This window comes from Streptomyces sp. NPDC094032, assembly GCF_040303965.1.
Lineage (GTDB): Bacteria > Actinomycetota > Actinomycetes > Streptomycetales > Streptomycetaceae > Streptomyces.
In genome coordinates, this window is record NZ_JBEOUE010000002.1 from 276,516 (window position 1) to 387,457 (window position 110,942).

The following is a 110,942-nucleotide window of genomic DNA, read 5'->3' on the forward strand; positions in this document are numbered from 1 at the left end:
GCATGACGGAGATGTCCCCGGCCACCCACCTCGTCCCGCTCACCGCCGAGAACCCCCCGCCCGGCACTGTCGGCAAGCTGCTGCCGTCGACCGAGATGCGGCTCGTCCCGCTCGACGACCCCGGGCGGGACGCCGCACCGGGGGAGGAGGGCGAGATCGTCTTCCGCGGGCCGCAGGTCATGAAGGGGTACCTCGGGCGGCCCGACGCCACCGCCGCCATGATCGACGAGGCGGGCTGGCTGCACACCGGGGACATCGGGCGGGTCGACGAGGACGGGTGGCTGTACGTCGTCGACCGGGTCAAGGAGCTCATCAAGTACAAGGGGTTCCAGGTCGCCCCGGCCGAGCTTGAGGCTCTGCTGCTCACCCACGAGGGCATCGCCGACGCGGCGGTCATCGGGGTCCCGGACGAGGACGGCAGCGAGATCCCCAAGGCGTTCGTCGTGCGCCAGCCGGCCGAGGCCGCGAAGGAGCTCACCGCCGACGACGTCATCGCCTACGTGGCCGAGCGGGTCTCCCCGTACAAGAAGATCCGCCGGGTGGAGTTCATCCAGACCGTGCCGAGGGCAGCGTCGGGGAAGATCCTCCGCCGAGAACTGCGCGAGCCGCGAGAACCGAGGGACCGCACATGAGCCTGCTCACCGTCACCACCGACCGGGGCGTCACCACGCTCGCCCTCGACTCCCCGTCCACGCGCAACGCGCTCTCGGCCGCCCTGGTCGCCGAACTCTCCGACGCGCTCGGCGCCTGCGCCAAGGACCCGGCGGTACGGGCGGTCGTGCTCACCCACACCGGCTCCACCTTCAGCGCGGGCGCCGACCTGAAGGCCCCGCCCGGCCCGTACGCCTTCGTCGACCTGCTGCGACAGATAGTGGAGCTCCCCAAACCGGTCGTCGGCGTCGTCGACGGCCACGCCCGCGCGGGAGGCCTCGGTCTGCTCGGCGCCTGCGACATCGTGGTGGCCTCGGCCGCCTCGGACTTCGCGCTGACCGAGGTACGCATCGGGGTCGCGCCCGCCGTGATCTCGCTGACCCTGCTCCCCAAACTGGACCACCGCGCGGCCGCCCGCCACTACCTGACCGGCGAGCGCTTCGGGACGGACGAGGCCCGCGCGATGGGCCTGGTGACGGCGCCCGCCGACGCGCTCGACGACATCCTCGACGGCCTGCGCGCCGCCTCCCCGCAGGGGCTGCGCGCCTCGAAGCGGCTGGTCACGGCTAAAGTCCTGGAAGCCTTCGAGCGGGACGCGGAGGAGCTGGTCCAGCTGTCCGCGTCGCTGTTCGCCTCGGCCGAGGCACGCGAAGGGATGACGGCCTTCCTCGAACGACGGGACCCAGCATGGCGGCTCTGACCGGCCCGAAGCAGGACAGGAGCCGCGCCACCCGGCAGCGGCTCCTGGAGGCCGCGGTCTCCTGCCTCGCCGAACACGGCTGGGCGGGCTCCACCGTCGCGGTCGTCGCCGAACGCGCCGGCGTCTCGCGCGGCGCCGCCCAGCACCACTTCCCCACCCGGGAGGATTTGTTCACGGCGGCCGTCGAGTACGTCGCCGAGGAACGCTCCCAGGCCCTGCGCGAGCTCCCCGCCGTCGGCCGCCACGAGGCCGTCGCCGCCCTGGTCGGCCTCTTCACGGGACCCCTCTTCCGCGCCGCCCTCCACCTGTGGGTGGCCGCCGCCGACGAGGACCAGCTGCGCGCCCGCGTCACCGAACTCGAAGCCCGCGTGGGCCGCGAGTCCCACCGCATCGCCGTGGAACTCCTCGGCGCCGACGAGTCCCGCCCCGGCGTCCGCGAATCCGTCCAGGGCCTCCTCGACATGGCCCGCGGCCTGGGCCTCGCCACCCTCCTCACCGACGACCGCGCCCGCCGGGAGCGGGTGGTGGCCCAGTGGGCGCGGCTGCTGGACGAGGCCCTGGGCTGAACCCCGGAGCGCCGGGGCTCAGCTCCCGGTGGCCGGGATCGTCGCGCAGACCGTCCGTGCCGCGAGCACCGCGCAGGCCGTCGCGTCCTCGGGGCGGGCCACCGGCAGCATCGTGGTGTGCGCGTCCCGCCCGCTGATCTGCGTGTACTCGCGCTTGCGGCCCGCCTGGTCGCCGATCCGGGCGACATCGCCCTGCGTGGTGTTGCTGATCTTGGCCCAGGCCGCCCGGCACTTGGCGCTGTAGCGGAGCTCGATGCCGATCACGGGGTCCGTGTCGACGTACGCGGTGATGGCGTCCGTGCTGCACACCGTGTGCTTGGGTTCGAGACCGAAGCACGTCTCGGCCTCGCAGGAGGCGAGCTCGCCGGTCGGGAGCGGCTCCGACGCCGGGACGGTGGGGGCCGTCGCCCCCGCGCCCTTCGCGCCCCCGGAGTCCGCCGCGCGCTCCCACGGGGCGGTGAGCCACAGCGTCCCGCCCACGAGGAGCGCGAGGACGGCCGCGACTCCGGTCAGGAGGAGACGGCGTACGGGTACGGGGTCTTCCTCCGGCAGCGGTACGGGCACGGGCGCGGCCCCCTCCGCCGGCGCCTCCCCGGGCGTCGCCCGGAGCCGCTGCTGCTGGGCCGTGCGCTCCCGGTTGGCCCGCTCCCGGGTGGCCCGCTCCCAGAGGGCGAGGGCCACCGCGAGGTCCTCCTCGGGGCGTCCGAAGACGGCGTGGAGCGCGCGGACCACGTCCTCGCGGGCGATCTGCGGCTTCGCGGGATCCAGGTAGCGCGACAGGGTCGCCTGGGTGAGGTCGATGCCGCGCTGTCTGAGCAGACCGACGAGGACGTCCTGCTTCCGGACCCGCTCCTCGCTCTGCCACCACTGCCGCAGCAGCGCCGATAACGCGGCCCCCTCGTTCACCTGATCGGGTTGCCCCACGGGCTCCACCATCGTCTTCCCCTATTCATGCAGGAACGCGAAACAGCAGGTCAGGGCCGTGTATTGACCGTGCATCAGCGATGTATCGGACGACCCCCAGCGCAGGGTAGAGGCTCCCCGCCCCACCGGTGCAACCTTTGAGCAGCGGTCGGCGACAGCGCCACCGCACCTCCCTCCCCCTCCGCCCCCACGGGCCGCGCCGCCGTGCCACGGCGTGCCGCCGCGTACCCGGAACAGGGCGGAACGGGGGAGACGACACCCGAGGAGACCACTGTGAACAGCCCGCTCTTCCGTGCTCTCGTGACCGCCGCGCTCAGCGGCGCACTGCTCGCCCCCGCCGCCGCCACCTCCTACGCCACCTCCTACGCCGACACGGTCACCGTCACCGCCGGACGGACCGCCGCCGCCGTTGCCGCCCCCGCCTCGTGGCCGGCGCTCCGGCAGGGGTCGCGGGGCGTGGACGTCGCCACCCTGCAGGACCTGCTCGCGGCGGCCGGCCGCACGGTGACGGCGGACGGGGTTTTCGGTCCCGCCACCACCCGGGCGCTCAAGGCCTTCCAGACGTCCCGGCGGCTGCCCGCGGACGGCGTCGTCGGCTCGCGCACCTGGACCGCCCTCGTCGTCCCCCTGCGGCCCGGCGCCAAGGGCCGCGCGGTGAAGGCGCTCCAGCGGCAGCTCGCCCAGGAGGGCCACCGGGTCGCCCTGGACGGGGTCTTCGGCGCCGGTACGGGCGCCGCGCTGCGGGCCGCCCAGCGCGCCCACGGCCTGCCCGCCGACGGGGTCGCCGGTGCCCGCACCTGGGCCGCGCTCGTCATGGCGCCGAGCGCCCCGGCGCCCGGCCGGCCCGGCGACGTGTCCGCGCTGCGCAAGCGGATCGTGGCCACCGCCCGGGGCCAGGTGGGCGTCGCCGAGCCGAACGGCTGCCGCGTCTACCTGAAGGACTGCGCCCGTACGGCCTGGTGCGCCGCGTTCGTCTCGTGGACGTGGCGCAGGGCCGGGGTCCCGGCGGCGTCCGTGCCGAAGACCCTCGTGGCGCGGGAGGTCGGCCTGTGGGGCGTCCGCAACGGCCTCTTCCACCGCTCGAACCCGAAGCCCGGCGACATCGTCGTGTGGGGCCCGCCCGCCGCGCGGACCGGCGGCCACGTGGCGATCGTCGTCGCCGTCCACGCCAACGGGCGCATCGACACGGTCGACGGCAACTACCGGAGCCGGGTGACCCTCCGCACGCAGATCGACCCGCGCACCGCGATCACCCGCGGGCACCGGATCTCCGGCTACGTCAGCCCGCGCGGCGCGTGACCGCCCGCCGCGCCACGCACCGCACGCCGCCATCCCACCCGTACGACATCACCCCACAAGGAGTTCCCATGCGTAAGTCCTCCCGGCTCGCCGCCGGCACCCTGATCAGCCTCGGCCTCGGCCTCGTCCTCGGTGTCACCGGCACCCCGCTGGCGACGGCGACTCCGACGACCGCCCAGGCCGCCCCGGCGGCCGTGTCGGCCCCCGCCCCCGCCCTCTCCGCCTCCCCCGCCTCCTCCGTCTACTACACCCCCGCCCAGGCCACGGCGAAGCTGCGCGCGGCCGGCATCACGTGGCGGTCCAGTGGCGGGTGCAGCGACAAGTACACGCGGGGCTGCACCAGCTTCCAGGGCATCCGGAAGACGACCATCGACGGCGTGGTCGCGCTGAAGCGGGCCAGCGGGAGCCGGATCGTCATCACGGGCGCGGCGGAGGTCCCGCCGCACACGACCCGGGGCACGTACACGCACGGCAAGGGCTACAAGGTGGACGTGGCCCTGGACGCCCGGCTCAACCGCTACATCACGAGCCACGCCCGTCGGATCAGCTCCACCCGCTGGGCCGCGGGCGACGTCGTCTACTTCAAGGAGAGCAACCACTGGGACATCACCTACAAGGGCGGCCGCACGGGCCCGGCCACCCCGGCGAACCGCGCCTGGCCCACCCTGCGGCCCGGCTCCCAGGGGCAGGCCGTGAGCACCGCCCAGCGGCTGCTGCGGGCCTCGGGCGCCCGGATCGGCGTCGACGGGCGGTACGGGCCGGCCACGGCGCAGGCGGTCAAGGTCTTCCAGCGCGCCCACCGGCTCACGGCGGACGGCGTCCTCGGCGCCGCCACCTGGCAGCGGCTCGCCCCCACGCTCCGCGCCGGGGCGAACGGCGAGGCCGTCAAGGCCCTCCAGGAGCAGTTGCGCCGCCACGGCGCCCGGATCGCGGCGGACGGCCGGTACAGCGCCGGGACCACGGCCGCCGTACGCGCCTTCCAGCGCGGCCACGGCCTCACCGCCGACGGCGTGACGGGCCCGACGACCTGGAACAGGCTCGTCGCCTGAACCCGTGACCCCGTGACCCCGTGAACCATGGGCCCCGTCCGCTCCGGCGGACGGGGCCCACCCGCGCCCGGCGGCACAGACCGTACGCCGATCGATTTCACCCTGTTTATGACACTCTGATACAGGTCAGGAGGTTATGCCGGATGGACGAGGCCGCACTAAGGGCACTGCGACGGCGCTGGAGCGGGGCGGTCGCCGATTCGCCGATCACGCTGCCGCTGGCCACCATGCTGGGCATCGCGATCGTGGACTCGGCGACGGGGCCGGAGTACAACCTGCTCCCCGTCTACGCGGCCGGCCCCGCGATCGCCTCCGCCCGCGGCGGCGTGCGCCACGTCCTCGCCATGGGCGTCGTCGCCGTCGGCCTCTGCCTCCTGTTCGCCTTGAAGGCCGGCCGCTTCGGCGAACTGCGCATGACGGTCGCCTTGGCCGCCATCGCCTACGTCACCTTCGCGTCCACCTGCGCGGCGCGGGCACGCCTCACCGTCGAACGCCGCCTCGTCGATGTCCGCGAGGTGGCCCGCACCCTGGAGGACGTGCTCTTCACTCCGCTCCCGTCCCGGATCGGCCCCGTCCGCATCAGCGCCTCCTACGTCTCCGCCAGCCGCTCCACCCGTGTCGGAGGAGACCTCTACGATGTCGAACCCTGCCCCGACGGCCTGCGCCTGGTCATCGCCGACGTCCAGGGCAAGGGCCTGGAGACCGTGCGCTGCGCCTCCGTCGTCCTCACGGCCTTCCGCGAAGCCGCTCCCTCGGCCCGGACCCTGGCCGACGTCGGCCGCCGCATCGAGGCGGCCCTGGAACGCCGGACCGACGGCCAGCGCTTCGTGACGGGCATCCTCGCCGAGATCGGCCCGGACGGCAGCCTCCTCGTCTACAACCACGGCCACCCCCCGCCGCTGCTGCTCACCCGGGACGGCAGGACCACACCGGTCGAATCCGACGACACGGGTCCCCCGTTCGGACTCGCGGTGCTCACCGGCGCCGGTGACCTCCCCGACAGCGTCACCCGCCTCACCCTCGGCAGCGGCGACAGGCTCTTCTTCTACACCGACGGCCTCAGCGAGGCCCGCGACTCCCACGGACGCTTCTACCCGGTGGCCGAGCGGGTGGCGCCCCTGCTCGCGGGCGGCCCGCCCGAGGACGCGCTCGACCGGATCCGCGAGGACGTCACCGCCTTCACCGGCAGGCCGCCCGACGACGACTCCGCACTGCTCCTGATGGAATTCGAGGGCCGGCCGGCGGAGGCGGTTCCCCCTCGCACCGGCGACTGACCATCCGCCCACGCCGCCCCCGTGACGCCGCCCACACCCATCCCCACCCCCGCGCCCCCGCAGTACGCTGGTCGCATGCTTTCGCTCGTACGTCGCCGCCACGTGGATCTGCTCCGCGTCGCGAGCATGGGCTGTCCGGGTCGTTCCTGACCTCAGGCCCCACCCCCCTCGCCCGGTACGGAACGGACGCGACGCGGCACGATCTGCCGCGCTCCACGCTCCCCGGGCGCCGTACACCCCCGCGGACGCACACCATGAGTTACACCTCGCAGCTCCCCATCGTCGACCTCTCCGCCGCCGACCGAGGCCCGCAGGCCCGTCGGCTGCTGCACGCGCAGCTTCACTCCGCCGCCCATGACGTGGGTTTCTTCCAGCTCGTCGGGCACGGCGTGACCGAGGCCGAGACGCGGGCGCTGACCGGCGCCATGCGGGCCTTCTTCGCGTTGCCGGAGGCGGACCGGCTCGCCCTGGACACCACCAACTCGCCGCACTTCCGCGGCTACACCCGGATCGGCGACGAGCGCACCGGCGGCGCCCGCGACTGGCGGGACCAGCTGGACATCGGGGCCGAGCGGCCCGCGCACGTGCCGGGCCCGCACGAGGCCCCGTACTGGTGGCTCCAGGGCCCCAACCAGTGGCCCGAGGCCCTGCCCGAGCTGCGGCTCGCGGCGCTGAACTGGGTCGAGCGGCTGAGCGGCGTGGCCGAGCGGCTGCTGCGCGAGCTCCTCGCGTCGATCGGTGCCGCGCCCGACTTCTACGCCGACGCGTTCGGCCCGCGCGCCCACCCGCATCTGAAGCTGGTCCGCTACCCGGGCAGCAGCGGCGAGGGCGACGACCAGGGCGTGGGCGCGCACAAGGACTACGGCTTCCTGACGCTGCTGCTCCAGGACCAGGTGGGCGGGCTCCAGGTGGAGCGGGAGGACGGGGTCTTCCACGAGGTGCCGCCGCTGCCGGGGGCGTTCGTGGTCAACCTGGGCGAGCTCCTGGAGGTGGCGACGGACGGGTATCTGGTCGCCACCAACCACCGGGTGGTGTCGCCGCCCGGGGCGACGGAACGGTTCTCCGTGCCCTTCTTCTACAACCCGCGGCTCGACGCCCGGATCGCCCCGCTCTCGTTCCCGTACGCGGCGGCGGCGCCCGGAATCACGACCGACCCGGCGAACCCGCTGTTCGCCGAGTACGGCCGTAACGAGCTGAAGGGCAAGCTGCGCGCCCACCCGCTGGCGGCGGCCCGCCACCACGCGGACCTGCTGTTGGCCCAGGATCAGCCGGCGATGTCCTCGTAACCCTCGATCTGGCGCGGGTCCCGCTGGCCGGGGCCCGTGTACAGCGCGGACGGGCGGACGAGCCGTCCGGTGCGCTTCTGCTCCAGGATGTGCGCCGACCAGCCGGCCGTGCGGGCGCAGGTGAACATCGAGGTGAACATGTGCGCCGGCACCTCGGCGAAGTCCAGGACGATGGCCGCCCAGAACTCGACGTTGGTGGCGAGGACGCGGTCGGGGCGCCGGTTGTGCAGCTCCTCAAGGGCGGCCTTCTCCAGCGCGGCGGCCACCTCGTAACGCGGCGCGTCGAGCTCCTTGGCCGTGCGGCGCAGGACGCGGGCGCGCGGGTCCTCGGCGCGGTAGACGCGGTGGCCGAAGCCCATGAGCCGCTCGCCCTTGTCGAGGGCCTGCTTCACGTACGCGGTGGCGTCGCCGGTGCGCTCGATCTCCTCGATCATGCCGAGCACGCGGGAGGGCGCGCCGCCGTGCAGCGGGCCGGACATGGCGCCGACGGCACCCGAGAGGGCCGCGGCGACGTCGGCGCCGGTGGAGGCGATGACGCGGGCGGTGAAGGTGGAGGCGTTCATGCCGTGCTCGGCGGCGGACGTCCAGTAGGCGTCGACGGCCTTGACGTGCTTGGGGTCGGGCTCGCCGCGCCAGCGGACCATGAAGCGCTCGACGACGGTCTCGGCCTTGTCGATCTCGCTCTGCGGGACCATCGGCAGGCCCTGGCCGCGGGCGGACTGGGCGACGTACGAGAGGGCCATGACGGCGGCGCGGGCGAGGTCGTCGCGGGCCTGCTCGGCGGAGATGTCCAGAAGCGGTTTCAGGCCCCAGACCGGCGCGAGCATGGCGAGCGCGGACTGCACGTCGACGCGGATGTCGCCGGAGTGCACCGGGATGGGGAACGGCTCGGCGGCGGGCAGGCCGGGGTTGAACGCGCCGTCGACCAGCAGGCCCCAGACGTTGCCGAAGGAGACGTGACCGACCAGGTCCTCGATGTCGACCCCGCGGTAGCGCAGCGCGCCGCCCTCCTTGTCGGGCTCGGCGATCTCCGTCTCGAACGCGACGACTCCTTCGAGCCCGGGTACGAAGTCAGACATGAGGCGGCTCCTCTATAGCGATGTGTGCGACGCATGCGCTGTGCGGGCGGATGCATGGCTGCCTGATCGATGATCAATCATTCCGTCGGGCCGGTTGGCGGGACGCAACAGTGATCCAGCGCATGAGTCTGTACGGTTCCGATGATGCGGGGAAGCGTGACATCCGGCACACTGCGCCGAACCGGCGATGAAGGATTAGCGGCCCGTGGTGCCGGGCAGACTCGGGCGCTACGGCAGGATGGCCCCGTGACCGACGCTCTCGATCCCGCCGACATGCGCGAGCAGTACCGCACCATGGAGTTGACCGTGGCGGACCTCGCACCCGAACCGATCGGACAGTTCGCGCGCTGGTTCAAGGAGACCACCGCCACCCCGGCGATCCACGAGCCGAACGCGATGATCGTCTCCACCGCCACCCCCGACGGCCGCCCGTCCTCGCGCACCGTGCTGCTCAAGCACTACGACCACGCGGGCTTCGTGTTCTTCACCAACTACGGCTCCCGCAAGGGCCGGGAGCTGGCGGACAACCCGTACGTCTCGCTGCTCTTCCCCTGGCACCCGATGGCCCGCCAGGTCATCGTCACCGGCCGCGCGGCCCGCGTCGGGCGCGACGAGACGGTGGCGTACTTCCGCACCCGCCCGCACGGCTCGCAGCTCGGCGCGTGGGCCAGCCACCAGTCGACGGTGATCGGCTCGCGGGCCGAACTGCTCGCCCGGTACGAGGAGCTGGCCGCCCGCTACCCGGAGGGCGAGCAGGTGCCGGTGCCGCCGGAGTGGGGCGGCATCAGGGTCGTACCGGAGACGGTGGAGTTCTGGCAGGGGCACGAGAACCGCTTGCACGACCGCCTGCGGTACGTACGCGAGGACGACGGCTCGTGGCAGGTTGACCGCCTGTCGCCGTGAGGCCCAGGGGGTCGGGAGCGCAGACGACCCGTGGGCCTTGGTCCCGTCCGCTGCAGTTCGGACGGGAGCCGGCCGGACTGACCGGCGGCCCACGGGTCGGGTGACTGCGATGTCGTCGGCAGAAGGCCTGCCGAGGTGCACAAGAGTGCGACGGCAGGCCTTAGCCCGCAGTCACCTCACGAGTCCGAAAAGAAACCATGTTTCCGGATCACCTCCTTTCACGTGTGCCCTCACCTTAGGAAGGCCCGCGCGGCCGCTCAACCTATTTTCGGGAAGGGGCTGTGTCCTGGGTCACGTTTCCAGTTGAATGAGGCAGGGGGTGTCGGATGAGTGCTTCGACGGGGTCTGCCAGCGACACGGCGCGGGTGCCGGGGGTGCCGGGCGCGGACCTGCTGGCCGCCCTGCTCGACGGGATGGACGCGGCGCTGTGCGCCCTGGACGCCGACGGGACCGTGACCCACTGGAACCGTGAGGCCGAGCGGATCCTCGGCTGGTCGCCCGCGGAGGCCGTGGGGCGGCGCGGCTTCGACGGCTGGGCGGCCCGGAGCGCCGACGCCGAGGAGACCCTGGCCCGGCTGATGCGGGCGATGACCGCGCCCGGCCGCCAGGTGCACGAGTTCGCGCTGCTGCGCAAGGACGGCGGGCGGGTCCTGGTCCGCACCCAGACGACGGGCGTGCGCGCGGCCGACGGCGGCCCCGCGGGGGTGTACTGCGCGTTCAGCGAGGTGCACGTCCAGGTCGACCTGGAACGCTCGCTCGCCCTCAGCGAGGCCCTGTTCGCGGACGCGTCCTGGGGCGTCGTCCTGGTCGACGTGGACCTGCGCCCGGCGGTGGTCAACGCCTACGCGGCCCGCGCCCTTGGCACCACCCGCACCACGCTCCTCGGCCGCCCCTTGGGCGAGGTCGTCACCCAGGGCGTCGACCAGCTCGAAGCCGCCCTCCAGCACGCCCTGGCGGCGGGCGCGTCGCCCGAACCGGCCGACCTGTGGGTGACACTGCGCGGCCCGCGCGGGGAGCGCCGCCGCTGCTGGCGCTCCTGCTTCGTGCGGCTCTTCTCCCCGCTCGCCGAGGAGCCGGAGCCGGTCCCGCTGGGCGTCGGCTGGCTCTTCCAGGACGTCACGGAGGCGCGCCTCGCCGCCCAGGACGCGGACCGGCTCCGCTTCCGCTGGAGCCAGCTGCACCGCGCGGGCGTCGCGGCGGCGGAGTGCGAGGACCCGACGGAGGCGGCGACGGTCCTGCTCGACTTCGCCCTGGCGGGCTTCGCCGACCACGTCCTGATCGACCGCGTCCTCCCCGACGGCCGCCTGTTCCGCGCCCTGGCGACCCCGCCCGACGCCCCCGGCCCGGTCACCCCCACCCCGACCGCCGGCATCCCCCTCCCGTACCCCCCGTCCCACCCCGCCCTCCAGGCCCTGACCCGCCCGACCCCGACCCCGGCAACGGCCACCCCCGACACCCCCACCTGGTCCACCGACCACCTCTGGCCCCCCACCATGACCCACGCCCTCTGCGTCCCCCTCCGCACCAGAGCCACCACCCTGGGCATCGCGACCTTCCTCCGCTCCCCGTCCCGTCCCCCCTTCGAACGCGACGACGCGGTGTACGCGGAGACGGTGGCGGGCCGCGTGGCGGCGGCACTGGGCGGCAACTGACGCCCTGTCGCCCTCCCCGGCGGGACTGTCGGTCGCCTGTGCGATCATCGCGGCACATCTGAACCGCACATCTGAACCGCACATCTGCTTGATACCGCTCCGGGGGGAACGGGAATGTCCCGACCTTCGTGTACGGCGCCCAGAACCGGGCCGTACACCGCTCTGCTCACCCGTCTCATCACTCTCACCACACTCGTCACCGTGCTCGCCCTGCTGGTCCCCGTCTTCCCGACGGGAGTCGCGTGGGCGGCGGACGCTCCGGCCGGCGAGGACTGCGCGGTCGTGCCCGTGAACGCCTACGGCTCCGCGCCGACGGCCACGGAGACGGTCGACACCTGCAAGGAGTTCACCGCGCCGGCCACGGGCCCGTACGACGTGTTCGGCGTCGTGCCGTCGGACTCGCGACGCGTCCGTCTCGCCGTCTACGACACGGCGGGCACGGTCGTGTGCGCCACGGAGGGCGAGTGCCGCCTGGCGGCCGACAGCACCTACCGCGTGGCCACCGGCGACTCGACGCTGATCCTCGACCGGTCCTCGACGCAGGGCTGTGTCGCGGCCGATCCCGGCGCGCTCAAGGGCACGATCGCGGCGGGCGGCGGGATCGACTGCCTGACGCTGTCCCTGCCCGAGGGCGCCCACGTGGAGGCCCTCACGCCACGCGGGTCCAGCACCACGGCGGAGGTCGTGGACGGAACGGGCACGCGTATCTGCGAGGCGGGCGCTCTGGCCGCCACCACCTGCGAGCTGACCGGTCCCGCCCCGCACCGGGTGCTGGTCTCCACCGGTTCCTCCTACGCGCCGGCCGGCCCGTACCACCTGGCCCTCTACCGCACGGACGTGCCCAACGACTGCCCGGTCGTCCCGGTCGGTGACTTCACGGCGTCGACCGCCAAGGCGGCGGTCCTGGGCGCGGCGGACGAGTTCGCGCACTGCTTCACGATCCCCGCCGACGACAAGCCGAGGCGCGAGTACGTCCGGACCGAGGCCGGCGACGGCGAATGGGTCTCATCGGGCCCGAGCCACGGTTTTCCCTCCAGATACTCCTGGGCCGAGCACTCGGTCCTGGACGCCAAGGGGGTGCGGGTCTGCGTCACGGCCTGCGTGCTCGCACCGGGCACGGCCTACACCGTGCTCGTCCGCACCGAGCTGTCCGACGACTTCAATGTCGTACGCCGCGACCTCACCGGCGCGGCGCCCGGCTGCGCGGTGCAGCCCGCGACGGCGGTGGGCGGTCCCGCGCCGGAGGCGGCGCTGGGCATCTCGGGCTCGGCCGGCTGCCGCCTGGTGACCACCGAGGACGCGGGCGACGTGGTGTACCTCGGCCTGCGCGGCGACTACGGGGCGGGAGCCACCGCGATCGACGAGGCGGGCCGGACGACGTCCTGCGCGGACGGCTGCAACGTCACCGGTTCCACCCGCTACGCGGTCGTCGTCTTCGCCCCGTTGCACAACCCGTCACGCACCTACCGTCTCGACGCGATGCGGATCGCGACCCCGGCCGGCCCGGCTCCCGAGTGCGTGCGGGTGCTGAACCTCCGCGACGGATACAGGCGCTCGGGGACCCTGGACGAGGAGCGCACGGCGGTCTGCGCCGTGCTGCCCACCGTGACGGGCGACGACTTCTGGACGCGCGTGAGGGACCCCGAGGGGACGGCGACCACGGCCGTTCCCTCGCTCTGGGACACCGGCCTGAAGAACACGTGCGGCAACACCGTGCGGGGCTACCACTGTGCGATCGGAGCGGGGGCCGCGCCCGGGGTGCCCTCCCCGACCATCCTGATGCTCGGCATGCCCGAGTTCGGATCCAGTGCGCCGTACCAGGCCGAGGTCACCTGCGACACGGACAGGATCCCGAAGCGCGTCTGCGGCGGGGTGCCGGTGTCGGTCTCGTCGGTCTCCCCGGCGTCCGCCCCGCGCGGCTCGCTGGCGACCCTCACCGTGCACGGCACCTCGCTGAGCATCCGGGACAGCGTCGTTCTGACCAAGGACAGGAAGACACTGACGGCCACCAACGTCGCGCGCGCTCCCGACGGCCGGTCCCTCACCGTGACGGTGGGCCTGAGCGCCGTCGCTCTCGGTGACTGGAAGGTGGAGGTCCACACGGGCGGCAGGCTGTCCACGACCCCCACGTTCACGTTCACGGTCACGCCGCCGACCTCCGGCCTCGGCAGCTACGTACCGCTCGGCCCCACGCGGCTGATGGACACCCGGTACGGCACCGGCGACGTGCCACGGGCCAAGGTGGGCCCCGGCGGCACGGTCACCGTCCAGGTGACGAACCGGAAGGAGATCCCCTTCAAGGGGGTCAGCGCGGTCGTTCTCAACGTCACGGCGACCGGCCCCACCGCCGCCGGTTTCGTCTCCGTCCATCCCCACGGCACGGCCCGCACCTCCGCCTCGAACCTGAACTTCAAGGCGGGTCAGACCATCTCGAACCTGGTGGTCGTGCCGGTGGTCGACGGCGCGGTGACCTTCTACAACAAGGCGGGCTCCGTCGACCTGATCGCCGACGTGGCCGGCTACTACGTCACGGACGGCACGGGAGCCACGTACAAGCCCGTGACGCCCGCCCGGCTGATGGACACGCGGGCCGGGCTCGGCGTGCCGAAGGCGAGGCTCGGGTCGCGGGAGTGGGTCACGCTCAAGGTGGCCGGCACCGGCGGCCTGCCCGCCACCGGGGTCACGGCCGTGGTGCTGAACGTGACGGCGACGGCGCCGACCGCGGCCGGCTTCGTCTCGGTCCGACCGGGGGGCAGCGGCGATTCCTCCACGTCGAGCGTGAACTTCACCGCCGGGCAGACGATCCCGAACCTCGTGGTGGTGCCCGTCTCGGACACCGGTGAGGTGAGGTTCTACAACCACAACGGATCCGTGGACCTGATCGCGGACGTGGCCGGCTACTACACGATGGACGCCACGGGCTCCGCGTACCGGCCGATGACCCCCACCCGCCTCATGGACACCCGCGCGGGCCTCGGCGTCGCCAAGGCCAAGGTCGGGGCCGGGGCGACCGTCACGCTCGACGTGGCGGGCAAGGGCGGGATTCCGGCGGTGGGGGTGACGGCCGTCGTGCTCAATGTGACGGCGGTGGCGCCGTCCGCGGCCGGGTTCGTCTCCGTGTTCCCGGGCGGGACCGTGCGGACCTCCGCTTCGAACCTGAACTTCACCGCCGGGACGACCATCCCCAACCTGGTCGTGGTGCCCGTGGTGAACGGGAAGGTGAGTTTCTACAACCACGCGGGGTCCGTGGACCTGCTGGCCGATGTCGCCGGGTACTACGTCTCGTAGGACGAGCGGAGGACCTGACGTATACCGAGGGGGCCGTGGCGAGTACTCGCCACGGCCCCCTCGGGCGTTTCGTGGGGCTCAGTGGCGGAAGAAGATGCGGTCGCCGTACTCCGTCATCACGCGGCCGTTCCACTCGTGGCCGCCGTCCACGTTGCCCGAGCGGAGGAGGGGCGGCTCGATGCCGAGGCGGACGAGTTCCTCGGCGGCGGCGGCCATGGTGGCCTGCATGAGGGCGCTGGTGACGACCGTGGAGGCGGGGGCGAAGGGGGCCTCGATGCCCTCGTGGGTGAGTTCCGCGTCGCCGATGGCGATCTTGGAGTCGAGGACGATGTCGCAGTGGTCCTTCAGGTACGAGCCCGAGACGTGCCGCGACTTCGTCTCCGTCGCGTACGCCACCGAGGTCACCCCGATGACCGTGAGGCCGAGCGCGCGGGCGTTCATCGCCATCTCCACCGGGAGGGCGTTGCGGCCGGAGAGGGAGATGATGATCAGGACGTCTCCCGCGCGCGCGGGGGAGGAGTCCAGGACCGCGCCGGCCAGGCCGTCCACGCGTTCGAGGGCGGAGCCCAGGGTCGCGGGCATGACGTCGACGCCGACGACACCCGGCACGGCCAGCAGGTTCATCAGGGCGAGGCCGCCCGCGCGGTAGACGACGTCCTGTGCGGCGAGCGAGGAGTGACCCGCGCCGAAGGCGAAGAGCCGGTTGCCCGCGGCGACCGCCTCGGCGATGGCCGTACCGGCCGCTGAGATCGCGTCCGCGTCCTCGTCCCGCACCTTCTGGAGCAGGCCGATCGCGGCGTCGAAGAACTGTCCGGCCAGCTTGCTCTCGCCCATGGCGGCGGCTCCTTCTCGTCGTGGTCGCCGATCACGGTGCGGTCTGGACCATTGCTCTGTCAATACCGCCTCACCCGCGCGCGCCCCGGTTGTCGGCGCGATGCGTCAGAATTGGGGCAGGGCCAGCGCACGACTCATCGAGGGGCACGTATGTCCGGACTGATCGACACCACGGAGATGTATCTCCGCACCATCCTTGAGCTCGAAGAGGAAGGTGTGGTCCCCATGCGCGCCCGGATCGCCGAGCGGCTGGACCAGAGTGGTCCCACCGTGAGCCAGACCGTGGCCCGCATGGAGCGCGACGGCCTGGTGGCCGTCGCCAGCGACCGCCATCTGGAGCTCACCGAGGAGGGCCGCCGCCTGGCCACCCGCGTGATGCGCAAGCACCGGCTCGCCGAGTGCCTGCTCGTCGACGTGATCGGCCTGGAGTGGGAGCAGGTCCACGCGGAGGCGTGCCGCTGGGAGCACGTGATGAGCGAGGCCGTGGAGCGCCGCGTCCTGGAGCTGCTGCGTCACCCGACGGAGTCGCCGTACGGCAACCCGATCCCAGGCCTGGAGGAGCTGGGCGAGAAGGCCGAGGCGGAGTCCTTCCTGGACGACTCCATGGTGTCGCTGGCCGACCTGGAAGCCGGTGGCGAGGGCAAGACCGTGATCGTCCGCCGTATCGGCGAGCCCATCCAGACGGACGCCCAGCTGATGTACACGCTGCGGCGTGCCGGTGTGCAGCCCGGTTCGGTGGTCTCCGTGACCGAGTCCCCGGGCGGTGTGCTGGTGGGCAGCAGCGGTGAGGCCGCCGAGCTCGACGCCGAGGTCGCCGCACACGTCTTCGTCGCCAAGCGCTGACCGCCAGGCGCTGACCGGCCGGCCGGCGAGCCGTCCCCGTACAGGGCCCGTTTTACGGCGGAATCGCCACGGCCGCGCCCCCGCCCGTGCCACGCTGGTGGGATGAGGCCGCCCTTCGCGCGTACCGCGCCATCACGACAGAGAGCCCCGGCGCCCTGAGGCGCCGGGGCCTGTCCTCCCCTGTGCTGACCCGGAGCCCCGAGCTCCCAGGGTCATTCCCCACGGACCGTTTTCCCCGAGCGGTCCGCCTCCCGCTGAAGATCTCCCCTCGGCCGCGCCCGCCAATCCTTGAGCGCTGTCACTCGAACGAGGGGTGTTGGGTGGCAGGAGCGCATTTTCGAATACGGGTTCGATAGTCTGGCGCAGTTCCAAGGGAAAGAGGGGGTGCCGAGCATGGTGCGACGACTCGACGTCACCGGAGCCGACGGCGTACGCCTGGCGGCCTGGGACTTCACGGAGGAGACCGCCCCCCGGGCGGCCGACGGCTCCGGGGTCTTACTGCTCCACGGGCTCATGGGCCACGCCGCCCACTGGGCCCGCGCCGCCCGCCCCCTCGGCCTGCGCCACCGCACCGTCGCCCTCGACCAGCGCGGCCACGGGAGCAGCGAGAAGCCCCCCGAAGGCCCCTTCACGCGCGAGGCGTACGTCGCCGACGCGGCGGCCGTCGTCGAGCGCCTCGGCCTCGGCCCCGTCACCCTCGTCGGGCACTCCATGGGCGCCCTCACCGCCTGGCAGCTCGCCGCCGAGCGCCCCGACCTCGTCCGCGCCCTCGTCATCTGCGACATGCGCGCCTCCGCCCTCGGCGCGGCCTCCCAGCGCGAGTGGCAGGACTGGTTCCGCGGCTGGCCCGTCCCCTTCGCCTCGCCGGACGCGGTCCGGCAGTGGTTCGGCGACGCCGACCCGTGGGTGGAGCGCCCGCACCCGGCCCGCGGCGAGTTCTTCGCCGAGGTGATGACCGAGCACCCGGACGGCTGGCGTCCCGTCTTCGACCCCGCCCAGATGCTCACCTCCCGCGAGACCTGGGTCCACGACGCCCACTGGGAGTCCCTCGCCCAGGTCCGCTGCCCCGCCCTCGTCGTCCGTGGCCTCGACGGCGAGCTGGGCCGCGCCGAGGCCCAGGAGATGGTGCGCGTCCTGCCGCGCGGGGCGTACGCGGAGATCCCCGACGCCGGTCATCTCCTCCACTACGAGCACGCCGACGCCTGGCGCGAGGCCGTCGAGCCTTTCCTGGAAGCCGTTCTGACGTCCCGGCAGACGCCCGCGCCGGGTCTGCCGGGTCTATAAGATCACCGGCGGACGTCGACCAGGGCGTCAGCCACGTCGATGGCGCCCAGACCCGGAGGTCCCCTTGCCGCTCGCCCGCCGTACGGTCCTGCTCGCGGCCGGTGCCGCGTCCGCCGCCCTCGCCGTCGCCGCCCCCGGCACAGCCGCCGCCGCGGGCCCGCTGCCCCCGGCCGGACCGCACACCGGCGACAACCCCGTCGTCCGGGAGAATCTCGCGGAGGGCTCCGACCAGTGGGGCGTCGGCCCCCGCGAGACCTGCGGCGTCGACCCGCGCCGCCCCGAGATCCAGGGGTACGCGGCCGCCGCCTCCGTCGAGCCGGGCCAGGACCTCGCCCTGCGGATCACGGCGCGCGGCGCGCGCACCTGCGTGGTCGAGGTCTACCGCCTCGGCCACTACGGCGGCGACCGCGCCCGCCACCTGCTCACCGCCGAGGACGTCCGGGCCGACGGCCGGACCTGGCGGACGCGGGTCCCCGCGACCTGGGTCTCCGGCCTCTTCCTCGCCGTCCTCACCACGCCCGAAGGCCACCGCGCCTACACGCCCTTCGTGGTCCGCGAACCCGCCCGCCGCTCCGACGTCCTCGCCGTCGTCCCGCTCAGCTACGCCGGCCGCCGCCCCTACCCGGGCCTCGGCCTGCCCGCCACCCTCGGCGCGGACGCCAGCACCACCCGCTGGCTGGAGGAGGCCGGGTACGACGTCACGTACGCGACCGAGGAGGACGTACGGCGGGGCAGGGTCCGCCCGTCCCGTTACGCGGCGGTCGTGCACCCCTCCGCCACCGCCCTGCCCCGCCCGCTCGCCCTCGCCGAGCCCGGTCACACGGACGAGCGCGCCCGGCGGCAGGCCGCCGAACTCCTCGACGGCCTGCTCCGCTAGGAGCCCAGGGGTTTGGACGTCAGCAGACCCAGAAGCTGACGTCCGCCCCCACCCAGCCCACCAGGCTGCGCTCGTCCCAGATGGTCACCTTGCCGTCCGGCGCCACCTCGAAGCGCACCGCCATGGTGTCGGCGGTGACGGCGGCGCCGCTGACCACGCCGAGCAGCCGCTGCGTACGGTTCGGCCGGACGCGCGGCGGCAGCGTGAACAGCACCTCGCCCTGGTTCCACGCGGTGCCGTCCGTCTTCGACAGCGCGAAGTGCAGGTGCACCTGGTCGCCCGCGATCCGGTACTGGGGCGTGTAGTTGACGCTGTTCGGGTAGTACGCGGGGGAGAGGCCCGGGACCTCGACCCACGGGTTCGTCCCCGGGTGCGGGAAGCGGGCCACGTTCAACTGGCGCACGCCGTCCGGCTTTCCGGCGATGCCGAACGCGAGCGTGTCCTCGTACACGCATATGCCCTCGGGCTCGCGGTTGGCGATGCCCGGGAAGGCGGTGACGGCCTGCGTCTGGAGCACCGTCCCGGACGCCCAGTCGGCGCACGTCACCTGGAAGTTGTCGACGCTCTGGTCGCCGTACAGGTGGTAGATGTAGTCGCCCAGGCTCGTGAAGCCCTGAAGGGTCTTCCCCGAGGCCTGGAAGGTCGTCGAGCGCACCCGCTGGAACATGCCGGTGGCGGCCATCCCCAGGTCGTACGCGTCGATGCCGCCGGTCGCCGTCGGCGAGGACACGTTGTTCTCCTGCCAGCGGAAGATCAGCTGGTGGCGGGTCGGGTCGATGGACGCCGACACCCGGAACACGCCCGAGCGCGGGGTGCGGACGACCGCCGGGTCCGACGCGTCGGCGGTGCCGTTGGCGGCGTACGGGATACGGGCGAGCGCCGTGGCCCAGCCGCCGTTCGGGACGGCGCCGGTCCAGAGGAACGTCCCGGCCGTGGTCCGCTCCACGCAGAGCCCGGTCCCGTGCCCGGACCGGCCGAGGTACATCTTGTCGACGAGCGCCCCGTCGGCGCTGAGCCGGGTGACGGTCACCCGGTCCATGTCCTCCGGCGTGCCGTCGGGCTGGCACACGTACCAGAGCTGGTCGACGGTCTCCCAGAACACCGACTGCGCGACGCTGACGGGGGAGGCGAGGGTGGCGCCGGTGAGCAGCGGGGGCGTGACGGCGGAAGCGAGCTTGATCAAGTGACGTCTCCTCGGAATCGGCAGGAAGCCCCGAGCATCGCATGATCATCGCGCGGGCATGTCACAGTCGCGAGGGGGACGGTGCGGGACGACCGGGGGGCCGGTGCGGCGGGGATACGAGCAGGTGTCCCCTGCCCGTATCCGCCCCCTGGAGGAGTCTTGAGAAAGCCGCGCGTCCTCGTCCTGCTGATCGCGCTGATCCTCGCCCTCGCGGCACCGCCCGCCCTCGCCCGCGAAGGCGACGCCCCGGCGCAGAGCCCGCCCGCCGCGAAGGCCGAGACGTTCACGCGGGTCCTCGGCGCTCCGGTGGCCGTGCCCCGGAGCAACGTCCACGTGTTCTACGAGGCCAGAGCGACCTGCCCGGCCGGCCAGACCCCGACCGGCGGCGGGCCGAAGGTCTCGCCCTACTACAACCCGCTGCCCGTGATCAGCTCCTACGCCAGCGGCCCGACCTGGGTCGTCACGGTGGACGGCGAGTCGGACGTCGACGCGACCCTGTGGGCGTCGGTGATCTGTTCCACGGCGCCGCACACCCAGGTGTTCAACGGCCCGATCACGGTCGGCGCCCGGACCCAGGGCAGCCTGCCCGCGCTGTGCCCGCCGGGCCAGTACGCCACCGGCGGCGGCGGGCGCGTGGACCTCGGCGTGATCTGCTCGCAGTCGCCCCATCACCACTACTGGGGCGACGGCACGAAGCTCCCGCTGTTCCACGGGACCGCGCACGACCTGAAGGCCTGCCCGTCGGGCACGGTGACCGGCGGAGGCGCCCTCGCCGTCGACACGGCGATCTACGAGTCCTCGTTCTGGGAGAACGGCTGGCTGGCCCAGGCGGTGAACGAGTCGGCGGGTCATCCCGAAGTACGCGCGAACGTGGTCTGCAAGGACTGACCCACCCGACGCGCGAGCCGGCGGCTGAAAACCGTACCGGCGAACCGGCCATTCCTCCGACGCTTCGTTGACCGATGGTCATGTAATCGCAAAGTATTGCGTGTCCATGCCAGCAACGGAGATCGAGGTATCACGTGTCCGGCATACGCCGCAGACGTTCGTACGCCCTGAGCATCGCCGCAGCAGCGACCCTTCTCCTCTTCCCGGCCGTCTCCGCCACCGCGCAGGCGGCCGAAATCCCCGCCCCCGCCGCCGCCCCGGCGGCCAAGGCCGTGGAGTACAAGGTCCCGTCGACCGCCAAGGCGCGGGCGGCGGAGTACTGGACCCCCGAGCGGATGGCGAAGGCCGTCCCGGCCGAGCCGAAGGGGCGCAAGGCGGCCCCGGCGCCGCAGCAGCCGACCGGTAAGCCCACGACCGGCTCGGACCCGGTGCTCGGAAAGGCCGTCGCGCCCGACGGCTTCCGCGCGACGGTCAGCGCGACGCAGGTCGTCGGCAAGGTCTTCTTCACCGGCTCGGACGGCAAGGACTACGTCTGCTCCGGCTCGGCCGTCAACAGCACCAACAAGAACATGGTGTTCACGGCCGGGCACTGCGTCCACGGCGGCCCGGGCCAGTCGTGGAACTCGAACTGGCAGTTCGTCCCGTACTACGACCACGGCAGCCGCCCCTACGGCACCTGGTGGGCCGAGACCCTCGTCGCGTTCAACGGCTGGACCAACGACGGCAACTTCGGCTACGACCTCGGCATCGTCATCACCTCGCCCAACTCCAACGGTGAACTGGTCAACGCGGTGGGCGGCATGGGCCTCCAGTGGAACCAGTCCAAGGACCGTTACGTGACGGCCATGGGCTACCCGCAGGCCGCCCCGTTCGACGGGCAGTGGCAGTACTTCTGCGCCGCCACGAGCTCCCAGCGCAGCTGGTGGACCACCGACCAGATCAAGATCCCGTGCAACATGACGGGCGGATCGAGCGGCGGCCCCTGGATCTACGGCAAGGACGACGGCGTGTACTACAGCGGCTGGGTCAACGGCGTGAACAGCAACGTCGACAACCGGGACAACCCGACGGAGATGCGCTCGCCGTACTTCGCCGGCTGGGTCGGCGACGCGTTCAACACGTACTCCTCGTACTGATGACGACCCGGTCCGTACGCGACCCCCGCGTCCTCCTCGCCGCCGCGCTGCTCCTGGGCGTGCTCGCCGCGTGCGGGCCGAAGTCCGGCGCCCCGGGCGACAGCCGGACCCACTCGGTGGACCCGAGCGGGAACAGCGTCATCGAGAGCGGCGCGCCGGACATGCCGGAAGACCCCTGAGCGAGGGGGCTCGGGAGGCGGCGGAGGCCGGACCCTTACAAGGGTCCGGCCTCCGTTCGTACCGGTGGCGACGTCAGAACGCGAAGACCGACCGCTCACCCGTCTTCGCCCGCAGCTCGCACGTGTTCCCGTACCGCCCCGTCCAGTTGACCCGCTTGCCCTGCCAGACGCCGGAGCCGGTCACCACGACCGGGTCCCACTCCCGGGTGCAGGGGCGCTGCCCGGGGGAGGCGGCCGAAAGGCGGGCCAGGTCGCCGCCCACGGCCGCCAGCTCCGAACACGCCTCGGCCGGGTCCGGGTGGGTGCCGCCCGGGGTGGGCGAACAGACCAGGGTGACCGCGCGGTCGACGGTGGCCGTGGCGGCGCGCTCGCCCTTGCCGACGGTGAGCACGAGCGCCGAGGGCGGGTAGAGCCCGGCGGGCGCCGCATCGGCTTCGCTCGTGATCGCGGTGGCGACGAGGGCGAGACCGGTGGTGGTGGCGAGCGCGGTGGCGCCCAGGGTACGGAAGTAACGCACGGGGGTGTCCCTTCGCGTGGGTGTGCGGATACGGACGGGAGTCTTGTCGACGCGGAGGGTGATCGCACATCCGCTCACCGCTTTCCGGCCGCGCCCGCGAACGGCGCTCTACCGACCGGTAGTTCGGGCAGCTCGGGGCGGGTGCGCCGTGCCTCGGCGGGGTCCTCGATCGGCGTGGGCGGGGTGGCAGTTCAAGCGAGAACGACAGCCTGACCTGCGACGATCCCGAAAATGTTCCGAGTTGGAGCATTCTCGCCCGAGTTCGATCGACCGGAACCCTCCGTTCAGGGTCCCGCGCGGCGCCGTGACACCTCCCGGGATGTGATCCGGGCCACACCGTGTCACAGGATCGGACCCCCCGGTGTCATGTGGCCGAACGACCAAGAGCCGACCCGGCGGAGGAGACACCATGAACGCGCAGACCGACACCACCACCCCCACCCACGTGGTCGTCATCGGCGGCGGATACGCCGGTGTCATGGCCGCCAACCGCCTCACCGGCCGCCCCGACGTCACCGTCACCCTCGTCAACCCGCGCCCCTCCTTCGTCCACCGCATCCGCCTCCACCAGCTGGTCGGCGGCTCGGACAGCGCCGTCGTCGCGTACGAGGACGTCCTGGCCGAGCGCGTCCGGCTGGTCGTCGACACCGTGACCCGCATCGACGCGCCCGGACGCGGCGTGGACCTGGCGGGCGGCGGCACGCTCTCCTACGACTACCTCGTGTACGCGGTGGGCAGCGGCAGCGCCGACCCGAGCGTCCCCGGGGCCGCCGGGCTCGCGTACCCGATCGGCACCCTGGAAGAGGCCGAGCGGCTGCGCCCGGCCCTCGACGCCGTCCCCGCGACCGCCCCCGTCCTGGTCGTCGGCGCCGGTCCGACCGGCATCGAGACCGCCGCCGAGCTGGCGGAGACCGGGCGCCCGGTCACCCTGGTCTGCGGCGGCGACCTCGGCCCGTACCTGCACCCGCGCGGGCGCCGCTCGGTCGCCAAGCGGCTCGCCGGGCTCGGCGTGAGCGTCGTCGACGGCCCCGGCACCAAGGTGGCGGCCGTACGGAGCGACGGCGTGCTGCTCGCCGACGGGCGCGAACTGCCGGGCGCGCTGACCATCTGGACCGTCGGCTTCGGCGTGCCGGACCTGGCCCTGCGCAGCGGGCTCACCACCGACGTCCTGGGCCGCCTGCTCACCGACGAGACGCTGACCAGCGTCGACGACGAGAGGATCATCGCCGCCGGCGACTCGGCGGCGCCCTCGGGCCTGCCGCTGCGGATGAGCTGCCAGGCCGCCATGCCGCTCGGCGCGCAGGCAGCCGACACCGTCCTCAGCCGGCTCGCCGCCGAGGAGCCCGAGACGCTCGGCCGCCCCTTCGCCGCCCAGTGCATCAGCCTCGGCCGGGCCGACGGCATCTTCCAGTTCGCCAACCGGTCCGACGAGGCCGTCTGGTTCAAGGTCGACGGGCGCCTGGGCGCGAAGCTGAAGGAGACCGTGTGCACGGTCGTCCCCAAGCACCTCGCCGAGGAGGCGCACAAGCCCGGCGCGTACAGCCTGCACCGCGGCAAGTCGGGCGGCGCCGCCCGCGCGAAGCAGCTCCAGGGCGTGCCCGCCGAGGCGCCCGCGACCGCGGGCCGACAGGGCTAGCGCGGAATGTGGACCTGGGACCAGGATTCGATCATGAACGATCACGCAGCCGATCCGGCCCGCCCGGCCGACCCGGTCGACCCGCCCGACCCCGCCACCGACGCCTTCATCGCCCACCGCAACCTCCTCTTCACCGTGGCGTACGAGATGCTCGGCTCGGCCGTCGACGCCGAGGACGTCCTCCAGGAGACCTGGCTGCGCTGGAGCAAGGTCGAGCTCGACCGGATCGACGAGCCCCGCGCCTACCTGGTCCGGATCACCACCCGGCAGGCCCTCAACCGGCTGCGCACCATGAAGCGCCGCCGGGAGGCGTACGTCGGGCAGTGGCTGCCCGAGCCGCTGCTCACCACGCCGGACGTGGCCGACGACGTCGAGCTCGCCGAGAGCGTGTCGATGGCGCTGATGCTCGTCCTGGAGACGCTGTCCCCGACCGAACGCGCCGTCTTCGTGCTGCGCGAGGTCTTCGAGGTCGACTACGACGAGATCGCGGCCGCCGTCGACAAGACCCCGGCCGCCGTCCGCCAGATCGCGCACCGGGCCCGCAAGCACGTCGACGCCCGCAAGCCCCGCAAGACGGTCACCCCGCGCGAGGCCCGCGCGGTCCTGGAGTCCTTCCAGCGGGCCCTGGAGAGCCGCGACCCGCAGCAGCTCCTCGACGTGCTCGCCCCGGACGTCGTCGTCCTGAGCGACGGCGGCGGCATCCGGCAGGCCGCGGTCCGCCCGATCGTCGGCGCGGACAAGTTCACCCGCCTCTACCTCGGCGGCTCCGCCAAGGCCGGGGTCACGGTCACCTGCGAGCCCGTCCTGCTCAACGGCAACCCGGCGCTCGTCATCCGGGGAGACGGCGAGATCGACGGCATCATGGCGGCGCACGTCGAGGACGGCCGCATCACCGGCCTCTACTACGTCCGCAACCCGCACAAGCTCACCCGCGTCGGCGAGGAGACCGCGCTCACCCGCTGACCGCGCTCACCCGCTGACGGCACACGAAGGGCCGGGCTCCTCCGAAGAGGAACCCGGCCCTTCGCCGTCAGGCGCGTAACGCCCCCTACGACGTCACCCCTTGCTGACCGCCGCCAGGATCTCCGGCAGCCGCCCCGCCACCCGCGGGGCCGCCAGCTTCAGGCCCGCCCAGGTGAGCAGCGCGCCGTACAGCGCGCCGCCCGGCAGCAGCAGCCACAGCAGGTTGTCGTGGTCCGCGAGGTGGAGGAAGAGCGTCAGGCCGATCACCGGCGCGCACAGCACCGCCGCCGAGACCATGCCGCCGAAGATGGACATCCAGGCGAGCCCGCCCTGCCCCGGCGCCACGTTCTTGTACGCGCTGTCCTGCGGGATCGAGTACGGGAAGGTCGCCGAGGCCACCGCACCCGTCGCCACCATCGCGCCGAGCAGCGCAAGCGCCACGCCCAGCGCCTCCGGCAGCTTGTGCCAGGCGTCCAGCATCGCGGCCGTCACCGCCGTCACCAGGACCGTGTACGGCACGGTGATGGTCAGCAGCGCGAAGGCGCGGGCCCGCAGCTCGGCGTACGCGTCGGCCTTCGTGCCGATGGTCTGCGCGACCATCCAGAAGGCGGAGGTGTCCTGGCCGAACTGGTTGTACATCTGGATGCCGAGCATGCCCGAGGCGAAACAGGCGAAATAGATAGTGCCGGTTCCTTGCAGCGCGTTGAAGACCGGGATGATCGCGCCGATCGCGAGCGAGGTCACCCACGCCGCCTTCGTCTTCGGGTCGCGCCAGATGTACCGCAGGCTGCGCTCCATCACCGCGCCCGTGCGCCCGCCCGGCAGCATCCGGCCCAGCAGACCGGCGGAGGCCTCGCCCTTGGCGCCCTTGGACTTCTTGGCGCCCGATTCCGAGGCCGCGCCGACCGTGGAGCCGTCCGGCTCGACCATCAGGCGCACCAGGCTCCGCTGCCACCAGTAGACGAGGCCCACCAGCGCGGCGGCGCTGAGCAGCAGCTTGGCGGCGGCCACCGCGTAGTCGCCCTCGCCCGCCGCGTCCACCGCGGAGATCGCGGAGGCGGGCGGCAGCCAGCCCACGACCTCGGCGGCGGGCTCGACCGCGCTCAGGCCGCCGGCCTGACTGAGCCGCTGGGCGCCGAAGTTGACCATCTGCATGCCGACCGCGATCACCAGACCGGACAGGACGGCGAGGTCACGGCCCTTGCGGGAGGTGAGGAGGCGTACGTTCGCCGCCGCCACCGACCGCGAGAGCGCCACGCACACCAGCACCACCAGCGGGACGGCGAGGACGGCCACGAGCGTGCCGGCCGCGCCGTGCGCGAGCGCCAGGGCCGCGCCGACGCTCACGCACAGGGTGAACACCGGGCCGACGCCGACCAGCGAGGCCACGAACAGCGCCCGGACCAGCGGCCGGGGCCGCAGCGGCAGCATCACGAGCCGCGAGGGGTCGAGGGTCTCGTCGCCGCTCGGCACGAACAGCGGCATGACCGTCCAGGCGAGCGCCACGATCCCGGTGAGCAGGACGGTGACGGTCGGGGCGTTGACGCTGCCGCGCATCAGGACGAAGCCGAGCAGCAGCACGACGGCGAAGAGCGCCGCGAAGACCACCGAGATGATGTACGCGGCGGTCCGGCCGCCCGACTGCTTCAGACCGTTCTTGAGCAGCGACAGCTTGAGCCGTACGAAGACGGAGGTGAGCGAAGGCGCCGGCGCCGCCGGCGGAGTCGCGGTGGTCATCGGCCCGAACCGCCCAGCCAGTCCAGGGACTCGCCGGTGTTCCGCCCGTTCGCGCCGACCAGTTCGAGGAACGCGGCCTGGAGCGACGGGGCGTCGCCCCGCACCTGCTCCAGCGGGCCCTGCGCGCGGATCTGGCCCGCGGCCATGACCGCGACCCAGTCGCACAGCGACTCCACCAGCTCCATGACGTGGCTGGAGAAGACGACCGTGGCGCCCGAGGAGGTGTAGCGCTCCAGGACGCCGCGGATGGTCTGCGCCGAGACCGGGTCGACGCCCTCGAACGGCTCGTCCAGGAAGAGGACTTCCGGGTTGTGCAGCAGGGCCGCGGCCAGTCCGATCTTCTTGCGCATGCCGGTCGAGTAGTCGACGACCAGCTTGTGCTGCGAGCCGGCCAGGTCGAGCACGTCGAGCAGCTGGGCGGCGCGCTTGTCGACCTCGGCGCCGGGCAGCCCGCGCAGCCGGCCGCTGTACGCGAGGAGTTCACGGCCCGAGAGGCGCTCGAAGAGCCGCAGTCCCTCGGGCAGGATGCCGATCTTCGCCTTGACCTGGGCGACCGACTCGGGGTCGGCCCACACGTCGTGGCCGGCGACCAGGATGCGTCCCGCGTCGGGGCGGAGCAGGCCGGTGATCATCGACAGCGTGGTGGTCTTGCCGGCGCCGTTGGGGCCCACGAGACCGATGAACTTGCCCGCGGGCAGGACCAGGTCGACCCCGTTCACCGCGATCTGCTGGCCGAAACGCTTCCACAGCCCCTCGACACGAACGGCGGGCACCGAACCGGTCCCCGGCACGCCGCCCGCCGTTTCGAACACTCCGTCAAATGCCTGGTCAGGCATCATGTTGCGTCAACCCTTCGGTGGTCCCCGTCTTGACGGGACCACCATACGGCTGCGCCGGATCCGGCCATATGGACAGATGGTCTATATGCCCGGATGCTTCTGTCGGCTCAGGCGTTGCGCCCCCGCGCGTCCGCCGCCTCCCGGCCGGACGCGTACGCCAGGGCGCTGATGAGCTCTTCGGCGTCCGGCAGCCAGCGGTTCGCCGCCGTGGGCTTACGGGCCCACTGCACCGCCCCGGAACCGCCGACGCGGGTCGGCGGCGCCGCCACGAAGTGCCCCTCGCCGCGCGTCGCGAGATCGATCGAGGAGGGCACCCAGCCCAGCTTGCGCACCAGGTCCGGCACCTTGGCCGCGGCGCCGGGCAGTACGAAGAAGAACATCCGGCGGTCGGGCGTGCAGGTCACCGGGCCGAGCGTCAGCTCCATGCGCTCCATGCGGGCCAGCGCGAGGAACCCGGCCGACTCGGAGACCTCAAGGGCGTCGAAGGTGCGGCCGGTGGGCAGCAGGATCGAGGCCTTGGGCTGCTTCGACCACATCCGCCGGGCCCCCACGGCGCTGCCCGTCGCCTGGGTCGACCAGTCGGGCCGTGCCGGGTGCGCGCCGGGCGAGGCGCACGCGTCCGCGCCGCACGAGCAGCGCTCCCTGCCTTCGACCGCCTCCAGCCAGGTCCCGGGGAACACGTCCCAGTGCCGCTCTTCCGCGTACCGCACGGCGCTGTCCAGCAGCAGCTCGCCTCGCTGCTTGGGGATGTGTGCGGCGTCCGTGACTCCCATGGTCTCTTCCACGTCGAACTCAACTCCCGCCGTCACCTGGGGTTACGGGCGGGGCGGGGGGCGGTGTGGAGCATCGATCCCGCACGCGGGGCGCACGGTTGCACGGGCGGGGGCGCGCGTGGGGCAGGGGAGCGGCGGGCGGGTAGGCAGAAGGAGGGGGGCGCGTCGGTGGGACGGGGGCCGTGGGCACTCACGACCGACGTGTCCGGTTTCGCGTGTTCACATCGGCATTGACCGGATATCTGCCGGGCATTGATCAGTCCTGTTGTTGATCACCGCACGGCCTATGGGGGTTAACCATCATGGCAGCCAGGCCACTCGTCGCCCGTCAGCCCAACGAACGGCTGCAGGCGCTCATCCAGGAGGCCGCGTGCTCCAACGCCGGCCTCGCCCGCAGGGTCAACATGGTCGGCGCGGAGCGCGGCCTCGACCTGCGGTACGACAAGACCTCGGTGGCGCGGTGGCTGCGCGGGCAGCAGCCGCGCGGCCGGGCACCGGGCGTCATCGCCGAGGCGCTCGGCCGCAAGCTGGGCCGCACCGTCACCATCGACGAGGTCGGCATGGCCAACGGCCGCAACCTCGCGTCGGGCGTCGGCCTCCAGTTCGCGCCGACCGTCCTCGGCGCCATCGAGCAGGTCTGCGAGCTGTGGCGCAGCGACGTGGGCCGCCGGGACTTCCTGTCCGGCTCCGCCGTCGCCGCCTCCGCGCTCGTGGAGCCCAGCCGCGACTGGCTCATCACCGGCGCCGACGCGCAGGTGGCGCGGGCCGCCGGGGCGCGGGTCGGGCCCTCGGACGTCGCCGCGGTACGGGCGATGACCGCCGCGCTCGTCGACCTCGACCGGCGCTTCGGCAGCGGGCACGTACGCCCGGTGGTGGTCCACTACCTCAACAGCGTGGTGTCGGGGCTGCTCTCCGGCTCCTACCGGGACGCGGTCGGCCGGGAGCTGTTCGCGGCGGTCGCCCGGCTGACCGAGCTCGCCGGGTACATGGCCGTGGACACCGGGCAGCCGGGTCTCGCGCAGCGCTACTACATCCAGGCGCTCCGCCTCGCGCAGGCCGCGGGCGACCGGGCGTACGGCGGCTATGTGCTGGCCGCGTCCATGAGCCACCTCGCCGCCCAGCTCGGCAACCCGCGCGAGATCGCGCAGTTGGCGCGGGCCGCGCAGGAGGGGGCGCGGGGGCATGTGACGCCCCGCGCGGAGGCGATGTTCCTAGCGGCCGAGGCCCGCGGCCACGCGCTCATGGGCGACGTGGTCGGCTTCGAGCGGGTCGCGGGGAGCGCGGTGGAGGCGCTGGGGCAGGCCGATCCGGAGTCGGGCGACGACCCGGACTGGATCGCCCACTTCGACGGGGCCTACCTCGCGGACGAGCTGGCGCACGGGCACCGGGACCTCGGCCACGCGCGGGCGGCGGCCCAGGCGGCCCGCGAGGCGCTGGCCGGGCACCCCGAGACCCGGGCCAGGCGCCGGGCGATCGGCCTGGCGCTGCTCGCGGCGGCGCAGATCCAGGACCGCGAGGTCGAGCAGGCCTGCCAGACGGGCACCCGGGCCCTGGAGCTCCTGTCGACCCTGCGCTCCACGCGGGGCATGGAGTACCTGGACGACCTGCGGGACCGCCTGGAGCCGTACGCCGGGGAGGCGGTGGTGCGGGAGTTCGGGGCGAGGCTGGAGCTGCACGCCGCGTAGGAGCGACGGCCCGGGGCGTCCTACGTCACACCTCTGTCACACGTGTGTGCGGGGCGCTGGGCGCACCCGGTAGCGTGGGCCGACGCTTCCGTAGGTACGCAGGTCCAGCAGGTCCATCAGCAGGCATCAGTAGGAGTCCCGGTGACGCACAGCGGACAGGGGCCGGAGCAGCAGTATCCGGCCGCTCAGCCCCTCCCCCCTGAGGTGACCCCTGGCGGCTCCTCGGACGCCCAGGCGACGCAGTACCTGCCGCCGGTCCCGGCCCAGCCGCCGGTGGCCCCGCAGTACCAGCAGCCCCAGCCCGGCTACGGCTACCCGCCCGCGCCGCAGCAGCCCCAGTACCAGCAGCCGCAGCCGGGGTACGGCTACCCGCCCGCGCCCCAGCCGGGCTACGGCTACCCGCAGCCCGGGCCCGCCGACGCGCAGGCCACGCAGTACCTGCCGCCGGTGGTGGCGGACTCCCAGGCCACGCAGATGATCCCGCCGGTCGCCCCGGGCCCCGTCGCCCCGGGCCCGGACATGCAGGCGACCCAGTACATCGCGCCCGTACCGCCGCAGCACACGCCCCCGCCGACGCCGCAGCAGGCGCCCCCGCAGATCCACGCCGAGCGCCCGCCGCTCGCCGACTTCGAGAACCTGTTCCGGAGCGAGACCCCGCAGCAGGCGCCCGTACCGCCCGTCGTGCAGCATCAGCAGCCGTCGGTCCAGATGCACCAGCAGGCGTACCAGCCGCCGCAGCAGTACCAGCAGCAGCCCCCGCAGCCCCCGCAGCAGTACGGCGGCTTCCAGGGCGCCGGGTACGACCAGGGCTACGACGAGCACGGGTACGACGAGCCCGAGCCGCCCCGCCGGAAGTCGCCGGTCGCGCTGATCGCCGCCGTCGTCGCGGCCTGCGCGGTGGTGGGGCTCGGCGCCGGGATGCTCTTCAGCGGCGGGGACAAGGGGGACAAGACCGACCAGAAGGGCAGCCAGAACGTGGCCGCCGGGTCCTCCGCCCCGGCCACCGGCGGCGACGGGACCGAGAAGGCCGCCGACCCGGTGGAGGCGCAGGCCAAGGCGCTCGACAAGCTGCTCGCCGACAGCGGCAACAGCCGCGACGCGGTGATCCGCTCCGTCGAGGCGATCAAGACCTGCTCCAACCTCGACCAGGCCGCCACCGACCTGCGCGGCGCCGCCGAGCAGCGGCGCGGGCTCGTGACCCGGCTCCAGTCGCTGTCCGTGGACAAGCTGCCGGACAGCGGCGCGCTCACCGCCTCCCTCACCAAGGCCTGGCAGGCCTCGGCCGCCGCCGACGACCACTACGCGGCCTGGGCGGACCAGGCGAAGAGCAAGAAGGTCTGCAAGGGCGGCAGGGCCCGCTCGACCTCCTCGCTGGCCGAGGCCAACAAGGAGAGCGGCGAGGCCAGCGCGGCCAAGCGCGAGGCGGCCGGGCTGTGGAACCCGACCGCCGAGAAGTACGGCCTGACCAAGCGCGGCCAGACACAGCTCTAAAGACGCTACGGCGCCGCCAGCACCGTCTCGCCGACATCGACGAAGCCGGGCTTCTGCGCCACAAGCCGCCCCTCGCGTACCACCTGGAACGTCACGTCGTGGTTGACGATCCGGGGGAAGCCGGGGGCGCCGAGCAGGTCGTCGTACCGCCAGCGCAGCGCGGGCGTCAGGCCGCCGGTGTCGATCCGTACGCCGTTGTCGAGCGCGTGCGAGAGCTGCACGGCGGTGACCTTGTCGCTGTCGAGGGACTCCACGACCTGCCGGAGCACCGTGTACGCGATCCAGGTGGTCTGCACGCCCGCGTCCGTCGGGTCGACCCGGTTGTCGACGAAGGCGTGCTCCTGGATCACCTTGCGCATCGGCGCCCAGCTCTTGTCCCCGGCCTCCGGGTACCAGCCGGTGACGTAGGCGCCCTCGAAGGGGCTGTGCGCGCCGCCGGTGCGGTCGATGAGGGGCTGTCCGACGCTGCCGAGCACGGAGGAGATCCGTACGGTGTCCTCCTTCTTCTCCTCCTCGGGCAGCCGCCGGAAGGAGTCGAAGAAGGTCTGGGTGCGCTCGCCGAGTACGGCGGTGACGCAGCCGCCCTCGCCGCCCGCCCGGGAGCGGGCCCGGCCGGCCTGCGCGGTGTACTCGGCGGCGTCCTCGACGGCCGGGATGTCGATGGCCTTGCGGTGACTGGCCTTGCGCAGGCCGGAGTTGAGCAGGTCGGGCAGCTTGTCGCCGGCGATCGTGTCCGGCCGGACCAGCGAGACCTTCCGGCAGTCGGCCGCGAGCTGCATGCCGTGCCCGGCGATGAGGGAGGCCTGGCCGCCGTTGACGGGGTACGAGAGCGGGGAGGTGAACTCGTCCTCGGAGATGCCGTAGCCGCCGATGTACGGGATGCCGGCGGCCTCCAGCGGGGCCATGAAGGCGCGCCCGTTCTGGCTGTACGAGCCGACGACGGCGACGGCGCCCTCGCGGACGGCCCGGCGGGCGCAGGCGGCGGCACCGGCGGAGGTGTTCTCTTCGTTGCAGGTCAGGACGCGCAGCTCGTGCCCGTCGATACCGCCTTCGCTGTTGATCCAGCGGGCATAGGCCTGCGCCATGGCGGGCATGCCGGGCATGTTGGTGGCCCGGGTCTGGTCCGGAGCCCAGGTCATGACGGTGACGGGCTCCCTGGAGCCCCCCGTGGCCCCAGGGAGTACGCCGCAGCCGGTGAGCAGCGACGCACCTGCCGCCGCTGTCGTGACGTACGCGAGGAGTGAGGTGAGTCGCCTACCGGTCATGGGCATGCACATTTCCGCCTCATGGGTAACGCGGGAGTGAGCGCGCTTCAACGGTGGGTGACGTGAAGGTGAATTACGGGGGTGGCCCGGGCCCGGAAACGGGGCTGTCAGTGGCTGAACGTACGATCGAACGATGTCCGGTACCACCTCCCCTTCGGTGAACTCTTCCCGTCGCGGCCGTCGCTCCTCCACCATGGGCGGCATGCCTCTCAACGACATGCCGTGGTGGCGCTGGCGCATCAGCGTGCGCTCGGCGCTCCACATGCTTTCGGACCCGGGGTTCCACGAGACGACCTGGCTGGCCGGCCAGGAGGGGTACGGCGATGTCACCGACGCCGTCTACCGCCTGGTCGAGGACACCTGGCTGGACAACTGGTCGGCCGAGAAGTACATCGGGACGATCTTCCGCGACTCCGGCGAGGCCGCCCTCGTGGACGTCGCCGTGCTGCGGGTGCTGCGGATCCTGCACCAGGTCGGCCCGGACGCGCCGGTCTCCGCGTATCTGGAGCACCACGGGTGGCCGGAGGCCGTGCGGGCCGCCCGGGAGGCACACGTAAGGATGGCGACGGCGGACGGGGAGGACCCCGAGGCGCCCCCGCGTTCCCTGGAGATCCTGCGGATCATGACCCGTTCCGCCTGACGGACGGCGGCACGGGACGGCCCGCCCGGTGTGGCAGGCTGGGCCAATGACCGACCAGTACGTCCTCACCCTCTCCTGCCCCGACAAGCAGGGCATCGTGCACGCCGTGTCGAGCTATCTCTTCATCACGGGATGCAACATCGAGGACAGCCAGCAGTTCGGAGACCGTGACACCGGCCTCTTCTTCATGCGGGTCCACTTCTCGGCGGAGGCGCCGGTCACGGTGGACAAGCTGCGGGCCAGCTTCGCGGCGGTGGGCGACGCGTTCGCGATGGACTGGCAGATCAACCGGGCCGACGAGCGGATGCGCGTCGTGCTGATGGTGTCGAAGTTCGGCCACTGCCTGAACGACCTGCTCTTCCGCTCGCGGATCGGGGCGCTGCCCGTCGAGATCGTGGCCGTCGTCTCCAACCACACGGACTTCTCGGAGCTGGTCGGCTCCTACGGAGTCCCCTTCCGGCACATCCCGGTCACCAAGGACACCAAGGCCGAGGCCGAGGCGGAGCTCCTCGCGCTGGTCCGCGACGAGGACGTCGAGCTGGTCGTCCTCGCCCGCTACATGCAGGTCCTCTCCGACGACCTGTGCAAGCAGCTCTCCGGGCGGATCATCAACATCCACCACTCCTTCCTCCCCAGCTTCAAGGGCGCCAAGCCCTACCACCAGGCGCACGCGCGCGGTGTGAAGCTGATCGGCGCCACCGCGCACTACGTGACGGCCGACCTCGACGAGGGCCCGATCATCGAGCAGGAGGTCGAGCGGGTCGGCCACGAGGTGACCCCCGACCAGCTGGTGGCGATCGGCCGCGACGTCGAGTGCCAGGCCCTGGCCCGCGCCGTGAAGTGGCACGCCGAACGCCGCATCCTGCTCAACGGGCGCCGCACGGTCGTCTTCGCGTAGCTCCCGGGGCCTACAACCGGCTCAAGGACGCCGCCGCGCACAGCACGTCGCGGATCGCCTCCCGGTCGCCGTCCTGCCCGGCGGCGGCCTCCTCCGGCGGGACGTGCCCGGCGACCAGCTGGAAGAACTCGACGCCGTCCATCGCGACCTGCGCCACCGCCCGCTCACGGGTGCCGAGCGCGGCCGGCGAGTCCAGGGCGATGTACCAGTGCCCGCCGCCCGCGCCCTCGATCTCCAGATGGAGCGAGCGGCCGGGCGCACCGGCCGTGACCAGTTCCCGGGCCGGGGCCGCCAGGCCCGTACGGCGGCGTCCGGCGAGGGCCGCGGGCAGCAGCCGGGCCGCCAGGTCGATCATGCCGTGCATGTGCGCGCCGCTGGGCGGCTCGTACGGGTAGTCCACCGCCCGCGCGATGTCCCCGGCGTGCAGCCAGCACTCGAAGGCCCGCTCCAGGAGCGAGTCCCGCAACGGCAGCGCGAAGTCCCCGTACGTCACCGTCAGGTCCGCGACCCCGCGGCCCGCGAAGGAGACGGTACGGATCAGGGTGTGGCTCTGCTCCCGCCACGGCTCGCGGACCGCGCGGGTCGGCGGCCGGGACGAGCCGCCCCAGAACGCCTCCGTCCGCTCGGTCGGCGTCAGTTCGCCCACCAGGCCGGGGCCCAGCGGGTCGTCCAGACCGAGCGAGGCGGCCACCAGGCCGTCCACGGCGAGGAGATGGGCGATCACCCCGGCCACGGTCGTCTTCCGGTTCACCCGCCGCTCGCCCTCGAACCACTTCAGCCGCACCGGCGCGTGCCACTCCGACTCGCCGAAGTCGCGCAGCAGCGCGTCGAGCCGCGCGGTCTCGGCGTCGTACGGGGTGGCCCAGGCGGGCACGGGGATACGGGCCGGGCGGCGGCCCAGACAGTTCTCCAGGACCCGCGAGCGCAGCAGCGGATCGAGGTCCAGGTCGCGCTCGGCGTGCAGCAGCCCGACCGCGTCCCGCAGCCGCAGCGCCTCGTCGGCGCAGGGCGCGCACTCGGTCAGGTGCTCCTCGACGGCCTGCGTCTCCTCGGCCGAACAGGCGGACAGGGCCCACGCGCCGAGGAGGGACTTGAGCACGCGGTGCGGGAGGGGCTCGACGGGCGGGGTCACGGGCGGCTCCGGCTCGGGCTCCGGCGCGGGCTCCGCCTCGGGAGACTCCTCGCGGGCCGCCGCCCCCGACAGATCCGCGTGGTCGTCCGCCGCCCACCGGGGCCCCGGTATCCGCGGGGCGCGGGCGGTCTCCTCGGGGTCGCCGTTCGCGCCGGTCACAGCGGGCGCCCGTAGGATCCGGGCGGCGCGGAGCCCTCGATCACCCGGGTGTTGGCCGTGGAGAGCAGCTGGAGCCCGAGCCTCAGCCGGCGGCGCGCCTCGTCCTCGGTGACGCCCAGGTCGGCGGCGGTCTGCCGGTAGTCCCGGCGCTGGAAGTACGCCAGCTCCAGGGCCTGCCGCAGCGGCGTCGGCATCGAGGTCACGATGTAGTCCGCGCGGGCCGCGACCGAGGCCCGGCGCACCTTCTGCTCCAGCTCCTCCGCCGAACCCTCGCCGCGCTCCGCGTACGCCTCCGCCTCGGCCTGCCGCAGCCGGTGCACGGCCTGCCGCTGGGTGAGCCGGGCGACCCAGGAGCGCAGGTTGCCCTGCTTGGGGTCGTAGGCGTCGGGGTTCTCCCAGACGTAGCCGAAGACCTCGCGGGTGACCAGGTCGGCCGCGTCGTCGTCGTCGAGCACCCGGTGGGCGAGGCTGTGCACGAGGGAGGCGAAGCGGTCGTACAGCTCGCCGAGGGCGGCCGCCTCACCGCGTGCGAGCCGCTGCTGCATCCTGCGGTCCCAGCGCGCTGGTGTGTCCTTCGCCATCCGAAGCCCTCCCGGCAACCCTCCCGACGGCCCGGCCCTCCTGACCCGGGTTCACCTCCAAAGTAGTGGGCCGGGACCCGGCGCACTCCGCTTTGCCGCAAGTGCGCCCTTGACGGATTCCTGGATGGTAAGGAACGAGGCAAGCCGGGGCCCGGGGGTTTCACGGCGGCTCCACGGGGCAGCGGGAGGGCACAGGAAGCACTGCCTCCGTTTTGAAAGGCGCCGCTCGTGACGATCCAGGTCGACGAGGACGAGCAGAACCCATGGACCGTGCTGCGGGTCAGCGGCGAACTGGACCTGATCACCTCCCCGCTGATCCGCAGACGCGTCCACGACGCCGTCGCGGGCGGCCGGCGCGACCTGGTCCTCGATCTCTCCGGGGTCCGCTTCTGCGACTCCAGCGGCGTCGGCGTGCTCATCGCCGCCCGGCGCCTGATGCGCTCCTGCGGCGGGCGCCTGCGCCTGATCCTGCCGGCCAGGGGCGCCGAGGACGGCGCGCACGTGAACCGCGTCCTCGGCGCCCTGGGCGTCCGCCGCCTCTTCGAGGTGTACGGGGACCTCCCCACGGCCCTCGACGAGACGGCCGAACAGGCCGCCGGGTAGGCCGCCGGGCAGGCCGCCGGATAGGCCACCGGATAGGTTCGTGGTTTTCCACGATGCCTGAGCGTGACGGCCCCGTGACAGTCTGATGCCACGCCGAGCCCCACCGGATGGCCGCTTCGGCGGCCGACCGGCCTCGGGGGAACGGCTGTTGGCGTCATTGATACGGAAGGGATGTTGTCATGCGCAAGACAATTCGCGCTGCTTCGTTGAGCGTCGTGCTCGCCGCCGCGGTTCTCGCCGGCGGGAGCGCCCAGGCGTACGCCGCCGAGGGGCAGGCAGCGGCGGCGCCCGCCACCAAGGCGGCCGCGGCCACCGGAATCTGGATCTGGACCGGTGAATTCGCCTCGCGCCTGGAGGCGGAGGCCAACTACTGGGTGCTGTACGGCCTCGGGGCGGCCACCCAGATGCTCATCGAGTACAGCGGCCACAACTCGTGGGTCCTCTACGTCCAGTGACCCTGGCGCCCGTCTACGACCCAGGCGGACAGGGCCCGCTCCCGTCCGCCGCCACCTCGAAGAGAGATGACCGACCCATGCAGCTCAAGACCTCGACCACCCACCTCGGACGCACGGCCGCGGGTGCGCTGACCGCCGTGCTCATGGCGGCGGGCACGCTCGCCCTGGCCCCCGCCGCGCAGGCCTCGACGGAGCGGCCCGCACCGCGACCGGCCGCGGAGCAGAGCCCGGTCGCCGCCACCGGAACGAAGGTCGTGCCCGGGGCCACCGCGCAGCGCTCCACGAACGTCACCCTGGTCAACAAGACCGGGCAGAACCTGGTCAAGACGTGGGAGAAGCTGGACCACGGCTGTTGGACCACGAACATGCTGCCGCCGGACAACATCCCCAACGGCAAGTCCCCGAGCTGGGCGAGCGAGTCCTGCGGCTTCGCCACCGGGACCGAGGGGCGGGCCAACTACGCGCTCCCGGGCGGCGAGATCAAGCTGCACTGGAACAACCCCTACGTGGGCAGCAACAGTTACGAGTGCGTCGTCCCGTCCGGGTACAGCTGCTACCGGAGCGGCGGCGGGGGCGACAACGCCTCGGTGACGTTCACGGTCCAGTCCGCGTGGGCGGCGAAGGCGCAGTCCCCGGCGGCCGTGGTGCCCGGAGCCACCGCGGCCCGGAGCACGACCGTCACCCTGACCAACAACTCGGGCAAGCTGCTGGTCCGCGACGGTTCGTGGCTGGGCTGGGGGATCTGGTCGGACGGCATGCTGCCGCCCTCCATGGTCCAGCCCGGCGTGACCGCGAAGTGGGCGAGCGAGTCCGAGGGCCTCATGACCGGCACGGAGGGCCAGGTCACCTTCACCATGACCGGTGAGAGCAACAAGGTGACGGTGTACTGGAACAACCCCTACGTGGGCAGCAACTCGTACAGCTGCTCCGTCCCGAGCGGCTACACCTGCACCCGGAGCGGCGGCGGCGGCGACAACGCCTCGGCCTCCTTCAACGTGTCGAAGTCCTGACCCTTCCCCGGCGGTGACGGGCGACCGTCACCGCCGGGGCGGACGCGCGTCCCCCTCACCGGTCCCCCGGGTCCGCCGCCGGCTCCTCGCGTCCCATCGCGGCGGCCAGTTGGGCGCGCCGGACGATGCGCAGCTTCCGGTAGGCGTGGGTGAGGTGCGTCTCCACCGTGCGGCGGGTGAGGCACAGCGCCGCGGAGATCTCGACATTGGTCCGGCCCCCGGCCGCCAGCTCGGCCACCCGCCGTTCGGCGAGGGACAGGGTGTGGTCGCCGCTCCTCTTCCGCGCCCCGGCCGCGCGCAGCGCGTCGTCCACCATCAGGACGAGCCGCGCGGCACCGCCGGGCTCCCCGCTCCCGCCGGCGGGAGCGGACAGCCCCAGGGCGACGGCGTGCGCCTCCCGCAGTGCCTCGCGGCCCTTGCGCCGGTTGCCCGCCTCGATGTGGGCGGCTCCCAGATCGACCAGGGTCTCCACGAGTTCCACGGGCGCGGGGCCCGCCCTGAGCAGCTCGGCGCCCTCGGTCAGCGCGCACAGGGCCCTCCTGCCGCCCACGGCGGCGGCGACCGCCCGCAGCGCCCGGCCGACGGTACGGGCGGTGCCCCAGGTCCGGGCGTGGCGCTCCTCCTCCTCGGCGAGTTCGCGGGCCGCCTCCCGCTGCCCGAGCCGCACCAGGGCGATCGCCGCTCCGGACCGCCAGGGCGTGGCGACGGGGCTGACGAAGTCATGCGCGCGCTGACCCGCCCCGCAGGCCAGGTAGTCGTCGAGGGCCGCCTCCCAGTCCTGGTCCGCCGCGTGCAGCAGGGCCCGTGCGTATCGGACCTCGCTCCACTCCCAGGAGCTGTCGCGCACGGGCGGCGGGCCGACCAGGTTCACGGTCCGCCACGCCTCGCGGAGCCCGCCCGTCTCGTACCGCGCGAGCGCCACCATGGCCGTCAGATGCGGCAGCCGGACCCCCTGCCCCACGGTCGCCTCCACCAAGGGCCCGTTCTCGGCTATGACCCGGTCGAACGCTCCGGCCCAGAGGGCCGCTTCGGCCCGGACGCTGAGCAGGCACTGCGTGCCCGCGTCCGTGAGATCCGGGGGGACAGGCGTGGCCGGCAGGTACGAGCCCGTCAACGCGACCGCCTCGTCCAGGCGGTCCGCCCACTGGAGCAGGGTGGCGGCGCTGCCGAGCCAGGCGGTGCGCAGTTGGGGGTGTACGGGCAGGGCGAGCCGGGGGAGGACCCGGTCGACCGCCTCGGCCGCCGAGCAGAGGCCCGCTCCGGCCTCGTACTCGGTGATCAGTCCGCAGACGAGCGGCTCGATGGTGGGGGCCGCCGTCGGGGCGAGGGCCCGCAGCCCGGCGATGGCGGTGCGCCAGGCATCGTTGTCGTGCGAGGAGATGAGGGCGCCGAGCGCCTGCACCACCTGGACCAGCTCGGCGTCGGCGGCGCGACCGGCCTGGTGCAGGACCCGTAACGCGGAGCCGGTGTCCCCCTTCGCGACGAGCGCCGCACTGAGCGCGGTCGCCGTCGTCGCCCGCTCCCGGAGGTCGGAACGCAGTTCAAGGCCGGTGTGCAGCCTGCGGATGGCGGCCGTCGGGTTGTGCGGAAGCTCCAGCGAGGCGAGCCGTACGGTGAGGTCGGCGCGCCGCTCCGGATCGAGCGGGCCGCTCAGCGCGTGGCGCAGGTACGCGGCCGACTCGGCCACCTGACCGGTGCGGACCGCGTCCTGCGCCGCTTCGTCCAGCGCGCGGACCATCCAGGTCTCGCCCGGCTGGTCCAGGCGCAGCAGCCCCGCCGCCACGGCCGCCGCGGGTGCGCCGCCCTCGTCGAGGAGTTCCGCGGCCCGGATGCGGAGCGCGGTGATCTCTCCCGGCTCCGCCGCGGCGAGAACGGCCTCCCTCGCGAGGGGATGACTCAGCAGCCTGCCGAGTCGGCGCAGCGACCGCTCGCACGACGAACGGTCGGACGAGCAGAGGCCGGAGAGCCTGCGCAGGAACACGGGGTCGGTGTGGAAGCCTCCCTCGGCCGCGACGGCGAGGGTCAGACAGGCGTGGCGCGAACACGGATCGACCTTGCGGCCCAGCCACTCGGCGATCGTGTCGCGGTACCGGCTGGGCGACGGGGCGGCGGGCGGGCGGGAGAGCCGGCCCTCCGCGAGGTCGGAGACGAGCGCCCGCACCAGGGCCGCGTTCCCGCCGCTCGCCGCGACGCAGGTCGCCGTGGACTCGTGGTCGAGGCCGGCCTCCCGGGCCATGCGGCCGACGGCGGACTCGCTGAGCGGGGGGAGGACGACGGACGTACCGGAGGAGGGCGGGAACGGCGCCACCGCCGACGGCGTGGCGCACTCGGTGACCACCAGCAGGACCGGGAGGTCGGCGATGCGGCGCGCGAGGTAGCCGATCCAGCGCCGGGAGACCTCGTCGGCGTGCTGGAGATCGTCCACCGCGACGAGCACGGGCTGCTCGGCCGCGGCCCGGCCCAGCCGGGTCACCAGCGTGTGGCACAGCCGCTGCTCCTCCGGCCCGCTCAGCCCCGTGAAGGGGAGCACCTCGTCGTCCGAGAGGAACTGCCGGACGAGCCCGAAGGGGAAGTCGGCCTCCTCGGGGACGCCACGCGCACGTCTCACCTGCATGGCGCCGCCGTCGGTCTGCCGCCGTACCGCCTCCTCCAGCAGCGCGGTCCGCCCGCTGCCGGCCACCGGTGCCGAGAGCAGGACCCAGCGGCCTCTGCCCGCGCGCGCCGCCGCTCCCGCCGCCGAGACCGCGCCCAGTGCTGCCTCTCGCTCCAAGAGCATGCGTCCCCACCCCTTTCGCCTCGTCGTCCTGACCTCCGGGGATTTCGATCTTCACCCTTGGGCGGCGTCGGACGGCCGATCACCCGGGAAACGGCGTGATCTCTGGCGTGAGAGAGCTTGATCTCGCTGTCATGTGCCCTTCACGCAGCTGGGGACCCGTGTGGTCTAGGCGGGAGCCCCCTCCGTCAGCTCCCCGTCGGCGAGGCGCAGCCAGCGGTCCACGCCGATCTCCCGGAGGAAGCGCTCGTCGTGGCTGATGACGACGAAGGCGCCCCGGTAGGCGTTGAGGGCGGACTCCAACTGGCCCGTGCTGACGAGGTCGAGGTTGTTGGTCGGCTCGTCGAGGAGCAGGAGGTGCGGCGCCGGGTCGGCGTACAGGACGCAGGCCAGGGTGGCGCGCAGCCGCTCGCCGCCGGACAGGGCGGCCACGGGCAGGTGGGCGCCCGCGCCGCGGAAGAGGAAGCGGGCGAGCAGGTTCATCCGCTCGGCCTCCGGGCGATGCGGCGCGAAGTCGGCGAAGTTCTCGGCGACGCTGCGCTCCGGGTCCAGCAGGTCCAGGCGCTGGGAGAGGACGGCGATCCGCCCGTCGGCCCGCCGCAGCTCCCCGCTGTCGGGGGCGAGGTCGCCGCCGAGCAGGCGCAGCAGGGTGCTCTTGCCCGCCCCGTTCGGGCCGGTCAGCGCGATGCGCTCGGGGCCCCGGACGGTGAGGGCGACGCCGGGCTCCGCGAACACGGGCCGGTCGCCGAGCCGCACCTGGAGCCGCTCGCCGACGAACAGGGTGCGCCCGGCGGGGACGTCGGTGTCGGGCAGGTCGAGCGTGAGGCGCTGCTCGTCCCGCACGGCCCGGCCCGCCTCGTCCAGCCGGGCCTGGGCGTCGCCGACCCGGGTGGCGTGGGTCTGGCCTGCCCGGCCCGCCGACTCCTGGGCGCCGCGCTTCATGTTCCCGGCGAAGATCTTCGGCAGGCCCGCGTTCTTCAGGTTGCGGGCGGCGTTGCTCTGCCGCCGCTCGGCGCGCTCGCGGGCCTGCTGCATCTCCCGCTTCTCCCGCTTCAGCTCCTGCTCGGCGCTGCGCACGTTCTTCTCGGCGACCTCGCGCTCGGCCCGTACGGCCTCCTCGTAGGCGGTGAAGTCGCCGCCGTAGAGGCGCAGTTCGCCCCGGTCGAGTTCGGCGATGCGTTCCATCCGGTCGAGCAGGGCGCGGTCGTGGCTGACGAGCAGGAGGCAGCCCGTGAAGTCGCCGAGCACGTCGTAGAGGCGGCGGCGGGCGGCCAGGTCGAGGTTGTTGGTGGGCTCGTCGAGCAGGAGCACATCGGGCCGCTTCAGGAGCTGCCCGGCGAGTCCGAGGGAGACGATCTGGCCGCCGCTGAGCGTGCCGAGGCGCCGGTCGAGGGCGAGGTCGCCGAGGCCGAGGCGGTCGAGCTGGGCGCGGGTGCGCTCCTCGATGTCCCAGTCGTCGCCGATGGCCGTGAAGTGCTCCTCGGCCACGTCGCCGGACTCGACGGCGTCGATGGCCCGGACGATCGCGTCGACGCCCAGCACCTCGGCCACGGTGAGGCCGGAGGTGAGCGGAAGGCTCTGCGGGAGGTAGCCGAGGGTGCCGTCCACCGACACCGTGCCCGCGCGGGGGCGCAGGACGCCGGCGATCAGCTTGAGCAGCGTGCTCTTGCCGGAGCCGTTGGGGGCCACCAGGCCGGTACGTCCGGTGCCGACGGCGAAGGACAGGTCGTCGAAGACGGGGGTGTCGTCGGGCCACGAGAAGGAGAGGTGGGAGGCGACGACGGAGGCGGAAGACGCGGAAGACATGGATGTGACCTCGTACGGGAGGGAGGAGAGGAAAAGGGGACGACTGAGAGACCACTGCGGCGGCGCACGAAACGCGCCTCTCCGGTGGTCGTCACATCCGGGTCTCACCCGGAGATGTCGTCGTCACCCGCCATGTCCGCCACTCCTCGTCGTACGGTCGACGCCCTTCCGACGTCCTTTTCGAGGCTAACAGGACCGCCCGCTTCCGGCACGGAATTAGGAGTAGCGCTCCCGCAGCTTGTACTTGAGCACCTTCCGCAGGGTCTCGTTACGGGGCAGCGCCTCCACCAGCTCCAGCTGCTCGGGCAGCTTGAAGACGGACAGACCGGCCCCGCGCAGGAAGGCCGTCACCCCCTCCAGGGTGAGCGGTTCGGCGCCCTCGGGCTGTTCCACCACCGCGCAGACGCGCTCGCCGCGCGCCGCGTCGGGCAGGCCGATGACGGCCGCGTCGCCGACGCCGGGGTGCTCGTGGAGGAGGTCCTCGATCTCCTTGGCCGAGATGTTCTCCCCCTTGCGGATGATGATGTCCTTGATGCGCCCGGTGAGGACGAGGTGCCCGGTGTCGGTGAGGTGTCCGACGTCGCCGGTGATCAGGAAGCCGTCCTCGTCGAAGGCGGCGGCGGTCTGCGCCGGGTCGAGATAGCCCCGGCAGACGGCCTCGCCGCGCAGCCGGACCTCGCCGTCGGCGGTGACGCGTATCTCCATGCCGGCGGGCGGGCGGCCCTCGGTGGTGGCCAGGTTCTCGGGGGTGTCGCCGGGGTCGCCCATGGTGATCATGGGGACCTCCGTCATGCCGTACCCGTGGGTGAGCTGGCAGCCCAGCTCGCGCACGACCGCGTGGTAGATCTCCGGCGGCTTCGGCGCGCCGCCGCCTGCGAGGAGCCGCAGGGTGGGGATGACGGGCTCGTCCGGCCGCTTGCGCTGCTCGGTGAGGAACATCGAGTAGAAGGCGGTGGAGCCGCCCGCCACGGTCACGCCGTGCGCGCGGTACTCCTCCAGCGCCTCCGGCAGCGCGAAGTGCTCGAACATGACCGCCGGGAATCCGTACAGGAGCAGCATCACCGTGTAGTCGGGTCCGGCGATGTGCGCGTACGGGAAGGCCATCGAGCCCACGTCGGCGTCGCTGAGGTGCAGGGCGTGGGCCAGGCAGGAGCCGCCCGCGATGAGGGAGCGGTCGGTGTGCAGGACGCCCTTGGGGTCGGAGGTGGTGCCCGAGGTCCAGTAGATCCAGCGCACGTCGGTGCCGGAGGCGGGCGGCGGCGGGAGCACGGCCGGGTCGCCGTCGGGCAGCTCGTCGTACGCCTCCAGGATGCCGCGCGCGCCGAGCCGCCGGGCCATCTCCGTGTGGTCGAAGCCGCGCCAGACCCCGGGCACGGCGAAGAACTCGGCGCCGGACTCGCGCAGCGCGAAGCCGACCTCCTTGTCCCGGTAGAACGGGATCACCGGCGTCTGTACGGCGCCGAGGCGGGCCAGCGCGAAGGAGAGGACGGCGGTCTCGATCCGGGTCGGCAGCTGCCAGGCGACGACGGTCCCGGCGCGCACCCCCCGCCCGTACAGCCCGGCCGCGCAGCGCTCGGCGCGCTCGCGCAGCTCCCCGAAGGTGAGGGCGCGGTCGCCCTGGAGCAGGACGGGCCGGTCGGGGGTGAGCGCGGCGCGGCGCTCGACGAGCTCCCAGAGCGTGCGGGACTCGCCCAGGGCGTGTGCGGTCTCGTTCATCCCGTACTCCTCATGGCTGACGTTCCGTCAGATATGGCGGTGAGCGTAGAGGTCCGGCGCTTGTCGGTCCAGGGGTGCGGGGCTAGCCTGGCTCCACAGGATCTGACGGGTCATCAGAAATGGGAGAGGCTCCATGACGGAACTGCCCCGCATCATCAGCGTCGACGACCACGTGATCGAGCCGGCCCACCTCTTCGAGACCTGGCTGCCGGCGAAGTACCGCGACCGGGGCCCCAAGCCCCTCACCGCCGGCATCGGCGAGCTCGCCTACGTCGCCGGGAAGTACCAGATCACGATGGACCCCGAAGGCCCGCCCACCGACTGGTGGATCTACGAGGACCTCAAGTTCCCGTACAAGCGCAACATCGCCGCCGTCGGCTTCGACCGCGACGACATGACCCTGGAGGGCATCACCCGCGCCGAGATGCGGCGCGGCTGCTGGGACCCGGCCGCGCGGCTCAAGGACATGGACCTCAACCACGTCGAGGCCTCCCTCTGCTTCCCCACCTTCCCCCGCTTCTGCGGCCAGACCTTCGCCGAGGCGCACGACAAGGAGGTCGCCCTCGCCTGCGTCCGCGCCTACAACGACTGGATGGTCGAGGAGTGGTGCGGCGACAGCGGCGGCCGGCTCATCCCGCTCTGCATCATCCCGCTCTGGGACATCGACCTCGCCGTCGCCGAGATCCGGCGCAACGCGGCGCGCGGGGTGAAGGCCGTCACCTTCTCCGAGATCCCCACCCACCTCGGCTTGCCGTCCATCCACTCCGGCTACTGGGACCCGTTCTTCGCCGTCTGCCAGGAGACCGGCACGGTGGTCAACATGCACATCGGCTCCAGCAGCCAGATGCCCGCCGCCTCGCCCGACGCCCCGCCCGCCGTCCAGGCGTCCCTCTCCTTCAACAACGCGATGGCGTCGATGATGGACTTCCTCTTCTCCGGCGTCCTGGTGAAGTTCCCCCGCCTCAAGCTGGCCTACAGCGAGGGCCAGATGGGCTGGATCCCGTACGCCCTGGAGCGCGCCGACGACGTGTGGGAGGAGCACCGCGCCTGGGGCGGGGTGCGCGACCTGATCCCCGAGCCCCCCTCCACGTACTACTACCGGCAGATCTTCTGCTGCTTCTTCCGCGACAAGCACGGCATCGCCTCGCTCGACGTCGTCGGCCGCGACAACGCCACCTTCGAGACCGACTACCCGCACGTCGACTCCACCTTCCCGCACACCAAGGAAGTCGCCCTCGACCACGTCAAGGGCCTCGACGACGAGACGGTCTACAAGCTCATGCGCGGCAACGCCATCCGCATGCTCGACCTCGGAATCGTCTGATGGAGCTCGCCTGCACCGAGGAGGAGGAGGCGTTCCGAGCCCGGCTGCGCGAGTGGCTCGCCGCCGAGCTGCCCGGCCTGCCGCCCAAGCCCGACCCGCTCGACTGGCCGGCCCGGCGCGCGTACGACTGCGGCTGGCAGCGGCGGCTCTACGACGCCGGGTACGGGCACGTCCACTGGGACGCCTCGCCGACCCAGCGCCTGATCTTCCTGGAGGAGACCGAACGCGCGGGCGCGCCCTACGTCGGCGCCAACTTCGTCGGCCTCCTGCACGCCGGGCCCACCATCGCCGCCGAGGGCACGCCCGAACAGCGCGCGCGCTGGCTGGAGCCCGTGCTGCGCGGCGACGAGGTCTGGTGCCAGGGCTTCAGCGAGCCCGAGGCGGGCTCCGACCTCGCCGCCCTGCGCACGCGTGCGGTACGGGACGGGGACGCGTACGTCGTCAGCGGGCAGAAGATCTGGACCTCGCACGCCGAGGCCGCCGACTGGTGCGAACTCCTCGTACGGACCGACCCCGACGCCCCCAAGCACCGGGGCATCAGCTGGCTCGCCATGCCCATGGACGCCCCCGGGATCACCGTACGGCCGCTGCGGACGCTCGCCGGGTCCACCGAGTTCGCCGAGATGTTCCTCGACGAGGTGCGGGTGCCGGTGGCCAACCGGGTCGGCGAGGAGAACGACGGCTGGCGGGTCACCATGGTCACCCTCTCCTTCGAACGCGGCACCGCCTTCGTCGGCGAGGTCGTCGCCTGCCGCCGCGTGCTCGGCGAACTCGCCCGTACGGCCCGCAAGAACGGCCGCTGGGACGACCCCGTCCTGCGCCGCCGGCTCGGGCGGCTCGGCGCCGAGTTCCAGGCGCTGTGGCGGCTCACCCAGTGGAACGTGAGCGAGGCGCAGGCGAGCGGCGGGGTGCCCGGGACCGGCGGCTCCGTCTTCAAGCTGCGCTACTCGCACGCCCGCCAGGAGCTGTACGACGCGGCCGCCGCGGTCCTCGGGCCCGAGGCGCTCGACCTGGCCCGCGAGTGGAACCAGGACCGGCTGTCCTCGCTCTCGTACACGATCGCCGCCGGCACCTCGCAGATCCAGCAGAACATCGTCGCCGAGCGCATCCTCGGCCTGCCGAAGGGCCGGTGAAGCCGACCATGGACTTCCGACTCACCGAGGACCAGCGGGCGCTCAAGCGGGGTGTACGGGAGCTCCTCGACCGGCGCTTCGGGCGGGAGGCGCTGCGGGCGGCCGTGGACGGCGGGGGTGTGCTCGACCGGGAGCTGTGGCGCGAGCTCGGCGACGCCGGGTTCTTCGCGCTGCGGCTGCCGGAGGAGGAGGGCGGGGTGGGGCTCGGGCTGCCCGAGGCGGTGCTCCTCTTCGAGGAGGCGGGGAGGGTGTTGCTGCCGGGGCCGTTGATTGCGACGCATTTGGCGGCGGGGGCCGTGCCGGGGGCGGCGGAGGGGGTTGTTGTGGTGACCGCTGTCGATGAGAGCGGGCTCGTGGAGTGGCTGGAGGCGGCGGATGTGGTGGAGGGAGATGCGTCGGGAGCCGTCCCGGTGCGGTCGGTGGACCCGCTGACCCCCCTGCATAGGGCACCCGGCTCGGGGCGTTGTGCCCACCCGTTCCGCCCTGCGGAACGATTGCCCACAACGGGTACAGCGACGGTCTCTCTCCTCACCGCCGCCGAGCAGCTAGGTTCCGCCGCTCGTACCACCGAGCTCGCCGTTTCCTACGCCCGGACGCGGGAGCAGTTCGGGCAGCCGATCGGGGGGTTTCAGGCCGTCAAGCATCTGTGTGCGCAGATGCTCGTACGAACGGAGGTCGCACGGGTCGCCGTGTATGCCGCCGCTGTCACCGGTGATCCGGTCGAGATCGCAGGGGCGCGGCTGCTCGCCGACGAGGCGGCGGTGGGGTGTGCGCGGGACTGCCTCCAGGTGTACGGCGGGATGGGCTTCACCTGGGAGGCGGACGTGCATCTGCATCTGAAACGCGCCTGGGTGCGGGCCGAGCGCGGGCTCTCGGGGGCGGCGGCGGAGGAGCTGGTGGCGAGCTCGCTGTAGTGAGGGGGTCACGGAGTGTCGATACCGTGTTGTGTCCTTCGGCGGGGCCGTCACGGGCCGGAGTCGGGTCCCGGCTCCGGTACGCTCCGTGGGATGCGAGTGCTTATGGGCCCGGATCGCACCGGTGCCGCCCCGGTGGCGGCGCCGCGGTCGGGAATGCCCGCCGCTCGCACCCCGTGGCGGCTTCATACGCGCCCCTGTTCGACTCCCTGCGGCGTGCGTCGCACAGTATGGACCATGCGTACTCCTTCGCGCTGGAATATGCCCGAAGCGCTTGTTGCGGTGACTGTACGTCAACCATGCTGTCCCACAAGGGAATCACGTTCCGTTAGGTCGTCGAGGACGCCGGTTCGGATGGTGTGAACGGTGCAGGTGCTTCAGGTTCAGTTGGAGGTCGGACCCGATCCGGCCGAGGTGGGACGCGCCCGGCGATGGGCGCGTTCGAGGCTGGCCGGGTCGGGGATAGGGGACGACGAGCCGCTGGCGGACACGCTGGTGCTGCTCATCTCCGAGCTGGTCACCAACGCGGTGGTCCACACGGGCTGTCCGGCCGTGCTGCGGATGCTGTTCGGCGGAGGCGGGGTGCGGGTCGAAGTGGCCGACACCAGCGAACGTCCGCCGAAGCCCCGGCACGCGGAGGGCGACGACACCAACGGGCGCGGCCTGGAGCTGGTGGAGGGGCTCGCCGACCGGTGGGGCTGGGAGCGCGAGGGCGCCGGCAAGAGCATCTGGTGCGAGGTGGACCGGGCGCCGGCCGAGGAGCCGCTCGCCCAGGGCTCACCCTCCCGGGTGCACTGTTGACGGTTCGTGGTGGATTGCTCACCCTTGGGTGAGCGATTCGTACGGCGAGGGGAGTCGAGGGGCGGCATGCCCCTGGGCGAGCGCGGGTCGTGACGGGTGGCGGCGAACCGTGCCGTGCTCGGGGCGCGCGCGAGCGCGCCGCCACCCCTGCCGTCTGCCGTCGCGAGGTTCGGCCGACGCTCAGAGGACGGCGACCGGTGCCACGGGTGTGCCCGTGCCGCCGACGAAGGGCTCGGGCATCGCGGAGAGCAGGAACGCGTACCGCCGCTCTTGTGCACAGGCTGTGGACAGTTCTTCGAGGTTCCAGTTCTGGCCCTGGAGCATTCCCATTTCGACGAGGTCGAGGGCGTGCACGGGCAGCCACAGGTTCTCGATCTCCGGCGGGAAGATCTCGAAGGTGAGCGTGTCGTTGGCGACCGCCGCCACGTCCCGGGCGTGGAACCACTCGGGCGTCCGCACGGACAGACCGGGCGACGGGAACGCGTAGCCGTGCTTGTCCCCGGCCAGATACGCCTGGATCTGCCCGGTCCGTACGAGGACGATGTCGCCGGAGCGTACGGTGACCCCGCCGAACTCCGCCGCCTCGTCCAGGTCTTCGGGCGTGACGGCGTGGTCGCCGGGCAGCCGGTCCACGCCCTTGGCGGCGGCGACGTCGAGCAGCACCCCGCGGCCGACCAGGTGGCGGGCGGTGTGGATGCCGCTGAACTCCGCGCGGCCGTGGGCGGTGATGGTGGCGGCGGGCCGCCCGTTGTAGATGCGCCCGGAGTGCGAGGCGTGGGTGAGGGCGTCCCAGTGGGTGCCGGCCTGGAGGCCCAGGGTCACGGCGTCGTCGGAGGTGGCGACCGTGCCGGGGCCGAAGAGCTCCTGGTTGATCTGGACCATGACGTGCAGCGGGTTGACCCGGCCGGGGATCATGCCGGTCTGCACGCCGTCCTGTTCGAGGGGGACGGCGAGCGGGACGCGGCGGCCGGTGCGGACGGTGGCGGCGGCCTCGCGGACGACCTCGTCGGTGATCAGGTTGAGGGTGCCGATCTCGTCGTCCTGGCCCCAACGGCCCCAGTTGTTGACGCGCTTGGCGATCTCGTGGAATTCCGGCGGAAGTGCGCTGGGCGAAGACATCGGGCCTCCGGGGTCTTGTTTTCCGGTATCTGACGGGCCGTAGAATCCTGACGACGCACGAATCTAACGGGTCGTCAGAAACCGCGGGAAGGGGCCGGACGTGGGGAACTTCTTGGCAGGGAAGGTCGTGGCCGTGACGGGCGCGGGGCGGGGGATCGGCCGCGCGGTCGCCCTCGCCTGCGCGGCGGAGGGCGCGAAGGTCGTGGTCAACGACTACGGGGTCTCCATCGAGGGCGGGGAGCCGACGAGCGAGATCGCGGAGTCCGTCGTCAAGGAGATCGAGGCGGCGGGCGGGGCGGCCGTGGCCGTCGCCGACGACATCTCTACGATGGCCGGCGGGCAGCGGATCGTCGATGTGGCGCTCGCCGAGTACGGGCGGATCGACGGTGTGGTGTGCGTGGCGGGCATCCTGCGCGAGCGGATGCTCTTCAACATGTCCGAGGAGGAGTGGGACCCCGTCGTCGCCACCCACCTCAAGGGCACCTTCACCGTCTTCCGGGCGGCCTCCGCCGTGATGCGCCGCCAGGGCAGCGGCACGCTGATCGGCTTCACCAGCGGCAACCACCAGGGCTCGGTGGCGCAGGCCAACTACTCGGCGGCCAAGGGCGGCATCATCTCGCTGGTCCGCTCGGCGGCGCTCGGCCTCCACAAGTACGGGGTCACGGCCAACGCGGTCGCTCCGGTCGCCCGTACCCGCATGTCGGCCAACGTGCCCATGACGCTCAAGGAGATCGGCGAGCCGGAGGACGTGGCCGCGCTCGTCGTCTACCTGCTCTCCGAGCGGGCCAGGGCCGAGAAGATCACCGGGCAGGTCTACACGATCGCCGGCCCCAAGATCGCCGTCTGGGCCCAGCCCCGCGAACTGCGCGCCGGATACGCGGAGGGCGGCGCCTGGACGCCTGACCGCATCGCCGACTTCCTCCCGGGCACGGTCGGGGTGGACCCCATGCCGCTGCTCCAGCAGCTGGAGGAGATGGCGCGCGCGGCGGCCGCCGGGGACCGCCCCAACTCCCGTAAGGAGGGCTGACCATGAGAGGCGTCGTCTTCGACGGGAAGCAGGTCCGGGTCGTCGACGACCTGGAGGTCCGCGACCCCGGGCCCGGCGAGGTGCTCGTCGCCATCGCGGCGGCCGGGCTGTGCCACAGCGACCTCTCGGTCGTCGACGGCACGATCCCCTTCCCGGCGCCCGTCGTCCTCGGCCACGAGGGCGCCGGTGTCGTCGAGGCGGTCGGCTCCGGCGTGACCCATGTCGTGCCGGGCGACCACGTGGCGCTGTCCACCCTCGCCAACTGCGGGGCCTGCGCCGACTGCGACCGGGGGCGTCCGACGATGTGCCGCAAGGCCATCGGGATGCCGAAGCAGCCGTTCTCGCGGGACGGGCAGCCGCTGTTCCAGTTCGCGTCGAACTCCTCCTTCGCGGAGAGGACCGTCGTCAAGGCGGTCCAGGCGGTGAAGATCCCCACGGACATCCCGCTGACCTCGGCCGCCCTCATGGGCTGCGGCGTCCTCACCGGCGTCGGGGCGGTCCTCAACCGGGCCAGGGTCGACCGGGGCGAGACCGTCGTCGTCATCGGCACCGGCGGCATCGGCCTCAACGTCCTCCAGGGCGCCCGGATCGCGGGCGCGACGACGATCGTCGCCGTCGACACCAACCCGGCGAAGGAGCCGGTGGCCCGCGACTTCGGCGCGACCCACTTCCTGACGTCGACGGACGCGGTACGCGAGATCCTGCCCACCGGCGCGGACCACGTCTTCGAATGCGTCGGCCACACGGGCCTCGTCCGCACCGCGATCGAGCTGCTCGACCGGCACGGCCAGGCCATCCTCCTCGGCATGACCGCCCCGAAGGCCGAGGCGACCTTCCTGCCCGCCGCGATGTTCCTGGACAAGTCGATCCTGGGCTGCCGTTACGGCTCCTCCCGCCCCCAGAAGGACATCACCCTCTACGCCGACCTCTACCTCTCCGGCCGCCTCCTCCTCGACGAACTCGTCACGGCGACGTACCCGGTGGAGGAGTTCGCGCGCGCGGTGGAGGACGCGGAGCAGGGGAAGGTGGCACGGGGGGTGCTGACCTTCTGAGGGGTGGGGGACCCGGGGCCGCTCAGCCCGCCGCGCCCGCCGCGCGGAAGGTGCGTCGGTAGGCCGTCGGGGTCACGCCGATCGCGGTCTGGAGGTGGGTGCGGAGGGACTGGGCGGTGCCGAAGCCCGCGGTGTGGGCGATCTGGTCGATGGGGAGGTCGGAGGACTCCAGGAGGTGGCGGGCGCGTTCTACGCGCTGCTGGGTGAGCCACTGGCCGGGGCTGACGCCGACCTCCTCGCGGAAGCGGCGGGTGAAGGTGCGGACGCTCATCGACTCCCGTACCGCCAGGTCCCGCAGCTGGATCGGCTCGTGGAGGTGGGCGAGCGCCCAGGCGCGGGCCGAGGTCGTGGTCGAGGTGCCCGGCTCCGGCACCGGGCGCGCGATGTACTGGGCCTGCCCGCCGTCCCGGTGCGGCGGCACGACCGTGCGCCGGGCCACCTCGTTGGCGACGCCCGTGCCGTGGTCGCGGCGCACGATGTGCAGGCACAGGTCGATCCCGGCCGCGACCCCGGCCGAGGTCAGCACGTCGCCGTCGTCCACGAAGAGGACGTCCGCGTCCACCCGCACCCGGGGGAAGAGCCGCTGGAAGTGCGCGGCGGAGGCCCAGTGGGTGGTGGCCGGGCGCCCGTCGAGATAGCCCGCGGCGGCCAGCACGTAACCGCCGGTGCAGATGGAGACCAGCCGGGTGCCGGGGCGGATGTGCGCGAGGGCCGCCGCGAGCTCCGGGGTCAGCCGGCCCTCGTCGTGGACCGGGCCGAGCTCGTACGAGGCGGGGACGACGACCGTGTCCGCGGTGCCCAGGATCTCGGGGCCGTGCTCGACGTGCACGGAGAAGTCGGCGTCCGTCGGGACCGGCCCCGCGGCCTGCGCGCAGGTGACGATCTCGTACAGGGGCCGCCCCGCCGGGTCCTTGGCGCGGCCGAAGATCCGGTGCGGGATGCCGAGCTCGAAGGGGAGCAGGCCGGGCAGGGCGAGGACGGCGACCCGGTGCGGACGCATGCTGTTCACCCTCGCTCGACCTCCGAAAATCCAGTGGTGGTCCAGACCAGCCACTGGTACCTCTGTGTGTTCGTGACGGACAACACCTACAAGTCTGAGGCCGCCGAGCGGATTCCCGCCCCGGCCGAGCCGCCCACCGAGCCGCCCGCCCTCTGGAACCGTAACTTCCGGCTCTTCTTCGTCGCCCGCGCGGTCGCCGTCTTCGGCGAGGGCATGGTCCCGGTCGCCTTCGCCGCCGGACTCATCGGCGCCGGTCACTCCGGCTCCACCGTCGGCTACGCGCTCGGCCTGTGGACCGCGTCCTTCGCCGTCTTCGTCCTCTTCGGAGGCGTCCTCGCCGACCGCTTCACCGCGCGGCGCATGATGATCCTCGCCGACCTCCTCCGGCTGCCCGGCGCCGTGCTCCTCGGCGTCACCTTCGCGCTCGGCAGCCCGCCGCTGTGGGCGGTGTACGCGCTGTCCGCCGTGAGCGGCATCGGCGCCGCCCTGTTCCAGCCGGGCGTCGCCTCCACGATCCCGCGCATCGCCCCCGACGTGCAGCGCGCCAACGCGGTACTCCGGGTCGTCGAGGCGCTGATGACCATGGCGGGCCCGGCCGCCGCCGGACTCCTCGTCGCCCTGTGGAACGCGGGCGCCGCCTTCGCCGTCAACGGCGCCGCGTTCGCCGTGAGCGCCGTCTGCTTCACGCTGATGCGGATCGCGCCCGTCCCCTCCGACGGCATCCAGCGCGGCTCGATGCTGTCCGAACTCGCCCTGGGGTGGCGGGAGTTCCGGGCCCGTAGCTGGCTGTGGGGCGTGATCTCCATCTGGACGGTGTACGGGCTGACCGTCGCCGGACCGATGGTGCCGCTCACCGCGAGCCTGGTCACCGAGCAGCACGGCTCGGCGACGTACGGCGTCCTGATGGCCGTCAACGGCGCGGGCAGCGCGGTCGGCGGCCTGCTCGCCCTGCGGCTGCGCCCGGTCCGCCCGCTGGCCGCCGGCGCGGTCGCCCTGCTCGGCCTCCCGGTGAACCTGCTCCTCCTCGGCATCGACGCGGCCGTCCCGCTCCTGTACGCGGGCCAGTTCATCGGCGGCGCGGCCTTCGCCTTCTGGCTGGTGATGTGGTCGACGGCGGTCCAGACCCACGTCCCGCAGGACGCCCTGAACCGGATGCACGCGTACGACGTGGCCGGATCGCTGCTGATGATGGGCGTCGGCCGGACGCTGTCGGGCCCGGTGGCGATGGTCGTGGGCACGGAGGAGGTGCTGCTGGCCGGGGCGGGGATCGCGGTGCTCGTGGTGACGGCGTTGCTGGTGGTGCGGCCGATCAGGACGCTGCCGAGGGTGTAGGAGGGGGCGTAGACGGGGGTGCGCCGGTGGCCCGGTCCGTTGGCCCGATCCGTTGGAAACACGTCCTTCGGGCCAATGGTGGCGGGAAGCGCGTGGCCGGATCCTCTATGACGTGACCCAGACAACCGAGACGGCCGAGTCCGTCGAGCCGACCGATCCCGCCGAACCGCCCGCCCCCGTCCGTACCCCCCGCGTGCACCGCGCCTGGTTCGTCGCGGCCGTCACCTTCGTCACGATCATCGGGGCGGCGGCCTTCGCCTCGCTGCCCGGCCTCCTGATCGAGCCGCTGCACGGCGAGTTCGCGTGGTCGCGCGGCACGATCGGCTTCGCGGTCTCCGTGAACCTCGCGCTGTACGGCCTGACGGCGCCGTTCGCGGCGGCGCTGATGGACCGCTTCGGCATCCGCAAGGTCGTCGCGCTCGCCCTGACGGTCATCGCGACCGGCTCGCTCCTCACCGTCTGGATGACGGCGGCCTGGCAACTGGTCCTGTTCTGGGGCGTCCTCGTCGGCCTCGGCAGCGGCTCGATGGCCCTGGCCTTCGCCGCGACGGTCACCAACCGCTGGTTCGTCGGGCGGCGCGGCCTGGTGACGGGCATCCTGACCGCGGCCGGCGCCTCCGGGCAACTGGTCTTCCTGCCGCTCCTCTCCTGGCTGGTCGAGCACCACGGCTGGCGCCCCGCCGCCGTCACGGTCGCCCTCGCCGCGCTGGCCGTCGTCCCCTTCGTGTGGCTGCTGCTCCGCGACCACCCGGCGGACGTGGGCCTGGCCCCGTACGGCGGGGAGTACACCCCCAAGCCCGCCCCGGTCACGGGCGCGGCCCGCCGCGCGGTCACCGTCCTCTTCAAGGCGGCCCGCACCGGCCCCTTCTGGCTCCTGGCCGGCACCTTCGCGATCTGCGGCGCGTCCACCAACGGCCTGGTGAAGACCCACTTCGTGCCCGCCGCCCACGACCACGGCATGCCGGTGACGGCGGCGGCCGGACTGCTCGCCGTGATCGGCGTCTTCGACGTCGTCGGCACGATCGCCTCCGGCTGGTTCACCGACCGCTTCGAGTCCCGCCGCCTGCTCGCCGTCTACTACGCCCTGCGCGGCGTCTCGCTGCTCTTCCTCCCGATGCTGCTGGCGCCCGCCGTGCACCCGCCGATGCTGTTCTTCATCGTCTTCTACGGCCTCGACTGGGTCGCCACGGTCCCGCCGACCATCGCCCTGTGCCGCGAGCACTACGGCGAGGACAGCGCCATCGTCTTCGGCTGGGTCCTCGCCTCCCACCAGGTCGGCGCGGCAGCCGTCGCCTTCGCGGGCGGCCTGGCCCGCGACGTCTTCGGCTCGTACGACCTCGTCTGGTACGCCTCGGGCGCCCTGTGCGCGGCGGCGGCCCTGATGGCCCTGGTCATCCGCAGGCCCCGGGTGGGGGCGGTGGCGACGGCGGGAGCATGATGGCGGCCAGGGGGTGACGTGCATGGCGTACGACGAGGACACGGCGTACGACGAGGACACGGCGTACGACGACACGCCGACCGACGAGGGTGACGAGGGCGCGGGCCGGACCTCCGACCGGATGCTCTGGGTCTCGGTCCTGGTGCTGTGCCTGGAGAGCGTCGCCCTCTGGATCGGCACCCAGTTGTGGAGCGACACCCAGCCGTCGTACGGCAGCGCCTACAGCTCGATGGCCATGCTGTTCCTGCCGGTCCTCGCGGTGATCTGGATGTTCGGCACGATCGCGGTGTCCCTGGCCGTCGTCCTGCCGGCGGCGGGCCTGAGCGAGGCCCTGGAACGCCGGTTCGGGGGCCGGGCCTGGCGCTGGCTGGTGCTCGTGGCGACCGTCCCTGCCGCGCTGCTCGTCCCGTTCCTCGGGGCCTGGTGGTGGTGGCCCGTCGGCTGGGCGGGGCTGACCGTGGCCGCGCTGACCGCACGCGAGGCCCGGCGCGGCTCGTTCACGACGGTGCTCCTGTGGGGCACGCTCGCCGTCCTGACCCTCGGTGTGGCGGGCGCCATCGCCGAGCACACCGGGTTGATCAAGGCCTACGCTCCGCCGCGCCTTTCCGGGCAGGCCCTGGTCGGCACCTGGACTGACGGCAGCGGCGGCAGGCTGACGTTCACGGCGGACGGCCGGGTGACGGCCGAGGGCGTCGTCCGCGAGGTCGTCGACGAGTACGACAACGTCCTCACCGCGGAGTGCAAGGGCGACGGCGGCTGGACTTACCAAGTCGCCGCCGACACCGACCGCCAGACGGTCGAACTCCACGTCGACGGCTGCTCCTGGCCCGCCTGGGACGTGGGCGGCAGCGACGCCACGCCCACGCTCTACCAGCTCTTCGGCGACCCGGACGCCCCGCGCCTGTACGAGCTCCGCAAGACCCCCGCCGCCGCTACCCGCTGAACCGCCCGAACCGCCCCCGGTGGAACAGCAGCGGGTCCGCCGTGCCGTCCGTGGCGCCGAGGGACTCGACGCGGCCGACCACGATCAGGTGGTCGCCCCCGGTGTGCACGGTCGTGATCGCGCAGTCGAGCCAGGCGGGGGCGCCCGGGAGGCGGGGCGAGCCGGTGGAGGGGGCGGGGGTCCACTCCACGCCCGCGAACTTGTCGGCGCCGCTCACCGCGAACGCCCGGCACAGCTCGCCCTGGTCGGCCCCGAGGATGTTGACGCAGAAGGTGCCCGCGCGGGCGATACGGGGCCAGGTCGTCGAGGTGCGGGCGACCATGAAGGCGATCAGCGGCGGGTCCAGGGAGAGCGACGCGAAGGACTGGCAGGCGAAGCCCGTCGGCCCTTCGGCGTCCAGGGCCGTCACGATCGTGACCCCGCTCGCGAAGTGCCCGAGCACGCGCCGGAACTCGGCGGGGTCGAGCGGCAGCCGCTCGTCGTCCCGTACGGCGCGCAGCGCGGGGCGGGGCAGGGGTTCCACGGCCGTGGGCGCACCGGCCGACCTGAGGTATCGGACGGCGGTGACCGCCATCCCAGCGTGTCCCATCACACCGCCCATTGAAGCTGACGGTTCGTCAGATGAGAACCCCCGCGCGTCAGTCGGTCCCGCCCACCGCCGCCTCGTACGCGAGCAGCGTGTCCACGAAAACGCGCCGCTGCTCCACCGTCAGCGGCGCGAGCGCGGTGCGCCAGGCCGCCGCGCCCTCACCGACGCCGTCGGCACCGTCTTCGGCGACGGCTTCGCCCGTCTCGTCGGCGTCGACCTCATCGGCGTACCCCAGCACCGCCGAGGCGTCGGCGGCGTCCCCACCGATGCTCACGGGCCGCATGTCACCCTCAGCATGCGCGAGGCCGCGTACCGCCTCCCGGCCGTCCCCGACGCCCCCGCCCGCCTCGTCGCCGCCACGACGGACGCCGTCGTCGGGGTGCTCGGCGAGGGCGTACGGAGTGAGGTCGTCGTCACGGTCGTGGGCGTCCCGGACGGGCGTACGGGGGTCGCGGGGGCGGTGGTCTGAGTCAGAGGCGGAACACCTGGACGGCTTGGCCGCCGTAGAGCGTCACAAAGGCGTGCCGGCCGTCCGGTGTCAGTGCGATGCGGGCCGGGCCGGTGCCCGTGGGAAGCGTGTCGACCACCTTCCGCGTGCGCGTGTCGATCACGGACACGCTGTTCGACTGCTCGTTGACCACGTACGCCCGCCGCCCGTCCGCGCTCACCGTGACGTCGGTCGGCTCCGTGCCCACGGGGACGGGGGCGCCGACCGTCCGGCCAGTGCGGGTGTCGACGACGTTCACGACGCCGTCCCGGTCCGTGACGTACAACTGCCGCCCGTCGGGTGTCAGGGCGAGCCCGTTCGTGGAGCTGCCGAGGCGGCCGGGCCGGCCGACGACCTGGCCGGTGGCCGCGTCGATCACCGACACCGAATCGGCGTTGCCGGAGCCCGAGTCGGCGACATAGACGCGCCGTCCGTCGGGGGAGACCGCCACGTCGACCGGGCCGCCGTCCACCGTGACCTCGCGGACCCGCTTGCCGGTCGCCGTGTCGATCACGGACACCGAGTGCGAGAAGACGTTGGCGACGTACACGCGGCGGCCGTCGCGGCTGACCGCCAGGCTGATCGGCACCTCGCCGATGCCGATGGAGCCGGTCTTCCCGTGCGTCGCCGTGTCGAACACGTACAGCGCTCCGTTCACGGAGAACAGGGTGTCGTTGACGACGTAGGCCCGGCGGCCGTCGGGCGAGATCGCCAGGTCCGTCGAGTCCGGGCCCACGGGGAACTCCGCGACCGGCTTCAGGGTGCGCGTGTCGATCACCTTCACCGTGCCCGTGCCGGTGACGGCCACATAGGCCCGCCGGCCGTCCGGCGTCATCGCGATCCCGTACGGCAACTCGCCGACCTCGATGGTCGTCCCGGCCGGCGCGTCCCGCGCGCCCGCCGTCGGCGCCACCAGCGCGCCCGACAGGGCGAGCAGGGCGGCGAGTCCGAACCGGAACGGGCGGTGGGTCCTCATGGCGCCTCCTGCCCCTCTCCCAGGATGGCGCCCTCCGCAGGACCCGCAACCGGACTTCGACCCCCTACCGCCCCTCGTACGTCGGCGTCCGCCGTTCCACGAACGCCGCCACCCCCTCCTGCGCGTCCCGCGTCGTCATGCAGAGCTCCTGCGCGTCCGCCTCCGCCGCGAAGGCGGACGCCCGGTCGGTGTCCAGGGACGCGTTCACCAGCCGCTTGGTGAGGGCCAGGGCCCGGGTCGGGCCCTGCGCGAGGCGCTCGGCCCACTCGCGGGCCGTCTTCTCCAGCTCCTCCGCCGGGACCACCCGGTTCACCAGGCCCATCGCCCGCGCCTCCGCCGCCGGGACCGAGTCCCCGAAGAACATCAGCTCCTTCGCCCGCTGCGGGCCGACGAGCCGCGGCAGCAGATACGCCCCGCCGCCGTCCGGCACGATCCCGCGCCGTACGAACACCTCCACGAACTTCGCCGGTTCCGCCGCGATCACCAGGTCACAGGCGAACGCCAGATGCGCCCCGATCCCGGCGGCCGTCCCGTTCACCGCCGCGATCACCGGCTTCTCGCAGTCCATGACGGCCCCGATGAAGCGCTGGGCGCCGGTGCGGATCATGCGGGCCACGTCGCCCTGGACCCTCTCCCCGGTCGCGGCGGGCCCGCCCCGCAGGTCCGCGCCCGCGCAGAAGCCCCGGCCGGTGGCCGTGATCACCACCGCCCGGACGGCCGGGTCGGCGGAGGCGTCCGCGAGGAGCGCGATGATCCGCTCCCGCTGGTCCCAGGTGACCGCGTTCATCGCCTCGGGCCGGTTGAGCGTGATCCACGAGACACCGTTCTCGACGGTGTGCAGGACGTCGGACATCTGCTCTCTCCTTCGGAGGTTGCTACTACCGGCACACCGCAAGCGCGTCCAACGCCACCGCCCCCTGCCCCCGCGGCAGCACCATCAACGGATTGATGTCCAACTCCGACAGATCGCCGTCCAGTTCGAGCGCCATCCGCTGCACCCGCAGCACCACCTCCACCAGCGCGTCCACGTCCGCCGGCGGCGCCCCCCGCACCCCGTCGAGCAGGGCCCGGCCGCGCAGCTCGTCCAGCATGTCCCGGGCCTCCCGCTCGCCGAACGGGGGCACCCGTACCGCCGCGTCGTTCAGGACCTCCACCAGGACGCCGCCGAGCCCGACCGTCACCGTGGGCCCGAAGAGCGGGTCGCGGGTCACGCCGACGACCATCTCGACCCCGCGCGGCACCATCTGGCAGACCAGGATGCCGTCCAGGTCGATGCCCTCGTAGCGGGCGATGTCGGTCAACTCCCGGTACGTGTCGCGGATCTGGCTCGCCGAGGTCAGGCCGACCTTCACGAGGCCCAGCTCCGTCTTGTGGGCGAGCTGCGGGCCCGAGGCCTTCATCACGACCGGGTAGCCGACCAGGCCCGCCGCCCGTACGGCCGCCGCCGCGCTGGTCACGAGCTGCTCGCGCGGCACCCGGATCCCGTACGCCCGAAGGAGCTGCTTCGCCGCGTGCTCGCTCAGCCGGTGGCCGGGCCGCATCAGGGCCTGCGCCTTGCGGAAGGAGGGCGAGGGGGTGCGCGGGGCCTCGTCGAAGGGGGAGCGGTAACCGGTGGTGAAGCGGTGGTGGTCGAGGTACGCCTTCACCGCGCCGATGCAGTTGCCGAAGGTGCGGAAGGTGGCGACCCGGGAGGAGCCGAGCAGCGTCGTGCGGTAGGCGTCCTCGGTGCCGACGGGCGAGCCCCACACCACGCAGACCAGCTTGTCCGTCGCCTCGGCCGCGTCCACCAGGTCCTGCGCCAGCTTGTCGCTCATCGGCGGGAAGGGCCCGGTGATGGGACAGATCAGGACCCCGACCTCGGGGTCGGCGAGGATCGCGTCGATGATCTTCCGGCCGCGCCAGTCGCCGACCGGGTGCCCGCCGTTGTCGACGGGGTTGGCCACGCTCAGGTACGGGGGGATCCACTGGTGGAGCTCGTCCTGCTTGGCCTCGGACAGGGTCGGCAGGCTGAGCCCGGCGGCCGTGGCGAGGTCGGAGAAGTGGGCGCCGGTGCCGCCGGAGATGGAGTAGACGACGACGCCGTCCGCGACCGGCTTGCGGGCGCGGGCGAGCAGCGCGGCGGTGTCCTGGAGCTGGTCGAGCCCGTCGACCCGGATCACCCCGAACTGGCGCATGGCCGCGTCGACGACCTTGTCCGCGCCGGTCAGCTTGCCGGTGTGCGAGGCGGCCATCCGGGCCCCGGCCTCGGTGCGGCCCACCTTGACCGCGACGACGGGCACCCCGCGCCGGGCGGCCTGGTCGGCGGCGAGCAGGAAGGAACGCCCGTCCTTGAGCCCCTCCACGTAACAGGCGATGGCGCCGACCTCGGGCCGGTGCGCGAAGTACGAGAGGAAGTCGGCGGTCTCCAGGTCGGCCTCGTTGCCGGTGGGCGCCCAGTGCGAGAGCCGGACGCCGAGCTCCTGCATGGTGAAGACGGGCCGGCCCTGGTGCCCGGACTGGGTGATGAGGGCGACGGCGGGTCCTTCGAGGTCCTCGCGGAAGCGCTCGAAGGCGTTGAGGTTGGTGTTGGGGCCGAGCATCCGAAGGCCCGAGCGCCCCACGGCGGCCGCGAGGCGCTCCTGCGCGGCGGCGCCCGCCTCGCCGGTCTCGGCGAAGCCGGAGGCGAAGGCGACGGCGAACCGGACCTTGGCCTCGGCCAGTTGCTCGACGACCGGGAGCGGGTCGGCGACCAGGAGCACGGCGAGGTCGACCTGGACGCCGAGGGCGCCGAGGTCGGCGACGGAGGCGACGCAGTCGATGCCGAAGACGGCGGTACGGGTCGGGTGCACCGGCACCACCCGCGCGCCGACCCGCCCGGCCCAGTCGAGGAGCTGGCGGGTGATCCCGGTGTTGGGCCGCCCCTCGGTGTCGGACGCGCCGACGACGGCCACCACCTCGGGCCGGAAGAACCGGTCGAGCTCGGGCACGGGCGCGTGCAGGGCCCGCCCGCTGACGTCCTTGTCGCCCTCGACGGCGGTGACGCCGTGCACGGTGACCCGGGTGGGCTGCTCGCCGCAGGCGACGACCCGGGCGCGGAGGTCCGTGGTGAAGGTGCCGTGAGTCGATCCAAGCATCGTGGTAGCTCCGCCCGTCCGTTACCTCATCCCTGACGCATAGTCAGATTACAGAACTGACGGGGAGTCAGGAATGGTCGTGCAGCGAACTGTCGCGGCGGGGCTCCGTCTATCGCGCACCCTTGGCGGTTCTGGCGATCCGCCGGGCGATCCGCTCCGCGTCGATCGCCATCTCCCGGAACATCCCGCTGATCGGATTCGTGAACCCGGTGAAGTAGAGCCCCGGCGCCCCGCCCGGGCACCTCGCCCCCCGCGCCACCGGCCGTCCGCGCTCGTCGAGCACGCCGAGGTGGCCGATCAGCGGCTCCAGGGCGCGCGCGTACCCGGTGGCGGCGATCACCGCGTCCGGGGTGATGCGGGACCCGTCGGCGAGCACGACCTCGCCGCCGTCGAACGATTCCACGGCGGCGACCGGCTCCACCTTCCCCGCCCGGACGGCCGCCACGAGCCCGACGTCCTGGACCGGGATCGCGCCCTGACGCGCCCGGGAGTAGAGCCCGCCCGAGGGCCGGGGTATCCCGTACGCGGAGAGGTCGGCGGTCATGAACCGCCCGAGCAGACCGGTGAGCCGGTCCACCAGGCCCACCGGAAGCCGCCGTATGAGGATGCCGTTGCGCTGGCTCGCCCAGCCGGCCGTGGAGCGCCGCACGATGTACGGGGCGGTGCGCACGGCGAGCCGCACCCGGGCGGCGCCGCCCTCGGCGAGGTCGGCCGCGATCTCGGCCCCGGTGTTGCCGACGCCGACGACGAGGACGTCCCGGCCCTTGTAGGGGGCGGGGTCGCGGTAGGCGCTGGCGTGGACGAGCTCCCGGTCACGCAGATAACGGTCAAGCCCGGGCCAGTCCGGAAGACGGGGAGTGTGGTTGTACCCGGTGGCGACGACGACGGCGGACCCGACGAGCCGCCGCCCCCCGGTGGCATGCAGCACCCACTCCCCACCGTCCCCACCACCCCGCTCCACCCGCTCGACCCGGTCGACCTCGACCCCGGTCACGATCTCCAGGTCGTGGACCTCGGCGTACTTCTCCAGATAGCGCACGACGTCCGCGCGGGCGACCCAGCGCCCGAAGGAGCGGGGGATGGCGAGGCCGGGGAGGGCGGAGAGCCGGCGGGTGGTGTGCAGGCGCAGCCGGTCGTAGTGGCGGCGCCAGGAGGCGCCGACGGCGTCGGTCTTCTCCAGGACGACGGCCCGTACGCCCTGCGCGCGCAGGGCGGCGGCGACGGCGAGGCCGCCGGGGCCGCCGCCGATGACGTAGACGGGGTGGGTCGGGGGAGTGGTCATGACTGCTGAGCGTAATGACGCGTACACGCCGTGGGTCTCGGTCAAGAGGGGGTTCGGTTGCGAATCGATCACGCGTGCAGAGGTCTTGCGAAGACCCCCCGCGATCCGCTGAACTGACGACCCATCAGATGTCATCCTCCTGAGGGGCGGCGGGGCGTATGCAATCGATCTGGCTCACGGGCGCCGAATGGCTCGCCGTCCTGCGCATCGGCCTCGGCCTGTGGTGGCTGGAGAGCTGGCGGCACAAGGACAAGAAGGGCTGGTTCGAGCGGGGCACGGGCATCGCGTGGGCGGCGGACGTGGCGGGCAAGCACAAGTGGCCGCCGGTGAAGAAGGGCTTCGACGCGATCGTCGCCCCGCACCCGAAGCTGATGGCGTACGTGGTCGTCTACGCCGAACTGGCCCTGGCCCTGGGCCTGATAGCGGGCCTCCTCACCCCCGTCGCCCTCATCGGCGGCCTCCTCCTCAACCTCCTCTACCTCACCCTGATGATCCACGACTGGGCCGAGCAGGGGCAGAACGCGATGATGGCGCTGATCTCCCTGGTCGCCCTCTTCGCGATGTCCTGGCAGACCTGGTCCCTCGACCACGCGATCGGACTCTTCTGATGACGGCCACGCCGGATGTCGACGCCTTCACCAGCACCTACTGGGCCGCCGCAGCCGAAGGCCGCCTCCTGCTCCGCCACTGCACCGCCTGCGACCGCGCCCACCACTACCCGCGCGAGTTCTGCCCGCACTGCTGGAGCGACTCCGTCGAATGGCGCCCGGCCACCGGTCGAGCCACCCTCTACACCTGGTCCGTCGTCCACCGAAACGACCTCCCGCCCTTCGGCGACCGCGTCCCGTACGTGGCGGCGGTGGTCGACCTGGAGGAGGGCCCGAGGATGATGACCCAGGTCATCGACTGCGAGGAGCCGGACCTCCGCATCGGCATGCCCCTGGACGTCACCTTCCGCGCGGAGGGCGACGTCCAGGTGCCGGTGTTCAGACCCCGACGGTCGTGACCTGCTGGCCGCAGAGCTTGACCATGTCGTCGACGTCCGAGGTGACGATGATCCTGGGGCTCGGATAGCCCAGGGCGGTGGCCGCGACCACGGAGTCGATCGCGTACTTGTGCCCGTGCAGGTTCGCGTTGCGCAGCAGGTCGAGGGCCCGCCATGAGATCTCGTCCGTGACGGGGACGACCTCCAGGCGGGAGACCTCCCAGCGGAAGCGGTCCATGCGCGTCCGTGGGTTCCACGCTTCGAGCAGGGTCAGGTTGCTGACGGCGACCAGAACGTCCTTCGACTGGGCGGCCCGCACCAGCCCGACCACCTTGGGGTCGTTGGACATGTACTTGCTCAGCCCCTGGGAGTCGAGCAGGAGGACGCCGTGGGCTAACTGGCTTCGCGCTCGCGCCACGTCTCCACCTCCTCGGCGTCCCGCCGGGCGGCCTGCTCCACGGCCTCACGGAAGATGGCCTCGGCCCACTCCTGGATCTCCTGGCTGGGCGGCCCGATCTCGGCCTCCTTCGCCCGGAGCGACTCCTCCAGCAGATCCCGCTGTATCTGCCGCTCGACCGCCGCACTCACATACGCCGAGAACCCGCGCGCACCCACCCGCGCCTTGACCGCCGCGATGCGCCCGGCCGGCATGGAAACGCTGACCTTCTGGGCGGGGCCCTCGTCGGGCCCGTACTCCGCCTGAGACTCCATGGGGCCGAGAGTAGCAAAGCAAGTGGCAAGTCAGGTCCTGATCCGCTCCACCGGTACCCACAGCTGCGAGTCCGTAGGTGTGCCGACCTCCACCGGCATCGTCCGGAGGAGCTCCGGCCCCGGCCGGCTCGCGTACGGGTTGGAGGGGAACCACTGGGTGAAGACGTCGCGCCACAGTTCCTGGAGGGCGATCGGGTAGGGGCCGTGGTTGTCGAAGACGGCCCAGGTGCCGGGCGGGACGTCGAGGGCGGCCAGGTCGCCCGGGTCCGCGTCCGGGGCGGTGACGACGCCGATCCAGTAGTCCAGCTCGGTGCCCTCCTCCCGGCTGTCGGACAGGTGGACCGCCGCCGACACGACCCCCGCCGGCTCCCCCTCCGCCAGCCCCTTCATCCGGGCGATCGTCGGCCCGTCCAGGCTCTGCGCGAGTGCCGCGCCCGCCGGGTTGACCCCCTCGTGGACCAGGGGGATACGGGCCGTCCTGCCGACGAAGCGGAACGCTTCCTTCTCCACGATCCGATAGCGCATGGTGCTGCTCCCTTCGATGACGACACGGAAGGACATCCGCGGCTGCGCCGTGAGCTCCGCGCCGGTCCGCCGGGCCTCGCCGGGCCCGATCCCGTGCACCGACCGGAACGCCCGCGCGAACGCCTCCGCCGACCCGTAGCCGTACCGCACCGCCACGTCGAGCAGCGTCAGCTCCCCGGCCAGCACCTCGGCCCCCGCCAGCGTCATCCGCCGGCGCCGCACGTACACGGACAGCGGCATCCCGGCGAGCGCCGAGAACAGGCGCCGGAAGTGGTACTCCGACGTCGTCGCGATCCGGGCCGCCCCGGCGATGTCGAGCTCGTCGTCGAGCCCGCCGTCGAGATGGGCCTCGATGTGGTCGAGCGCCTCGTTCAGCCGGTCCAGCACGGGTGGGTGTCCTTTCCTCTGATGCCTCCACCGTAGGAAGCGCCAGCCTGCCAGCACCCGACAAACGGTGCCCGGAACGGTCGGGCGCTTGCGCTTGCCGCAGCGTCAACTCGTACGTTCGTCATGTGGGGCCGGAGACACCGGCCCGGCGAACGGAAGGACACCACCATGGCCTGGTCGATCGCGGACGTGGCCCGGATGTCCGGAGTCACCTCCCGGACCCTGCGCCACTACGACGAGATCGGCCTGCTGCCGCACGCCTGGATCGGCTCCAACGGGCACCGCCACTACGAGGAGGACGACCTGCTGCGTCTCCAGCAGATCCTCCTCATGCGGGAGCTCGGGCTGAGCCTCAAGGAGATCCAGGCCGTCCTGGACAGCCAGGTCGACCGCGTGGCCGTCCTCCGCGAGCACCACGAACGGCTGCTCGCCGAGCACGACCGCCTCGGGACACTCGCCCGCACGGTCGCCCGCACCATCACCGAACTGGAGGAGAAACCCCCCATGACGAAGATCAACCGCCCCGAGAACCTCTTCGAGGGCTTCGAGCCCGACCCCGACCTTGAGGCCGAGGCCCAGGAGCGCTGGCCGGCGGCGTACGAGGAGTCCCGGCAGGCGACCGGGGCCATGACCCCCGCCGACATCGAGGCCTACCAGCGCGACGTCACGGCACAGATGATCCGCTTCGCGGAGTTCATGGCCGCCGGCACCCCCGCCGACGACCCGGCCGTCCAGGCCGAGGTCGACGTCCACTACCGCAGCGTGGCCCGCTTCTGGACCCCGAACGCGGAGGCGTACAAGGGCCTGGCCACGATGTACGTGGACGACCCCCGCTTTCGCGCGAACTTCGAGCGGATCGCGGCCGGTCTTGCCGAGTATCAGCGCGATGCGATGGCTGTCTACGCGGCTGCCCGGCTGAGCTGAAACGGACCGTACCCAGGCGCGAGAATCGCGCCATGCGCATCGTGATCATCACCGCCGGATCCCGGGGCGACGTCGCCCCCTTCACCGGCCTGGGCCGTCGTCTCCGGGACGCCGGACACGACGTGGCCCTCGCCGCGCACCCCTCCTTCGCCGAGCTCATCGACGGCTGCGGCCTCGCCCTCCGCCCCGTCCCCGGCGACCCGCAACAGCTCATCCGCGACTGGGCCCGGGCCGCCTCCCGGGAGGAGGTCCAGGCCCTGACCAGGGCGTACGCGGACGGGCTCGCCGACGGAGTGGCGGACGCGGTGGCGGGCGGGGCCGATCTCCTGCTCACCGCCTTCGGCCCTTCGGCGCTCGCGACCGCGGCCGCCGAGGCGCACGGCATCCCCGTCATCGGCACCTACCTCACCCCGTCCTTCGCCACCGCTCGCTTCCCGCTCCCCAACGCCAGGGACACCGGGCAGGGCAACCTCGCCGCCGGACAGGACGTGGTGCGCCGCGCGGCAGGCGCCTTCGCGGGCGCGGTGACCCGGCTCCGTACCCGCCTCGGACTCCCCGAGGCGGGTGCGGAGCCGCCCGTCGTCCGCCCCGTCCTCCACGGCTACAGCCCCCTCGTCCTGCCCCGCCCCGACGACTGGCCGTCCGGCGTCGAGGTCTCGGGCTACTGGTGGCCCGCCCGCCCCGACGGCTGGCGCCCCCCGCCCGACCTGGCCGACTTCCTCCAGGCGGGCCCGCCCCCGGTCTTCCTCGGCTTCGGCAGCATGCTGCCCGGCGAGGGCGAACGCCTCGGCCCGCTGGTGACGGAAGCCGTACGGAAGGCGGGCGTCCGGGCCGTCGTCCAAGCGGGCTGGGCCGATCTGGGCACCGCCCTCGGCGGCCCCGACATCCTCCCCATCGGCGACGTCCCCCACGACTGGCTCTTCCCGCGCACCGCCGCCGTCGTCCACCACGCGGGCGCCGGGACCACCGGCGCCGCCCTGCGCGCCGGGGTGCCCGCCGTCCCCGTCCCCGTCATGGCCGACCAGCCCTTCTGGGCCCAGCGGCTGTACGAGCTCGGCGTCGCCCCCCGCCCCGTACCGTTCCAGGACCTGACGGCGGAGGCCCTCGCCACCGCCATCACGACCTGCCTGTCCGACCCGTCCCACCGCCACCGCGCGGCCGAACTCGCCCAGGGGATCGGCGAGGAGGACGGCGCGGCGGCGGTCCTGACGGAGGTCGAGCGCCTCGGCTGACGGAGACTCAGCCGCCGAAGCGCGGGTCCAGCGCGCCCGCCGTGTCGAAGCGGGCGAGCACGAGGTGCCGGGCGCCCGCCGTACCCACGACGACGACGTAGCCGTCGCCCTGGACGAGGAGGGCGCAGAGGCGCTGCGGTGCGGTGCCGAAGTCGAGCCGGGTCAGGCCACGGGTGCCGAACTCCCCGTCCGGCTCACCCTTGTTGGTGGTGGCGGCGACCCCGAGGACCGTGCCGAACCGGCCCGCCGTGAGGACGTGCCCGTCCGTCCGCGCGCCGACGACGTTGCCCTCGGAGTCGGTGGCCGTGGGGATGGTGGCGAGACCCTTCTCGCCGTACGTGGTGTCGGCGGCGCCGGTGTGCCGGTGCCGCACGACGGCGAACTTCCCGCCCGCGCTGCCCGTCATCACGATGTTCCCCGAGCTGTCGACGACCATGTTGTCGCTCACCCCGCTCTGCACGGCCGAGGCGATCAGCAGCTTGCCCTTCGTACCGAAGCCGCTCGTCGGCGCACCCTTCGGCGTCAGCGACCAGAGGGAGGCGTGCCGCTGCTGCCCGGGCACCTCGGTGCTGCCCGCGACGACGACGGTGCCGTCCTCCTGGAGGGCGATGGCGGTGGGCGTCTCGGGGTCCTTGGCGGGCGAGCGGTAGAGCCCGTCGCCGTCGAAGGAGGCGTCGCGCCGCCCGTCGTTGCCCCAGCGCCCGACGAGCAGCCGCCCTTCGGCCCGGGCGGCGAGCACCGCCTTGCCGTCGCCCTGGACAGCGACCGCCGCCGCCTCGGTACCGGCCGGGAGCGCGGTGGCGAACAGCACCCCGTCCCCGCTGAAGCCCTTGTCCGGCTTGCCCTCCTTGGTCAGGCGCGCGAGCACCGCCGTCTGCTTGGCGTCGCCGGACGCGGCCCTGGTCCCGGCGACGGTGAGGGACCCGTCCTCGTCGAACGCGACGGCGGCGGCGGAGACGCCGGTGGCGGGCACGCGGGCGTAGCCCTTGGTGCCGTACGAGGTGTCGACGGCGCCGCCGGAGGTGAACCGTACGACGGTGATCCCGTCGTCCGTGTTGACGGCGACGGCCACCCGCCCGTCGGCGGACATGTCGGCCGCGGCGGCCTCGGCGTCCTTGGGGAAGACCTGCGCGACCGTCCCGGCCCGCGCCTCGGGGGCATCGGACGCGACGGCGGGTGTGGCCGTGGTCAGAAGCAGGGCCGCACCCATCAGACAGGAGGGTGCGAGGAGGACTCGGGGCATGGCGCTGTCCTTGGGAGGAGTGCGTACGGAGGGACGGCGGAGAGCGGGACTCGTGCGGGCGTTCGTCGCCCGTGCGTGCTCATATCCGCCATCGGGAGTAACCCCGAGATCCCCTGACCGGTTACTGCCCTCGGGCCGCTCAGGCCCAACTCCCGTACCGAGAGGCAGACATGGCTTCCACCCGCAGGAGCGCCGCGTGCCGCGCGACGCTCTTTCTCACCGCAGGCGCCCTCGCCCTGACCTCCGCCCTCCCGGCGGTGGCCGCACCGGAGACGGTGACGAAGGCCGGCCGCAAGACGACCAGCGAGTGGGACGTCCCGAACGACTCGCGCGGCGGCATCCAGGTCTACGACGGTTTCACGGACGACAACGTCAGAAAGACCGGCCTGTACGGGATGGTCTATCACCTGGACGGCGTCGACGACGCGACCGAGTGCGGCAATACCGCCAAGTCGTGGCCCAAGCAGGAGATCGACTACCTCAAGAAGCCCGACGCCAAGCTCAAGAAGTTCACCTACCTCAGGCAAGAGGCCGAGTTCGAGCCGACCGGCAAGAGGATGACCGTTCCTCCCGGCGGCACCGTCACGGTGAAGAACGAGACGGAGACGACGGAGAGCCACGAGAGCAGCACCGAACTCTCCTTCGGCTTCGCCGGCGAGTTCCTCTCGGCGGGGTTCTCGGGGGGCGACGCGTACACCGACAGCCACACGATCCGGAAGGGCCAGGAAAGCAGCGTCCACAACCCGAGCAACACGCTCACCCAGGAGTACGCGTTCGGGTTCACCCGGGACTACTACGCCGTGCAGATGCGCCCCTGGGACGCCGACTGGCACGAGAAGGGCAGCCGGATCTACGTCGGATCCACCGTCGACTCCCCGGCCCGCTTCATGACCGTCCCCGTCACCGGCTGCTACCGCAAGGCGTACTTCGCGACGATCTCCGCCGTCCGCAGCTCCGGCGCGGAGAAGGTCGCCGAGTACGTCAACAAGGGCAACGCCGCGAACTGCCGGATGACCGTCAACTCCGACGACGCCACCTGGTTCCGCCGGGTCAAGGAGGCGGACGGGACCGTGCACTTCGACGAGGTCCAGGGCGCGGAGCTGGAGAAGGGCACGTGCGTCAAGCACAACGGCAAGCGCGACGACTCCACCGGCGCCACCTTCTTCCAGATGTCGATGCTCGCCCCGGCCAAGGGCAAGAAGTGCCGGGCGACCCCCGCGGCCCGCTGCACGGAGAAGCTGTGGGTGAAGGCGGACGAGCTCACCGGCACGGACGTCGAGCCGCCGGCGCCGCCGCAGTGGAAGACGGGCCAGAAGCTGTTCATCCGCTCCAACGTCAAGGGCAAGACCAACGAGTGGCTGGGCTGGGACGCCGCCACGCACGTCACCGAGCCGGTCAGGTCCTGGGAGCTGGTGAAGGCCGGTAAGGGCCAGTGGCGGTTGAAGAACGGCAACGGCAAGTGCCTGTCGGGGACGGGTGACACGGTGTCCCTCGTGACCTGCGGGGACGACGTGTCCCAGGCATGGGACTTCCGCATCTCCAGCCACACCAAGCGAGGCGTGATCTTCTTCCTCCAGGAGAGCGGCTGGGGGGACTGCGTCCAGTACAAGGGCGTCGGTGACGCCGTCGAGGGCCCCGAGTGCAAGCAGATCGCCAAGCAGCACTGGCGTATCTCCGAGTCCTGACCGTCACACCCGGGCGGGGAGGGCGGGGTAGTCGGTATACCCCTCCGCCCCGCCCGTGTACATCAGCCCGCTCTCCCGCACGGCATTGAGCGCCGCACCCTCCCGCAGCCGGGCCACCAGATCCGGGTTCGCGAGGAAGGACCGCCCGAGGGAGATCAGGTCCGCCCCGGCGGCGAGCAGCCGTTCCCCCGCCGCCCGCCCGCCGTCGGCCGGCAGCGGCCCGCCCCACCCGAGCACCGGGTTCGCGATCAGCGCGCCCGGCCAGGCCTTCCGGATCTCCTGGAACAGCGCCTGCTCGGGGTCGGCGAACACGACGTGCAGATACGCGAGCCCCTGGTCGGCGAGGGCGGCGACGAGCGCCGGATAGATCTCCTCGGGGTCGCCCTCCTCGATCCCGTTGACGCCGACCCCGGGGGAGATCCGCACCCCGACCCGCTCGGGCCCGATCGCCTCGGCGACCGCCCGCACCACCTCCACCGCGAACCGGATCCGGTGCGCGACGGGCCCGCCGTACCCGTCCGCCCGCAGGTTGGTGTTCTTCGCGAGGAACTGGTGGATCAGATACCCGTTCGCCGCGTGCACCTCCACCCCCTCGAAGCCCGCCTCGACCGCCCGCCGCGCGGCGGCGGCGAAGTCGGCCACGGTCGCCCCGATCTCGTCCACGCCCAGCTCGCGCGGTACGACGGCGGGCCGCGAGCCGCCGGGCGTGTGGATGGGCTCCGGCAGCGCGACAGGGGAGGGAGCGACGGGGACGAGTCCGCTGGTGTCGGGGTGGCCGACCCGTCCGCCGTGCTGCACCTGCACGAACATCCTCCCGCCCGCCGCCCGTACGGCGTCGGTGACGCGCCGCCAGCCCGCCACATGGGCGTCCGTGTACAGGGCGGGGATGTTCGCGTACGTCTGCCCCACGGCGTTCGGCGTAGTCGCCTCCGCGACGATCAGACCGGCGCTCGCCCGCTGCGCGTAGTACGTGGCCATGAGCGCGCTCGGCACCCCGTCGGCGGCGGCGCGGTTCCGCGTCAGCGGCGCCATGACCAGCCGGTTGGGGAGAGGGACGGGGCCGAGGTGGGTGGCTTCGAAGAGGCGGGATCCGCTCGTGTTCTGCGTCATGCCGGTACCGTAGATCTTGACACCGGTGTCAGATTCAAGCGTGAACGACGGCTACGGGGGCGGCACATGAGGATCGGCGAACTCGCGCGACGGGCCGGGGTGAGCGAGCGTTCCCTGCGTTATTACGAGCAGCAGGGCCTCCTCCGCTCCGAGCGCACCCCCGGCGGCCACCGCGCCTACGGGGACTGGGCCGTCGACCGCGTGATCCGCATCCAGGCCCTGTACGCGGCCGGCCTGAGCAGCAAGAAGATCGCGGTCCTGCTCCCGTGCATGCGGGACGCCGACGGCGGCCCGACCGCGCTCACCACCGCCGGTCTCGTCGACGAGCTCGTCGTCGAGCGCGACCGCATCGACCGCATGATCCTGGACCTCGTCCGGTCCCGTGACGTCCTGGACGAGGTCATCGACGCGGCGACCGTCAGGGCGTGACGACGCCCGCCCGCGCCAGGATCTCCGGCGCGGCCTCGGCGAGCGTCGCGAAGTGCCGCTGCGAGCCCTCCGCCGCCTCCGCCGTGTTGACCGTCCACACCGTCATCCCGGCCGCCCGCCCCGACCGCACGCCCGAAGGGGCGTCCTCGATCACCAGGCACTCGGCCGGGTCCGCGCCAAGCAGCTCCGCCGCCCGCAGATACGGCACGGGCGACGGCTTGCCCTCGCTCACCGACGCCGCGTCCACGACCAGCTCCGGCACGGGCAGCCCGGTCCGCTCGAACCGCCCGCGCACCCGGTGCGCGTAGTTCGAGGTCACCAGACCCCACCGCCCCTCCGGCAGCGCGGCCAGCAGCTCGGCCGCGCCGTCGAAGGCGGAGTACGTCCCCGTCCGTACGTCCTCGTCCTCCAGCGCGTGCAGGAGGGCGAGGCACGTCTCCGGGTCCTCGCCGGGCGCCACGGTCGCGAACGTCTCCACCGGCCGCGTCCGCAGCGCCACCGCGTACACCTCGTCCCCGTCGAGCCCGTACCGCGCGGCCCACTCGTGCCAGACGCGCCGCTGGTTGGCGACGGCGTCCATAAGGGTGCCGTCCACGTCGAAGAGAACGAAGTCGTTGCTGGTCACGCGCCAGATGCTACGTCCAGGAACGCGGACCAGGAGGAGGGGGCCACGGCGAGCTGGGGGCCGTGGGGGTTCTTGGAGTCGCGGACGTGGATGGTGGTGGGGTGAGCGGCCACCTCGACGCAGTTGCCGCCCTCGCCGCCGCTGTAGCTCGACTTGCGCCAGTCGAAGGCGATCTCGACGCACTCGCCGCCCTCGCCGCCGCTGTAGCTGCTCTTGAACCAGGTCAGATCCGCGGTGCTCATAGCTCTCCCAGCGTCTTCTCGATCAAGTCCAGGGACTCTTGAGGCGTGAGTGCCTGTGCCCGGATGATCCCATAGCGCTCGGTGTACTGGCGTACCTCTTCCGGGTCGGTGATCAGGCGGGCGTGGCTGTAGCTCTCGATGTACGCCACTTCGCGTCGGCCCTTGGGCGTGAGGAGGGTGAACGCACCCTCCAGGCCCGGGTGTTCCCGGCAGCTGAAGGGCAGGATCTGGAGGTGCACGGTCCGCAGTTGGGCGACTTCGATCAGACGGCGGAGCTGCTCACGGAAGGCGTCCCGGCCGCACAGCGGGCGGCGCAAGACGCTCTCCTCGATGACGAAGCTCATCGTCGGAGCGGGCCACTTCTCGAAGATCGACTGCCGAGAGATCCGGTCGGAGATGCGCTTCTCCAGCGTCACCTCGTCGTACAGCGGGCGACGGTGGCGGAACACGGTCTCCGCGTAGGGCCGCGTCTGCAAGATGCCAGGCACTGCCTGCACCTCGTAGTAGTGCAGCGCCAGGGCCTTCGCCTCCTCGTCGGCGAAGTCACGGAACCAGTCCGGATGCCGCACCCGCGCCCGCGCCAACGCCTCCCGCACGTCGTCCACGGCGGCAATGAGGATGCCCTCCGCATCCAGGATCGGGTCCGCAAGGATCAGGAAGTCCGGCTGCGGGGTCCGTACACCCCGCTCGATGGCGGAGACCAGGTCCTCACTACAGTGCGTAGCCCCCGCCAGCTCCACCTGACTCAGGCCCGCGTTCTTGCGCAGCACCTTGATGATTTTGCCCAGCGCCTTGAACAAGTACGCCGTACCGTCTACTTCGGAGGGCCTTTCCGGCCGCTCCTCTTCGTTCCCCGACATTCGTACCGCCTTCTGGCGTGCTCGTACCGCTACTCAGCGTCGTGGTGAAGCCCCTGGTCACAGTAGGGCTGAGAGCCCAGGCTCGGTGGCATGAAGACGGAATTGACCCCACCGACCACCCCTTCCGGTGACTTCGGTGGCGAGTTCTCGCAACGCTTCTCCGCTACGCGCCGGGGCGCACGCCTGGCGCGCTTGCTGGCGGTGCAGCAGTTGCGGGACTGGGGTGTGACGGCGACGGACGCGGCGGAGCTGGTGGTCGCCGAACTGGCGAGCAACGCGGTGACGCACGGCCGCGTGCAGGGGAGGGACTTCGAGCTGCGGGTGACGCTCGCGGTCGACCACGTGCGGGTCGAGGTCTCGGACGCCCGGGGTGAGCGGGCGCCCGAGCCGGACCCGTACCCGGACGAACACGGGTACGGGCTCCATCTGGTCGACGCGCTGGCCACGGCGTGGGGGGTGAAGGGCCGTAGCGTCGGCAAGACGGTGTGGGCGACGGTCAGCCGGCCGCGATCTCGTTGACGAGCCAGGAGCCGAGCTCTTCGGTCATCGTGGTGTGGCCCTCGTTGGCGCTGGCGCACAGGAAGTCGTCCAGCTCGCTCGCCTCGCGGTCGATCGGGGCGTAGAGGGCCTTCGGGTCGTCGATGTCGCCGACGGCGACGGCGCTGCGGGTGGGGATGAAGCAGGACGTGGTGATGATGTCCGGGTCCACCGTGTCGCCGAGGAGGGACATGAGGAGGGCGGCGAGGCCGAAGCTGCCGGTGTCGCCGAGGGGGGTCTTGAAGGTGAAGATGCCGCCCGGCGCGCCGTCGATGTCGGGCAGGCCGCTGGTGCGGACCTCGGTGACCGGCTCGCCCTTCTTCTGGAGGCGGGCGACGAGCTGGTCGCCCTGCTCCTGGATCTTGAGCCAGGTGTCGCTGAAGTTCTCGCCGTCGCCGCGCACCGCGACGGCGCCGGGCGCGATGCCGTTGCCGACGCCGGTGTCCACGCCGTTGGCGACACCGATCTTGCGCGGACGCTGGGGCCAGCCGCCGAGGGCCTCCAGCTCCTGGAGGAACTCGACGCGCTCCTGCGCGGGCTCGGCGGTGGCGTCGGCCGAGGAGAGGTGCCAGCGGGCCATCTGCTTGGCGGCGGGGCTGTTGAGCAGGTGGGCGAGCAGCTGGATGAAGGAGCCGTTGGCCTCGTCGTCGCCCCAGTGCTCGGCCGCGTAGTGGGTGAACGCCTGGAGGGCGACGGGGAACCAGCCGCCGGTGTGGGGCGAGTCGAAGGAGAGGTAGAGGCGGGTCTCGTGGTCGCCGAGGCTGGGGTTCTGCTCCATCTTGGCGAGCGCGTAGCGGGTGACGATGCCGCCCATGCTGAAGCCGCCGACGACCAGCGGGGCCTGCCCGATCCGCTCGGCCTTGGCCCGCTGGATGCAGTCGATGACGGTCTCGGCGTTCTCCGTGATGGAGGCGGTCCGGTTGTCGTAGCCGAGGATGATCACGTCGCGGCCGGTGGCGTGGAGTTCGGTGATGAAGCGGTACTTGCCGTTCTCCTCCAGACCGGCCCAGAGCTGGTCCAGGTTGCTGGCGCCCGCCGAGAAGCCGTCGGAGAGGATCACGGGGCGCACGAGCTGCCTGCGGTTCAGCGGGCTGTGGTACACCCAGGCCGTTCCGCCGGAGAGGGGCCAGATGTCGCCCGGGTCGGGCGCCTCGGCGTTGGGGGCGACGCGGTCCTTCGGGGCGACCGATCCCCAGATGTCGACGACAGAGGTGGACATGCTCAGTTGACTCCTTGCGTGGGCGTGGATGCGACGCCGGGAATCCTCACAGCCCGGCGTCGGCCGCTATCCGTCCCGACCTCGGGCAAACCACCCGTCCGAGTGAACGATTGTCCGGTTCTCGCGCGGTGACGTTTCTGTGGTGAATGCGCTACGCCTGGAGAGTGAGTAAAGCGCTCGTATGCCGATCTTCCGCGAACTCTCAGGAAATCATCAGGTTTTGGCAAAGGGGCGTCGTGTTGCGGTGGCCCCGCGCCCCTTCCGTGATCCCCGAGATGAGCAGGAGTCAGATCGTGACCAGCTACGGAAACCGGCTGCGCGAGCAGATCGCCGCGCCCGGCACCACGCCCCTGATCGGCGTGTACGACATGTACTCGGCGTCGGTCTCCGCCGACCACTACGACGGGATGTTCGTCTCCGGGTTCGGCTTCGCCGCCTCGTACTACGGGCTGCCGGACATCGGGTTCATCGCCTGGCCGGACATGGTCGCCTTCGTGGAGCGGCTGCGCGGCGCGTTCCCGCAGCAGCACCTCCTGGTGGACATCGACGACGGTTACGTGGACCCCGAGGTGGCGTGCCACGTCGTGGAGCGGCTGGAGCGGATCGGGGCGTCCGGGGTGATCCTGGAGGACCAGAAGCGGCCCCGGCGGTGCGGGCACGCGGACGGGAAGCAGGTGCTGCCGCTGGACGAGTACCTGGCGAAGCTGGAGATGGTCCTGGCGACCCGGCGGGACCTGGTCGTGGTGGCCCGTACGGACGCGACGGACGAGGCGGACATCCTGCACCGGGCGAAGAGCCTGGCGGCGACCGACGCGGACGTGGTCCTCGTGGACGGCGTACGGAGCGTGGAGTGGATCCGGCGGATCCGGGACGTCGTCGGCGACAAGCCGCTGCTCTTCAACCAGATCGCGGGCGGCAAGTCCCCGCGGCTCTCGCTCGGCGAGCTCTCGGAGCTCGGCGTGGACGTGGCGATCTACAGCACCCCGTGCCTCTTCGCGGCGCACCGGGCGATGGACTCGGCGCTCGCGGAGCTGAAGCGGGCCGACGGGCGCCTGCCGTCCTTCGACCCGGTGGACGGCGTGGGTGTCGCCGCCTCGACCCGGCTCCTTGAACGGAACATCGCCCGCCACCACGAGGACGCTCCCGCGCGGGTGGGGGTGTGAGGTCGGTCAAGGCGCTGGGCCTGGCCGCCGTGCTCCTCGCGGCGGCCGCCGCGCCCGCTTCGGCCGGCAGCCTGATCACCGTCATCGACAACTCGGAGGCCGACTCGATCCTGGAGGTCGACCGGGCCGCCAACTTCCAGCTCGGCGGCCAGGGCACGGTCGGCAGCGACCACGACGGCAGCGCGGTCGACGCGATCCAGGCCCTGATGGGGGCCGTCGGGGGCGACGAGGACTGACGGGACGTACGAACGGCCGGACACCGCCCTCGTGGTGTCCGGCCGCTCCGTCACGTCGTACGGGGGATCAGTCCTCCGTCAGATCCGCCTTGCCGTCCTCGCCGATCTCGATCGGCTCCGGCCCGTCCGCGAAGTGATGCGTGACGACGGACCCGGAGGCATCGGCGGCCTCGGGGGCGGCCTGCGCCGTCTGCGCGGCGAAGCCGAGGGCCGCGCCGGTCAGGGTCAGGGCGCTGACGAGTACGCGGGGGATGGTGGTGAGGTTCATGCCCGGGCAACGGTCGCGGAGCGTGATGGGTCACGGAAGGTGACCCTGGAGAGGGAGGGGCGCCCGGCCCGGCCGCGCGCGCCCTTCAGCGCCGCTCCACCACTCCCCGTACGTAAGATGCCTGCCCCGCATGCTGGTTGTCGTCCGTGAGGACGCTGTTCAGGCGCACGCCCAGGGTCACCGGTGGGTCCCAGCGGGTGTCGACGACCCGGTCGAGGTCGGCGTTGGTGACGGAGCCGACGTGGGCGACCGTGCGGGCGTGGACGGCGTCGTAATAGGCGAGGAGGAGGGCGCCCGGAACGCGGACGGCGGCGACCTGCTCCCGGCTGTGACCGTACCCGGTGTCCCCCTCGGGAAAGGGCAGCCCGAACCGCGCCGCCCACCCCTCGCCGCTCCAGATCTGCTCCGTACCGAAGGCGTCGGCGATGTGGTCGTCCTGGATCCGGGTCAGATGCCACACGAGCCAGGCGATCGAGTTGGCGTCGGCGTCGATCCGTACGGCCAGATCGTCGTCCGACAGCCCCTCGACGGCCTCGTGCACGGTCTCCTGGACCCGGGCGAACGCGTCAAGGAGCAGGTCGGCGCTTTTCATGGGGCCAGGTTTCCCGCTCCGGCCCGCTCCGAGCCGTCCCTGATCGGCGCCGCCCGGGGATTTCACCCGGACGGCGCCGCTCTCACACGGTGCAGGCCGCGACCTTCTGCGCCGCCGGGAAGTACGCGGCCATGAAACGGGTCAGGGCCTCCTTACGGGCGGCGGCGTCGCCACCCTGCGTACTGAAGCGCTCGGCGCGGGAGACGAAGACCACCTTCTGGCCGCCCACCGCGCACTTCCGTGCCGCACTCACGAGCGTGTCCGTGCCCCGTCCCTCGTCACCGATCCCGACCGCCGTTCCGTGCGGCATCTGCCACTTCCACGTGGCCCGGTAGTCCAGGGCCGGCGGGCCCGCCGTGTTCTCCAGGGCGAGGACCTGCCTGCCGTCCACCGAGACCGCGCAACCGGTGCCGCCGGACGCCGCGTTCGCGCGCGCCACGGCGACCTCCTCGCCCGGGATCAGCAGGGGCTTGAGGAGGACCGGGTCGATGGCCACGTCGCACAGGGCGGTCGGTGTCTCGTATCCCTTCGGGCCTGTCGCCTGCCCCGTCACCTCGGTGCACCCGGCCGCCGTGAGGGCGGCGACCGCGACGAGGACGGTCAGCGCGCCGCGCCTCACGGGGTGCTCGCCGCGCTTGGGCAGCCCAGCGACTTCTGGACGGCGGGCAGATACGCCCCGATGAAGGCGGTGAGGTCCTTGCGCCGTTGTGCCACGTCCTTCGGGGGGTCGCCGGGGAGCTGGGCCTCGACGATCACCTTCCGGTCCGTGCCCTGGTGGCGGCAGGTCGCGGAGGCCAGCGCGCCGCTGTCCGCCACGCGGCCCTGGTCGCCGACGTCGATCGGCGCGGGATGGCCGTACCGCTCCAGCTCGCGCCGTCGCACCTGCGCCGGGTCGGTCTCCGGCGTGGCCAGATCTGTCTGGAGGTACAGCGCCAGCTCGCCGTCGACGGAGACCTTGCAGCGGGAGCTGCCCTTGCCGAGGTCCACCGGATCGGCGGCTACCTTCTCGCCGTCCGGAAGGAGCGGACGGAGGACGTCGGGCGAGACGGCGATTCCGCAGACCTCGCCGGGCACGGCGTACGACGGCGGCTGGGTGCATCCGGCGGCGGTGAGCAGGGCGAGGCCGGCCACGGCGAGCGCGACGCGGCGACGGTTGGTGTGCCGGTGGGTCATCCCTCACCCGCCAGACCGGAGGCGCGCTTGTTGCCGTCGAACGCGGCGCCGTTGATGTCGCTGGTCAGCGTGTACCTGTTCTGGGCGGCCTTCTCGTCGGGGTTGGCCGCGATCCACGCGTCCGCGAGCGCCTGGAGCTGCCGCTCACGGGCGGTGAAGGTGTCCCCGTTCATCCGGGCGGTCTCGTGGTTGATCCTGGCCTGCTCGTCCAGCTGCCACTGGTAGGCGAGCGCGTCGACGCCGCGCTGTGCGGCGTCGCCCACGACGGGGATGAAGTTCGCGGCCCCGCCGAAGCCGTGGTACAGCCACTTGGCCTTCCAGCTGGGGTCCTCCTTGTCGGTCTGGAGGGCCTGGTAGCGCGCCTCCTCCAGGAATCCGACCGTGGCGCCGGCGCGCAGCAGGGTCTCCCGCTGGTCGGACGGCACACCCGTGTTGATGTCGCTCAGCATCTCCCGGTTCATGGCCTCGTTGAGCATGCCGTACGCGTCCTGGTCGCGGGACACCTGCTTGCTGACCTCCAGCAGGGCCTTGCGGTCCAGCATCCTCGGGTCGTTGGACTGGTCGGCCAAGGTGCTCGCCGAATGGTGCACCACGTCGCTGTGCCGGGAGAGCACCTTCGCCATGTCGTCGCGCATCTCCGACGGCATGTCGTCGCCGCGGGCCGACAGGTACGTCAGGGAGCGGTCCAGGACCTGGCGGTGTTCCGGGGTGAGGTCGACCTGTGGGGCGGTCGGGTCGTTCGGGTTCATGCCGGTCGCGGCGGCGGCCAGGGCGGCGCCGGTGGCGTCCCACGCGCCGTTGCCGTCCTTGCGGTCCAGGGGGGTGTCGTCGAAGGTGCGCCGGTCGCCCAGGACGTACTTGGCGTTGTCGTCGGGCTGGGTTGCGTTGAAGAACTCCGTGGCCGCGTCCGGGCTGGCGGCCAGGCCCTTCATGAAGCCGGTCATCGGGTCGCGGCCGAAGTCCTCGCCGATGAAGTTCATCACCGGTGTCGGCGGCGTGCCCGAGTTCCAGTAGTGGTCGGGCATCTTCATCTTCTTCTCGGTCGCGACGAGCGCGTTGCCGTAGTCGTTGAGGAAGCGGTCGTCCCAGTTGCCGGTGCGCATGAGGTTGCTCATGAGCTGGTAGCCGTAGACCTGGCTGCCGCGCGTCTGGATGCGCTCCTCGCCCAGCTTCACCATGTCGTTCTCCCACGTGCGCATCGCGGGGCTGTCCGATTGCGTCGCGCCGGCCAGCACCAGGGAGAGGTTCTGCTGGAAGTCGCCCAGCTGGTCGAAGCGGGCGCGCTGGAGGTTGCCGCCGTCCGACGGGTCGGAGAGGTCCGCCCAGAAGTCGAGCACACCGCGCGGGCCGAGGGTGGTCGCCAGCGTCTCCTGGAAGAGCCGGTCGTCCTTGTACGCGGCCAGGTCCTTGTTGAGCTGGTCGAACTCCGCCGGGGACAGGTCGTCGCCCTTGGTCTTCAGCAGGTTCGCGATCCGCTCCGCGTCCTTCATCGCCTGCGCGGCCCGGTCCCGGTCGTAGTACGCCGCGTCCGAGAAGCCGTACGGGGTCTGGCTCACCAGCATCGTCAGCGCCTGCGCGGCGGTGGAGTCGCTCTCGGTGGCCTGCTGGAGGATCTTCTGCACCTCGTTGCGCAGATTGATCGCGTCCGCCTCGGTGTGCTCCGGCACCGTCGTGCCCTTGGCCGCCCGGTCGGGGTGGATGTTCATGGTGACGGTGAAGCCGCCGTCACCCGTGCCGATCACCGTCAGATTGCGGGTGAGCGCCTGCCGGATCGTCTCGTCGAGCTGCTTCTTGAAGCCGTCGAGCTCGCCGTGGGTGTCGCGGAGGATGTTGGCGATGCTGGTCGCCTGGGTGGCGGCGTCGGCGAACTCCTTGGCCGTCTTGCCGATGAACTCCCGCGTGACGGTGGCGTTCACGCCCTTCCAGTCGGCCTTCTGCGCCTTCCCGCCGAGGTTGTCGCGGGCGTCCGACTCCAGCTCCCACAGCTTCTTCGCCATGGCGTCCCAGTCACCGGCGGCCGTGCCCAGCTTGGAGAAGTCGGCGAACCTGAGTGCGTCGAGATCCATCAGTGGCCCGCCCTCTCCTCGAAGCCCTTGTCGAGCTGCTCGTACCTGAAGCGGGTGGCGATCCAGTGCTCGTCCTCCGCGTGCGTCTTCTGCGAGTACTCCAGGTGGTTGGAGATGTGGGCGCACGCGTCCAGCAGGGTGTTCACCTGCTCGTTCCACTTGTCGGCCACCGTCGTCAGCGCCGGGCCGAGCGCGAACTCCGCCTTCATCGCGGCGCCCGCCGCCTGCGTGCTGGCCTTCGCGTGGTCGCCCTCGGTGCCGAGCCGCGTGTGCAGCTTGAAGGCGGCGTCGCCGACGGCCGCCAGATCCGTCTGCTCGACCCTCAGGTCGCCGCTCTGGACGGAGCCGCCGTCGCCGTCGATGTCGACGCGGGCGGCGTGGGCGAGCTGCATCGCCGCCTGGTCCTCCCGCGCGCCCGACCTGATGCCGGCCCATTCGTCGTCGAATGACACAAGACCCCCGTGTGGTTTCACGTACCGGTGTACGGCGTACGGATGTACGTCAGCTTGCTCTCTCGTAGTGATAGCCCTCGCCGTGGGCCGGTCCCACGTCATGGCGCAGCCCGGTCGGCGTGGCGAGGGCGAAGTAGGACGGGTCGTCGTCCTGGCAGAGGCTGTTGGAGCGGGCCCGGTCCATGACGGCGGTCCCCAGGTTGATCCGGCTGCCGCCGTCGGTGATGGAGATCAGCTTGGCGACGTGCTCGCAGTGCAGGCCGCTCTGGGAGTCCATGACCATCTTGGCGGCGATCTGGCCGGGGGCGACGCGGTAGATGTAGACGGTGCCCGGCTGGTCGATGTTGAACTGGGCGGTGTACTTCCAGGTGCCGACGAAGGCGGACGGGATCCGGTTGTCGGTGGTGGCGGGGGGCTTGGGCTTGGGCTTGGGGGCGGTGGTGGTGGCGGGCGGCCGGGTGGTCGTCCCGCCGGAGCCGCCGGTCGTCGTCGAGGACCCGCCGCCGGAGGTGACCGTACCGCCGGAGGAGGAGCCACCGCCGACGGCTCCGCCGGAGGACGAGGAGCCCCCGCCCCCGCCGACGGCTCCGCCCGCGCCCGCCGCGCCGCCCGGCGGCGGGACGGCCTGGGTCGGGGCAGGGCCCGTACCCGTGCTCGCGCCTGTGGAGGGGGCGCCGGTCGACGGGCCGCCCGTGGTGGTGGTGGCGGGCGGCGCCGTGGTGCTCGTGCCGGGCGCGCCCTGGAGGTCGCGGGTCCCGGGGTCGTTGTCGATGAGCTTGACCACGGTGCCGCTGACGCCGAGGACGACGAAGACGGCGGCCACGACGGCCCAGATGCGGGAGGCGCGGCGGGGCTCGCGGGGAGCGGCGGTGGAGCCCCCGGCCTGCGGCCGCAGCCCGAGGGTCCCGGTGTCGGGCGCCCCGTCCTTCTCCGCCGCCTCGGCGTCCCGCGCCTCCTGGGCCAGCTCCTCCGAAAGCGCCTCGATGTCGAGCAGCCGAGCGGCCTGCCGAGCAAGCCGAGCGACGAGCGCGGGCGGCAGCCAGTCCCCACCGGCCAGCGCGTCCGAGGCCTTCCGGCCGCCCTCCGCGCCCGCGCCGCCAGCCGCCTCGGCGCCCCGGGCCGCTTCCGCGCCCGCGCCGCCAGCCGCCTCGGCGCCCTGGGCCTCTTCCGCGCCCGCGCCACCGCCGGCAGCCTCGGCCGCTTCCGCGCCCGCGCCACCGCCGGCAGCCTCGGCCGCTTCCGCGCCCGCGCCACCGCCGGCAGCCTCGGCCGCTTCCGCGCCCGCGCCGCCCTCAGCGCCCCCCGCCTCCCCGCCCGTCAGCGCCGCATCCGCCAGCAGCGCCTCCACCCCCGGCCGGGCCGCCGGGTCCTTGATCAGGCAGCGCCCGATGAAGGCGCGGAGCGGCTCGGACGCGATGCGGTCGAGTTCCGGTTCCGCCTCCACGATCTGGAACATGATCGCGTGCTGGTTGCTGGCGCCGTGGCCGAACGGGAGCCGCCCTGTGGCCGCGTACATCAGGACGCAGCCGAGGGCGAAGACGTCGGCGGCCGGGCCGAGGGAGCCGCCGCGGACCTGCTCGGGGGCCATGAAGCCGGGGGAGCCCACCACCATGCCGGTGCTGGTGAGCAGCGACTCGACGGAGCGCTCCAGGGCGCGCGCGATGCCGAAGTCGATGACCCGGGGGCCCTCGACGGTGAGCATCACGTTGGACGGCTTGAGGTCCCGGTGCAGGATCCCCGCCCCGTGGATGCCCTGGAGCGCGCGGAGCAGCCCGTCGGCGAGGGCGAGGATCGAGTCGGCGGGCAGCGGGCCGTGGTCCCGTACGACCTGTTCCAGGGAGGGCCCGGGGACGAACCCGGTGGCCACCCAGGGGCGTTCGGCCTCGGGGTCGGCGTCGAGGACGGGCGCGGTGTAGTGCTCGCCGACCTTCCGTACCGCCTCGATCTCGCGCCGGAAGCGGGCCCGGAACTGCGGGTCCTGCGCGTGCTCCTCGTGCACGACCTTCACGGCCACGGTCCGCCCGCCCTCGGAGCGGGCCAGGTACACCCGCCCCATGCCGCCGGAGCCGAGCCGCCCGAGGAGCCGGTACGGCCCGATCAGCCGCGGATCGCCGGCGGCGAGCGGCTCCATGCCACTGCCGCCCTTGTCGCGCTTGCCACTCTCGCCGCTCATGCCGGTCTGACTCCCCCTGGTCGTGACAGTGCCCCGTGGTCGGCCGAACGCGCTCAGATTAGATGAGTACGCGTCAAGTGGACGCTCAGGGCACCTACTTGGTTTCCAGGGGCACCGATCCGCACGTTTCCTTTACGGGCGCCCCGCCCGCCACTCCGCCACCGCCGCCTCCACGTCGAACGGCTTCAGGTTCAGCGGCGGTCCCGCCGGAGGCCGGGCGAGGGCCGCGACGATCTTCGCGTTGATCTCGCCCAGGACGCGGCGCACCTGCGTCTCCGAGACGGCGGCGCGCGCCGCCTCCGCCGCGTCCTCGGCCTCCTTGCGCAGGGTCAGCGAGGGCGGGAGCACCGAGGCACCCTCGCGGTGCATCTTCTGCTTGACCCACCACAGCTCGTCGTACGGCGCGGTGTCGTCCTCAAGCGGCTTGCCGAAGCCCTTCAGAGCACTGAACTCCCCGCGCTCCGCGGCCTCGCGGATCTGCTTGTCCACGAACGACTCGAAGCTGACACCGGGCGGTTTGCGTTCGGTCATGTGTCCACAATACGTATCCGCCGCATGGACGGATACGGAACGTACGCGTCCGCCTACTATCTGCCGCGCCGGGGAAACGGCAGGAGCCCCGCTCGTGCGCTCGACGCGCACGGAGCGGGGCTCCTTGGGTACAGCTCTAGAGGATCACGATCATACGATCGAGGGTTCCTTAGGCCGGGACGACGTTCTCCGCCTGCGGGCCCTTCGGGCCCTGGGTGACGTCGAAGGTCACGGCCTGGTTCTCCTCGAGGGAGCGGAAGCCAGACGCGTTGATCGCGGAGTAGTGGACGAAGACATCCGGGCCGCCGCCTTCCTGGGCAATGAAGCCGAAGCCCTTTTCAGCGTTGAACCACTTCACGGTTCCGGTAGCCATGAGCCCTCCTATGGGCCAAAGGGTCGCCCTGCTCCAGAACCTGCAACCAAGTCTGAAAACTACAAAAGCCTGCGGGTTACATGCTCCGCAGGCTCTGTACTGCAAGGGAAACCGAACTGCAACTTGCGTTGAGCGTAGCACGCAGCGTGGTCGAAGCGATAGAGGGAAAGATCACGTCACCCGCATGTTTGAGTTCGGACGGATGTCCGATCCGGGCCCGGCGCGTGCCCCGGCGATGTCCACCGTGCGAGACGGGTCTAGCCTCGCGATGTGGACAAAGCAATCGACGACCACCAGCGCAGCCGGCCCCGCGTCGGGCACATCCAGTTCCTGAACTGCCTGCCCCTCTACTGGGGCCTGGCGCGGACGGGGACACTCCTCGATCTGGAGCTGACGAAGGACTCCCCGGAGAAGCTCAGCGAGCAGCTGGTGCGGGGCGACCTGGACATCGGCCCGATCACCCTCGTCGAGTACCTCCGCAACGCGGACGAGCTGGTCGCCCTGCCGGACATCGCCGTCGGCTGCGACGGGCCCGTGATGTCCTGCGTGATCGTCTCGCAGCGCCCCCTGGACCAGCTCGACGGGGCGCGGGTGGCGCTCGGCTCCACCTCGCGCACCTCCGTGCGCCTGGCGCAGCTGCTGCTCGCCGAGCGGTACGGGGTGAGCCCGGACTACTACACGTGCCCGCCCGACCTCGGCCTGATGATGCAGGAGGCCGACGCGGCCGTGCTCATCGGGGACGCCGCCCTGCGGGCCTATCTGCACGACGGGCCCCGGCTCGGGCTCCAGGTCCACGACCTGGGGCTGATGTGGAAGGAGTGGACGGGGCTGCCGTTCGTCTTCGCGATCTGGGCGGCCCGCCGGGACTTCCTGGCCCGGGAGCCGGAGACCGTCCACGAGGTGCACCAGGCCTTCCTGGCCTCGCGCGACCTCTCCCTCGAAGAGGTCGCCAAGGTCGCCGAGCAGGCCGCGCGCTGGGAGACCTTCGACGCCGAGGTCCTGGAGAAGTACTTCCGGACGCTCGACTTCCGCTTCGGCCCCGAGCAGCTCGCCGGCGTGCGCGAGTTCGCCCGCAGGACCGGCCCGACGACCGGTTTCCCCGCGGACGTACGGGTGGAGCTGCTCGGAACGCCCTGATCAGGGGCGCGTCGGACGGTCGGACGGTCAGACGGACGACGGGATCGGGCCCTGGATCCGCGCGCTGATCCAGGCCATCGTCCCGTCGTCCATGCCCCGCATGTAGGAGCGGGCGTTGTGCTCGCCGTCCTGGATGATCTCGATCCGGGTCTTGACCGGACCCTTCGTGTAGTGGCGCATGAAGGACCGGAGGTTCCTGAGCCCCGATTCCTTGGTGCCGATCTGGAAGGCCACGAACACCTCGTTCGCCGGGATGTCGGGCTTCAGGCCGAGGGCGGCGGCCAGCTTCTCCGGGTTGTTCTCCTGCTGCTCCTTCTCGTACCCCTTCCACAGCGGGGAGTCCGGAACGGTGTCGGGCCCGGAGGCGATCACGGCCTTGAACTTGTCGGGTTTCTGGAGCACCGACTTCAGTCCGGCGAATCCGCCCGAAGAGGAGCCCATGAAGGCCCAGCCGTCCCGGGACTTGAAGGTGCGGAAATTGGCCCGGACGAAATCGGGCACGTCCTCGGTCAGCCAGGTCCCCATTTTCGGCTGGCCCGGGATATCACTGCCGTCGTAGTAGAACTCGGCGTCCGGGTTGAGAACAGGCATCACGACGATGAACGGCTTGCTCTTTCCCTCGTCCACCCAGCGGCTGATGTGCCCCGGGAGATCGATGCCCTTCCCCGTCCAGTAGTTCGTGGGGAAGCCCTTTCCGCCCGGCAGCGAGATCAGGACGGGAAAGCCGCTGTTCGCGTACTTCGGGTCGAAGTACTGCTTCGGGGCCCATACCCAGACCCGGCCCGTGAATCCGGACTTCTCGCCGTGCAGCTCCGTGACACCGATCTTGGTGCCGTCCGGGAGCGCCCGCTGCTCGGTGAAGGAGGACTCGGGTCCGGTCGGGAACACGGTCTCGGGGGCCGCGGCCCCGGTCCCGCCGGGCTTGTGCCGCTGCACGGCCTGGCGCTGGGCCGGCTTGTCGCTCCTCGGCACGTCGAACGAGATCGGGTCGCCCTCCTCGGAGCAGCCGGCGACCAGCGAGAGGGTGGCGCCCAAGGCCAGGGCGGCCGTGAGGGTCCTGGTGTACTTGCGACGGTTCATGGCGGGGTCTCCGAGTGCGTTTCGGGTCATACGGCGGATTCCGGAAGGGGAGAGGGATCCGGGACCCGATCGGTTGGCTCGGGACCGGCACGAATCCGGCCGAAGGCGCTGGCGTAGGCTGACTCGGTCCGTTCCAGTACGCGCCCGCCCGCGCGTACGCAGCCTCCGAAAGGGACACCCGGTGACCGAGAAGGCCGCACTCCAGTCAGTTCTCGACCGTGCCGCCGCCGGTGGCCGGATCACACCGGAGGAGGCGCTCGACCTCTACCGCTCGGCGCCGCTGCACGCCCTCGGCGCCGCCGCCGACGCCGTGCGCCGCCGCCGGTACGCGGGGACCGAGCACATCGCGACGTACATCATCGAGCGCAACATCAACTACACGAACGTCTGTGTGACGGCGTGCAAGTTCTGCGCGTTCTACGCGGCCCCCAAGGACACCAAGAAGGGCTGGACCCGCGAGCTCGACGACATCCTGCGCCGCTGCGCGGAGACCGTGGAGCTCGGCGGCACCCAGATCATGTTCCAGGGCGGCCACCACCCCGACTTCGGCGTCGAGTACTACGAGAAGCACTTCGCCGCGATCAAGGCCGACTTCCCGCAGCTGGTCATCCACTCCCTCGGCGCCTCCGAGGTCGAGCACATGGCCCGTATCTCCAAGGTCTCCGTGGAGGAGGCCATCACCCGCATCCACGCGGCGGGCCTCGACTCCTTCGCGGGCGCCGGCGCCGAGCTGCTCCCGGCGCGGCCGCGCAAGGCCATCGCCCCGCTGAAGGAGAGCGGCGAGCGCTGGCTGGAGATCATGGAGATCGCGCACAAGCTGGGCGTCGAGTCGACCTCCACGATGCTGATGGGCACCGGCGAGACCAACGCCGAGCGGATCGAGCACCTGCGCATGATCCGCGACGTGCAGGACCGGACGGGTGGCTTCCGGGCCTTCATCCCGTACACCTACCAGCCCGAGAACAACCACCTGAAGGGCCGCACCCAGGCGACCCTCTTCGAGTACCTGCGGATGATCTCCATCGCGCGCCTCTTCCTCGACAACGTGGCGCACATCCAGGGCTCGTGGCTCACCACGGGCAAGGAGATCGGCCAGCTCACCCTGCACTACGGAGCCGACGACCTCGGCTCGATCATGCTGGAGGAGAACGTCGTCTCCTCCGCGGGTGCGAAGCACCGGTCCAATCTGCGCGAGATGATCGACATGATCCGCACCGCGGACCGCGTCCCCGCGCAGCGTTCGACCACCTACGAGCACCTGGTCGTCCACGACGACCCGGCGAACGACCCGGTCGACGAGCGCGTGGCGTCCCACATCTCGTCCATCGCGATCGAGGGCGGCACGGCCCACCCCGAGCTGAAGCTCCTCGACGCCAACTGAGAAACGGCACCGATGCTGACGCTGCACGCCGCCGACGCCTCGCCCGAGCTCGCCGTCCTCGTCGACGGCGCGTTCGTCCGGGCCGTCGGACCGTACGAGGAACTGGCCGAGGCCAACCAGGACGCGCGACTGCGCCGCTGGCCCGGCATCCTCACCCCCGGCCTGCTCAACCCGTACGGCCCCGAGCTGCTCGAAGCGACCTACCACCCGGACCCGCGCGAGGCCGACACGTACGGCACCGAGCCGATCACGGGGGAGCGGGCGCTGGACATCCTGGAGGCCAACCCCATCCGCCGGGGCGCCTCCGCGCGCCGGGGCGTGCAGCGGCTGCTCGCGCACGGCACGGTCGCCATCGGCGGCGAGCTGCGCGACCGGTCCGCCGCGGACGCGGTGCGCCGCGCCGGGCTCGCCGTGGGCCGCCGCCCGCCGAACCTGCCGGGCCCGCCGTCCCTCGCGCCGGTGCCGCTCGTGCTGCTGCCCGCGCCGGTGGCGGGCGGTCCGGCCCGCTTCGCGGTCTTCGACGTGCCCGACCGGGCGGCGCTCGTCCGTCTCGGGCCCGCCACCTGCGTGGCCACGGTCATCGGCGGCCGTCTGGTCTACCGGGCCCGCTGACCGCCGTGGCCCGGACGCCCTGCGACAATGCGGGCGTAACGTCAGCCCGTCAGAGCTCCGTACGAACCAAGCCCGCAGTACGAACCAAGTGAGGCGAACGCCAGTGACCCGCGCCACCCTGGACAAGCAGCCGCACGAAGTCGCCTCGATGTTCGACGACGTGGCGGCGAACTACGACCTCACCAACGACGTCCTGTCGCTCGGCCAGGACCGGCGCTGGCGCAAGGAGGTCGCCAGGGCGGTCGACGCGCGCCCCGCGCAGAAGATCCTGGACCTGGCCGCCGGCACCGCGACCTCCTCGCAGCCGTTCGCGCGCGCCGGGGCGTACGTCGTGCCCTGCGACTTCTCCCTGGGGATGCTGCGGGTCGGCAAGAAGAACCACCCCTGGATGCCGTTCACCGCGGGCGACGGCACCAAGCTGCCGTTCCGCGACGACGTCTTCGACGCCGTCACGATCTCCTTCGGGCTGCGCAACATCCAGGACACCGACCAGGCGCTGCGCGAGCTGTTCCGGGTGACGAAGCCCGGCGGACGGGTCGTCATCTGCGAGTTCTCGCACGCCACCTGGGCCCCGTTCCGCACGGTGTACGAGGAGTACCTGATGCGCGCGCTGCCCCCGGTGGCGCGGGCGGTCTCCTCCAACCCGGACGCGTACGTGTACCTGGCCGAGTCCATCCAGTCCTGGCCCGACCAGCCGACCCTCGCGGGCCTGATGCAGAAGGCCGGCTGGTCGAACGTGGCCTGGCGGAACCTGACCGGCGGGATCGTCGCGATGCACCGCGGCTTCAAGCAGCCGTAGGGCGGGCCCCCAGGGCGATCCCGTGGCGGGGGGTAGCCCTCCGGCCGGGCCTTTCCGGTCCCCCATAGACTGCCCCGGTACGTCCGTACCCGCCCCTACCGTCGAGTCTCCGGGAGAATCCGCCGTGACCGAGCAGCCCCTCTCCGAGCACAGCGCAGACGTGATCGTCGTCGGGGCGGGCCCGGCCGGCTCGACCACCGCGTACTACCTCGCCAAGGCGGGACTGGACGTCCTGCTCCTGGAGAAGACCGCGTTCCCGCGCGAGAAGGTCTGCGGCGACGGTCTGACCCCGCGCGCGACCAAGCAGCTCGTCGCCATGGGGATCGACATCTCCGAAGAGGCCGGCTGGCTCCGCAACAAGGGCCTGCGGATCATCGGCGGCGGCGTCCGGCTCCAGCTCGACTGGCCGGATCTCGCCTCCTACCCGGACTACGGACTGGTCCGCAAGCGCGACGACTTCGACGAGCAGCTGGCCCGCCAGGCCCAGAAGGCCGGCGCCCGGCTCTACGAGCGCTGCAACGTGGGCGCCCCCATCATCGACGACCGCACCGGCCGCATCGTCGGCGTGAACGCCAAGATGGGCGAGGACAAGCGCGAGGTCACCTTCCACGCCCCGCTGGTCGTCGCCGCCGACGGCAACTCCACCCGGCTGTCGCTCGCGATGGGGCTGCACCGGCGCGAGGACCGCCCGATGGGCGTCGCCGTCCGTACGTACTTCACCTCGCCCCGCCACGACGACGACTACCTGGAGTCCTGGCTGGAGCTGTGGGACCGACGCGGCCCCCAGGACCGGCTGCTGCCCGGCTACGGCTGGATCTTCGGCATGGGCGACGGCACCTCCAACGTCGGCCTCGGCATCCTCAACTCCTCCTCCGCCTTCAAGGAGCTGGACTGGCGCGAGGTCCTCAAGGCCTGGTGCGCCTCGATGCCGGAGGACTGGGGCTACACCCCGGAGAACATGACGACGCCGATCCGTGGCGCCGCCCTCCCCATGGCCTTCAACCGCCAGCCGCACTACACCAAGGGCCTGCTGCTCGTCGGCGACGCGGGCGGCCTGGTCAACCCGTTCAACGGCGAGGGCATCGCGTACGCCATGGAGTCCGGCCAGATCGCGGCCGACGTCATCGTCCAGGCGCACGCCCGCGCCACGCCCGCCCAGCGCGAGCTGGCGCTGCACAACTACCCGAAGATCCTCAAGGACACCTACGGCGGCTACTACACGCTGGGCCGCGCCTTCGTGAAGATCATCGGCAACCCGAAGATCATGAAGATCGCGACCCAGCGCGGCCTGACCCACCCGCTCCTGATGAAGTTCACCCTGAAGATGCTGGCCAACCTCACCGACCCGACGGGCGGCGACGCGATGGACCGCATCATCAACGGGCTCTCGAAGGTGGCCCCGAAGGCGTGAACCCGCGCCGGTAGGCGGTCGGGGAGACCCCGACCGCCCGGGTGAAGTGGCGGCGCAGATTCGCCGCCGAACCGAGGCCGCTCTCCTCGCCGATCCGCTCCACGGGCAGATCGGTCGCCTCCAGGAGCGTCTGCGCGCGCGCCACCCGCTGCTCCAGGAGCCACTGGAGCGGGGTGGTGCCGTGGACCTCGCGCACCCGGCGGTGGAAGGTGCGCGGGCTCATCCGCGCCCGGCGCGCCAGCTCGTCCACGGTCAGCGGCTCGCCCAGCCGCTGAAGGGCCCAGGCGAGGGCCGGGCCCAGGGTGTCCGCCTCGTCCGCCGGGAGCGGCGCCTCCACCGACTGCGGGCGGTCGCCCGGCCGGTGGGGCGCGACGACCAGCCGGTCGGCGAGCGCGCCCGCGACGGCCGCGCCGAGCTCCTTGCGCACGAGGTGCAGACACAGGTCGAGGCCCGCGGCGGCGCCCGCGCCGGTCAGCACCGAGCCCTCGTCGGTGTAGAGGACCGACGGGTCGACGTCCACCAGGGGGTGACGGGCGGCCAGCTCGGCCGCGTACGCCCGGTGCAGGGTGGCCCGGCGCCCGTCCAGCAGCCCGGCCGCGGCCAGCACGAAGGCGCCGCTGCACATCGACACCGCCCGCGCCCCGGCCCCCGCCGCCGCGCGCACCGCCGCGACCAGCTCCGGCGGCAGCTCCTGGCGGCCCTCGACGACCGCGTCCGGCACCGACGGCACGATCACGGTGTCCGCGCCGGCCAGGGCGTCCAGGCCGTGCGTCCCGTAGGGGGCGGGGCCGACGGTCCGCAGCTCGTACCAGGGGTCGGCCAGATCGGTGTGCGGCATCCCGAACACCATGGACACGGTGGCCAGTTCGTACACGTCGTACGGGGAGATCCGGCCGTGCTCGTCGGGTACGAGGACGAGGGCGACGACTCCGGGGCTCATGCCCGCGAGCCTATGGCAGGAACCGTGCGCAGGGTGTCGGTCCTGGTCCTGTCGGCCGGTTCTCGCCGTTGAGAGCGTGGAGCCATGAGCACCAAGCGCACTCCAGTGACCGTCATCGGCCTCGGGCAGATGGGCGCCGCCCTCGCGGGCGCCTTCCTCGACGCCGGCCACCCCACCACCGTCCACAACCGCACCCCCGGCAAGGCCGCCCCGCTCGTCGAGCGCGGCGCCGTCCTCGCCCCCACCGTCGCCGAGGCGGTCGCGGCGAGCGAACTCGTCGTGGTCTGCGTCCTCGACTACCCCGCCGTCCGCTCGCTCCTGGGCCCCGTCGCCGAGGAACTGCGCGGCCGGACCGTGGTCAACCTGACCTCCGGCTCGCCCGAGCAGGCCCGCGAGGAGGCCGCCTGGGCCGCCGGGCACGGCATCGGCTACCTCGACGGCGGCATCATGACCACCCCGCCCGGCATCGGCGACCGCTCCAACATGGTCCTGTACGCGGGCTCCCCGGGCCTCCTGGAGCAGCACCGGGCGACCCTGGAACTGCTCGCCGACCCGGTCGACCTGGGCGAGGACGCGGGCCTCGCCTCGCTGTACGACGCCGGTCTGCTGGGCCTGATGTGGTCGATGTTCGGCGGCTGGCTGCACGCCACCGCGCTCACCGGGGCCGACGGGGTGCCGGCGAAGGAGTTCACGGCGGTCGTGGTGCGCTCGCTGCGGACGATGGCCTGGTTCATGACCACGTACGCCGAGCAGATCGACGCGGGGGAGTACCCCGGCGACGACGCGACCCTCGACGTGCACCTGGCGTCCATGGCCCACCTGCTGCACGCGGGCGAGGAGCGCGGGATCGACGACCGGCTGCCCCGGCTGCACCTGGAGATGGTGAAGGAGGCGGTCGCGGCGGGGCACGGCGGGGACAGCTACGCCCGGATCATCGAGACATTCCGGAAGTAACGCCCGTATGCGGAGATGAACGAAGGGCCGTCGCTCCCCCGAGGAGTGACGGCCCTTCACACGTGCGGGTGCTGCGGTCCTGCGATCAGAGGATGCGGACGGCGCCCGAGGGGGTGTCCCAGTCGAGCGAGCGCTCGACGACACCGGTCGACGGGTTCTGCGCGCCGACGTACTTGCCGCCGCCGACGTAGATCGCGACGTGGTACGAGCCGCTGCGGCTGCCCCAGTAGAGGATGTCGCCCGGCTGGAGGTTGCTCAGCGAGACGGAGGTGCCGCGGCTCGACTGGTCGCCGGAGATGCGCGGCAGGTCGATGCCGGCCTGGCGGTAGGCGGCCTGGACGAGGCCGGAGCAGTCCCACGAGTTGGGGCCGGTGCCGCCCATGACGTAGGCGTCGCCGATCTGGGCCTTGGCGAAGGCCACGATCGCGGCGGCGGAGCCGGTGGCGACCTGCGAGCTGCTGCTGCTGGAGGAGGAGCTGCTGCCGACCGAGGAGGAGGAGCCGGACGACGAGGCGGACTTCGCGGCGAGCTGGGTGCGCTGGGCGGTGCGCGAGGCGCGCTCCTGGGCCTCGGCGCGGGCCTTCTCGGCCTTCTCCGCCTCTGCCTTGCGGTCGGCCTCGGCCTTGGCCTTCTTGGCCTCGGAGGCGGCCTTCTTGAGGGCGGCGTCCTCCTGCGCGGCGAGGCTCTGGTCGAGGGCCTCCTGCTGGCTGGCGTCCGCGGAGGCGGAGACGGCGCTGGCGAGGTCGGCGTCGAGCGAGCCCAGGGTGGGCATCTCAAGGGTCGTCTCGGTCACCGGCTCGGCGCTCGCCGGGGCGGCGGCGCCGGCCACGGCGAGGGTGCTGAAGACGCCACCGGCAACTCCGGCTCGGAGAGCCATCTTCGAGGCGCTGCGGCGGGGCTTCCGGTGGCTGGGTATGTGAGCGGTGTGGGACATGGGTACAACCGCTATCAGGGCTTCACGGTTCCCTTCAAGAAACGTGGGTTGCGCCACAGTTACGTACGGAACCGCTGAATCCGCTTCCCTGTCGCCCTTATTGACGCCGTAACGGGCAAATCGGGCATGGCTCAATGCGGGCTTGATCATGGGTTTTCAATGAAAAGTCCGAATTGCCCTGCACTTACCACCTCTTCACCTCGATGGCCAAGCCCCGTTCTTCCTGGCCGGTTCCCGGTGTGGCGCAGGTCACATCCAGGCTCGTGAATGCGCGCACACGTCCACCGCGGTACGCCGGACCCCCCGACCGGGCGACGGGCGCTTCCTTTATCACTCGTACGCGTCTCGTCGCCAATTTGCTTGTACAGCCCATCTCTTGATAGTGCGACACCCCCTCCGACCAGCGTCTTCCGGTGTGGATGTCACATCTGGTGATCACCTGGGCGCTTCGCGTGGCAAGATCACCGCTCATCCGGCTTCATGATCCTTCGTCAGGTGGTGGAGATCACAAAGTCGTTGCTGTACCCCGTGTCGCAGATCACAGAGGGCCGGGCTTAAGATGCGGGGCAGTCGGGCTTGTGAACTGCCTCACATGGGAGCGATCTTCCGTGTCGCGGGGCGGCCCGACCGTGCGGTCCAACGGTCAAGGACGACTGGAAGGAGCGAGGAGCGTGAATGCGTACGCGCCCGTCCTCGTGCTCGGTGCCCTGGGTGCGGGGTTTGCGATCTTCTCCGTGGTCATGGCCACGCTAATCGGGCCAAAGCGGTACAACAGGGCAAAACTTGAGGCCTACGAGTGCGGCATCGAACCGACGCCCACTCCGGCCGGAGGCGGCCGCTTCCCGATCAAGTACTACCTGACGGCGATGCTCTTCATCGTCTTCGACATCGAGATCGTCTTCCTCTACCCCTGGGCGGTCACCTTCGACGCCCTGGGGATTTTCGGGCTCGTGGAGATGCTGCTCTTCGTGCTCACCGTCTTCGTCGCCTACGCCTACGTGTGGCGGCGCGGCGGCCTGGAATGGGACTGAGGGGCTGAGGAGCACCCATGGGACTCGAAGAGAAGCTGCCCAGCGGTTTTCTGCTGACCACCGTCGAGCAGGCCGCGGGCTGGGTCCGGAAGGCCTCCGTCTTCCCCGCGACCTTCGGCCTCGCCTGCTGCGCCATCGAGATGATGACGACCGGCGCCGGCCGCTACGACCTGGCCCGCTTCGGCATGGAGGTCTTCCGCGGCTCCCCGCGCCAGGCCGACCTGATGATCGTGGCCGGCCGTGTCAGCCAGAAGATGGCGCCCGTCCTGCGGCAGGTCTACGACCAGATGCCGAACCCCAAGTGGGTCATCTCCATGGGGGTTTGCGCGTCTTCGGGCGGAATGTTCAACAATTACGCGATTGTGCAGGGCGTTGACCACATTGTGCCGGTTGACATCTATTTGCCGGGTTGCCCGCCGCGCCCGGAGATGCTGATGGACGCGATCCTCAAGCTGCACCAGAAGATCCAGACCTCCAAGCTGGGCGTGAACGCCCAGGAAGCGGCCCGCGAGGCGGAGGAGGCGGCGCTCAAGGCGCTGCCCACCATCGAGATGAAGGGTCTGCTCCGGTGAGCGACGAAACCCCGAACCCCGAGAAGGAGCTCAGCGCGCAGAACCTTCCGGGCCAGCGCGGCGAGCACGGCGAGGAGGTGCGCCTCCAGCGCGGCATGTTCGGCGCCAACAACGGCGGCGACACCTCCGGCTACGGCGGCCTGGTCCGCTCGGTGCGGCTGCCCGGACCGGCCTCCCGCCCGTACGGCGGCTGGTTCGACGAGGTCGCCGACGAACTCGAAGGCGCCCTTGAGGAGCAGGGCCTGCTCCCGGAGAACGCCATCGAGCGGACGGTCGTCGACCGGGGCGAGCTCACCTTCCACATCGAGCGCGAGCACCTGGTCCGGGTCGCCCGCACCCTGCGCGACGACCCCGCCCTGCGCTTCGAGCTGTGCACCGGCGTCTCCGGCGTCCACTACCCGGGCGACAAGGGCCGCGAGCTGCACGCCGTCTACCACCTGCGCTCGCTCACCCACGGCCGGCTGCTGCGCCTGGAGGTCTCGGCCCCCGAGGGCGACCCGCGCATCCCGTCGCTGGTCCCGGTCTACCCGACCAACGACTGGCACGAGCGCGAGACGTACGACTTCTTCGGCATCGTCTTCGACGGCCACCCCGCCCTCACCCGGATCATGATGCCGGACGACTGGCCGGGCCACCCGCAGCGCAAGGACTATCCCCTCGGCGGCATCGCCGTCGAGTACAAGGGCGCCCAGATCCCGGCTCCGGACCAGCGGAGGTCGTACTCGTGAACACCCCCTCTGCCTCCCCCAGGGAGACGACGGAAGGGACCGTCTACACGGTCACCGGCGGCGACTGGGACGAGGTCGTCCAGTCCGCGGCCAAGGCCGACGACGAGCGCATCGTCGTCAACATGGGCCCCCAGCACCCGTCCACCCACGGCGTGCTCCGGCTCATCCTGGAGATCGACGGCGAGACCGTCACCGAGGCCCGCTGCGGCATCGGCTACCTCCACACCGGCATCGAGAAGAACCTCGAATACCGGACCTGGACGCAGGGCACCACCTTCGTCACGCGCATGGACTACCTCACCTCGTTCTACAACGAGACGGCGTACTGCCTCGGCGTGGAGAAGCTGCTCGGCATCACCGAGGACGTCCCGGACCGGGCGAGCGTGATCCGGGTGCTCCTGATGGAACTCAACCGGCTCTCCTCGCACCTGGTCTGCATCGCCACCGGCGGCATGGAGCTCGGCGCCACCACGATCATGATCTACGGCTTCCGGGACCGCGAGATGATCCTGGACCTGTACGAGCTGATCACCGGCCTGCGCATGAACCACGCGTTCATCCGCCCCGGCGGCCTCGCCCAGGACCTCCCGCCGGGCGCCGTCGACGCCGTGCGCGAGTTCGTGAAGACCATGAAGAAGAACCTGCCGGAGTACGACAAGCTGGCCACCGGCAACCCCATCTTCAAGGCCCGCATGCAGGACGTCGGCTACCTCGACCTCACCGGCTGCATGGCGCTCGGCGCCACCGGACCGATCCTGCGCTCCGCGGGCCTCCCGCACGACCTGCGCAAGACCGACCCGTACTGCGGCTACGAGAACTACGAGTTCGAGGTCCCGACCGCCGACAGCTGCGACTCGTACGGGCGCTTCCTCGTGCGCCTGGAGGAGATGCGCCAGTCGCTGCGGATCGTCGAGCAGTGCCTGGACCGGCTCGCGCCCGGCCCGGTCATGGTCGGCGACAAGAAGATCGCCTGGCCGGCCCAGCTGGCCCTCGGCCCGGACGGACTCGGCAACTCCCTCGACCACATCAAGAAGATCATGGGCACCTCCATGGAGGCCCTGATCCACCACTTCAAGCTGGTCACCGAGGGCTTCCGGGTCCCGGCCGGACAGGCCTACGCGGCCGTCGAGTCGCCCAAGGGCGAACTCGGCGTGCACGTCGTCTCCGACGGCGGCACCCGCCCCTACCGGGTCCACTTCCGGGACCCGTCCTTCACCAACCTCCAGGCCATGGCCGCGATGTGCGAAGGCGGCCAGGTCGCCGACGTCATCGTCGCCGTCGCGTCCATCGACCCCGTGATGGGAGGCGTCGACCGATGACGGACGGACACACCAGTCTCGGGATGCCCCAACTGCCCGCGCCCGACTACCCCGCCGAGGTCCGCGCCCGGCTGGAGGAGGACGCGAAGGCGATCATCGACCGCTACCCGGGGTCCCGCTCCGCGCTCCTGCCGATGCTGCACCTCGTGCAGTCGGAGGAGGGCCACGTCACCCGTACCGGCATGCGCTTCTGTGCCGAGACGCTCGGCCTGACCACCGCCGAGGTGACCGCGGTCGCCACCTTCTACACGATGTACCGGCGCAAGCCCTCGGGCGACTACCAGGTCGGCGTCTGCACCAACACGCTCTGCGCGGTCATGGGCGGCGACGCCATCTTCGAGGAGCTCAAGGAGCACCTCGGCGTCGGCAACGACGAGACGACCCCCGACGGCAAGGTCACCCTCGAACACATCGAGTGCAACGCGGCCTGCGACTTCGCGCCGGTGGTGATGGTGAACTGGGAGTTCTTCGACAACCAGACGCCCGACTCCGCCAAGCGGCTCGTCGACGACCTGCTGGCCGGGCGTCCCGTCGCACCCACCCGTGGTGCGCCGCTGTGCACCTTCAAGGAGACGGCCCGCATCCTGGCGGGCTTCCCCGACGAGCGCGAGGGCGCCGTCGAGGCCACCGGCGGCGCGGGCCCCGCCTCGCTCGTCGGCCTTCGCCTGGCCAAGGGGGAGACCCCCCAGCGCCGGATCGGTCACCCGCGGGGCGAGTCGGCCCGTGAGGAGGGGGAGTGATGACCTTGGCGGCCGAGATCAACAACAGCAGCCCCGAGAAGCTGCTGTCGCCCGTCCTGTCGGCGTTCTGGGACGAGCCCGAGTCCTGGACCCTGGACACCTACCGGCGGCACGAGGGCTACGAGGGCCTGCGCAAGGCGCTCGCCATGTCGCCCGACGACCTCATCGCGTACGTCAAGGAGTCCGGCCTGCGCGGCCGCGGCGGCGCGGGCTTCCCCACCGGGATGAAGTGGCAGTTCATCCCGCAGGGCGACGGCAAGCCGCACTACCTCGTCGTCAACGCCGACGAGTCGGAGCCGGGCACTTGCAAGGACATCCCGCTGCTCTTCGCCAACCCGCACTCCCTCATCGAGGGAATGATCATCGCCTGCTACGCGATCCGCTCCGAGCACGCGTTCATCTATCTGCGCGGCGAGGTCGTCCCCGTCCTGCGCCGCCTGCACGAGGCGGTCCGCGAGGCGTACGAGGCCGGCTACCTCGGCCGGGACATCCTCGGCAGCGGCCTGAACCTCGACATCACCGTGCACGCCGGCGCCGGCGCGTACATCTGCGGCGAGGAGACCGCGCTGCTCGACTCGCTCGAAGGGCGCCGCGGCCAGCCCCGGCTGCGTCCCCCCTTCCCCGCGGTCGCCGGTCTGTACGCCTGCCCCACTGTGGTGAACAACGTCGAATCCATCGCGTCGGTTCCCGCGATCCTCAACAAGGGCAAGGACTGGTTCACCTCCATGGGGAGCGAGAAGTCCCCCGGCTTCACGCTCTACTCGCTCAGCGGGCACGTCACCTCGCCCGGCCAGTACGAGGCCCCGCTCGGCATCACCCTGCGCCAGCTCCTCGACATGAGCGGCGGGATGCGGGCCGGCCACCGGCTCAAGTTCTGGACCCCCGGCGGCTCCTCCACCCCGATGTTCACCGAGGAGCACCTCGACGTCCCGCTCGACTACGAGGGCGTCGGCGCCGCCGGATCCATGCTCGGCACCAAGGCGCTCCAGTGCTTCGACGAGACCACCTGCGTGGTGCGGGCCGTCACCCGCTGGACCGAGTTCTACGCCCACGAGTCCTGCGGCAAGTGCACCCCCTGCCGCGAGGGCACGTACTGGCTGGTCCAGTTGCTCCGCGACATCGAGGCCGGCAAGGGCGTCATGTCCGACCTCGACAAGCTGAACGACATCGCCGACAACATCAACGGCAAGTCGTTCTGCGCCCTCGGCGACGGCGCCGCCTCGCCGATCTTCTCCTCGCTGAAGTACTTCCGCGACGAGTACGAGCAGCACATCACGGGCCAGGGCTGCCCCTTCGACCCCGCCAAGTCCACCGCCTGGGCGGACAAGCACCGGGAGGTGAACGCATGACAGACCAGGACGCGGTCACGCTGACCATCGACGGGATCGAGATCTCCGTCCCCAAGGGGACCCTGGTGATCCGGGCCGCCGAGCAGCTCGGCATCGAGATCCCCCGCTTCTGCGACCACCCGCTCCTCGACCCGGCCGGCGCCTGCCGCCAGTGCATCGTCGAGGTCGAGGGCCAGCGCAAGCCGATGGCCTCCTGCACCATCACCTGCACCGACGGCATGGTGGTCCGCTCCCAGCTGACCTCGCCGGTCGCCGAGAAGGCCCAGCACGGTGTGATGGAGCTGCTGCTCATCAACCACCCGCTGGACTGCCCGGTCTGCGACAAGGGCGGCGAGTGCCCGCTGCAGAACCAGGCCATGTCCCACGGGCAGGCCGAGTCCCGCTTCGAGGGCAAGAAGCGGACGTACGAGAAGCCCGTCAACATCTCCACCCAGGTGCTGCTCGACCGCGAGCGCTGCGTGCTCTGCGCCCGCTGCACCCGCTTCTCCAACCAGGTCGCGGGCGACCCGATGATCGAGCTGGTCGAGCGCGGCGCGCTCCAGCAGGTCGGCACCGGCGAGGGCGACCCCTTCGAGTCGTACTTCTCCGGCAACACCATCCAGATCTGCCCGGTCGGCGCGCTCACCTCGGCCGCCTACCGCTTCCGCTCCCGCCCCTTCGACCTGGTGTCGACGCCGAGCGTCTGCGAGCACTGCGCGGGCGGCTGCGCGACCCGCACCGACCACCGCCGCGGCAAGGTCATGCGGCGGCTCGCCGCCGAGGACCCCGAGGTCAACGAGGAGTGGATCTGCGACAAGGGGCGCTTCGGCTTCCGGTACGCGCAGCAGCGCGACCGGCTCGCCACGCCCCTGGTCCGCAACCCCGAGACCGGCGTCCTGGAGGCGGCCTCCTGGCCCGAGGCGCTCGAAGCCGCCGCGCGCGGGCTCGTGCGCGGGCGCACCGGCGTCCTGGCCGGCGGCAGGCTGACCGTCGAGGACGCCTACGCGTACGCCAAGTTCGCCCGGGTCGCCCTCGACACCAACGACGTCGACTTCCGGGCCCGCGTCCACTCCGGCGAGGAGGCCGACTTCCTCGCCTCCGCCGTCGCCGGACGCGGCCGCGACCTGGACGGCACGGGTGTCACGTACACCTCGCTGGAAGCCGCTCCCGCCGTGCTCCTGGTCGGTCTGGAGTCCGAGGAGGAGGCCCCCGGCGTCTTCCTGCGGCTGCGCAAGGCCTGGAAGAAGAAGGGCCAGAAGACCTTCGCGGTCGCCGCGTTCGCCACCCGCGGCCTGGAGAAGACCGGCGGCACCCTGCTCGCCGCCGCCCCCGGCACCGAGACCGAGTGGCTCGACGCCCTCACCTCCCGGACCGGGCTCTCCGCCGACGGGCTCGCCGCGGCCGAGGCGCTGCGCCAGGACGGCGCCGTCATCGCCGTCGGCGAGCGGCTCGCCGGGGTGCCCGGGGCGCTCACCGCCGCCCTGCGCGCCGCGACCGCCACCGGCGCGAAGCTGGTGTGGATCCCGCGCCGGGCCGGAGAGCGCGGCGCCGTCGAGGCGGGCGCCATCCCGGCGCTGCTGCCCGGCGGCCGGCCCGTCACCGACCCGCGCGCGCGGGAGGAGGTCGCCGGGGTATGGGGCGTCCGCGAACTCCCGCACGGCTACGGCCGCGACACCGGCCAGATCGTCGAGGCCGCCGCCACCGGCGAACTCGGCGCGCTGCTCGTCGGCGGCGTCGACGTCGACGACCTGCCGGACCCGGCCCGCGCCCGCGAGGCCCTCGACGCGGCCTTCGTGGTCTCGCTGGAGCTGCGGCCCGGCGCGGTCACCGAGCGCGCCGACGTGGTCCTGCCGGTCGCCGCGGTCGCCGAGAAGCCCGGCACCTTCCTCAACTGGGAGGGCCGCGCCCGCCTGTTCGAGGCGGCGCTGAAGCCGGAGCAGATGACCCGGACGCTGCCGCCGGCCGACGCCCGCGTGCTGCACATGCTGGCCGACGCCATGGACGTCCACCTGGCCCTGCCGGACCTGCGGTCCGTACGGCGCGAGCTGGACCGGCTCGGCGGCTGGACCGGCGAGCGGGCCACCGAGCCCGCCGAGCCCGGCCAGTCCGCCGCCCGCCCGGGCGACGGCGAGGCCGTCCTCGCCGGGCACCGGCTGCTGCTCGACCTCGGGCGGCTCCAGGAGGGCGACACGGCGCTCGCCGGCACCCGGCACGCCGCCGTCGCCCGGCTCTCCGCCGCCACCGCCGCCGCCACCGGCGTCAAGGACGGCGACACCCTCGAAGTGGCCGGGCCCGCGGGCGCCGTCCGCTTCCCCCTCCAGGTCACCGAACTGCCCGACCGGGTGGTCTGGCTCCCGCTGAACTCGGCGGGCCGCGGCGTCCTCGCCGGCACCGGCGCCCGCCCCGGCGACCTGGTCCGCATCGGCCCGGCCACCCTCACGGAGGTGGAGGCATGAACACGCTGCTCGCCGCCGAAGACCTGTCGATGTTCGGACGCGACCCCTGGTGGCTCGTCCTCGTCAAGGCGGTCTTCTGCTTCGCGTTCCTGATGGTGACCGTGCTCTTCTCCATCGTGTGGGAGCGCAAGGTCGTCGCCTGGATGCAGCTGCGCATCGGTCCCAACCGGCACGGTCCCTGGGGCATGCTCCAGTCGCTCGCCGACGGCATCAAGCTGATGCTGAAGGAGGACGTGATCGTCAAGCGGGCGGACAAGGTCGTCTACGTCCTCGCCCCGGTCATCGCCGCCATCCCTGCCTTCATGGCCATCGCCGTGATCCCCTTCGGCCCGGCCGGCAACGAGGTGTCGATCTTCGGCCAGCGCACCACGATGCAGCTGACCGACCTGCCGATCGCGATGCTCTACATCCTCGCGGTCGCCTCCGTCGGCATCTACGGCATCGTCCTGGCGGGCTGGTCGTCCGGCTCCACGTACCCGCTGCTCGGCGGATTGCGCTCGGCCGCGCAGATGATCTCGTACGAGATCGCCATGGGCGCCGCGTTCGCCTCCGTCTTCCTCTACTCCGGGTCGATGTCGACCTCGACGATCGTGGAGGCGCAGGCCGACCGCTGGTACGTCGTGCTGCTGCCGGTCTCCTTCATCATCTACATCGTCACCATGGTGGGCGAGACCAACCGCGCCCCCTTCGACATGCCGGAGTCCGAGGGCGACCTGGTCGGCGGCTTCAACACCGAGTACTCGTCCATCAAGTTCGCGCTCTTCATGCTCGCCGAGTACGTGAACATGGTGACCGTCTCGGCCGTCTCCGTGACCCTGTTCCTGGGCGGCTGGCGCGCCCCGTGGCCGATCTCCGGCTTCTGGGAGGGCGCCAACCACGGCTGGTGGCCGATGCTCTGGTTCGTCCTCAAGGTGCAGCTGCTGCTCTTCTTCTTCATCTGGCTGCGCGGCACGCTGCCCCGCGTCCGCTACGACCAGCTGATGAAGCTGGGCTGGAAGGTGCTGCTGCCGGTCTCGGTGGTCTGGCTGATGCTGGTCGCCACCGTCCGGGCGCTGCGCAACGAGAACTACGCCTTCCAGTCCATCGTGCTGTACGTCGCCGGGGCCGTCCTCGGAGTCCTGCTGATCTCCTTCGTCGTGGACGTCCTGCGCGACAGGAAGGGCAAGGCGGCGGCCGTCTCGGAGACCGAGGACGCCAGGCCGTTCGACCCGATGGCGGGCGGCTTCCCCGTACCGCCGAAGCCGGGACAGTCCTTGCCGCCCGTTCCGCGTCGAAGGCCCCGCGCCGAGCGGGAGCTCATTGTCAGTGGCGGCCCCGATACTGCTACAGAGAGTGACGGAAGGGAGACGGACGGTGTCTGATTTCCAGAATCCGGTGGCCGGCTTCGGCGTGACCTTCAAGGCCATGTTCAAGAAGCGGCTGACCGAGCAGTATCCGGAGCAGCAGAAGACGACGGCGCCCCGCTTCCACGGGCGGCACCAGCTCAACCGTCACCCCGACGGTCTGGAGAAGTGCGTCGGCTGCGAGCTGTGCGCCTGGGCCTGCCCCGCCGACGCCATCTACGTGGAGGGCGCGGACAACACGGAGGAGGAGCGCTACTCCCCGGGCGAGCGCTACGGCCGCGTCTACCAGATCAACTACGCCCGCTGCATCCTGTGCGGGCTGTGCATCGAGGCGTGCCCCACGCGCGCGCTGACGATGACCAACGAGTTCGAGCTGGCCGACTCCTCCCGCGAGAACCTGATCTACACCAAGGAGCAGCTCCTCGCGGGCCTCGAAGAGACCATGGTCGACACCCCGCACGCCATCTTCCCGGGCATGGACGAGCAGGACTACTACCGGGGCCTGGTCACCGAGGCCGCGCCCGGCACCGTCCGGCAGGTCGCCGTGTCCAAGGGCGAGAAGGGCGAGCCGGAGGGGGCGGACGCATGAGCGTGACCCTCGCCTCCTACGCGACTTCCACGGGTGAGGCCGTCCAGTTCTGGGTGCTCGGCACGGTCGCCGTCATCGGCGCCCTGTGCACGATCCTCATGAAGCGGGCCGTGCACTCCGCGCTCTGCCTCGCCGGCACCATGATCATCCTGGCGGTGTTCTACCTCGCCAACGGCGCCTACTTCCTCGGCATCGTCCAGGTCGTCGTCTACACCGGCGCGATCATGATGCTCTTCCTCTTCGTCGTCATGCTGGTCGGTGTCACCGCCGCGGACTCGCTGAAGGAGACCATCAAGGGGCAGCGCTGGTGGGCCGCCCTGTGCGGACTCGGCTTCGGCGTCCTGCTGTTCACCGGCATCGGCCACGCCTCGCTCACCGAGTTCAACGGCCTGGGCACCGCCAACACCGTCTCCGGCGGCAACGTCGAGGGCCTCGCCGCCCTCATCTTCACCAAGTACGTGTTCGCCTTCGAGATCACCGGCGCGCTGCTCATCACCGCCGCCGTCGGCGCGATGGTGCTCACCCACCGCGAGCGCACCGAACGCGCCCGCACCCAGCGCGAGCTGGCCGAGCAGCGCGTGCGCGAGGGCAAGCACCTCCCGCCGCTGCCCGCCCCCGGCGTCTACGCCCGGCACAACGCGGTGGACGTCGCGGGCCTGCTGCCGGACGGCACCCCGGCCGAGCTGAGCGTCATGCAGACCCTGCGCAAGCGGGGCCAGATCAGGGACGTGTCCAGCGAGGCGCTCGCCGACCTCAAGGCCCTCGAACAGCGCTCCGAGGAGCGACTGGGCCGGGACGCAGAGGAGGCCTCGCGGTGAATCCCGTCAACTATCTCTATCTCTCCGCGCTGTTGTTCACCATCGGCGCGGTGGGCGTGCTCATCCGGCGCAACGCGATCGTGCTCTTCATGTGCGTCGAGCTGATGCTCAACGCCTGCAACCTCGCGTTCGTCACCTTCTCCCGTATGCACGGCAACCTCGACGGCCAGATCATCGCCTTCTTCACGATGGTCGTCGCCGCCGCGGAGGTCGTCGTCGGACTCGCGATCATCGTGTCCGTCTTCCGTGCCCGCCATTCGGCCTCGGTCGACGACGCCAGCCTGATGAAGCTGTGAGGGGCTGACCGTGGACAACCTCATTGCGCTGCTCGTCGCGGCGCCCCTGCTCGGAGCCGCCGTCCTGCTGTGCGGCGGAAAGCGGCTCGACCGGGCCGGGCACTGGCTCGGCACCCTGCTCGCCGCCGTCTCCTTCGGCATCGGCCTGGTGCTCTTCGCCGACATGCTCTCCAAGAGCGCCGACGACCGGGCCCTGCACCAGACGCTGTACACCTGGATCCCCGTCGAGGGCTTCCAGGCGGACATCGCCTTCCAGCTCGACCAGCTGTCGATGACCTTCGTGCTCCTCATCACCGGGGTCGGCACGCTCATCCACGTCTACTCGATCGGGTACATGGAGCACGACGAGCGGCGCCGCCGCTTCTTCGGCTACCTGAACCTGTTCGTGGCGGCGATGCTGCTGCTCGTCCTCGCCGACAACTACCTGCTGCTCTACTTCGGCTGGGAGGGCGTCGGCCTCGCCTCGTACCTCCTGATCGGCTTCTGGCAGCACAAGCCCAGCGCGGCCACCGCCGCCAAGAAGGCCTTCCTGGTCAACCGGGTCGGCGACATGGGCCTGTCGATCGCGATCATGCTGATGTTCACCACCTTCGGGACCTTCGCCTTCGGGCCGGTCCTGGCGTCGGCCGGCGAGGCCTCCGAGGGCAAGCTGACGGCGATCGGCCTGATGCTGCTCCTCGCGGCCTGCGGCAAGTCCGCCCAGGTGCCGCTCCAGTCCTGGCTAGGCGACGCGATGGAGGGCCCGACCCCGGTCTCCGCCCTCATCCACGCCGCCACCATGGTGACCGCCGGTGTCTATCTGATCGTCCGCTCCGCCGACATCTTCAACGCGGCGCCCGACGCGCAGCTCGTCGTCACCGTGGTCGGCGCCGTCACGCTCCTCTTCGGTGCGATCGTCGGTTGCGCGAAGGACGACATCAAGAAGGCGCTCGCCGGCTCGACGATGTCGCAGATCGGCTACATGATCCTGGCGGCCGGCCTCGGCCCCATCGGCTACGCCTTCGCGATCATGCATCTGGTGACCCACGGCTTCTTCAAGGCCGGGCTCTTCCTCGGCGCCGGTTCGGTCATGCACGGCATGAACGACGAGGTGGACATGCGGAAGTACGGCGGCCTGCGGAAGTACATGCCGGTCACCTTCGTCACCTTCGGCCTCGGCTACCTAGCGATCATCGGCTTCCCCGGCCTGTCCGGCTTCTTCTCCAAGGACAAGATCATCGAGGCGGCCTTCGCCAAGGGCGGCACCGAGGGCTGGATCCTCGGCGCGGTCACCCTGCTGGGCGCCGCCATCACCGCGTACTACATGACCCGCGTGATGTTCATGACCTTCTTCGGTGAGAAGCGCTGGCAGCCCGACGAGAAGGGCGAGCTGCCGCACCCGCACGAGTCGCCCAAGTCCATGACGGTCCCCATGATCCTGCTCGCCTTCGGCTCCGTCTTCGCCGGCGGGATCTTCGGGATCGGCGACCGCTTCGTGAAGTGGCTGGAGCCGGTCACCTCCTTCGAGCACGGGCACCCGCCGATCAGCGCCGGGGCGATCACCGCCGCGACCGTCGCCGTGATGCTCCTGGGCGTCGGCCTCGCCTACCTCCAGTACGGACGCCGGCCGGTCCCGGTCACCGCCCCGCGCGGCTCGCTGCTCACCCGGGCGGCCCGCCGCGACCTGCTCCAGGACGACTTCAACCACGTCGTCTTCGTCCGGGGCGGCACGCACCTCACCCGCTCCCTGGTCTACGTCGACCACAGCCTCGTCGACGGGGTCGTCAACGGCACCGCGGCCTCGGTCGGCGGCCTGTCCGGTCGGCTCCGCAAGCTGCAGAACGGCTACGCCCGCTCGTACGCGGTCTCCATGTTCGGAGGTGTGGCGGTGCTCATCGCCGCGACCCTGCTGATGAGGGCGGTGTAACTCCCATGTCTTTCCCGCTCCTTACGGCGACGGCGGCGGTGCCCGCGGTCGGTGCGATCCTCACCGCCGCCGTGCCCGCGGCCCGCCGCACCGCGGCCAAGTGGCTCGCGCTGCTCGTCTCGCTGGTCACCCTGGTGCTCGCCGCCGTCGTCTTCGTACGGTTCGAGCCCGGCGGCGACCGCTACCAGCTCGTCGAATCGCACGCCTGGATCAAGGACTTCGGCGTCCGCTACGAGCTCGGCGTGGACGGCATCGGGGTGGCGCTCATCGCGCTCACCGCGCTGCTCATCCCCTTCATCGTCCTCGCCGGCTGGCACGACGCCGACCCTCTGGAGACCTCCTCCAAGCGGTGGCGGCCCACCCAGGGCTTCTTCGCGCTGATCCTCATGGTCGAGGCGATGGTGATCCTCTCCTTCGAGGCCACCGACGTCTTCCTCTTCTACATCCTGTTCGAAGCCATGCTCATCCCGATGTACTTCCTCATCGGCGGCTTCGGCGACCGCGCCCACGCGGGCTCCGACGAGAACGCGGCGGCCCAGCGCTCGTACGCGGCGGTCAAGTTCCTGCTCTACAACCTGGTCGGCGGCCTGATCATGCTGGCCGCGGTCATCGGCCTGTACGTGGTCGCGGGCAACTTCTCCCTCACGGAGATCGCCGAGGCGCGGGCCAACGGCTCGCTGGAGATGGCGACCAGCACCGAGCGGTGGCTGTTCCTCGGCTTCTTCTTCGCCTTCGCGGTGAAGGCCCCGCTGTGGCCGCTGCACACCTGGCTGCCGAACGCGATGGGGGAGGCCACCGCCCCGGTCGCCGTCCTCATCACCGCCGTCGTCGACAAGGTCGGCACCTTCGCGATGCTCCGCTTCTGCCTCGGGCTCTTCCCCGAGGCCTCGAAGTGGGCCACCCCGGTGATCGTCGCCCTCGCCCTGATCAGCATCGTGTACGGCGCGCTGCTCGCCGTCGGCCAGCGGGACATCAAGCGCCTGGTCGCCTACGCGTCGATCTCGCACTTCGGCTTCATCATCATGGGCATCTTCGCGATGACCAGCCAGGGCCAGTCGGGCGCCACGCTCTACATGGTCAACCACGGCATCTCGACGGCCGCCCTGATGCTCGTCGCCGGCTTCCTGATCTCCCGGCGCGGCTCGCGGCTCATCGCCGACTACGGCGGGGTGCAGAAGGTGGCCCCGGTGCTCGCCGGGACCTTCCTGATCGGGGGCCTCGCGACCCTGTCGCTGCCCGGACTCGCGCCGTTCGTCAGCGAGTTCCTGGTCCTGGTCGGGACGTACTCGCGCTATCCGGTGGCCGGGATCATCGCCACCACCGGCATCGTCCTCGCCGCGCTCTACGTCCTCGTCCTCTACCAGCGGACGATGACGGGCCCGGTGAAGGAGGAGGTGCGCGAGCTGCCGGACCTGCGGGCGCGTGAGCTCGCCGTGGTCGTCCCGCTGATCGCGGTGCTGATCTTCCTCGGGGTCTTCCCGAAGCCGCTGACGGACGTCGTCAACCCGGCGGTCCAGCACACCATGTCCGATGTCCAGCAGAAGGACCCGAGCCCCGAAGTGGAGGCGGCCAAGTGAGCACCCCGGCTGTCCACACCCTGTGGACGACGGCCGCCGAGCCGATCGCCAAGATCCCCGCCCCCCACATCGAGTACACCCAGCTCTCGCCCGTGCTCATCGTGATCGGCGCGGCGGTCCTCAGTGTCCTCGTCGAGGCCTTCGTGCCGCGCAGGGGGCGCCACTACACGCAGGTCTTCCTCAGCGTCCTGGCCCTCGTCGCCGCGTTCGCGGCGATCGTCGGCCTCGCCGCCGGCGGCTACGGCTCCACCAAGGCGCACATCGCGGCCATGGGCGCCATCGCCGTCGACGGGCCCGCGCTGTTCCTCCAGGGCACCATCCTGCTCGCCTCGGTCGTCGCGATCCTCACCTTCGCCGAGCGCAGGCTCGACCCGGCCGACCACGGCCACCGGGTCGACTCCTTCGCCGCCGAGGCCGCCGCGGTCCCCGGCAGCGAGCAGGAGCGGGCGGCCGTCAAGGCCGGCTTCACCACCACCGAGGTCTTCCCGCTCGCCCTGTTCGCGGTCGCCGGCATGCTGGTCTTCCCCGCCGCCAACGACCTGCTGACCCTGTTCATCGCCCTTGAGGTCTTCTCCCTCCCGCTGTACCTGCTGTGCGCGGTCGCCCGCCGCAAGCGCCTCCTCTCGCAGGAGGCGGCGGTCAAGTACTTCCTGCTCGGCGCCTTCTCCTCGGCGTTCCTGCTCTTCGGGATCGCCCTGCTCTACGGCTACGCGGGCTCCGTCTCGTACGCCGCCATCGCCGACGTCGTCTCCGGCGACGTCGCGGGCGTCGACCCGGCTCTCGCCGACACCATGGGCAACGACGTGCTGCTGCTCATCGGCTTCGCCCTGGTGCTCATGGGGCTGCTGTTCAAGGTCGGCGCCGTCCCGTTCCACATGTGGACCCCGGACGTCTACCAGGGCGCCCCGACCCCGGTCACCGGCTTCATGGCCGCCGCCACCAAGGTCGCCGCGTTCGGCGCGATGCTGCGCCTGCTGTACGTGGTGCTGCCCGGGCTCACCTGGGACTGGCGGCCGGTCATGTGGGGCGTCGCCATCGTCACCATGCTGGGCGGCGCGATCGTCGCCATCACCCAGACCGACATCAAGCGGCTGCTCGCCTACTCCTCGATCGCCCACGCCGGGTTCATCCTGGCCGGTGTCATCGCGGCCACGCCGAGCGGCGTCTCGTCGGTCCTGTTCTACCTGGGCGCCTACTCCTTCGTGACGATCGGCGCCTTCGCCGTGGTCACGCTGGTGCGGGACGCGGGCGGCGAGGCCACCCACCTGTCCAAGTGGGCCGGTCTTGGCCGCCGTTCGCCGCTGGTCGCGGCGGTCTTCGCGGTCTTCCTGCTCGCCTTCGCCGGCATCCCGCTGACCTCCGGCTTCTCCGGGAAGTTCGCGGTCTTCAAGGCGGCGGCGGACGGCGGCGCGGGCGCGCTGGTCGTGGTCGGTGTGATCTCGTCCGCCATCGCCGCGTTCTTCTACATCCGGGTGATCGTGCTGATGTTCTTCAGCGAGCCGAAGGCGGACGGCCCCACGGTCGCCGTGCCCTCGGGCCTCACCTCGGTGGCGATCACCGCCGGTGTCGTGGTCACGCTGGTGCTGGGCTTCGCGCCGCAGTACTTCCTGGACCTGGCGAACCAGGCGAGCGTGTTCGTGCGCTAGCCGTACGCCCGGCCTCGGAGGGGTCCGGTCGCCTGTCACGGGCGGCCGGACCCCTCCGTCGTATCACCATTGAGGTGATAGCCGATCAGGGCGCGCTTTCAATTCGGGGAATGGCCGAGGGCGTGCGGCATGATCCTTCCGAGCGGCGACCGGGTCGCTCAGGACGAACAGGGATGGTCCATGCCCAGAGCAGTCCTTCGGCAGGGCATCACGGCCGTGGCGGCCATGGCGACGCTTCTCCTCCCCGCCTCTCAGGTGTCCGCCGATGTCGTCCCGCTCGTCGCCCCGATGAAGTTCGGTACGGCCTTCGCGGCTTCCTTGGCCCACCCCACGGCTTCCCCGCCGGGAGCCAACGACTCCAGGTGCAAGCCCTCGGCCGCCCACCCCCGTCCGGTGGTGCTCGTCCACGGCACGGCGGAGAACGCCTACGACAACTGGGCCGGGCTGTCACCGGTCCTGAAGAAGGACGGGTACTGCGTCTTCGCCGCCAACATCGGCGG

General features: G+C 72.1%; 109 protein-coding genes (2 of these 109 cut by a window edge). 66 read left to right on the top strand and 43 right to left on the bottom strand.

From position 1 onward, the window contains the following. The 3 genes in view from ABTZ54_RS04260 to ABTZ54_RS04270 are tightly spaced (each overlapping or abutting the next) and all read left to right on the top strand, a layout consistent with a single transcriptional unit that may run on beyond the window. Positions 1-632 carry the 3' end of a 4-coumarate--CoA ligase family protein gene (locus ABTZ54_RS04260; protein ID WP_351657032.1) on the top strand. 961 nt of this gene lie to the left of the window's left edge, so 632 of the gene's 1,593 nt are visible here — the last part of the coding sequence; its start codon lies beyond the left edge, outside the window; its stop codon occupies positions 630-632. Beyond that, on the top strand, positions 629-1,351 hold the full coding sequence (locus ABTZ54_RS04265) for an enoyl-CoA hydratase family protein (RefSeq protein ID WP_351657034.1): 723 nt from the start codon (positions 629-631) through the stop codon (positions 1,349-1,351). The genes ABTZ54_RS04260 and ABTZ54_RS04265 overlap by 4 nt, the downstream gene beginning before the upstream one ends. Continuing rightward, the gene (locus ABTZ54_RS04270; protein ID WP_351657036.1) at positions 1,339-1,917 is read left to right on the top strand and encodes a TetR/AcrR family transcriptional regulator; all 579 of its coding nucleotides are present in this window, start codon (positions 1,339-1,341) and stop codon (positions 1,915-1,917) included. The genes ABTZ54_RS04265 and ABTZ54_RS04270 overlap by 13 nt, the downstream gene beginning before the upstream one ends. A gap of 18 nt (positions 1,918-1,935) precedes the next feature. On the opposite strand, the gene ABTZ54_RS04275 is transcribed toward ABTZ54_RS04270, so the two are convergent. Further along, on the bottom strand, positions 1,936-2,841 hold the full coding sequence (locus ABTZ54_RS04275) for a DUF2690 domain-containing protein (RefSeq protein WP_351657037.1): 906 nt from the start codon (positions 2,839-2,841) through the stop codon (positions 1,936-1,938). A gap of 273 nt (positions 2,842-3,114) precedes the next feature. Between ABTZ54_RS04275 and ABTZ54_RS04280 the strand changes: the two genes are divergently transcribed. The 5 genes from ABTZ54_RS04280 (at position 3,115) to ABTZ54_RS04300 (ending at position 7,749) form a co-directional block, all read left to right on the top strand. Continuing rightward, complete coding sequence (locus ABTZ54_RS04280; RefSeq protein WP_351657039.1) at positions 3,115-4,140, top strand: peptidoglycan-binding protein; 1,026 nt, start codon at positions 3,115-3,117, stop codon at positions 4,138-4,140. A 68-nt stretch (positions 4,141-4,208) separates the two neighbouring features. Next, entirely contained in the window at positions 4,209-5,189 is a 981-nt protein-coding gene (locus tag ABTZ54_RS04285; RefSeq protein WP_351657041.1) for a peptidoglycan-binding domain-containing protein, read from the top strand. A 143-nt stretch (positions 5,190-5,332) separates the two neighbouring features. After that, positions 5,333-6,463 carry a PP2C family protein-serine/threonine phosphatase gene (locus tag ABTZ54_RS04290; protein WP_351657042.1) on the top strand — a complete coding sequence of 377 codons (1,131 nt, stop codon included), beginning with the start codon at positions 5,333-5,335 and terminating at the stop codon, positions 6,461-6,463. A 75-nt stretch (positions 6,464-6,538) separates the two neighbouring features. Next, positions 6,539-6,613: a putative leader peptide gene (locus ABTZ54_RS04295; RefSeq protein WP_351657734.1), complete on the top strand. Its 75-nt coding sequence runs from the start codon at positions 6,539-6,541 to the stop codon at positions 6,611-6,613. Positions 6,614-6,717: 104 nt separating this feature from the next. Then, positions 6,718-7,749, top strand: a complete 1,032-nt coding sequence (locus tag ABTZ54_RS04300; RefSeq protein WP_351657044.1) for an isopenicillin N synthase family dioxygenase — start codon at positions 6,718-6,720, stop codon at positions 7,747-7,749. Here ABTZ54_RS04300 and ABTZ54_RS04305 read toward each other — a convergent pair. Then, a complete protein-coding gene (locus tag ABTZ54_RS04305; RefSeq protein WP_351657046.1) occupies positions 7,728-8,828 on the bottom strand; it encodes a citrate synthase 2 in 1,101 nt (366 codons plus the stop codon). The two genes, ABTZ54_RS04300 and ABTZ54_RS04305, sit on opposite strands and share 22 nt — an antisense overlap. A 273-nt stretch (positions 8,829-9,101) precedes the next feature. Here ABTZ54_RS04305 and pdxH point away from each other — a divergent pair, with 273 nt between their 5' ends. The 3 genes from pdxH (at position 9,102) to ABTZ54_RS04320 (ending at position 14,671) form a co-directional block, all read left to right on the top strand. Continuing rightward, complete coding sequence (pdxH, locus tag ABTZ54_RS04310) at positions 9,102-9,731, top strand: pyridoxamine 5'-phosphate oxidase (RefSeq protein ID WP_351657737.1); 630 nt, start codon at positions 9,102-9,104, stop codon at positions 9,729-9,731. A 326-nt stretch (positions 9,732-10,057) separates the two neighbouring features. Further along, on the top strand, positions 10,058-11,383 hold the full coding sequence (locus tag ABTZ54_RS04315; RefSeq protein WP_351657048.1) for a PAS domain-containing protein: 1,326 nt from the start codon (positions 10,058-10,060) through the stop codon (positions 11,381-11,383). A gap of 114 nt (positions 11,384-11,497) precedes the next feature. Then, on the top strand, positions 11,498-14,671 hold the full coding sequence (locus ABTZ54_RS04320) for a hypothetical protein (RefSeq protein WP_351657050.1): 3,174 nt from the start codon (positions 11,498-11,500) through the stop codon (positions 14,669-14,671). A 78-nt stretch (positions 14,672-14,749) separates the two neighbouring features. Here ABTZ54_RS04320 and ABTZ54_RS04325 read toward each other — a convergent pair whose 3' ends face one another. After that, positions 14,750-15,505 (bottom strand): SIS domain-containing protein, encoded by a 756-nt coding sequence (locus ABTZ54_RS04325; protein WP_351657052.1) that lies wholly within the window; start codon positions 15,503-15,505, stop codon positions 14,750-14,752. Positions 15,506-15,655: 150 nt separating this feature from the next. On the opposite strand from ABTZ54_RS04325, the gene ABTZ54_RS04330 reads away from it, so the two are divergent. The 3 genes from ABTZ54_RS04330 to ABTZ54_RS04340 all read left to right on the top strand — a co-directional run bounded on the left by ABTZ54_RS04330 (position 15,656) and on the right by ABTZ54_RS04340 (position 18,509). Beyond that, on the top strand, positions 15,656-16,348 hold the full coding sequence (locus ABTZ54_RS04330; RefSeq protein ID WP_351657054.1) for an iron-dependent transcriptional repressor DtxR: 693 nt from the start codon (positions 15,656-15,658) through the stop codon (positions 16,346-16,348). A 393-nt stretch (positions 16,349-16,741) separates the two neighbouring features. Further along, entirely contained in the window at positions 16,742-17,632 is an 891-nt protein-coding gene (locus ABTZ54_RS04335; protein WP_351657056.1) for an alpha/beta fold hydrolase, read from the top strand. Positions 17,633-17,696: 64 nt separating this feature from the next. Continuing rightward, positions 17,697-18,509 carry a N,N-dimethylformamidase beta subunit family domain-containing protein gene (locus ABTZ54_RS04340; RefSeq protein ID WP_351657058.1) on the top strand — a complete coding sequence of 271 codons (813 nt, stop codon included), beginning with the start codon at positions 17,697-17,699 and terminating at the stop codon, positions 18,507-18,509. 19 nt (positions 18,510-18,528) lie between these two features. On the opposite strand, the gene ABTZ54_RS04345 is transcribed toward ABTZ54_RS04340, so the two are convergent. Beyond that, entirely contained in the window at positions 18,529-19,692 is a 1,164-nt protein-coding gene (locus ABTZ54_RS04345) for a phage baseplate protein (RefSeq protein WP_351657060.1), read from the bottom strand. 159 nt (positions 19,693-19,851) lie between these two features. On the opposite strand from ABTZ54_RS04345, the gene ABTZ54_RS04350 reads away from it, so the two are divergent. From ABTZ54_RS04350 to ABTZ54_RS04360, 3 genes are all read left to right on the top strand, one after another. Then, a complete protein-coding gene (locus ABTZ54_RS04350; RefSeq protein ID WP_351657062.1) occupies positions 19,852-20,580 on the top strand; it encodes a hypothetical protein in 729 nt (242 codons plus the stop codon). 134 nt (positions 20,581-20,714) lie between these two features. Then, on the top strand, positions 20,715-21,716 hold the full coding sequence (locus ABTZ54_RS04355; RefSeq protein ID WP_351657064.1) for a trypsin-like serine peptidase: 1,002 nt from the start codon (positions 20,715-20,717) through the stop codon (positions 21,714-21,716). Further along, complete coding sequence (locus ABTZ54_RS04360; RefSeq protein WP_351657066.1) at positions 21,716-21,895, top strand: hypothetical protein; 180 nt, start codon at positions 21,716-21,718, stop codon at positions 21,893-21,895. Before ABTZ54_RS04355 ends, ABTZ54_RS04360 begins: the two co-directional genes overlap by 1 nt. A gap of 73 nt (positions 21,896-21,968) precedes the next feature. Here the strand turns inward: ABTZ54_RS04360 and ABTZ54_RS04365 are convergent, their stop codons facing one another. Next, positions 21,969-22,412: a subtilase-type protease inhibitor gene (locus tag ABTZ54_RS04365; protein ID WP_351657068.1), complete on the bottom strand. Its 444-nt coding sequence runs from the start codon at positions 22,410-22,412 to the stop codon at positions 21,969-21,971. A gap of 409 nt (positions 22,413-22,821) precedes the next feature. Between ABTZ54_RS04365 and ABTZ54_RS04370 the strand changes: the two genes are divergently transcribed. Next, complete coding sequence (locus tag ABTZ54_RS04370) at positions 22,822-24,048, top strand: NAD(P)/FAD-dependent oxidoreductase (RefSeq protein ID WP_351657069.1); 1,227 nt, start codon at positions 22,822-22,824, stop codon at positions 24,046-24,048. 33 nt (positions 24,049-24,081) lie between these two features. Beyond that, complete coding sequence (locus ABTZ54_RS04375; RefSeq protein ID WP_351657072.1) at positions 24,082-25,011, top strand: RNA polymerase sigma-70 factor; 930 nt, start codon at positions 24,082-24,084, stop codon at positions 25,009-25,011. A gap of 93 nt (positions 25,012-25,104) precedes the next feature. Here the strand turns inward: ABTZ54_RS04375 and ABTZ54_RS04380 are convergent, their stop codons facing one another. The 3 genes from ABTZ54_RS04380 to ABTZ54_RS04390 all read right to left on the bottom strand — a co-directional run bounded on the left by ABTZ54_RS04380 (position 25,105) and on the right by ABTZ54_RS04390 (position 28,360). Beyond that, entirely contained in the window at positions 25,105-26,748 is a 1,644-nt protein-coding gene (locus tag ABTZ54_RS04380) for a transporter (protein ID WP_351657074.1), read from the bottom strand. Continuing rightward, positions 26,745-27,584, bottom strand: coding sequence for an ABC transporter ATP-binding protein (locus ABTZ54_RS04385; protein ID WP_351657076.1), 840 nt, complete (start codon positions 27,582-27,584; stop codon positions 26,745-26,747). The genes ABTZ54_RS04380 and ABTZ54_RS04385 overlap by 4 nt, the downstream gene beginning before the upstream one ends. Before the next feature lie 110 nt (positions 27,585-27,694). Then, complete coding sequence (locus tag ABTZ54_RS04390; protein WP_351657077.1) at positions 27,695-28,360, bottom strand: bifunctional DNA primase/polymerase; 666 nt, start codon at positions 28,358-28,360, stop codon at positions 27,695-27,697. A 302-nt stretch (positions 28,361-28,662) separates the two neighbouring features. On the opposite strand from ABTZ54_RS04390, the gene ABTZ54_RS04395 reads away from it, so the two are divergent. Both ABTZ54_RS04395 and ABTZ54_RS04400 read left to right on the top strand, forming a co-directional pair. Next, a complete protein-coding gene (locus ABTZ54_RS04395) occupies positions 28,663-30,045 on the top strand; it encodes an NsdA family TPR-like regulatory protein (protein ID WP_351657079.1) in 1,383 nt (460 codons plus the stop codon). A gap of 141 nt (positions 30,046-30,186) precedes the next feature. Next, positions 30,187-31,536 (top strand): hypothetical protein, encoded by a 1,350-nt coding sequence (locus ABTZ54_RS04400; protein WP_351657081.1) that lies wholly within the window; start codon positions 30,187-30,189, stop codon positions 31,534-31,536. 5 nt (positions 31,537-31,541) lie between these two features. Here ABTZ54_RS04400 and ABTZ54_RS04405 read toward each other — a convergent pair whose 3' ends face one another. Then, a complete protein-coding gene (locus ABTZ54_RS04405) occupies positions 31,542-32,801 on the bottom strand; it encodes an ABC transporter substrate-binding protein (protein WP_502997178.1) in 1,260 nt (419 codons plus the stop codon). Positions 32,802-32,994: 193 nt separating this feature from the next. Here ABTZ54_RS04405 and ABTZ54_RS04410 point away from each other — a divergent pair, with 193 nt between their 5' ends. Further along, positions 32,995-33,441 carry an SCO4402 family protein gene (locus ABTZ54_RS04410; RefSeq protein ID WP_351657741.1) on the top strand — a complete coding sequence of 149 codons (447 nt, stop codon included), beginning with the start codon at positions 32,995-32,997 and terminating at the stop codon, positions 33,439-33,441. A gap of 46 nt (positions 33,442-33,487) precedes the next feature. Continuing rightward, positions 33,488-34,339, top strand: a complete 852-nt coding sequence (gene purU, locus ABTZ54_RS04415) for a formyltetrahydrofolate deformylase (RefSeq protein WP_351657084.1) — start codon at positions 33,488-33,490, stop codon at positions 34,337-34,339. Positions 34,340-34,349: 10 nt separating this feature from the next. Here purU and ABTZ54_RS04420 read toward each other — a convergent pair whose 3' ends face one another. Together ABTZ54_RS04420 and ABTZ54_RS04425 are read right to left on the bottom strand one after the other, a co-directional pair. Next, the gene (locus ABTZ54_RS04420) at positions 34,350-35,630 is read right to left on the bottom strand and encodes a zf-HC2 domain-containing protein (protein ID WP_351657086.1); all 1,281 of its coding nucleotides are present in this window, start codon (positions 35,628-35,630) and stop codon (positions 34,350-34,352) included. After that, positions 35,627-36,211 (bottom strand): sigma-70 family RNA polymerase sigma factor, encoded by a 585-nt coding sequence (locus tag ABTZ54_RS04425; protein ID WP_351657088.1) that lies wholly within the window; start codon positions 36,209-36,211, stop codon positions 35,627-35,629. The genes ABTZ54_RS04420 and ABTZ54_RS04425 overlap by 4 nt, the downstream gene beginning before the upstream one ends. Before the next feature lie 228 nt (positions 36,212-36,439). Between ABTZ54_RS04425 and ABTZ54_RS04430 the strand changes: the two genes are divergently transcribed. From ABTZ54_RS04430 to ABTZ54_RS04440, 3 genes are all read left to right on the top strand, one after another. Continuing rightward, positions 36,440-36,814 carry an STAS domain-containing protein gene (locus ABTZ54_RS04430; RefSeq protein WP_351657090.1) on the top strand — a complete coding sequence of 125 codons (375 nt, stop codon included), beginning with the start codon at positions 36,440-36,442 and terminating at the stop codon, positions 36,812-36,814. Between the two features lie 179 nt (positions 36,815-36,993). Beyond that, positions 36,994-37,269 carry a hypothetical protein gene (locus ABTZ54_RS04435; RefSeq protein ID WP_351657092.1) on the top strand — a complete coding sequence of 92 codons (276 nt, stop codon included), beginning with the start codon at positions 36,994-36,996 and terminating at the stop codon, positions 37,267-37,269. A gap of 77 nt (positions 37,270-37,346) precedes the next feature. Further along, on the top strand, positions 37,347-38,279 hold the full coding sequence (locus ABTZ54_RS04440; protein ID WP_351657094.1) for a Crystal protein ET79: 933 nt from the start codon (positions 37,347-37,349) through the stop codon (positions 38,277-38,279). 55 nt (positions 38,280-38,334) lie between these two features. Here the strand turns inward: ABTZ54_RS04440 and ABTZ54_RS04445 are convergent, their stop codons facing one another. From ABTZ54_RS04445 to ABTZ54_RS04455, 3 genes are all read right to left on the bottom strand, one after another. Further along, positions 38,335-41,055: an ATP-binding protein gene (locus ABTZ54_RS04445; RefSeq protein ID WP_351657096.1), complete on the bottom strand. Its 2,721-nt coding sequence runs from the start codon at positions 41,053-41,055 to the stop codon at positions 38,335-38,337. A gap of 165 nt (positions 41,056-41,220) precedes the next feature. After that, complete coding sequence (locus ABTZ54_RS04450) at positions 41,221-42,858, bottom strand: ABC-F family ATP-binding cassette domain-containing protein (RefSeq protein WP_351657098.1); 1,638 nt, start codon at positions 42,856-42,858, stop codon at positions 41,221-41,223. Positions 42,859-43,074: 216 nt separating this feature from the next. Then, complete coding sequence (locus ABTZ54_RS04455) at positions 43,075-44,574, bottom strand: class I adenylate-forming enzyme family protein (protein WP_351657101.1); 1,500 nt, start codon at positions 44,572-44,574, stop codon at positions 43,075-43,077. Positions 44,575-44,707: 133 nt separating this feature from the next. Here ABTZ54_RS04455 and ABTZ54_RS04460 point away from each other — a divergent pair, with 133 nt between their 5' ends. The 4 genes from ABTZ54_RS04460 (at position 44,708) to ABTZ54_RS04475 (ending at position 48,746) form a co-directional block, all read left to right on the top strand. Continuing rightward, the gene (locus ABTZ54_RS04460) at positions 44,708-45,898 is read left to right on the top strand and encodes an amidohydrolase family protein (protein ID WP_351657104.1); all 1,191 of its coding nucleotides are present in this window, start codon (positions 44,708-44,710) and stop codon (positions 45,896-45,898) included. Then, positions 45,898-47,031 (top strand): acyl-CoA dehydrogenase, encoded by a 1,134-nt coding sequence (locus tag ABTZ54_RS04465; protein WP_351657107.1) that lies wholly within the window; start codon positions 45,898-45,900, stop codon positions 47,029-47,031. Before ABTZ54_RS04460 ends, ABTZ54_RS04465 begins: the two co-directional genes overlap by 1 nt. 8 nt (positions 47,032-47,039) lie before the next feature. Continuing rightward, a complete protein-coding gene (locus ABTZ54_RS04470; protein WP_351657110.1) occupies positions 47,040-47,945 on the top strand; it encodes an acyl-CoA dehydrogenase family protein in 906 nt (301 codons plus the stop codon). A 366-nt stretch (positions 47,946-48,311) separates the two neighbouring features. Next, the gene (locus tag ABTZ54_RS04475) at positions 48,312-48,746 is read left to right on the top strand and encodes an ATP-binding protein (RefSeq protein ID WP_351657113.1); all 435 of its coding nucleotides are present in this window, start codon (positions 48,312-48,314) and stop codon (positions 48,744-48,746) included. Positions 48,747-48,926: 180 nt separating this feature from the next. Here the strand turns inward: ABTZ54_RS04475 and ABTZ54_RS04480 are convergent, their stop codons facing one another. Beyond that, positions 48,927-49,865, bottom strand: coding sequence for a cyclase family protein (locus ABTZ54_RS04480; RefSeq protein ID WP_351657115.1), 939 nt, complete (start codon positions 49,863-49,865; stop codon positions 48,927-48,929). Between the two features lie 100 nt (positions 49,866-49,965). Between ABTZ54_RS04480 and ABTZ54_RS04485 the strand changes: the two genes are divergently transcribed. Next, positions 49,966-50,892 carry an SDR family oxidoreductase gene (locus ABTZ54_RS04485; protein ID WP_351657117.1) on the top strand — a complete coding sequence of 309 codons (927 nt, stop codon included), beginning with the start codon at positions 49,966-49,968 and terminating at the stop codon, positions 50,890-50,892. 2 nt (positions 50,893-50,894) lie between these two features. Further along, on the top strand, positions 50,895-51,944 hold the full coding sequence (locus ABTZ54_RS04490) for a Zn-dependent alcohol dehydrogenase (protein ID WP_351657118.1): 1,050 nt from the start codon (positions 50,895-50,897) through the stop codon (positions 51,942-51,944). Between the two features lie 22 nt (positions 51,945-51,966). Here ABTZ54_RS04490 and ABTZ54_RS04495 read toward each other — a convergent pair whose 3' ends face one another. Then, positions 51,967-52,944, bottom strand: a complete 978-nt coding sequence (locus tag ABTZ54_RS04495; protein ID WP_351657120.1) for a GlxA family transcriptional regulator — start codon at positions 52,942-52,944, stop codon at positions 51,967-51,969. Positions 52,945-52,980: 36 nt separating this feature from the next. Between ABTZ54_RS04495 and ABTZ54_RS04500 the strand changes: the two genes are divergently transcribed. The 3 genes from ABTZ54_RS04500 (at position 52,981) to ABTZ54_RS04510 (ending at position 56,657) form a co-directional block, all read left to right on the top strand. Next, the gene (locus ABTZ54_RS04500; RefSeq protein ID WP_502997179.1) at positions 52,981-54,276 is read left to right on the top strand and encodes an MFS transporter; all 1,296 of its coding nucleotides are present in this window, start codon (positions 52,981-52,983) and stop codon (positions 54,274-54,276) included. Positions 54,277-54,388: 112 nt separating this feature from the next. Further along, the gene (locus ABTZ54_RS04505) at positions 54,389-55,714 is read left to right on the top strand and encodes an MFS transporter (RefSeq protein WP_351657122.1); all 1,326 of its coding nucleotides are present in this window, start codon (positions 54,389-54,391) and stop codon (positions 55,712-55,714) included. A 22-nt stretch (positions 55,715-55,736) separates the two neighbouring features. Further along, the gene (locus ABTZ54_RS04510) at positions 55,737-56,657 is read left to right on the top strand and encodes a hypothetical protein (protein ID WP_351657125.1); all 921 of its coding nucleotides are present in this window, start codon (positions 55,737-55,739) and stop codon (positions 56,655-56,657) included. Here the strand turns inward: ABTZ54_RS04510 and ABTZ54_RS04515 are convergent. Beyond that, on the bottom strand, positions 56,647-57,231 hold the full coding sequence (locus ABTZ54_RS04515; RefSeq protein WP_351657748.1) for a flavin reductase family protein: 585 nt from the start codon (positions 57,229-57,231) through the stop codon (positions 56,647-56,649). The genes ABTZ54_RS04510 and ABTZ54_RS04515 overlap by 11 nt on opposite strands. Before the next feature lie 64 nt (positions 57,232-57,295). Then, positions 57,296-57,520 (bottom strand): hypothetical protein, encoded by a 225-nt coding sequence (locus ABTZ54_RS04520; protein WP_351657128.1) that lies wholly within the window; start codon positions 57,518-57,520, stop codon positions 57,296-57,298. A 21-nt stretch (positions 57,521-57,541) separates the two neighbouring features. On the opposite strand from ABTZ54_RS04520, the gene ABTZ54_RS04525 reads away from it, so the two are divergent. Further along, the gene (locus tag ABTZ54_RS04525) at positions 57,542-57,715 is read left to right on the top strand and encodes a hypothetical protein (RefSeq protein WP_351657131.1); all 174 of its coding nucleotides are present in this window, start codon (positions 57,542-57,544) and stop codon (positions 57,713-57,715) included. Position 57,716: 1 nt separating this feature from the next. Here ABTZ54_RS04525 and ABTZ54_RS04530 read toward each other — a convergent pair whose 3' ends face one another. The 4 genes from ABTZ54_RS04530 to ABTZ54_RS04545 form a co-directional block, all read right to left on the bottom strand. Then, complete coding sequence (locus ABTZ54_RS04530; RefSeq protein WP_351657133.1) at positions 57,717-58,709, bottom strand: YncE family protein; 993 nt, start codon at positions 58,707-58,709, stop codon at positions 57,717-57,719. Positions 58,710-58,773: 64 nt separating this feature from the next. After that, the gene (locus ABTZ54_RS04535; protein ID WP_351657135.1) at positions 58,774-59,562 is read right to left on the bottom strand and encodes an enoyl-CoA hydratase/isomerase family protein; all 789 of its coding nucleotides are present in this window, start codon (positions 59,560-59,562) and stop codon (positions 58,774-58,776) included. A gap of 25 nt (positions 59,563-59,587) precedes the next feature. Then, positions 59,588-61,822: an acetate--CoA ligase family protein gene (locus ABTZ54_RS04540; RefSeq protein ID WP_351657138.1), complete on the bottom strand. Its 2,235-nt coding sequence runs from the start codon at positions 61,820-61,822 to the stop codon at positions 59,588-59,590. Between the two features lie 109 nt (positions 61,823-61,931). Then, complete coding sequence (locus ABTZ54_RS04545; RefSeq protein ID WP_351657141.1) at positions 61,932-63,104, bottom strand: flavin-containing monooxygenase; 1,173 nt, start codon at positions 63,102-63,104, stop codon at positions 61,932-61,934. 158 nt (positions 63,105-63,262) lie between these two features. Here ABTZ54_RS04545 and ABTZ54_RS04550 point away from each other — a divergent pair, with 158 nt between their 5' ends. Both ABTZ54_RS04550 and ABTZ54_RS04555 read left to right on the top strand, forming a co-directional pair. Beyond that, entirely contained in the window at positions 63,263-63,712 is a 450-nt protein-coding gene (locus ABTZ54_RS04550) for a DoxX family protein (RefSeq protein ID WP_351657144.1), read from the top strand. Continuing rightward, entirely contained in the window at positions 63,712-64,110 is a 399-nt protein-coding gene (locus tag ABTZ54_RS04555) for a Zn-ribbon domain-containing OB-fold protein (protein WP_351657146.1), read from the top strand. The genes ABTZ54_RS04550 and ABTZ54_RS04555 overlap by 1 nt, the downstream gene beginning before the upstream one ends. Here the strand turns inward: ABTZ54_RS04555 and ABTZ54_RS04560 are convergent. From ABTZ54_RS04560 to ABTZ54_RS04570, 3 genes are read right to left on the bottom strand one after another with little or no spacing between them, the layout of a single operon-like run. After that, positions 64,091-64,507 (bottom strand): PIN domain-containing protein, encoded by a 417-nt coding sequence (locus ABTZ54_RS04560; protein ID WP_351657148.1) that lies wholly within the window; start codon positions 64,505-64,507, stop codon positions 64,091-64,093. The two genes, ABTZ54_RS04555 and ABTZ54_RS04560, sit on opposite strands and share 20 nt — an antisense overlap. Next, positions 64,483-64,800: a hypothetical protein gene (locus tag ABTZ54_RS04565; RefSeq protein ID WP_351657152.1), complete on the bottom strand. Its 318-nt coding sequence runs from the start codon at positions 64,798-64,800 to the stop codon at positions 64,483-64,485. The genes ABTZ54_RS04560 and ABTZ54_RS04565 overlap by 25 nt, the downstream gene beginning before the upstream one ends. 30 nt (positions 64,801-64,830) lie before the next feature. Continuing rightward, positions 64,831-65,712, bottom strand: coding sequence for an AraC family transcriptional regulator (locus ABTZ54_RS04570; RefSeq protein ID WP_351657155.1), 882 nt, complete (start codon positions 65,710-65,712; stop codon positions 64,831-64,833). A 168-nt stretch (positions 65,713-65,880) separates the two neighbouring features. Between ABTZ54_RS04570 and ABTZ54_RS04575 the strand changes: the two genes are divergently transcribed. Both ABTZ54_RS04575 and ABTZ54_RS04580 read left to right on the top strand, forming a co-directional pair. Then, positions 65,881-66,636 (top strand): MerR family transcriptional regulator, encoded by a 756-nt coding sequence (locus ABTZ54_RS04575; RefSeq protein ID WP_351657158.1) that lies wholly within the window; start codon positions 65,881-65,883, stop codon positions 66,634-66,636. Positions 66,637-66,668: 32 nt separating this feature from the next. Next, complete coding sequence (locus tag ABTZ54_RS04580; protein ID WP_351657160.1) at positions 66,669-67,868, top strand: glycosyltransferase; 1,200 nt, start codon at positions 66,669-66,671, stop codon at positions 67,866-67,868. Between the two features lie 7 nt (positions 67,869-67,875). Here ABTZ54_RS04580 and ABTZ54_RS04585 read toward each other — a convergent pair whose 3' ends face one another. Then, on the bottom strand, positions 67,876-69,111 hold the full coding sequence (locus tag ABTZ54_RS04585) for a hypothetical protein (protein WP_351657161.1): 1,236 nt from the start codon (positions 69,109-69,111) through the stop codon (positions 67,876-67,878). A 170-nt stretch (positions 69,112-69,281) separates the two neighbouring features. Between ABTZ54_RS04585 and ABTZ54_RS04590 the strand changes: the two genes are divergently transcribed. Then, positions 69,282-70,796 carry a ricin-type beta-trefoil lectin domain protein gene (locus tag ABTZ54_RS04590; RefSeq protein ID WP_351657163.1) on the top strand — a complete coding sequence of 505 codons (1,515 nt, stop codon included), beginning with the start codon at positions 69,282-69,284 and terminating at the stop codon, positions 70,794-70,796. 3 nt (positions 70,797-70,799) lie between these two features. On the opposite strand, the gene ABTZ54_RS04595 is transcribed toward ABTZ54_RS04590, so the two are convergent. Beyond that, on the bottom strand, positions 70,800-71,906 hold the full coding sequence (locus tag ABTZ54_RS04595; protein ID WP_351657165.1) for an alkene reductase: 1,107 nt from the start codon (positions 71,904-71,906) through the stop codon (positions 70,800-70,802). A 66-nt stretch (positions 71,907-71,972) separates the two neighbouring features. Between ABTZ54_RS04595 and ABTZ54_RS04600 the strand changes: the two genes are divergently transcribed. Further along, positions 71,973-72,335, top strand: a complete 363-nt coding sequence (locus ABTZ54_RS04600; RefSeq protein WP_351657167.1) for a MerR family transcriptional regulator — start codon at positions 71,973-71,975, stop codon at positions 72,333-72,335. Here the strand turns inward: ABTZ54_RS04600 and ABTZ54_RS04605 are convergent. From ABTZ54_RS04605 to ABTZ54_RS04615, 3 genes are read right to left on the bottom strand one after another with little or no spacing between them, the layout of a single operon-like run. After that, on the bottom strand, positions 72,325-72,960 hold the full coding sequence (locus ABTZ54_RS04605; RefSeq protein ID WP_351657168.1) for an HAD-IA family hydrolase: 636 nt from the start codon (positions 72,958-72,960) through the stop codon (positions 72,325-72,327). The two genes, ABTZ54_RS04600 and ABTZ54_RS04605, sit on opposite strands and share 11 nt — an antisense overlap. Beyond that, entirely contained in the window at positions 72,957-73,202 is a 246-nt protein-coding gene (locus ABTZ54_RS04610) for a DUF397 domain-containing protein (protein ID WP_351657170.1), read from the bottom strand. Before ABTZ54_RS04610 ends, ABTZ54_RS04605 begins: the two co-directional genes overlap by 4 nt. Next, positions 73,199-74,062 carry a helix-turn-helix domain-containing protein gene (locus ABTZ54_RS04615; RefSeq protein WP_351657172.1) on the bottom strand — a complete coding sequence of 288 codons (864 nt, stop codon included), beginning with the start codon at positions 74,060-74,062 and terminating at the stop codon, positions 73,199-73,201. The genes ABTZ54_RS04610 and ABTZ54_RS04615 overlap by 4 nt, the downstream gene beginning before the upstream one ends. A 90-nt stretch (positions 74,063-74,152) precedes the next feature. Here ABTZ54_RS04615 and ABTZ54_RS04620 point away from each other — a divergent pair, with 90 nt between their 5' ends. Then, positions 74,153-74,581: an ATP-binding protein gene (locus ABTZ54_RS04620; protein WP_351657173.1), complete on the top strand. Its 429-nt coding sequence runs from the start codon at positions 74,153-74,155 to the stop codon at positions 74,579-74,581. Here ABTZ54_RS04620 and ABTZ54_RS04625 read toward each other — a convergent pair. After that, on the bottom strand, positions 74,559-75,818 hold the full coding sequence (locus ABTZ54_RS04625; protein ID WP_351657175.1) for an esterase/lipase family protein: 1,260 nt from the start codon (positions 75,816-75,818) through the stop codon (positions 74,559-74,561). The genes ABTZ54_RS04620 and ABTZ54_RS04625 overlap by 23 nt on opposite strands. A 293-nt stretch (positions 75,819-76,111) precedes the next feature. Between ABTZ54_RS04625 and ABTZ54_RS04630 the strand changes: the two genes are divergently transcribed. Continuing rightward, positions 76,112-76,981 carry an isocitrate lyase/PEP mutase family protein gene (locus ABTZ54_RS04630; RefSeq protein WP_351657176.1) on the top strand — a complete coding sequence of 290 codons (870 nt, stop codon included), beginning with the start codon at positions 76,112-76,114 and terminating at the stop codon, positions 76,979-76,981. Next, the gene (locus tag ABTZ54_RS04635) at positions 76,978-77,217 is read left to right on the top strand and encodes a hypothetical protein (protein WP_351657178.1); all 240 of its coding nucleotides are present in this window, start codon (positions 76,978-76,980) and stop codon (positions 77,215-77,217) included. Before ABTZ54_RS04630 ends, ABTZ54_RS04635 begins: the two co-directional genes overlap by 4 nt. A gap of 67 nt (positions 77,218-77,284) precedes the next feature. Here ABTZ54_RS04635 and ABTZ54_RS04640 read toward each other — a convergent pair whose 3' ends face one another. The 9 genes from ABTZ54_RS04640 to ABTZ54_RS04680 form a co-directional block, all read right to left on the bottom strand. Beyond that, positions 77,285-77,485: a hypothetical protein gene (locus ABTZ54_RS04640; RefSeq protein WP_351657180.1), complete on the bottom strand. Its 201-nt coding sequence runs from the start codon at positions 77,483-77,485 to the stop codon at positions 77,285-77,287. An 85-nt stretch (positions 77,486-77,570) separates the two neighbouring features. Continuing rightward, positions 77,571-78,077 (bottom strand): mycothiol transferase, encoded by a 507-nt coding sequence (locus ABTZ54_RS04645; protein ID WP_351657182.1) that lies wholly within the window; start codon positions 78,075-78,077, stop codon positions 77,571-77,573. 82 nt (positions 78,078-78,159) lie between these two features. Further along, entirely contained in the window at positions 78,160-78,696 is a 537-nt protein-coding gene (locus tag ABTZ54_RS04650; RefSeq protein ID WP_351657185.1) for a hypothetical protein, read from the bottom strand. Beyond that, on the bottom strand, positions 78,693-79,250 hold the full coding sequence (locus ABTZ54_RS04655; RefSeq protein ID WP_351657188.1) for a hypothetical protein: 558 nt from the start codon (positions 79,248-79,250) through the stop codon (positions 78,693-78,695). The genes ABTZ54_RS04650 and ABTZ54_RS04655 overlap by 4 nt, the downstream gene beginning before the upstream one ends. After that, complete coding sequence (locus ABTZ54_RS04660; RefSeq protein ID WP_351657192.1) at positions 79,247-81,316, bottom strand: hypothetical protein; 2,070 nt, start codon at positions 81,314-81,316, stop codon at positions 79,247-79,249. The genes ABTZ54_RS04655 and ABTZ54_RS04660 overlap by 4 nt, the downstream gene beginning before the upstream one ends. After that, positions 81,316-81,768, bottom strand: a complete 453-nt coding sequence (locus ABTZ54_RS04665) for a hypothetical protein (protein WP_351657194.1) — start codon at positions 81,766-81,768, stop codon at positions 81,316-81,318. Before ABTZ54_RS04665 ends, ABTZ54_RS04660 begins: the two co-directional genes overlap by 1 nt. 49 nt (positions 81,769-81,817) lie before the next feature. After that, positions 81,818-83,941 (bottom strand): serine/threonine-protein kinase, encoded by a 2,124-nt coding sequence (locus ABTZ54_RS04670; protein ID WP_351657197.1) that lies wholly within the window; start codon positions 83,939-83,941, stop codon positions 81,818-81,820. Between the two features lie 132 nt (positions 83,942-84,073). Further along, positions 84,074-84,472 carry a DnaJ family domain-containing protein gene (locus ABTZ54_RS04675; protein WP_351657199.1) on the bottom strand — a complete coding sequence of 133 codons (399 nt, stop codon included), beginning with the start codon at positions 84,470-84,472 and terminating at the stop codon, positions 84,074-84,076. 169 nt (positions 84,473-84,641) lie between these two features. Further along, positions 84,642-84,845: a cold-shock protein gene (locus ABTZ54_RS04680; protein WP_351657201.1), complete on the bottom strand. Its 204-nt coding sequence runs from the start codon at positions 84,843-84,845 to the stop codon at positions 84,642-84,644. A gap of 270 nt (positions 84,846-85,115) precedes the next feature. Here ABTZ54_RS04680 and ABTZ54_RS04685 point away from each other — a divergent pair, with 270 nt between their 5' ends. Beyond that, on the top strand, positions 85,116-85,982 hold the full coding sequence (locus tag ABTZ54_RS04685) for a menaquinone biosynthetic enzyme MqnA/MqnD family protein (RefSeq protein WP_351657204.1): 867 nt from the start codon (positions 85,116-85,118) through the stop codon (positions 85,980-85,982). A gap of 27 nt (positions 85,983-86,009) precedes the next feature. Here the strand turns inward: ABTZ54_RS04685 and ABTZ54_RS04690 are convergent, their stop codons facing one another. Beyond that, positions 86,010-87,062, bottom strand: a complete 1,053-nt coding sequence (locus ABTZ54_RS04690; protein WP_351657206.1) for an alpha/beta hydrolase — start codon at positions 87,060-87,062, stop codon at positions 86,010-86,012. Between the two features lie 181 nt (positions 87,063-87,243). On the opposite strand from ABTZ54_RS04690, the gene mqnC reads away from it, so the two are divergent. The 4 genes from mqnC to ABTZ54_RS04710 all read left to right on the top strand — a co-directional run bounded on the left by mqnC (position 87,244) and on the right by ABTZ54_RS04710 (position 91,265). Next, positions 87,244-88,443: a cyclic dehypoxanthinyl futalosine synthase gene (gene mqnC / locus ABTZ54_RS04695; RefSeq protein ID WP_351657207.1), complete on the top strand. Its 1,200-nt coding sequence runs from the start codon at positions 87,244-87,246 to the stop codon at positions 88,441-88,443. Between the two features lie 12 nt (positions 88,444-88,455). Then, positions 88,456-89,055, top strand: coding sequence for a hypothetical protein (locus tag ABTZ54_RS04700; protein WP_351657209.1), 600 nt, complete (start codon positions 88,456-88,458; stop codon positions 89,053-89,055). A 103-nt stretch (positions 89,056-89,158) separates the two neighbouring features. Next, positions 89,159-89,854, top strand: a complete 696-nt coding sequence (locus ABTZ54_RS04705) for a demethylmenaquinone methyltransferase (protein ID WP_351657211.1) — start codon at positions 89,159-89,161, stop codon at positions 89,852-89,854. A 124-nt stretch (positions 89,855-89,978) separates the two neighbouring features. Then, the gene (locus ABTZ54_RS04710; protein WP_351657214.1) at positions 89,979-91,265 is read left to right on the top strand and encodes a geranylgeranyl reductase family protein; all 1,287 of its coding nucleotides are present in this window, start codon (positions 89,979-89,981) and stop codon (positions 91,263-91,265) included. Here ABTZ54_RS04710 and ABTZ54_RS04715 read toward each other — a convergent pair. Beyond that, positions 91,231-92,205 carry a GlxA family transcriptional regulator gene (locus ABTZ54_RS04715; RefSeq protein WP_351657218.1) on the bottom strand — a complete coding sequence of 325 codons (975 nt, stop codon included), beginning with the start codon at positions 92,203-92,205 and terminating at the stop codon, positions 91,231-91,233. The two genes, ABTZ54_RS04710 and ABTZ54_RS04715, sit on opposite strands and share 35 nt — an antisense overlap. 84 nt (positions 92,206-92,289) lie before the next feature. Here ABTZ54_RS04715 and ABTZ54_RS04720 point away from each other — a divergent pair, with 84 nt between their 5' ends. Further along, positions 92,290-93,159, top strand: coding sequence for an NAD(P)-dependent oxidoreductase (locus ABTZ54_RS04720; protein ID WP_351657220.1), 870 nt, complete (start codon positions 92,290-92,292; stop codon positions 93,157-93,159). Between the two features lie 85 nt (positions 93,160-93,244). Here ABTZ54_RS04720 and ABTZ54_RS04725 read toward each other — a convergent pair whose 3' ends face one another. Next, positions 93,245-94,093: a C40 family peptidase gene (locus ABTZ54_RS04725; protein ID WP_351657222.1), complete on the bottom strand. Its 849-nt coding sequence runs from the start codon at positions 94,091-94,093 to the stop codon at positions 93,245-93,247. A 671-nt stretch (positions 94,094-94,764) separates the two neighbouring features. Between ABTZ54_RS04725 and ABTZ54_RS04730 the strand changes: the two genes are divergently transcribed. The 15 genes from ABTZ54_RS04730 to ABTZ54_RS04800 all read left to right on the top strand — a co-directional run. Further along, the gene (locus ABTZ54_RS04730; RefSeq protein ID WP_053644853.1) at positions 94,765-95,124 is read left to right on the top strand and encodes an NADH-quinone oxidoreductase subunit A; all 360 of its coding nucleotides are present in this window, start codon (positions 94,765-94,767) and stop codon (positions 95,122-95,124) included. 17 nt (positions 95,125-95,141) lie between these two features. After that, positions 95,142-95,696 (top strand): NuoB/complex I 20 kDa subunit family protein, encoded by a 555-nt coding sequence (locus ABTZ54_RS04735; RefSeq protein WP_235456089.1) that lies wholly within the window; start codon positions 95,142-95,144, stop codon positions 95,694-95,696. Next, positions 95,693-96,424 carry an NADH-quinone oxidoreductase subunit C gene (locus ABTZ54_RS04740; protein ID WP_351657228.1) on the top strand — a complete coding sequence of 244 codons (732 nt, stop codon included), beginning with the start codon at positions 95,693-95,695 and terminating at the stop codon, positions 96,422-96,424. Before ABTZ54_RS04735 ends, ABTZ54_RS04740 begins: the two co-directional genes overlap by 4 nt. Next, entirely contained in the window at positions 96,421-97,743 is a 1,323-nt protein-coding gene (locus ABTZ54_RS04745; RefSeq protein WP_351657231.1) for an NADH-quinone oxidoreductase subunit D, read from the top strand. The genes ABTZ54_RS04740 and ABTZ54_RS04745 overlap by 4 nt, the downstream gene beginning before the upstream one ends. Beyond that, complete coding sequence (nuoE, locus tag ABTZ54_RS04750) at positions 97,740-98,483, top strand: NADH-quinone oxidoreductase subunit NuoE (protein WP_351657233.1); 744 nt, start codon at positions 97,740-97,742, stop codon at positions 98,481-98,483. The genes ABTZ54_RS04745 and nuoE overlap by 4 nt, the downstream gene beginning before the upstream one ends. Then, a complete protein-coding gene (nuoF, locus tag ABTZ54_RS04755; RefSeq protein WP_351657235.1) occupies positions 98,483-99,832 on the top strand; it encodes an NADH-quinone oxidoreductase subunit NuoF in 1,350 nt (449 codons plus the stop codon). The genes nuoE and nuoF overlap by 1 nt, the downstream gene beginning before the upstream one ends. Then, on the top strand, positions 99,829-102,267 hold the full coding sequence (locus ABTZ54_RS04760; RefSeq protein ID WP_351657237.1) for an NADH-quinone oxidoreductase subunit G: 2,439 nt from the start codon (positions 99,829-99,831) through the stop codon (positions 102,265-102,267). Before nuoF ends, ABTZ54_RS04760 begins: the two co-directional genes overlap by 4 nt. After that, the gene (gene nuoH, locus ABTZ54_RS04765) at positions 102,264-103,628 is read left to right on the top strand and encodes an NADH-quinone oxidoreductase subunit NuoH (RefSeq protein ID WP_351657239.1); all 1,365 of its coding nucleotides are present in this window, start codon (positions 102,264-102,266) and stop codon (positions 103,626-103,628) included. The genes ABTZ54_RS04760 and nuoH overlap by 4 nt, the downstream gene beginning before the upstream one ends. Next, a complete protein-coding gene (nuoI, locus tag ABTZ54_RS04770; RefSeq protein WP_351657242.1) occupies positions 103,621-104,199 on the top strand; it encodes an NADH-quinone oxidoreductase subunit NuoI in 579 nt (192 codons plus the stop codon). Before nuoH ends, nuoI begins: the two co-directional genes overlap by 8 nt. After that, positions 104,196-105,017, top strand: a complete 822-nt coding sequence (locus ABTZ54_RS04775) for an NADH-quinone oxidoreductase subunit J (protein ID WP_351657244.1) — start codon at positions 104,196-104,198, stop codon at positions 105,015-105,017. Before nuoI ends, ABTZ54_RS04775 begins: the two co-directional genes overlap by 4 nt. Next, complete coding sequence (gene nuoK / locus ABTZ54_RS04780; RefSeq protein WP_046908839.1) at positions 105,014-105,313, top strand: NADH-quinone oxidoreductase subunit NuoK; 300 nt, start codon at positions 105,014-105,016, stop codon at positions 105,311-105,313. The genes ABTZ54_RS04775 and nuoK overlap by 4 nt, the downstream gene beginning before the upstream one ends. Before the next feature lie 10 nt (positions 105,314-105,323). After that, on the top strand, positions 105,324-107,219 hold the full coding sequence (gene nuoL, locus ABTZ54_RS04785; protein ID WP_351657247.1) for an NADH-quinone oxidoreductase subunit L: 1,896 nt from the start codon (positions 105,324-105,326) through the stop codon (positions 107,217-107,219). Between the two features lie 5 nt (positions 107,220-107,224). Continuing rightward, the gene (locus ABTZ54_RS04790) at positions 107,225-108,796 is read left to right on the top strand and encodes an NADH-quinone oxidoreductase subunit M (protein ID WP_351657248.1); all 1,572 of its coding nucleotides are present in this window, start codon (positions 107,225-107,227) and stop codon (positions 108,794-108,796) included. Next, complete coding sequence (nuoN, locus tag ABTZ54_RS04795) at positions 108,793-110,442, top strand: NADH-quinone oxidoreductase subunit NuoN (RefSeq protein ID WP_351657250.1); 1,650 nt, start codon at positions 108,793-108,795, stop codon at positions 110,440-110,442. The genes ABTZ54_RS04790 and nuoN overlap by 4 nt, the downstream gene beginning before the upstream one ends. A 129-nt stretch (positions 110,443-110,571) precedes the next feature. After that, positions 110,572-110,942 carry the start of an esterase/lipase family protein gene (locus ABTZ54_RS04800; RefSeq protein WP_351657253.1) on the top strand. It continues 592 nt past the right edge of the window, so 371 of the gene's 963 nt are visible here — the first part of the coding sequence; it begins with the start codon at positions 110,572-110,574; its stop codon lies off the right edge, out of view.

Excerpts from the sequence above, each read along its gene's own strand:
- ABTZ54_RS04595 (WP_351657165.1), bottom strand. The coding sequence starts at position 71,906 with ATGACGCAGAACACGAGCGGATCCCGCCTCTTCGAAGCCACCCACCTC.
- ABTZ54_RS04645 (WP_351657182.1), bottom strand. The coding sequence starts at position 78,077 with ATGAAAAGCGCCGACCTGCTCCTTGACGCGTTCGCCCGGGTCCAGGAG.
- ABTZ54_RS04525 (WP_351657131.1), top strand. The coding sequence starts at position 57,542 with ATGCGCGAGGCCGCGTACCGCCTCCCGGCCGTCCCCGACGCCCCCGCC.
- ABTZ54_RS04620 (WP_351657173.1), top strand. The coding sequence starts at position 74,153 with ATGAAGACGGAATTGACCCCACCGACCACCCCTTCCGGTGACTTCGGT.
- nuoE (WP_351657233.1), top strand. The coding sequence starts at position 97,740 with ATGACGGACGGACACACCAGTCTCGGGATGCCCCAACTGCCCGCGCCC.
- nuoF (WP_351657235.1), top strand. The coding sequence starts at position 98,483 with ATGACCTTGGCGGCCGAGATCAACAACAGCAGCCCCGAGAAGCTGCTG.
- purU (WP_351657084.1), top strand. The coding sequence starts at position 33,488 with ATGACCGACCAGTACGTCCTCACCCTCTCCTGCCCCGACAAGCAGGGC.
- ABTZ54_RS04725 (WP_351657222.1), bottom strand. The coding sequence starts at position 94,093 with ATGTCCCACACCGCTCACATACCCAGCCACCGGAAGCCCCGCCGCAGC.
- ABTZ54_RS04690 (WP_351657206.1), bottom strand. The coding sequence starts at position 87,062 with ATGAACCGTCGCAAGTACACCAGGACCCTCACGGCCGCCCTGGCCTTG.
- ABTZ54_RS04585 (WP_351657161.1), bottom strand. The coding sequence starts at position 69,111 with ATGCCCCGAGTCCTCCTCGCACCCTCCTGTCTGATGGGTGCGGCCCTG.
- ABTZ54_RS04625 (WP_351657175.1), bottom strand. The coding sequence starts at position 75,818 with ATGTCCACCTCTGTCGTCGACATCTGGGGATCGGTCGCCCCGAAGGAC.
- ABTZ54_RS04535 (WP_351657135.1), bottom strand. The coding sequence starts at position 59,562 with ATGTCCGACGTCCTGCACACCGTCGAGAACGGTGTCTCGTGGATCACG.
- nuoH (WP_351657239.1), top strand. The coding sequence starts at position 102,264 with ATGAACACGCTGCTCGCCGCCGAAGACCTGTCGATGTTCGGACGCGAC.
- ABTZ54_RS04315 (WP_351657048.1), top strand. The coding sequence starts at position 10,058 with ATGAGTGCTTCGACGGGGTCTGCCAGCGACACGGCGCGGGTGCCGGGG.
- ABTZ54_RS04300 (WP_351657044.1), top strand. The coding sequence starts at position 6,718 with ATGAGTTACACCTCGCAGCTCCCCATCGTCGACCTCTCCGCCGCCGAC.
- ABTZ54_RS04425 (WP_351657088.1), bottom strand. The coding sequence starts at position 36,211 with ATGGCGAAGGACACACCAGCGCGCTGGGACCGCAGGATGCAGCAGCGG.
- ABTZ54_RS04555 (WP_351657146.1), top strand. The coding sequence starts at position 63,712 with ATGACGGCCACGCCGGATGTCGACGCCTTCACCAGCACCTACTGGGCC.
- ABTZ54_RS04735 (WP_235456089.1), top strand. The coding sequence starts at position 95,142 with ATGGGACTCGAAGAGAAGCTGCCCAGCGGTTTTCTGCTGACCACCGTC.
- ABTZ54_RS04435 (WP_351657092.1), top strand. The coding sequence starts at position 36,994 with ATGCGCAAGACAATTCGCGCTGCTTCGTTGAGCGTCGTGCTCGCCGCC.
- ABTZ54_RS04470 (WP_351657110.1), top strand. The coding sequence starts at position 47,040 with ATGGACTTCCGACTCACCGAGGACCAGCGGGCGCTCAAGCGGGGTGTA.
- ABTZ54_RS04385 (WP_351657076.1), bottom strand. The coding sequence starts at position 27,584 with ATGCCTGACCAGGCATTTGACGGAGTGTTCGAAACGGCGGGCGGCGTG.
- ABTZ54_RS04290 (WP_351657042.1), top strand. The coding sequence starts at position 5,333 with ATGGACGAGGCCGCACTAAGGGCACTGCGACGGCGCTGGAGCGGGGCG.
- ABTZ54_RS04410 (WP_351657741.1), top strand. The coding sequence starts at position 32,995 with ATGGGCGGCATGCCTCTCAACGACATGCCGTGGTGGCGCTGGCGCATC.
- ABTZ54_RS04675 (WP_351657199.1), bottom strand. The coding sequence starts at position 84,472 with ATGACCGAACGCAAACCGCCCGGTGTCAGCTTCGAGTCGTTCGTGGAC.
- ABTZ54_RS04265 (WP_351657034.1), top strand. The coding sequence starts at position 629 with ATGAGCCTGCTCACCGTCACCACCGACCGGGGCGTCACCACGCTCGCC.
- ABTZ54_RS04565 (WP_351657152.1), bottom strand. The coding sequence starts at position 64,800 with ATGGAGTCTCAGGCGGAGTACGGGCCCGACGAGGGCCCCGCCCAGAAG.
- ABTZ54_RS04775 (WP_351657244.1), top strand. The coding sequence starts at position 104,196 with ATGAGCGTGACCCTCGCCTCCTACGCGACTTCCACGGGTGAGGCCGTC.
- ABTZ54_RS04540 (WP_351657138.1), bottom strand. The coding sequence starts at position 61,822 with ATGCTTGGATCGACTCACGGCACCTTCACCACGGACCTCCGCGCCCGG.
- ABTZ54_RS04490 (WP_351657118.1), top strand. The coding sequence starts at position 50,895 with ATGAGAGGCGTCGTCTTCGACGGGAAGCAGGTCCGGGTCGTCGACGAC.
- ABTZ54_RS04370 (WP_351657069.1), top strand. The coding sequence starts at position 22,822 with ATGAACGCGCAGACCGACACCACCACCCCCACCCACGTGGTCGTCATC.
- ABTZ54_RS04680 (WP_351657201.1), bottom strand. The coding sequence starts at position 84,845 with ATGGCTACCGGAACCGTGAAGTGGTTCAACGCTGAAAAGGGCTTCGGC.
- ABTZ54_RS04380 (WP_351657074.1), bottom strand. The coding sequence starts at position 26,748 with ATGACCACCGCGACTCCGCCGGCGGCGCCGGCGCCTTCGCTCACCTCC.
- ABTZ54_RS04610 (WP_351657170.1), bottom strand. The coding sequence starts at position 73,202 with ATGAGCACCGCGGATCTGACCTGGTTCAAGAGCAGCTACAGCGGCGGC.
- ABTZ54_RS04515 (WP_351657748.1), bottom strand. The coding sequence starts at position 57,231 with ATGGCGGTCACCGCCGTCCGATACCTCAGGTCGGCCGGTGCGCCCACG.
- ABTZ54_RS04670 (WP_351657197.1), bottom strand. The coding sequence starts at position 83,941 with ATGAGCGGCGAGAGTGGCAAGCGCGACAAGGGCGGCAGTGGCATGGAG.
- ABTZ54_RS04285 (WP_351657041.1), top strand. The coding sequence starts at position 4,209 with ATGCGTAAGTCCTCCCGGCTCGCCGCCGGCACCCTGATCAGCCTCGGC.
- ABTZ54_RS04715 (WP_351657218.1), bottom strand. The coding sequence starts at position 92,205 with ATGAGCCCCGGAGTCGTCGCCCTCGTCCTCGTACCCGACGAGCACGGC.
- ABTZ54_RS04530 (WP_351657133.1), bottom strand. The coding sequence starts at position 58,709 with ATGAGGACCCACCGCCCGTTCCGGTTCGGACTCGCCGCCCTGCTCGCC.
- ABTZ54_RS04760 (WP_351657237.1), top strand. The coding sequence starts at position 99,829 with ATGACAGACCAGGACGCGGTCACGCTGACCATCGACGGGATCGAGATC.
- ABTZ54_RS04655 (WP_351657188.1), bottom strand. The coding sequence starts at position 79,250 with ATGACCCACCGGCACACCAACCGTCGCCGCGTCGCGCTCGCCGTGGCC.
- ABTZ54_RS04590 (WP_351657163.1), top strand. The coding sequence starts at position 69,282 with ATGGCTTCCACCCGCAGGAGCGCCGCGTGCCGCGCGACGCTCTTTCTC.
- ABTZ54_RS04495 (WP_351657120.1), bottom strand. The coding sequence starts at position 52,944 with ATGCGTCCGCACCGGGTCGCCGTCCTCGCCCTGCCCGGCCTGCTCCCC.
- ABTZ54_RS04510 (WP_351657125.1), top strand. The coding sequence starts at position 55,737 with ATGGCGTACGACGAGGACACGGCGTACGACGAGGACACGGCGTACGAC.
- ABTZ54_RS04335 (WP_351657056.1), top strand. The coding sequence starts at position 16,742 with ATGGTGCGACGACTCGACGTCACCGGAGCCGACGGCGTACGCCTGGCG.
- ABTZ54_RS04450 (WP_351657098.1), bottom strand. The coding sequence starts at position 42,858 with ATGTCTTCCGCGTCTTCCGCCTCCGTCGTCGCCTCCCACCTCTCCTTC.
- ABTZ54_RS04615 (WP_351657172.1), bottom strand. The coding sequence starts at position 74,062 with ATGTCGGGGAACGAAGAGGAGCGGCCGGAAAGGCCCTCCGAAGTAGAC.
- ABTZ54_RS04545 (WP_351657141.1), bottom strand. The coding sequence starts at position 63,104 with ATGACCACTCCCCCGACCCACCCCGTCTACGTCATCGGCGGCGGCCCC.
- ABTZ54_RS04660 (WP_351657192.1), bottom strand. The coding sequence starts at position 81,316 with ATGGATCTCGACGCACTCAGGTTCGCCGACTTCTCCAAGCTGGGCACG.
- ABTZ54_RS04325 (WP_351657052.1), bottom strand. The coding sequence starts at position 15,505 with ATGGGCGAGAGCAAGCTGGCCGGACAGTTCTTCGACGCCGCGATCGGC.
- ABTZ54_RS04270 (WP_351657036.1), top strand. The coding sequence starts at position 1,339 with ATGGCGGCTCTGACCGGCCCGAAGCAGGACAGGAGCCGCGCCACCCGG.
- ABTZ54_RS04580 (WP_351657160.1), top strand. The coding sequence starts at position 66,669 with ATGCGCATCGTGATCATCACCGCCGGATCCCGGGGCGACGTCGCCCCC.
- ABTZ54_RS04455 (WP_351657101.1), bottom strand. The coding sequence starts at position 44,574 with ATGAACGAGACCGCACACGCCCTGGGCGAGTCCCGCACGCTCTGGGAG.
- ABTZ54_RS04395 (WP_351657079.1), top strand. The coding sequence starts at position 28,663 with ATGGCAGCCAGGCCACTCGTCGCCCGTCAGCCCAACGAACGGCTGCAG.
- ABTZ54_RS04480 (WP_351657115.1), bottom strand. The coding sequence starts at position 49,865 with ATGTCTTCGCCCAGCGCACTTCCGCCGGAATTCCACGAGATCGCCAAG.
- ABTZ54_RS04575 (WP_351657158.1), top strand. The coding sequence starts at position 65,881 with ATGGCCTGGTCGATCGCGGACGTGGCCCGGATGTCCGGAGTCACCTCC.
- ABTZ54_RS04320 (WP_351657050.1), top strand. The coding sequence starts at position 11,498 with ATGTCCCGACCTTCGTGTACGGCGCCCAGAACCGGGCCGTACACCGCT.
- ABTZ54_RS04460 (WP_351657104.1), top strand. The coding sequence starts at position 44,708 with ATGACGGAACTGCCCCGCATCATCAGCGTCGACGACCACGTGATCGAG.
- ABTZ54_RS04465 (WP_351657107.1), top strand. The coding sequence starts at position 45,898 with ATGGAGCTCGCCTGCACCGAGGAGGAGGAGGCGTTCCGAGCCCGGCTG.
- ABTZ54_RS04790 (WP_351657248.1), top strand. The coding sequence starts at position 107,225 with ATGTCTTTCCCGCTCCTTACGGCGACGGCGGCGGTGCCCGCGGTCGGT.
- ABTZ54_RS04700 (WP_351657209.1), top strand. The coding sequence starts at position 88,456 with ATGCTGACGCTGCACGCCGCCGACGCCTCGCCCGAGCTCGCCGTCCTC.
- ABTZ54_RS04550 (WP_351657144.1), top strand. The coding sequence starts at position 63,263 with ATGCAATCGATCTGGCTCACGGGCGCCGAATGGCTCGCCGTCCTGCGC.
- ABTZ54_RS04440 (WP_351657094.1), top strand. The coding sequence starts at position 37,347 with ATGCAGCTCAAGACCTCGACCACCCACCTCGGACGCACGGCCGCGGGT.
- ABTZ54_RS04330 (WP_351657054.1), top strand. The coding sequence starts at position 15,656 with ATGTCCGGACTGATCGACACCACGGAGATGTATCTCCGCACCATCCTT.
- ABTZ54_RS04445 (WP_351657096.1), bottom strand. The coding sequence starts at position 41,055 with ATGCTCTTGGAGCGAGAGGCAGCACTGGGCGCGGTCTCGGCGGCGGGA.
- ABTZ54_RS04360 (WP_351657066.1), top strand. The coding sequence starts at position 21,716 with ATGACGACCCGGTCCGTACGCGACCCCCGCGTCCTCCTCGCCGCCGCG.
- ABTZ54_RS04375 (WP_351657072.1), top strand. The coding sequence starts at position 24,082 with ATGAACGATCACGCAGCCGATCCGGCCCGCCCGGCCGACCCGGTCGAC.
- ABTZ54_RS04390 (WP_351657077.1), bottom strand. The coding sequence starts at position 28,360 with ATGGGAGTCACGGACGCCGCACACATCCCCAAGCAGCGAGGCGAGCTG.
- pdxH (WP_351657737.1), top strand. The coding sequence starts at position 9,102 with ATGCGCGAGCAGTACCGCACCATGGAGTTGACCGTGGCGGACCTCGCA.
- ABTZ54_RS04405 (WP_502997178.1), bottom strand. The coding sequence starts at position 32,801 with ATGACCGGTAGGCGACTCACCTCACTCCTCGCGTACGTCACGACAGCG.
- ABTZ54_RS04720 (WP_351657220.1), top strand. The coding sequence starts at position 92,290 with ATGAGCACCAAGCGCACTCCAGTGACCGTCATCGGCCTCGGGCAGATG.
- ABTZ54_RS04305 (WP_351657046.1), bottom strand. The coding sequence starts at position 8,828 with ATGTCTGACTTCGTACCCGGGCTCGAAGGAGTCGTCGCGTTCGAGACG.
- ABTZ54_RS04600 (WP_351657167.1), top strand. The coding sequence starts at position 71,973 with ATGAGGATCGGCGAACTCGCGCGACGGGCCGGGGTGAGCGAGCGTTCC.
- ABTZ54_RS04640 (WP_351657180.1), bottom strand. The coding sequence starts at position 77,485 with ATGAACCTCACCACCATCCCCCGCGTACTCGTCAGCGCCCTGACCCTG.